Annotated in this window: 95 protein-coding genes and 1 pseudogene (1 of these 96 only partly in view); 56 read left to right on the top strand and 40 right to left on the bottom strand. The window is 60.9% G+C overall.

Annotated elements, in window-relative coordinates; genetic code table 11:
- Nucleotides 1-494: 494 nt before the first annotated feature.
- On the top strand, nt 495-1,958 hold the full coding sequence (locus ABQM86_RS16315; RefSeq protein ID WP_369744943.1) for a YdiU family protein: 1,464 nt from the start codon (nt 495-497) through the stop codon (nt 1,956-1,958).
- Nucleotides 1,959-2,297: 339 nt separating this feature from the next.
- Here the strand turns inward: ABQM86_RS16315 and ABQM86_RS16310 are convergent, their stop codons facing one another.
- The 4 genes from ABQM86_RS16310 to ABQM86_RS16295 all read right to left on the bottom strand — a co-directional run bounded on the left by ABQM86_RS16310 (nt 2,298) and on the right by ABQM86_RS16295 (nt 5,490).
- Nucleotides 2,298-2,705, bottom strand: coding sequence for a MarR family winged helix-turn-helix transcriptional regulator (locus tag ABQM86_RS16310; RefSeq protein ID WP_232481383.1), 408 nt, complete (start codon nt 2,703-2,705; stop codon nt 2,298-2,300).
- A 133-nt stretch (nt 2,706-2,838) separates the two neighbouring features.
- Nucleotides 2,839-3,357 (bottom strand): hypothetical protein, encoded by a 519-nt coding sequence (locus tag ABQM86_RS16305; RefSeq protein ID WP_369744942.1) that lies wholly within the window; start codon nt 3,355-3,357, stop codon nt 2,839-2,841.
- 121 nt (nt 3,358-3,478) lie between these two features.
- A complete protein-coding gene (locus tag ABQM86_RS16300) occupies nt 3,479-4,060 on the bottom strand; it encodes a DUF1349 domain-containing protein (protein ID WP_280623389.1) in 582 nt (193 codons plus the stop codon).
- 38 nt (nt 4,061-4,098) lie between these two features.
- On the bottom strand, nt 4,099-5,490 hold the full coding sequence (locus tag ABQM86_RS16295) for an APC family permease (protein WP_369744940.1): 1,392 nt from the start codon (nt 5,488-5,490) through the stop codon (nt 4,099-4,101).
- A gap of 154 nt (nt 5,491-5,644) precedes the next feature.
- On the opposite strand from ABQM86_RS16295, the gene ABQM86_RS16290 reads away from it, so the two are divergent.
- Complete coding sequence (locus ABQM86_RS16290; protein ID WP_369744939.1) at nt 5,645-6,082, top strand: hypothetical protein; 438 nt, start codon at nt 5,645-5,647, stop codon at nt 6,080-6,082.
- Between the two features lie 65 nt (nt 6,083-6,147).
- Here ABQM86_RS16290 and ABQM86_RS16285 read toward each other — a convergent pair whose 3' ends face one another.
- Together ABQM86_RS16285 and ABQM86_RS16280 are read right to left on the bottom strand one after the other, a co-directional pair.
- The gene (locus tag ABQM86_RS16285; RefSeq protein ID WP_369744938.1) at nt 6,148-6,813 is read right to left on the bottom strand and encodes a response regulator; all 666 of its coding nucleotides are present in this window, start codon (nt 6,811-6,813) and stop codon (nt 6,148-6,150) included.
- Between the two features lie 172 nt (nt 6,814-6,985).
- Nucleotides 6,986-7,966 (bottom strand): sensor histidine kinase, encoded by a 981-nt coding sequence (locus ABQM86_RS16280; protein ID WP_369744936.1) that lies wholly within the window; start codon nt 7,964-7,966, stop codon nt 6,986-6,988.
- 185 nt (nt 7,967-8,151) lie between these two features.
- Here ABQM86_RS16280 and ABQM86_RS16275 point away from each other — a divergent pair, with 185 nt between their 5' ends.
- Together ABQM86_RS16275 and ABQM86_RS16270 are read left to right on the top strand one after the other, a co-directional pair.
- On the top strand, nt 8,152-9,063 hold the full coding sequence (locus ABQM86_RS16275; RefSeq protein ID WP_369744935.1) for an alpha/beta fold hydrolase: 912 nt from the start codon (nt 8,152-8,154) through the stop codon (nt 9,061-9,063).
- 135 nt (nt 9,064-9,198) lie between these two features.
- A complete protein-coding gene (locus ABQM86_RS16270) occupies nt 9,199-10,023 on the top strand; it encodes an alpha/beta fold hydrolase (protein ID WP_369744934.1) in 825 nt (274 codons plus the stop codon).
- Between the two features lie 44 nt (nt 10,024-10,067).
- Here ABQM86_RS16270 and ABQM86_RS16265 read toward each other — a convergent pair whose 3' ends face one another.
- Nucleotides 10,068-11,951, bottom strand: a complete 1,884-nt coding sequence (locus ABQM86_RS16265) for an FG-GAP-like repeat-containing protein (protein ID WP_369744933.1) — start codon at nt 11,949-11,951, stop codon at nt 10,068-10,070.
- A gap of 121 nt (nt 11,952-12,072) precedes the next feature.
- Nucleotides 12,073-13,860, bottom strand: a complete 1,788-nt coding sequence (locus ABQM86_RS16260) for an FG-GAP-like repeat-containing protein (protein ID WP_369744931.1) — start codon at nt 13,858-13,860, stop codon at nt 12,073-12,075.
- Between the two features lie 414 nt (nt 13,861-14,274).
- Here ABQM86_RS16260 and ABQM86_RS16255 point away from each other — a divergent pair, with 414 nt between their 5' ends.
- Together ABQM86_RS16255 and ABQM86_RS16250 are read left to right on the top strand one after the other, a co-directional pair.
- Nucleotides 14,275-15,546, top strand: a complete 1,272-nt coding sequence (locus tag ABQM86_RS16255) for a choice-of-anchor P family protein (protein WP_369744930.1) — start codon at nt 14,275-14,277, stop codon at nt 15,544-15,546.
- A gap of 244 nt (nt 15,547-15,790) precedes the next feature.
- Nucleotides 15,791-16,159: a lipoprotein gene (locus ABQM86_RS16250; RefSeq protein ID WP_369744929.1), complete on the top strand. Its 369-nt coding sequence runs from the start codon at nt 15,791-15,793 to the stop codon at nt 16,157-16,159.
- A 91-nt stretch (nt 16,160-16,250) separates the two neighbouring features.
- Here the strand turns inward: ABQM86_RS16250 and ABQM86_RS16245 are convergent, their stop codons facing one another.
- Nucleotides 16,251-17,327: an LCP family protein gene (locus ABQM86_RS16245; protein ID WP_369744927.1), complete on the bottom strand. Its 1,077-nt coding sequence runs from the start codon at nt 17,325-17,327 to the stop codon at nt 16,251-16,253.
- 37 nt (nt 17,328-17,364) lie between these two features.
- Nucleotides 17,365-18,999, bottom strand: coding sequence for a hypothetical protein (locus tag ABQM86_RS16240; RefSeq protein WP_369744926.1), 1,635 nt, complete (start codon nt 18,997-18,999; stop codon nt 17,365-17,367).
- 980 nt (nt 19,000-19,979) lie between these two features.
- Between ABQM86_RS16240 and ABQM86_RS16235 the strand changes: the two genes are divergently transcribed.
- From ABQM86_RS16235 to ABQM86_RS16200, 8 genes are all read left to right on the top strand, one after another.
- Complete coding sequence (locus ABQM86_RS16235; protein WP_369744925.1) at nt 19,980-21,257, top strand: glycosyltransferase family 4 protein; 1,278 nt, start codon at nt 19,980-19,982, stop codon at nt 21,255-21,257.
- 8 nt (nt 21,258-21,265) lie between these two features.
- Entirely contained in the window at nt 21,266-22,987 is a 1,722-nt protein-coding gene (locus ABQM86_RS16230) for a glycosyltransferase family 4 protein (protein ID WP_369744924.1), read from the top strand.
- A 117-nt stretch (nt 22,988-23,104) separates the two neighbouring features.
- Nucleotides 23,105-23,992, top strand: a complete 888-nt coding sequence (locus ABQM86_RS16225; RefSeq protein ID WP_280623376.1) for an ABC transporter permease — start codon at nt 23,105-23,107, stop codon at nt 23,990-23,992.
- Nucleotides 23,979-24,872, top strand: a complete 894-nt coding sequence (locus ABQM86_RS16220) for an ATP-binding cassette domain-containing protein (protein ID WP_337339258.1) — start codon at nt 23,979-23,981, stop codon at nt 24,870-24,872. Before ABQM86_RS16225 ends, ABQM86_RS16220 begins: the two co-directional genes overlap by 14 nt.
- Before the next feature lie 232 nt (nt 24,873-25,104).
- The gene (locus ABQM86_RS16215) at nt 25,105-26,781 is read left to right on the top strand and encodes a glycosyltransferase (RefSeq protein ID WP_369744923.1); all 1,677 of its coding nucleotides are present in this window, start codon (nt 25,105-25,107) and stop codon (nt 26,779-26,781) included.
- A gap of 17 nt (nt 26,782-26,798) precedes the next feature.
- The gene (wecC, locus tag ABQM86_RS16210) at nt 26,799-28,097 is read left to right on the top strand and encodes a UDP-N-acetyl-D-mannosamine dehydrogenase (protein ID WP_369744922.1); all 1,299 of its coding nucleotides are present in this window, start codon (nt 26,799-26,801) and stop codon (nt 28,095-28,097) included.
- Nucleotides 28,098-28,135: 38 nt separating this feature from the next.
- Nucleotides 28,136-28,474 carry a hypothetical protein gene (locus tag ABQM86_RS16205; RefSeq protein ID WP_280623372.1) on the top strand — a complete coding sequence of 113 codons (339 nt, stop codon included), beginning with the start codon at nt 28,136-28,138 and terminating at the stop codon, nt 28,472-28,474.
- The gene (locus ABQM86_RS16200) at nt 28,474-31,137 is read left to right on the top strand and encodes a glycosyltransferase (protein WP_369744920.1); all 2,664 of its coding nucleotides are present in this window, start codon (nt 28,474-28,476) and stop codon (nt 31,135-31,137) included. Before ABQM86_RS16205 ends, ABQM86_RS16200 begins: the two co-directional genes overlap by 1 nt.
- 734 nt (nt 31,138-31,871) lie before the next feature.
- Here ABQM86_RS16200 and ABQM86_RS16195 read toward each other — a convergent pair.
- The 8 genes from ABQM86_RS16195 to ABQM86_RS16160 all read right to left on the bottom strand — a co-directional run bounded on the left by ABQM86_RS16195 (nt 31,872) and on the right by ABQM86_RS16160 (nt 45,243).
- Nucleotides 31,872-33,197 (bottom strand): D-glucuronyl C5-epimerase family protein, encoded by a 1,326-nt coding sequence (locus ABQM86_RS16195; protein ID WP_280623370.1) that lies wholly within the window; start codon nt 33,195-33,197, stop codon nt 31,872-31,874.
- A gap of 326 nt (nt 33,198-33,523) precedes the next feature.
- The gene (locus ABQM86_RS16190) at nt 33,524-35,272 is read right to left on the bottom strand and encodes a heparinase II/III family protein (RefSeq protein WP_369744919.1); all 1,749 of its coding nucleotides are present in this window, start codon (nt 35,270-35,272) and stop codon (nt 33,524-33,526) included.
- On the bottom strand, nt 35,256-37,370 hold the full coding sequence (locus ABQM86_RS16185; protein WP_369744918.1) for a glycosyltransferase: 2,115 nt from the start codon (nt 37,368-37,370) through the stop codon (nt 35,256-35,258). The genes ABQM86_RS16190 and ABQM86_RS16185 overlap by 17 nt, the downstream gene beginning before the upstream one ends.
- Before the next feature lie 46 nt (nt 37,371-37,416).
- The gene (locus tag ABQM86_RS16180) at nt 37,417-40,359 is read right to left on the bottom strand and encodes a heparinase II/III family protein (RefSeq protein WP_369744917.1); all 2,943 of its coding nucleotides are present in this window, start codon (nt 40,357-40,359) and stop codon (nt 37,417-37,419) included.
- A 196-nt stretch (nt 40,360-40,555) separates the two neighbouring features.
- Nucleotides 40,556-41,698 carry a non-hydrolyzing UDP-N-acetylglucosamine 2-epimerase gene (wecB, locus tag ABQM86_RS16175; RefSeq protein ID WP_337339267.1) on the bottom strand — a complete coding sequence of 381 codons (1,143 nt, stop codon included), beginning with the start codon at nt 41,696-41,698 and terminating at the stop codon, nt 40,556-40,558.
- A 596-nt stretch (nt 41,699-42,294) separates the two neighbouring features.
- The gene (locus ABQM86_RS16170) at nt 42,295-43,872 is read right to left on the bottom strand and encodes a hypothetical protein (RefSeq protein WP_369744916.1); all 1,578 of its coding nucleotides are present in this window, start codon (nt 43,870-43,872) and stop codon (nt 42,295-42,297) included.
- Between the two features lie 55 nt (nt 43,873-43,927).
- A complete protein-coding gene (locus ABQM86_RS16165; protein ID WP_369744915.1) occupies nt 43,928-44,719 on the bottom strand; it encodes a YdcF family protein in 792 nt (263 codons plus the stop codon).
- 59 nt (nt 44,720-44,778) lie between these two features.
- Nucleotides 44,779-45,243, bottom strand: a complete 465-nt coding sequence (locus ABQM86_RS16160) for an Lrp/AsnC family transcriptional regulator (protein WP_280623364.1) — start codon at nt 45,241-45,243, stop codon at nt 44,779-44,781.
- Between the two features lie 171 nt (nt 45,244-45,414).
- Between ABQM86_RS16160 and pdhA the strand changes: the two genes are divergently transcribed.
- The 6 genes from pdhA (at nt 45,415) to ABQM86_RS16130 (ending at nt 50,668) form a co-directional block, all read left to right on the top strand.
- The gene (pdhA, locus tag ABQM86_RS16155) at nt 45,415-46,608 is read left to right on the top strand and encodes a pyruvate dehydrogenase (acetyl-transferring) E1 component subunit alpha (RefSeq protein WP_369744914.1); all 1,194 of its coding nucleotides are present in this window, start codon (nt 45,415-45,417) and stop codon (nt 46,606-46,608) included.
- Nucleotides 46,605-47,705 (top strand): alpha-ketoacid dehydrogenase subunit beta, encoded by a 1,101-nt coding sequence (locus ABQM86_RS16150; RefSeq protein ID WP_280623362.1) that lies wholly within the window; start codon nt 46,605-46,607, stop codon nt 47,703-47,705. The genes pdhA and ABQM86_RS16150 overlap by 4 nt, the downstream gene beginning before the upstream one ends.
- Before the next feature lie 2 nt (nt 47,706-47,707).
- Complete coding sequence (locus ABQM86_RS16145) at nt 47,708-49,186, top strand: dihydrolipoamide acetyltransferase family protein (RefSeq protein WP_369744913.1); 1,479 nt, start codon at nt 47,708-47,710, stop codon at nt 49,184-49,186.
- Between the two features lie 281 nt (nt 49,187-49,467).
- Nucleotides 49,468-49,851: a DUF4259 domain-containing protein gene (locus ABQM86_RS16140; RefSeq protein WP_280623360.1), complete on the top strand. Its 384-nt coding sequence runs from the start codon at nt 49,468-49,470 to the stop codon at nt 49,849-49,851.
- Nucleotides 49,852-49,964: 113 nt separating this feature from the next.
- On the top strand, nt 49,965-50,369 hold the full coding sequence (locus tag ABQM86_RS16135) for a VOC family protein (protein ID WP_280623359.1): 405 nt from the start codon (nt 49,965-49,967) through the stop codon (nt 50,367-50,369).
- The gene (locus tag ABQM86_RS16130) at nt 50,366-50,668 is read left to right on the top strand and encodes a winged helix-turn-helix transcriptional regulator (RefSeq protein ID WP_369744912.1); all 303 of its coding nucleotides are present in this window, start codon (nt 50,366-50,368) and stop codon (nt 50,666-50,668) included. The genes ABQM86_RS16135 and ABQM86_RS16130 overlap by 4 nt, the downstream gene beginning before the upstream one ends.
- 35 nt (nt 50,669-50,703) lie before the next feature.
- Here the strand turns inward: ABQM86_RS16130 and ABQM86_RS16125 are convergent, their stop codons facing one another.
- From ABQM86_RS16125 to ABQM86_RS16115, 3 genes and pseudogenes are all read right to left on the bottom strand, one after another.
- Nucleotides 50,704-51,162, bottom strand: coding sequence for a GyrI-like domain-containing protein (locus ABQM86_RS16125; protein ID WP_369746683.1), 459 nt, complete (start codon nt 51,160-51,162; stop codon nt 50,704-50,706).
- Nucleotides 51,163-51,354: 192 nt separating this feature from the next.
- Nucleotides 51,355-51,459: pseudogene (locus ABQM86_RS16120) on the bottom strand (MerR family transcriptional regulator); the annotation flags it as partial.
- 130 nt (nt 51,460-51,589) lie between these two features.
- Nucleotides 51,590-52,366, bottom strand: coding sequence for an AraC family transcriptional regulator (locus ABQM86_RS16115; protein WP_242703364.1), 777 nt, complete (start codon nt 52,364-52,366; stop codon nt 51,590-51,592).
- A 38-nt stretch (nt 52,367-52,404) separates the two neighbouring features.
- Between ABQM86_RS16115 and ABQM86_RS16110 the strand changes: the two genes are divergently transcribed.
- From ABQM86_RS16110 to ABQM86_RS16060, 11 genes are all read left to right on the top strand, one after another.
- Nucleotides 52,405-52,875, top strand: coding sequence for a DUF2000 family protein (locus tag ABQM86_RS16110; protein WP_369744910.1), 471 nt, complete (start codon nt 52,405-52,407; stop codon nt 52,873-52,875).
- 47 nt (nt 52,876-52,922) lie between these two features.
- Nucleotides 52,923-53,288, top strand: a complete 366-nt coding sequence (locus tag ABQM86_RS16105) for a cupin domain-containing protein (protein WP_280623356.1) — start codon at nt 52,923-52,925, stop codon at nt 53,286-53,288.
- Between the two features lie 71 nt (nt 53,289-53,359).
- Entirely contained in the window at nt 53,360-53,572 is a 213-nt protein-coding gene (locus tag ABQM86_RS16100; RefSeq protein ID WP_011775776.1) for a DUF4177 domain-containing protein, read from the top strand.
- A 364-nt stretch (nt 53,573-53,936) separates the two neighbouring features.
- Nucleotides 53,937-55,565 (top strand): TROVE domain-containing protein, encoded by a 1,629-nt coding sequence (locus tag ABQM86_RS16095; RefSeq protein WP_369744909.1) that lies wholly within the window; start codon nt 53,937-53,939, stop codon nt 55,563-55,565.
- On the top strand, nt 55,555-55,767 hold the full coding sequence (locus tag ABQM86_RS16090; protein WP_354229711.1) for a hypothetical protein: 213 nt from the start codon (nt 55,555-55,557) through the stop codon (nt 55,765-55,767). The genes ABQM86_RS16095 and ABQM86_RS16090 overlap by 11 nt, the downstream gene beginning before the upstream one ends.
- A 165-nt stretch (nt 55,768-55,932) precedes the next feature.
- Nucleotides 55,933-58,140, top strand: a complete 2,208-nt coding sequence (locus ABQM86_RS16085; protein ID WP_369744907.1) for a S8 family serine peptidase — start codon at nt 55,933-55,935, stop codon at nt 58,138-58,140.
- Nucleotides 58,141-58,255: 115 nt separating this feature from the next.
- Nucleotides 58,256-59,128, top strand: a complete 873-nt coding sequence (locus ABQM86_RS16080) for an MBL fold metallo-hydrolase (protein WP_369744906.1) — start codon at nt 58,256-58,258, stop codon at nt 59,126-59,128.
- Nucleotides 59,129-59,601: 473 nt separating this feature from the next.
- A complete protein-coding gene (locus ABQM86_RS16075; RefSeq protein WP_369744905.1) occupies nt 59,602-60,450 on the top strand; it encodes a hypothetical protein in 849 nt (282 codons plus the stop codon).
- Between the two features lie 98 nt (nt 60,451-60,548).
- Entirely contained in the window at nt 60,549-61,994 is a 1,446-nt protein-coding gene (locus ABQM86_RS16070) for a cell wall anchor protein (protein WP_369744904.1), read from the top strand.
- A 152-nt stretch (nt 61,995-62,146) separates the two neighbouring features.
- Nucleotides 62,147-63,364, top strand: a complete 1,218-nt coding sequence (locus tag ABQM86_RS16065; RefSeq protein WP_369744903.1) for an MFS transporter — start codon at nt 62,147-62,149, stop codon at nt 63,362-63,364.
- Nucleotides 63,365-63,424: 60 nt separating this feature from the next.
- Nucleotides 63,425-64,357, top strand: a complete 933-nt coding sequence (locus ABQM86_RS16060; protein ID WP_369744902.1) for a hypothetical protein — start codon at nt 63,425-63,427, stop codon at nt 64,355-64,357.
- Nucleotides 64,358-64,446: 89 nt separating this feature from the next.
- On the opposite strand, the gene ABQM86_RS16055 is transcribed toward ABQM86_RS16060, so the two are convergent.
- The gene (locus tag ABQM86_RS16055; protein ID WP_369744901.1) at nt 64,447-65,988 is read right to left on the bottom strand and encodes a M28 family peptidase; all 1,542 of its coding nucleotides are present in this window, start codon (nt 65,986-65,988) and stop codon (nt 64,447-64,449) included.
- 105 nt (nt 65,989-66,093) lie between these two features.
- Nucleotides 66,094-67,443, bottom strand: a complete 1,350-nt coding sequence (locus ABQM86_RS16050) for an acyltransferase (protein WP_369744900.1) — start codon at nt 67,441-67,443, stop codon at nt 66,094-66,096.
- A gap of 300 nt (nt 67,444-67,743) precedes the next feature.
- On the opposite strand from ABQM86_RS16050, the gene ABQM86_RS16045 reads away from it, so the two are divergent.
- A complete protein-coding gene (locus ABQM86_RS16045; RefSeq protein ID WP_232481370.1) occupies nt 67,744-67,932 on the top strand; it encodes a hypothetical protein in 189 nt (62 codons plus the stop codon).
- A 105-nt stretch (nt 67,933-68,037) separates the two neighbouring features.
- Here ABQM86_RS16045 and ABQM86_RS16040 read toward each other — a convergent pair whose 3' ends face one another.
- Nucleotides 68,038-68,949 (bottom strand): phosphatase PAP2 family protein, encoded by a 912-nt coding sequence (locus ABQM86_RS16040; RefSeq protein WP_280623347.1) that lies wholly within the window; start codon nt 68,947-68,949, stop codon nt 68,038-68,040.
- A gap of 155 nt (nt 68,950-69,104) precedes the next feature.
- Between ABQM86_RS16040 and ABQM86_RS16035 the strand changes: the two genes are divergently transcribed.
- From ABQM86_RS16035 to ABQM86_RS16020, 4 genes are read left to right on the top strand one after another with little or no spacing between them, the layout of a single operon-like run.
- Nucleotides 69,105-70,523, top strand: coding sequence for a sugar ABC transporter substrate-binding protein (locus tag ABQM86_RS16035; RefSeq protein WP_207594371.1), 1,419 nt, complete (start codon nt 69,105-69,107; stop codon nt 70,521-70,523).
- Entirely contained in the window at nt 70,520-71,485 is a 966-nt protein-coding gene (locus ABQM86_RS16030; RefSeq protein ID WP_207594370.1) for a carbohydrate ABC transporter permease, read from the top strand. The genes ABQM86_RS16035 and ABQM86_RS16030 overlap by 4 nt, the downstream gene beginning before the upstream one ends.
- Nucleotides 71,486-71,493: 8 nt before the next feature.
- Complete coding sequence (locus ABQM86_RS16025) at nt 71,494-72,366, top strand: carbohydrate ABC transporter permease (RefSeq protein WP_207594369.1); 873 nt, start codon at nt 71,494-71,496, stop codon at nt 72,364-72,366.
- 28 nt (nt 72,367-72,394) lie between these two features.
- Nucleotides 72,395-73,798 carry a glycoside hydrolase family 32 protein gene (locus ABQM86_RS16020; protein WP_369744898.1) on the top strand — a complete coding sequence of 468 codons (1,404 nt, stop codon included), beginning with the start codon at nt 72,395-72,397 and terminating at the stop codon, nt 73,796-73,798.
- A 93-nt stretch (nt 73,799-73,891) separates the two neighbouring features.
- Here ABQM86_RS16020 and ABQM86_RS16015 read toward each other — a convergent pair whose 3' ends face one another.
- Nucleotides 73,892-74,944: a LacI family DNA-binding transcriptional regulator gene (locus tag ABQM86_RS16015; protein ID WP_369744897.1), complete on the bottom strand. Its 1,053-nt coding sequence runs from the start codon at nt 74,942-74,944 to the stop codon at nt 73,892-73,894.
- 64 nt (nt 74,945-75,008) lie between these two features.
- Nucleotides 75,009-75,650 carry a DUF2510 domain-containing protein gene (locus ABQM86_RS16010; RefSeq protein ID WP_369744896.1) on the bottom strand — a complete coding sequence of 214 codons (642 nt, stop codon included), beginning with the start codon at nt 75,648-75,650 and terminating at the stop codon, nt 75,009-75,011.
- Nucleotides 75,651-75,752: 102 nt separating this feature from the next.
- Here ABQM86_RS16010 and ABQM86_RS16005 point away from each other — a divergent pair, with 102 nt between their 5' ends.
- The 4 genes from ABQM86_RS16005 (at nt 75,753) to menD (ending at nt 81,731) form a co-directional block, all read left to right on the top strand.
- Nucleotides 75,753-76,358 (top strand): hypothetical protein, encoded by a 606-nt coding sequence (locus ABQM86_RS16005; protein WP_369744895.1) that lies wholly within the window; start codon nt 75,753-75,755, stop codon nt 76,356-76,358.
- A 61-nt stretch (nt 76,359-76,419) separates the two neighbouring features.
- On the top strand, nt 76,420-77,436 hold the full coding sequence (locus ABQM86_RS16000; protein WP_207594364.1) for an o-succinylbenzoate synthase: 1,017 nt from the start codon (nt 76,420-76,422) through the stop codon (nt 77,434-77,436).
- 76 nt (nt 77,437-77,512) lie between these two features.
- Nucleotides 77,513-79,600 carry a PhoX family phosphatase gene (locus tag ABQM86_RS15995; RefSeq protein WP_369744894.1) on the top strand — a complete coding sequence of 696 codons (2,088 nt, stop codon included), beginning with the start codon at nt 77,513-77,515 and terminating at the stop codon, nt 79,598-79,600.
- 421 nt (nt 79,601-80,021) lie between these two features.
- A complete protein-coding gene (gene menD, locus ABQM86_RS15990) occupies nt 80,022-81,731 on the top strand; it encodes a 2-succinyl-5-enolpyruvyl-6-hydroxy-3-cyclohexene-1-carboxylic-acid synthase (protein WP_369744893.1) in 1,710 nt (569 codons plus the stop codon).
- A 109-nt stretch (nt 81,732-81,840) separates the two neighbouring features.
- Here menD and ABQM86_RS15985 read toward each other — a convergent pair whose 3' ends face one another.
- From ABQM86_RS15985 to ABQM86_RS15970, 4 genes are all read right to left on the bottom strand, one after another.
- Nucleotides 81,841-82,635: an amino acid ABC transporter ATP-binding protein gene (locus ABQM86_RS15985; protein WP_207594361.1), complete on the bottom strand. Its 795-nt coding sequence runs from the start codon at nt 82,633-82,635 to the stop codon at nt 81,841-81,843.
- A gap of 11 nt (nt 82,636-82,646) precedes the next feature.
- Entirely contained in the window at nt 82,647-83,438 is a 792-nt protein-coding gene (locus ABQM86_RS15980; RefSeq protein WP_089595937.1) for an amino acid ABC transporter permease, read from the bottom strand.
- 94 nt (nt 83,439-83,532) lie between these two features.
- Nucleotides 83,533-84,330, bottom strand: a complete 798-nt coding sequence (locus ABQM86_RS15975; protein ID WP_207594360.1) for an ABC transporter substrate-binding protein — start codon at nt 84,328-84,330, stop codon at nt 83,533-83,535.
- 158 nt (nt 84,331-84,488) lie between these two features.
- Entirely contained in the window at nt 84,489-85,844 is a 1,356-nt protein-coding gene (locus ABQM86_RS15970) for an isochorismate synthase MenF (RefSeq protein ID WP_369744892.1), read from the bottom strand.
- Nucleotides 85,845-85,935: 91 nt separating this feature from the next.
- On the opposite strand from ABQM86_RS15970, the gene ABQM86_RS15965 reads away from it, so the two are divergent.
- The 3 genes from ABQM86_RS15965 to ABQM86_RS15955 are packed head-to-tail and all read left to right on the top strand — an operon-like array spanning nt 85,936 to nt 89,183.
- Nucleotides 85,936-86,697 (top strand): demethylmenaquinone methyltransferase, encoded by a 762-nt coding sequence (locus ABQM86_RS15965; RefSeq protein ID WP_089595934.1) that lies wholly within the window; start codon nt 85,936-85,938, stop codon nt 86,695-86,697.
- 29 nt (nt 86,698-86,726) lie between these two features.
- Complete coding sequence (locus ABQM86_RS15960; RefSeq protein WP_369744891.1) at nt 86,727-88,070, top strand: geranylgeranyl reductase family protein; 1,344 nt, start codon at nt 86,727-86,729, stop codon at nt 88,068-88,070.
- A gap of 9 nt (nt 88,071-88,079) precedes the next feature.
- Entirely contained in the window at nt 88,080-89,183 is a 1,104-nt protein-coding gene (locus ABQM86_RS15955) for a polyprenyl synthetase family protein (RefSeq protein WP_207594357.1), read from the top strand.
- Nucleotides 89,184-89,301: 118 nt separating this feature from the next.
- Here the strand turns inward: ABQM86_RS15955 and ABQM86_RS15950 are convergent, their stop codons facing one another.
- The 3 genes from ABQM86_RS15950 to ABQM86_RS15940 all read right to left on the bottom strand — a co-directional run bounded on the left by ABQM86_RS15950 (nt 89,302) and on the right by ABQM86_RS15940 (nt 91,668).
- Complete coding sequence (locus ABQM86_RS15950) at nt 89,302-90,171, bottom strand: DUF559 domain-containing protein (protein WP_369746682.1); 870 nt, start codon at nt 90,169-90,171, stop codon at nt 89,302-89,304.
- Between the two features lie 386 nt (nt 90,172-90,557).
- Entirely contained in the window at nt 90,558-90,983 is a 426-nt protein-coding gene (locus ABQM86_RS15945; protein WP_280623335.1) for a hypothetical protein, read from the bottom strand.
- 13 nt (nt 90,984-90,996) lie between these two features.
- Nucleotides 90,997-91,668: a trimeric intracellular cation channel family protein gene (locus ABQM86_RS15940; protein ID WP_280623334.1), complete on the bottom strand. Its 672-nt coding sequence runs from the start codon at nt 91,666-91,668 to the stop codon at nt 90,997-90,999.
- Between ABQM86_RS15940 and ABQM86_RS15935 the strand changes: the two genes are divergently transcribed.
- The 10 genes from ABQM86_RS15935 (at nt 91,669) to ABQM86_RS15890 (ending at nt 102,265) form a co-directional block, all read left to right on the top strand.
- A complete protein-coding gene (locus ABQM86_RS15935) occupies nt 91,669-92,451 on the top strand; it encodes a sirohydrochlorin chelatase (protein ID WP_280623333.1) in 783 nt (260 codons plus the stop codon). It begins immediately after the preceding gene.
- A 153-nt stretch (nt 92,452-92,604) separates the two neighbouring features.
- Nucleotides 92,605-94,347, top strand: coding sequence for a nitrite/sulfite reductase (locus ABQM86_RS15930; RefSeq protein WP_369744889.1), 1,743 nt, complete (start codon nt 92,605-92,607; stop codon nt 94,345-94,347).
- The gene (locus ABQM86_RS15925) at nt 94,344-95,096 is read left to right on the top strand and encodes a phosphoadenylyl-sulfate reductase (protein WP_207594352.1); all 753 of its coding nucleotides are present in this window, start codon (nt 94,344-94,346) and stop codon (nt 95,094-95,096) included. Before ABQM86_RS15930 ends, ABQM86_RS15925 begins: the two co-directional genes overlap by 4 nt.
- A complete protein-coding gene (gene cysD, locus ABQM86_RS15920) occupies nt 95,093-96,100 on the top strand; it encodes a sulfate adenylyltransferase subunit CysD (RefSeq protein WP_337339289.1) in 1,008 nt (335 codons plus the stop codon). The genes ABQM86_RS15925 and cysD overlap by 4 nt, the downstream gene beginning before the upstream one ends.
- Nucleotides 96,101-97,504 carry a sulfate adenylyltransferase subunit 1 gene (locus tag ABQM86_RS15915; RefSeq protein WP_089595925.1) on the top strand — a complete coding sequence of 468 codons (1,404 nt, stop codon included), beginning with the start codon at nt 96,101-96,103 and terminating at the stop codon, nt 97,502-97,504. It begins immediately after the preceding gene.
- A gap of 99 nt (nt 97,505-97,603) precedes the next feature.
- A complete protein-coding gene (mmuM, locus tag ABQM86_RS15910) occupies nt 97,604-98,557 on the top strand; it encodes a homocysteine S-methyltransferase (protein ID WP_369744887.1) in 954 nt (317 codons plus the stop codon).
- Between the two features lie 156 nt (nt 98,558-98,713).
- On the top strand, nt 98,714-99,865 hold the full coding sequence (locus ABQM86_RS15905; RefSeq protein ID WP_369744885.1) for an ABC transporter substrate-binding protein: 1,152 nt from the start codon (nt 98,714-98,716) through the stop codon (nt 99,863-99,865).
- A 100-nt stretch (nt 99,866-99,965) separates the two neighbouring features.
- Entirely contained in the window at nt 99,966-100,697 is a 732-nt protein-coding gene (locus tag ABQM86_RS15900) for an ABC transporter ATP-binding protein (RefSeq protein WP_207594348.1), read from the top strand.
- On the top strand, nt 100,687-101,631 hold the full coding sequence (locus tag ABQM86_RS15895; RefSeq protein WP_207594347.1) for an ABC transporter permease: 945 nt from the start codon (nt 100,687-100,689) through the stop codon (nt 101,629-101,631). The genes ABQM86_RS15900 and ABQM86_RS15895 overlap by 11 nt, the downstream gene beginning before the upstream one ends.
- Nucleotides 101,632-101,728: 97 nt before the next feature.
- Entirely contained in the window at nt 101,729-102,265 is a 537-nt protein-coding gene (locus ABQM86_RS15890) for a hypothetical protein (protein WP_280623329.1), read from the top strand.
- Between the two features lie 110 nt (nt 102,266-102,375).
- Here ABQM86_RS15890 and ABQM86_RS15885 read toward each other — a convergent pair whose 3' ends face one another.
- On the bottom strand, nt 102,376-102,993 hold the full coding sequence (locus ABQM86_RS15885) for a DUF305 domain-containing protein (RefSeq protein ID WP_369744884.1): 618 nt from the start codon (nt 102,991-102,993) through the stop codon (nt 102,376-102,378).
- 692 nt (nt 102,994-103,685) lie between these two features.
- On the opposite strand from ABQM86_RS15885, the gene ABQM86_RS15880 reads away from it, so the two are divergent.
- The gene (locus tag ABQM86_RS15880) at nt 103,686-104,243 is read left to right on the top strand and encodes a dihydrofolate reductase family protein (RefSeq protein ID WP_280623327.1); all 558 of its coding nucleotides are present in this window, start codon (nt 103,686-103,688) and stop codon (nt 104,241-104,243) included.
- 50 nt (nt 104,244-104,293) lie between these two features.
- On the opposite strand, the gene ABQM86_RS15875 is transcribed toward ABQM86_RS15880, so the two are convergent.
- From ABQM86_RS15875 to ABQM86_RS15860, 4 genes are all read right to left on the bottom strand, one after another.
- Nucleotides 104,294-104,824 (bottom strand): hypothetical protein, encoded by a 531-nt coding sequence (locus ABQM86_RS15875; RefSeq protein WP_157731872.1) that lies wholly within the window; start codon nt 104,822-104,824, stop codon nt 104,294-104,296.
- Between the two features lie 107 nt (nt 104,825-104,931).
- Complete coding sequence (locus tag ABQM86_RS15870) at nt 104,932-105,483, bottom strand: hypothetical protein (RefSeq protein WP_280623326.1); 552 nt, start codon at nt 105,481-105,483, stop codon at nt 104,932-104,934.
- 87 nt (nt 105,484-105,570) lie between these two features.
- Nucleotides 105,571-106,095, bottom strand: a complete 525-nt coding sequence (locus ABQM86_RS15865) for a hypothetical protein (RefSeq protein WP_207594343.1) — start codon at nt 106,093-106,095, stop codon at nt 105,571-105,573.
- On the bottom strand, nt 106,092-107,486 hold the full coding sequence (locus tag ABQM86_RS15860; protein ID WP_369744883.1) for a hypothetical protein: 1,395 nt from the start codon (nt 107,484-107,486) through the stop codon (nt 106,092-106,094). The genes ABQM86_RS15865 and ABQM86_RS15860 overlap by 4 nt, the downstream gene beginning before the upstream one ends.
- 669 nt (nt 107,487-108,155) lie before the next feature.
- On the opposite strand from ABQM86_RS15860, the gene ABQM86_RS15855 reads away from it, so the two are divergent.
- On the top strand, nt 108,156-109,193 hold the full coding sequence (locus tag ABQM86_RS15855; RefSeq protein WP_369744882.1) for an LLM class flavin-dependent oxidoreductase: 1,038 nt from the start codon (nt 108,156-108,158) through the stop codon (nt 109,191-109,193).
- A gap of 25 nt (nt 109,194-109,218) precedes the next feature.
- Here the strand turns inward: ABQM86_RS15855 and ABQM86_RS15850 are convergent, their stop codons facing one another.
- Entirely contained in the window at nt 109,219-111,936 is a 2,718-nt protein-coding gene (locus ABQM86_RS15850) for an aminotransferase class I/II-fold pyridoxal phosphate-dependent enzyme (RefSeq protein ID WP_369744881.1), read from the bottom strand.
- A gap of 28 nt (nt 111,937-111,964) precedes the next feature.
- Complete coding sequence (locus ABQM86_RS15845; protein WP_369744880.1) at nt 111,965-113,443, bottom strand: amino acid permease; 1,479 nt, start codon at nt 113,441-113,443, stop codon at nt 111,965-111,967.
- Between the two features lie 341 nt (nt 113,444-113,784).
- Here ABQM86_RS15845 and ABQM86_RS15840 point away from each other — a divergent pair, with 341 nt between their 5' ends.
- On the top strand, nt 113,785-115,343 hold the 5' portion of the coding sequence (locus ABQM86_RS15840; protein ID WP_280623322.1) for a helix-turn-helix domain-containing protein. The gene runs 58 nt beyond the window's last position; the window shows 1,559 of its 1,617 coding nt (coding positions 1-1,559); it begins with the start codon at nt 113,785-113,787; its stop codon lies off the right edge, out of view.

Here is a 115,343-nt window from a genome sequence, read left to right as displayed (position 1 = left end):
GAACAGCAAGCTTGATGATCCAAACCAGCTGAGGCGTTGGCCCGCATCAGCTTGGTCGAAGCCCACGGACCAACTTGCCGCTGCGGTCAGTGCCAGGGCCCATGCCGGCACCGCGGCGACCGCTGTGAACAACGCGGCACGAGGAGTCAGCCGTCCGGCAAGACGCAACAGCACGACGCCGGACAACGTCCCCGCGAGCGGGCCGACGAATCGGGACAGAATGAGGAGTAGGGGTTCCGTCCACGGTAGGGAGAAAGTACCGCTGAATAAGAGGACCATAGCGCCCAGGAACCCGAGCAAAGATGCCGGTGCGCACCCTACGGCCCAACGCCTTGAAGCTGAAAAACGGCGCACTTGCGCAAATGAACCCACGTATTACCTCACCTTTTGGCGGAAACCGCCCCCAATGGATCTCCTGCCACAGGCAGTGGTTCACATGCTAGCCGGACCGTACCGTCATTTCGCGCCGGCAGCAGCATCTATATCCTTGAGTGATGAGTGACATAGCGCGTTCCACCATCGCTTTCGAGGGGCACTTCGCCCGGGACTTCCCCGAGCTCGCTGTTCCCTGGCGGGCGGAGGCGGCTCCCGAACCGCAGCTTTTGGCACTCAACGAGCCACTCGCCGTCGAGCTGGGTCTTGATCCTGCGTTCCTCCGCAGCCCCGAGGGTATTGGGCTGTTGATCGGTAATGCGCTCTCGGAAGAAGCAACTCCGGTGGCACAGGCCTACTCGGGCCACCAGTTCGGTTGGTATTCACCGCGTCTTGGCGATGGGCGGGCGCTCCTGCTCGGCGAGGTTGCCGGAGCTGACGGGAAACTCCGCGATCTCCACCTGAAGGGATCGGGGCGCACGCCTTTCGCACGGAATGGGGACGGCCGGGCGGCCGTTGGTCCGATGCTGCGGGAATACATCCTCAGTGAGGCGATGCATGCCTTGCGCATTCCCACCACCAGGAGCCTTGCCGTCGTCGGGACAGGGCGTCAGGTTCAGCGTGAGACGCTCCTTCCGGGGGCGGTTCTGACGCGGGTGGCCAGCAGCCACTTGCGGGTGGGCAGTTTCCAATATGCCAGAGCCACGGATGACCTGGATTTGCTTCGCCGGCTTGCTGACCATGCGATCGAGCGCCACCACCCGTCGGCGGACGGTGAAAGCAACCGCTACCTTGGCCTCCTCAGGGGCGTCATTTCAGTCCAGGCGACCCTTGTGGCGCAGTGGATGCTGGTCGGGTTTGTGCATGGGGTCATGAACACGGACAACATGACAGTGTCCGGCGAAACCATCGATTATGGTCCGTGCGCCTTTTTGGAAGGCTTTGATCCGGGAGCCGTGTACAGCTCCATTGATGAGATGGGACGCTACGCCTACCGTAGCCAGCCTGTTGTGGCGGAGTGGAACCTGGCCCGTTTCGCCGAGTCGATCGCGCCGCTCATCCACGAGGATGAGGAGCAGGCAGTGGCCCTCGCCGTCGAGGCGCTTAACGGGTTCCGCCAGCAGTACAGCGCTGCCTGGTTCAACGGCATGAAAGCCAAGCTTGGGCTGCCGGAGAACATTGACGACGACGTTGCCTCACCCTTGGTGGATGATCTGCTGGAGCTGGTCCAGGAGGCGCGCGCGGATTACACCTCGTTTTTCCGCAACCTCGGCAAAGCGGCCCGAGGGCAGGTTGAGCCCGCCCGCGGGACCGTTCTTGACCTGGCAGCGTTTGACGCATGGCTGGAGCGTTGGCGTGCACTCACGCCGGACGCCGATGCCATGGACAGCATCAACCCTGTCTATATTCCACGCAACCACTTGGTGGAGGAGGCGCTCGCTGCCGCAACTGAGGGAGAGATGGGACCGGTAGAGCGCTTGCTTACAGCCGTCTCCGACCCTTGGACCGAACGTCCCGGCCTGGAAGAGTACGAGCTGCCGGCGCCGGAGAGCTTCGGACCCTACCGAACCTTCTGCGGCACCTAGGGGCTAGCTCCAGGCGGCTCGAACCACCATGTCTGCGCCTGCCGCGAGATGTTGCCCGGTATGCCCTGCATCAAGGATGCAGACGTCCTCTGCTTCTGGAGCACGTGTTGATACCAGGCATTCTGTGGCCCTGAAGCTCAGGAGATCTATTGGAAGGGTGTCGCCGATTCGAAGATCACTCATGGTGTCCTTTTGGTTCGCCCGGGTGTCACCAATAATGCGGCCGGCCCGGTGTGGTGGTGGAGAGAGAGTTTTCTCCTTGGGACGCCGGGCTTCATCAGCGGATAACTCCATACTGCCCTGATGGATGACTTCCGTCTACGTGGGACTGCCTAACTCTCAGCTGAAGTTGGGGTGGCGAACGATTGCCAGTAACTCTTCGCGCAGATTCCCCGAGTCCATCATGATGGCGGACAGCACATTGTTCTCCAAATGGTGGGATTGATCCAGCAGCGCCAACCCCAGATCGGTAATCGATACCAGTTGGCTGCGGCGGTCGAAGCGATTGGGCTGTCGGTGGATATAGCCCCGGGATTCCAGCCTGGACAGCAGCGGTCCCATGGTTTGCGCTTGAACGCGGACGCTTTGGGCAAGTTTCCCGGGGGCGATGGGCCCTGCCGTCGCTACGGCTTCAAGCGTCAATACTGCCGGATAGGTCAACCCCAGAGGCCGCAGCTCATCGTTCCAGGCCAGCTCCACCAGTCGTGCCGCCGTGGACAGCAGCCGGCTGGTTGGCCATCGGTCCATGTCAGGCATTCAGGCCCCCAGGCTCTCCAGAATAGTCAGCTTCCTTACTAGATTACATCAGGCCGGGGCTAAAGCTGGCTGTGGGTCAGGGCTGCATTGCAGTAAGAGTGCGTCGGTGGGACTCGCCGTTGGTTTAGGAGAGGTCGAACGCAGAACGTCCCACGGCTCGCTCGGCACCGTGTACCTGCAGGGCGTGCCGCATGGCTTGGCGGTTGTCTTCGGCAAGTTCAGGCTGGCCGGCGACCCGGTAGAGGTCCGCTGCCCACTGAAACTCATCGGCAGCGGCCCGGAAACGGGCTTCGTCGAAAAGACGTCGGCCGATGTGGTGACGAACGTAGGCCTCTTCTTCCGGCGACTGGACCGTTCGTAGCGCCTTTTCGTGGAGTACGGCTGCGTCGTGCCAGCGGTACTGGCGTTGATTGACCTGCGCAAGTATCAACAACAGCTCGCGGCGGTCAGACGTGTGGGGCAGCAGCTTGAAGCCTTCGTCGAGGGCTTCAGTGTCCCGGCCCAACAGCGCCAAGTACCGGACGCGCTCCACCGGTGGACATTCACCAGCCAACGCAGCTTCCACCGATTGGCGGTTGATCGCCACGTCGCGGAACGTCGTAGGGTCAGTACGCCAGAGACTCGCAGTATCTTCCACAGTCATGTGCCCCCCACAGGCTTGTTTTGGAGCCAACTGAGTTGCAGCACTGTTCAATGGCAGGCCGCAGGAAACTCCATAATCTCATGAACGACGGGACCCGCAACCTCGTTCCGCTCTGTTGGCATCAGTGGAGTTGGCTGTCCGCTGGCGTAGCCCGCCAGGAGTGAAAGGGTACGGTCAACCCTGCGCGCGTTGGTGCGCAGGTGAAAGGCCCGGCGACGGCCACCACGTCCGGCGCCAACGGCACCACCCGGACCAACTGGAGTTCGTTGTCGGCTGAAGCCGCCCGAATGGTCAGGGCATCGCCCGAACGGCTGACCCTCATGCGGACCCGCCCGCCGTTCCATTCCGGGACCGGTGCCAAGGACCAGTCAGAGAAGCGGTCCGTAACCACCGCACCCAGCTGAGCGGCGCCGTCGGCGAATTCGACGCCCGCCTTGATCCAGTGCTCGGCGCTGACACGGACGAAGATGCCAGCTTGGTCGAACTGCTGGGAGAACGCGGCGGTGAACTCAACCTCCATGGCGCTGTCCTGGGGAAAAGGGGCAAGCAGCGCGTGCTCTGTGTCGTGGATAAATCCGTAGGACGTGACGCGCCAAGCGTCGCTGCTTTCGGCTGCAGTCACCAGCAGGTCACCTGCCTGCTCGACGACGGCGGCCGGCTGGTTGGTCCACTCGCCGCGGTTCCAGGGGATGTCGATGTTCACTAGGCTCCTCGAGGTTGTGGCAAGTACAGTTCCACAGCCTATGGGCTTCCAGCCTCCTTGCCCTTCTTGGACTCTGCAAATTGTGCCTCGGGACGTTCGTTGGCCGCGGGCAGGCCTGTCCGTTGGCGCCCCTGAATCCAGCGCGTAACGAAAAAGAGGACGAGCCCGATTACCAAGAGGATGCCTGCGCGCAACCAGATTTCCGGGCCTTGCTGGAACAGAAGGAGGACGCAGGAGGCCAATGCCAGGCATGGAATAACCACTGGGACGCGGAAGTGCTGGTGTTCCACCTTGTCTTTGCGCAGCACCAGAACGGCCACGTTGGTGCTGATGAAGACGAACAGGAGAAGCAGGACCACCGTTTCGGCGAGGGAGCCGAGGTCGCCGGTGGCGGTCAGTACCATTGCCGCCAACGTGGTCACCAGAATGGCTACCCACGGGGTACGCCGTTGGGGGAGGACCTTCCCCAAGCCTGTGGGAAGCAATGATTGTTCCGCCATTCCAAAGGCCAAGCGACTGGCCATGATCATTGTCAGCAAGGCGCCGTTGGCTACGGCAATGAGGGCGACCAGGCCGAAGAGCCAGTCCGGAACTCCAAAACCAGTGGCTTGGACAACTTGCAGCAGGGGACCCGAAGAACTGCTCAGATCACTGGGCGACAAGGCAATGGATGAGGCCAAACCGATGAGAATGTAGATGGCTCCGGCGGTCAACAACGCCCCGAACAGTGCTTTGGGGTAGACGCGGTGGACGTCCCGGACCTCTTCGGCAACGTTGGCAGAGGTTTCAAAGCCCACGAACGAGTAGTACGCCAGCAGGGATGCAGCGAGGATTCCTGCTCCGGGGGACACCGCGGGGTTGAACTCAAGAACGCGGGAAGCATCGCCGTCTCCGCGGCCGAACATCAAGCCCACCAAGACGATCACCAACACCAGGCCTGATACCTCGATGACAGTCATGACCACGTTTGCCCTCACGGATTCCTTGACCCCGCGTGCGTTCAGGAGTCCGATCAGCAGCAGGAACACCAGTGCTGTGGGAGTGACGGGGACGTCCAGCAGTGGCTTGAGGTAATCCCCGGCGAAGGCGAGGCTCAAACCGGCCGCGCTGGTCACTCCGGCAGCCAACATGCTGAAGCCCACCAGGAACGAAACCAGGGGGACTTTGAAAGCCCGCTCAGCAAAGACTGCCGCCCCGCCGGCCTTCGGGTACTTCGTCACGAGCTCCGCGTAGGAGGCGGCGGTGAGCATGGCCAGGAACAGAGCCAGCGCCAGGGGAATCCAGACAGCACCTCCCACTTCGCCCGCAACCTTCCCCACCAAGGCGTAGATGCCCGCGCCCAAAACGTCGCCGAGGATAAAGAGGAAAAGCAGCGGGCCGGTAATCGACTGCTTGAGTTTTGACGTCTGGGGCTTTGCCGGGCTGTTCATGGGAACAGATAGTACTGGAAGATAAGTAACCTTACTAAATCAGTGACGGTTCCAGAGGGGCTGTGACGCCCCCGTGCCCAAGTGGTTCTGACCCCGCGCACGGGCGAGGCGCTCTTCAGGCCAGCATATGGATAGGCTTTGCAGAGTTCAGCTGATGGGGGACACCGGAATGCGTCGTGAAACAAAAGTAGGCTTCGCCCTGCTTGCGTTGCTCACGCTCACAGCCGCGGGCTGCGACGAGCGGTCATTTACCCGTGACTATGCCCGGTCCGTTCCAAACTCCGTCATTCAGGTGGGCGAGAAGACGGACAGGACCTGGGAGTACGTGGACCGGGACGGCGTATCGAGGGGACTTAACACCTGCGAAGACTTGAGCCCGTGGAACGGCGCTTACAGCTGCAAGTCTCCTGACGGCACAGTGGAACTAACCTTCAGTGTGTCCAAACGCATGCGGAATCCCACGCTTCGTGTCGTCAACGAAGAGGTGCCCCTGTACTGCACCAACAACGGATTTTGGGGCGACGGACTGAGGTTCTGTATACCGGCGTCGGACCCTGCCGTCCCGCCGCAGCCGGTTCCTCGCCGCGACTAGTGCCAAAGAGGTTGAAGAGCCAAGCGTCGACGGCGGCTGGCCGCCTGGTCTTTTGTCTGCGCTGATCACAACCCTGCGGAAACCAGACCCGATTCGTAAGCCAGGATCACCAGGTGGGCCCGGTCCCGGGCATCCACTTTGGTCATGATCCGGTTGACGTGCGTTTTTGCCGTATGCGGGGAAATGACCAAGCTGGCTGCGATCTCCTGGTTCGTCAGTCCCCGGGCCACCAGAACCAGCACCTCCCGCTCCCGCTCGGTCAAGCGTGAGAGGCTCCTGTCTTCCCATACAGATGCCAGTGGAAGGGGCTCCACGAATCGTTCAATGAGTGCCCGCGTCGCAATGGGGGAGAGCAGCGATTCACCTGAATGGATGGTTCGCACGGCGCGCACGATGTCCTCCGGCTCCGCTCCTTTTCCAATGAATCCACTCGCACCGGCACGGAGGGCGGCCACGATGTATTCGTCCTCCTCAAAGGTGGTGAGGATGAGCACCCGCGGCGTCCGGGCGGATGGACCCGCGATGATCTCCGAGGTGGCTGCTATGCCGTCCATTTCCGGCATCCGAATATCCATGACAACGACGTCGGCGGCTGCTTCGGCGGCGGCGCGGACAGCTTCCCTGCCATTCGAGGCCTCGCGTACCACCTGGATCCCGCCGCTGTCGGACAGAATGTCGCGCACGGCCTGGCGTACCAGGGGCTGGTCGTCCACTACCAAGACGCTGATCATCGGAGTGCTCCCTTCACGCTTGACGGCACCGTCACCACGAGTCGGAATTCGCCGTTGACACTTGCTGTTTCCACTGTGCCCCGTACGGCGGCAATCCGTTCGCGCAGCCCACGCAGCCCATGTCCGCTGGCCACAGTTCCCGCATCCCCCGCACGGAGCCGATTGGTGACTGTCAGGATAATGTCGCCTTCGCTGGAGCAAATGACGACGGGGTTTGCCCGCCTGCTCCGTGTTTGTGTGCGTTGGTGACTCCCTCCTGCAAAGCGAGGTACGCAGCGTGGTCACTGGCGGGTGAGAGTGCCGGGATGCCTGGCTCCTGATGCAGTTCCACCTTGAGTCCCGCCTGATCGAAGCGTGCCATGAGCTCGTCGAGCTGTGCCAACCCTGCTTGGGGGTGGAAGTCACGCCCATGGTCTGCGTCCTCCGTGCGCAGCAAAGACATCAGCGACCCGATGTCCGCAAGTACTGTGCGCGACGCACTGCGGATGGTGGTCAGCGCCTCCTGTGCCCGTTCGGGCCGGGTTGCGAGGGAGGAGGATGCGACGCCGGCGCTCAGGCTGATGACCGAGATTTGGTGGGCCACAACGTCGTGGAGGTCCCTGGCGATGCGGACGCGTTCCTCAGCCACCCGCCGTCGTGCTTCTTCATCTTTGCCGCGCTCAGCGCGTTCGGCCCGTTCCGTCACGGCGGCGATGTACTCACGCCGCGATCTGGCGGCGTCGCCCATGGCTCCGGCCAGAACGATGAAGGCGACGAACTGCAGCGCTCGGGAGTCAAAGAAGTCGCCCAGCGGGAGTGCGCTGACGAGGAACACGAGGAGCGCGGCCAGAGCCACAGCAACAGTCCCAGTGACGCGGCGGGTCCTGCTTGTCACGGAATAGGCCGCGATCACAGCGGCAATCAGAGTGCTGGGTGCCAGCACGCCTGCAACTGCGACGATCACGCTGCAGGCAAGGCTGATCCCGAGCGTTGCCAGCGGCCAATGACGACGGAACGGCATCGCCACGGCCGGCAAGAGCGATATCAAGAGCAGTGCTCCGCGTGCCCGGAAGACGTGGTCGGGAAACGGCAGGACGGCAAAGAGCACAACGGCAGCGACCACGATGACGTCGCTCAGGTGCGTGGTGACTCCGGGAGGGCGATGTGGCGGCACCCTCCCAGTATTGCGAGGCAGCGTCCGTGGACGTTTCATCCTGAGGACGATTCGCCTGTACCACCAACGCGGTACACAGGTGACTACTCAGGGGTGACGCGCGGAGTCCCGCTAAGGACGAGGCTGAAGGCATGGGCGCATCGTGCGCCTTGGGAGAGGCAGGTTTGAAGAGGTCTGTAAGGAAAATGCTCGTGTCGGTCACCGCAGTAGGTGCCGTGCTGGCGGTGGGTTTGGCCACTACAACCGTGGTGAACGTGGTGGCGGCTGAATCGGAAAGCCACCGTGTTGAGTCGTATGGGCAGAAGGTGGAAGTCGCAGGCGGCTTGATGAATGTGGTGGTCAACGGCGAGGGGGAGGACATTGTCCTGTTGCCGGGATTTGGTACGTCTTCTCCTTTCCTCGACTTTCAACCGTTGGTGGATAACCTCGCCCAGGACCACCGGGTGATTGTGGTGGAACCGTTTGGGTACGGCTTGAGTGATGGAACGGAGCGGGAGAGAACCACTGAAAATATTGTTTCGGAGGTCCACTCGGCACTTGAGACGCTCAACGTTGACCGGTACATCCTGATGGGGCACTCCATCGCCGGGATCTACGGCATTGAGTATGCCGCCAGCTATCCGGAGGAGGTGACGGCGTTCGTCGGCATTGACTCGAGCGTTCCCGGGCAACCCGGCATGGACACCCAGTTCCCCACCGGTCTCCTGTCCGCTGCGAAGAGCCTGGGGCTTCTCCGCCTGGTGTCCGCAGCCAGCGACGGGTATGGCGACGCCTACTCAATTCAGGCACGCGAGCAGATTCAGATGCTGACGCAGCGGAACTCCCTTTCCTCCACATATCTGAACGAGATGACCCACATCCGCACCAACTTCGAGCACGCACTGGGGACCGGCTTCGCAAAGGAGTTGCCCCTGCTGCTGTTCGTGGTGTCGGAAAATACGAAGACACCGGAGTGGCTGGGGTTGCATCAGAGGCAGGCCTCGAGCGTCAACGATGGCACCGTGGTGCCGCTCCCGGGAGAGCACTACCTGCATCACACTCACGCTGCGGAGATCGCTGATGGGTTTCGGCAGTGGGCCGCCACCCGCGCAAAGTAGGCCGGCGGGCTGAAACGAAAGTGTCCCGCCTGATGGGGGATCAGGCGGGACTCAACAACCATAGCCTCGCTGGCTGGTAGTTCGCCGGGTGCCCTTGCCCTCGTCCCGCGAGGGCTCTGAGCGTACGCTGGCCCTATGGAGTCCGAGGTCAGGACTGTCGCCTTGCGCACGGGTATCAGCGTCCCCTGTTTCGTACAAGGTCGCCTTGAACAAGCAGTCGACGACGGCGGCACGCCCTTAGTCTTATTGCACGCCTGGAGCGAGTCCTGGCGCAGTTTCGAGCGGCTGATTGCCTCGGTTCCGGATGCAGTTGTTGTGGCCCCGGATCTTCGTGGACATGGTCTTGCCGAGAAACCTCCCGACGGCTATTCGCTGGTGGAGGTGGCCGAGGACGTGGTGGCTCTGTTTGATGCCATGGGCCTTGTCCGTGCCCATGTGGTGGGTTCTTCCAGCGGGGGATACGTTGCCCAACAATTAGCCGTGATGCATCCGGAACTGCTGGCATCTCTGATTCTGGTCGGGGCGCCGTTGAGCCTCCACGGGAAGCCGGCGTTCGCCGCCGAAATGGATTCGCTGACTGATCCGATTTCAGAGGAGTGGGTGCGCGGGTCTCTGTCTTGGTACCGGCTGTTGCACACCGTGCCTGCTTCCTACATTGAAGACCGGGTGCAGGACGGTTTGGCCATGCCGGCGTCCATTTGGAAGGAGTCGCTGCGCGGCTATTACGAAGCGGTGCCGCCAACGGAAACAGGCACCATTTCGGCACCTGCCTTGATTCTCTGGGGCGCCCACGACCATCTGGTTCCTCGGCATCATCAGGAGACCCTAGCCAGCCGCATTCCGGGATCGAGTCTAAAGATCTATGAGGAGACCGGTCACCTGGTGCTGTGGGAGTGCCCCGAGCGGGTAGCGCGGGATGTGCGGGAGTTTCTGGGTGGTGGGAGGGACGGCTGGTCCTGATCGTTCAGGGGCCAGCCGCCCTTTACCTCTGATGGCTGAGTGCGTTAGAGGATGGCCGTCATGACGTTCCAGCCGGTGCCCACCTTTGTGGCCGTAGGCCAGGCTGCGCCCCCACTACCTGCGTAGAGCCACAGCTCGCCGGCCGCGTTGCGTGCCAGGATGTCGGCCTTACCGTCGCCGTTGAAGTCACCGGGCCCAACCAATGAATTCATGACGTTCCAGCCCTGGCCGATCTGCTGCGTCGGGAGCCAACCACTTCCGTTGCGATAAAGCTGGAGTGCGCCGGCCGCGTCGCGAGCAACAAGGTCAGGAGTACTGTCCATGTTGAAGTCTCCTACGCCTGTAATTTCGGACATACCGTTCCAGCCAAAACCTGCATAATAGCGAGGCAGCCAACCGCCGTTCCCGTCGCCGCGATAGACAAATAGCCAGCCTTCGCTGGAACGCGCAACGATATCGACGAACTCGTCGTCGTTAAACTGTCCGATGCCCTCAATTGCCGTCATGCTCTCCCATCCACTTCCGACCTGGACGCGTGAAAGCCAACCACTCGAGCCGTTACCCGGGTAGAGCCAAAGCAGTCCGCTTCCATCGCGGGCCAAAACATCTGCATTACCGTCACCATTGAAATCTCCGGGCGCGACGATGGCTGTCATGATGTTCCAACCTTGTCCTACCTGCTGACGGGGAAGCCACCCACCTGAACCGTCGCCGGGGTAGAGCCACAGCAATCCCGCCGAGTCCCTGGCGATGACGTCCGCCGTGCGATCTCCGTTGTAGTCGTTCTTGACGGGCGGTTGTGTATTCCCATCAATGACGGATATGTGGTTATTGACCACCGTGTAGACCTTGTTGTTGGACGGGTTTACGGCAGCCATGAGCCACGGCGAAATCCTCAGCGTCGTTGTGCCGTTGTTCCGACCGTCAATGACTGTGGTACCTCGGTCGGCCATCGAAACATAGATTTTGTTATTCGTCGGGTTCACCACGATTTTCTTCACCCGCGTAGGCGTGGGGATTTTTGCTGTCTCCCTCATAGTGGTCCCATCGACAATACGGACGGATCCAGTATTGGATGCAGCAGCCGAACCGATGTAGAGCTTGTCTGTCGCCGGATTCAGGGCCCAGCTCTCCAGGGGGCCGTCCCAAGATAACGTGGCGGTGATGGTGTCGCTGACGCCATCGATCACTATGAGGCTGGAACCGGATATCGTCTTGGTTGTGATGTAGATCTTATTTTTCACCGGATTCACTGCCCAGTTAAGGACGTCAATTCCGTCGACGTTCAGAGTTGAGGTGATTTTTCCAGATGCATCAATGACACGTACGCCACCGCTGAAGAGAACGTATGTCTTGTTTGAGACTGGATTGACAGCGATCTTGCCAAAACCTGCGGAACCCGCCACGAGAGTCGGGGTATTGGTGGCTCCATCTACGACGGTGATCCCCGCCGCTGTGCTGACGTAGACCCTATTGGACTTCTCGTTCACAGCAATATCACCGACGTATGAATCGAACGGAATTAGGGTGGATTCCTGAGTCCCTTCATCGATCACTACAAGGGCATTTCTCTCCATCATCGATGCGTCAGAACTTGCGACGTAGAGTCTGTTCGTCGCCGAGTTGACGGCCAACACCCCAGGCGAGTCACCCACCCACTTCACCTGACTCGAGCCGCGGTCTTTGACCCTGAGCACGGCGCCATCTGACCGTATGTACGCTGTGTCAGTTGTGGAATTTACCGCGATGGATGCGGCCTCACCCTCAATGTGGAAATCATCCCCAACAATGTCAGCCGAGGCCGGCCCCGCCGTCATTCCCAGCGACAACACCAGCGCCAAACCGGCGGCCACAGACGTAGACGCAGCTAGCCGTCGTCGTTGATTTAAATTCTTTGACGGGCGCGTTTCATCCAAAGCAACAGACATAAGATCCCCCATTGATAGTGACGCTCAACAGCGTCGGTAGTCGGATTCTATAGCGGATAGACCAACGGCCAACCCCGATTCGATCAGGGGCGGCCGTTGGTTGTCATTCAAATAGTGTGATTCAGAGAATGGCGGTCATGCCGTTCCAGCCTGAGCCCACTTTGCTCGAGGTGGGCCACGATGCTCCGCCGTTGCCCGCATAGAGCCACAGCTCGCCTGCAGCGTTGCGGGCGAGAATATCGGCCCTGCCGTCGCCGTTGAAGTCGCCGGGACCAACAAGTGAATTCATGCTGTTCCAACCCTGTCCAATGGTCTGCTTTGGGAGCCAGCTTCCATAGCCGTTAGGCGGATAGAGAAACAGAGTTCCGGCGCCGTCGCGGGCTACGAGATCAGAGACCCCATCACCGTTGAAGTCAGCTACGCCAGTAATCTCGGACATTCCGGTCCAGCCGGAACCGGCCCACATCCGGGGCAACCAACCGCCCTTGCCATCGCCGCGATATACCCAGAGCGCGCCATCGCGGGCACGAGCTACGACATCAGCGAATCCGTCACCATGAAAGTCAATTGCCTCAATTGCGCTCATGCCTTCCCAGCCGCTGCCGACCTGTACACGAGCGAGCCAGCTGCCAGAGCCGTTGCCTGGGTAGAGCCACAACACTCCGCCTCCGTCACGAGCCAAGACATCGGCATTGCCGTCTCCGTTGAAGTCGCCGGGAGCCACGAGGGCGTTCATGACGTTCCAGCCCTGTCCCACCTGGAGGCGCGGCAGCCAGCCGCCGGAGCCATCGCCGGGGTAGAGCCAGAGCACCCCCGCAGCATCTCTGGCCAAGATGTCGGCCTTGAGATCTCCATTGAAGTCGTTCTTTACGGGCTGTTCCGCATTTCCGTCAATTACGCCCACAGAATCACTCTCGGAGTTGACCACGTAAACCTTGTTGTTGGACGTGTTCACGACTGCAGCGTCGGGTTCCTGGCCCGTATAAAGCGCTCGGCTGGTGTTGTTTCGGCCATCAATGATGGTGGTTCCACGGCCAGTCATGGTGGCGTAGATCTTGTTGTTGGACGGGTTTACCACGATGCTGCGAACCCGGGTGGCCGTGACTATGTGCGCAGTTTCCGTCAGGGTGGCGCCGTCGATCACCTTGATGGATCCGTCGCTGTTCCAGGTACCAGATTCGACGTAGATCTTGTCGGTGGCGGGGTTCACCGCCAAAGTTCCGAGCGGGCCTTCGGATGCCATGGATCCAGTGATCTTGTCAGTGGCACCGTCGATGACCTTGACGCTGGATCCATACTTTGGTGTCGTCGTGACGTAGATTTTGTTCTTTGACGGATTGATCGCTATAGCGCCGATCCCGCCCGCACCCACGGACACAGTTGACGTGATCTTTCCGCTGGCGTCGATGACTTTCACAGTCCCGGCGGAAAGAGCGTAGACCTTGTTGGTGGCGGTATTAACTGCAATGTCTTGCGCACCGGCGGAGTTCAGGACCGGAGAGGCCACGTTTGTAGCGCCATCGATGATCTTGAGGCCATTTGCAGTGCTGACATAGACCTTATTGGTCTTTTCGTTTACCGCAATGACGTCTGCATTAGCGCCAACTGAGACGGTGGTGGCTGCGTGGGTCACGCCGTCAACTACTGCGACCGAACTGGAATCGCTGACGTAGATCTTGTTCGTCGCTGAGTTTACAGCGATGCGCGACGACAAGATATCGGGCTGATACACATTCGCCGTGCCACCCCCGCCGATGCTGTAAATGCCGCCAAAAGTCGACACATAGGCTGTGTCGGTTACCGAATTTACGGCTATATTGGAAGGCTGTTCACCCACCAGGACAGCATCCTTGACAACGTCAGCCGTTGCCGGTGCGGCAGCCGTTCCCAACGCCAGTGCCAAGGTCAAAGCGGCGGTGCCGAACCCGGAGACTCTATGCCGTCGTCGTATACCCACCGGTCGGCACGGGCGCGAACCAGCTAAAACACTACTCAAAGAATCCCCCGGAAGTCGTGACGCTGAAGCGCGTCTTTACGGGCATTCTATAGCCCGCATGCCATCGCGGGTGAATACTACCGATGACGAACGAGTGGCGTGGGGGTGGGCGGCGTAAAGCCCTAGGAACCCGACGGGTGACAGGGCCAGAGATAGGGGAAGGGGCGACCATGAGAGATTGTGTTGAAAAGGTCGCAACAAATATGCGGGAATTATAAATTCCAAGTATGAAATCTTCTTGGCTTTTCGGTCTATTGCCAGTAGGCACCTTGGACGTTACGGTGTGATCACCATCGCAGCATCGTGTTCTACTACTGGGGGCATTACATGAAACGTTCTATGGTCGCTTTGGCGGGCGCTCTTGCGCTTGCGCTTACGGGCGGCGCCACATCTTCGGCCTTTGCCACTACAAGCATTACGCCGGCACAAATCACTACTGGATTTGCGGGGTCCGCATACGGGTCATACATTTTCAACACGGACAAGACACTGACTTCCGGTCCAACTGCCAGCGCGAGCATTGCCTGCACGGGTGCTACGGGTAAGACGGCCTCCAACAACGTCAGCGGGCTTAACGTCCCCGCCATTGGAACTGTCGGCAATGCAAACACGACTGTCAAGACAGTGCTCACCACAACAAGTAAACGCATTGAGGGGAAGTCGACCGTAGCCGGGGCGAACCTGCTCGGTGGTCTCATTACCGCGGGTGCCATAACCTCCGAAAGCACCGCAGAGAAGAACACCGCCGGTGCTTTTGCCGGGACAAATCAAACAACTATCGCCGACCTTAAAGTGTTGGGCATCGCTGTAAACGCCAATCCGGCAGCCAATACCGTTATTGACCTCAAAGTGCCGCTTCTGGGTTCGGTAGGAAAAGTTACACTGAACGGCCAAGAGAAGCGCTTGGTTGGCACCACCTACCAAGTCTCCACCACGGCATTGCGGGTGGAAATTCTGAAAGCAGGGCTACTTGGTCTAAAGGTTGGTACAGACATCCGCCTCGGAGTCAGCAACGTCAAGTTGACGCCACCGCAGACCGGTTATCTCGCAGGGACAGGTTATGGCACAAGGGCTACCCTGGCATCCGGTCTCATTGGGTCCGGCCCCACTGCACTGGCGTCCGTTAAATGCGCGGGAGGAACGACGACGGCGAATGTGGCCGCAGTCAACATCCCAGGCGCGGTTTCGGCTGGAGCTTCCGTGACGACAGCTACGGGCGTTCTGACTCCTGAGGCGAAGAGCACCGTGGTCAATACCATCGGAGGAGTCAATGTCCTTAGCGGCGTCATACAAGTTGACGCTATCAAGGCAGAAACCAGTGCAAGCCGTGCTCCGGGTGGGGGCGCAGTTAAGCTGACCGACACGTCGACATTTACGAATCTCAGGATTGCTGGACTGCCGGCAATCAACGCATCGGTTGCCCCGAACACAGTCATTCAAGTACCAGGTCTAGGCCAAGTCACCTTACATAAGGTCAGCAAGTCATCGACCACTATAATTGTCACAATGGTCGAGATCGTCCTTAGCCAAGCGCTTGGTACGCTTCCTACAGGGTCCAAAATTCAAATCGGTTACTCCAACTCAAGCGTCGGAGCCTAACCCTCGTAGATCTCAAATTTCCACAAACCCACGGAGTCCCGCCAACGTCAAGTTGGCGGGACTTTTTGGTGGGAACTAAAGCTTGCGCGACAACCGGCCTCGCTGACGAGTTAGGGTCACAACAAGAGCTGGGCGCCCCTAAAGCACGGGTGACAAGTGGGTCCGTGGCGCCGCATCGGATAGTGTCGTCTGCGGGCCAAGTGCCCACGACCTGTACTGCTACCCCCAGGAGAATTCCACAGTTATGAGACGCGCACTCTCCGCTGCCCTGATCACACTCGCCCTGGCTGGGTGCTCCGCCCCGAGCCAGTCCGAGCCCCAGCCTACGACTACGGAGTCCAAACCAGCAGTCCCCAAGGTGACGGAAGAACAGAGCGCTGACCTCTTGAAGCGCATTTCTCCAGTGGCTCCGAAATTCACACAGGAAGAGATCGCAACCAATTCCCGCTATGTCTGCGCCGCCATCCTTCAAGGCGGCAGCGACAAAGCGCTGGTGGCTACTGTGGTCAAGCATTTCAACCGTGCTGACGATCCCATAGCGGATACCGAGGCGGCCGGAGTTGTAGAAGCAATCCGAGCCAACGGTTTCTGCAAAGATGGCGCAACCTCTTAGACGCTTGCGAGGCCATGAGAAAGCCCCTGTATGCGAATGACATGCGCATACAGGGGCAAAAGCTCATCAAGACATAATCCCGAGTCCGGGACTAGTTTCCTTTTTCCAGAGCATGGGCCGTGACATAGGCGCCTAACTGGTCCTTGGAAAGGGCTTCTGCGATGTCCGAGATGGCTGCTGTATCGGCGACAACAATCGACTGGCCGTCAGCTGAGGTGCCCGTGCCGAGAGTGGGCAAGGTGAACATCACTGTGTCATTTGCTCGCAGATCCTTCATACCAACGGCGAGGCTCCCGATGGCGGCAGCGTCGAAGCTCTTGTCGACGCTGATGAAAGGAGTCACAGCGCTAACCATGCTGTTGACGGTCACAGGGTTGGTCAGAGTTTCCCGCGCGATCGTCTTGCTAATGATTGCTTTCATGTATGCCTGCTGGTTCCGCACTCGCTGGTAGTCGCCATCGCTGAATGACATACGTTCACGGACAAAAGCCAGTGCCTCATCACCATTAAGCGTTTGCTTTCCGGCTTCGTAGTAGTGACCCTTCATGGGGCCCTTCGCCGGTGCAAAGGGGATCTTTACATCTACTTCGACTCCGCCCAGAGCATCAGTAAGACCCTTGAAGCCTTCAAAATCGACCATTGCGACATGATCAATGCGCTGTTGGAATAGGGACTCAACAGTCTGGACCATCAGTGGCACGCCCCCAAGAGCCAAGGCAGAGTTGATCTTTGACTCCCCCTTCCCCGGAATATCCACCCAAAGGTCACGCATGAGTGATACTGCGTACACGTTCTTGCGGTCTGCCGGGATGTGCACGAGCATCAACGTGTCAGCGCGCTGGTCGGTGGAAGCCTGAGTATCAATGTCGAGCTCCGCAGACCCGCGAGTGTCACTACCCATCACAAGGATGTTCATTGCGGCGGTGCCATTCACGGGCTCGGTCTTCTGAGGCCGAGTCGACTCTTCAGGGAAGGCCGTCTCGATCTTGGTGGTGCCCGAATTGAACGTCTGAGCAAGGTTGTAAAGGTAGCCACCCCCAATCAGACCCGCGACGAGCACGGCGGCTGCAAAGCCAAGGAGTACGTTCCGTACAGTTTTCTTGCCGCTTTTCTGCCGTCTGGGACGGGACTCTGAGGTGGGAGTTTCGGTATCGTTCGGGAGCGTCATGTGTTCCTTGATGTTGGCATCAGCAGTGACGATTCTATCAAGGCGAAAATACGCCGTCCGCAAACTCCACTTTTTGGCCGGAGTCCTGCCGGCTGGTGACGTTCACCAGGTACGGGGTTCCAGGGGGCAGCGTTGATCCATCGAGACTGATGACGATCGATTCAAGTCTTGGATTAGAGCTGCCGTCCTCACCGCCTTTTTCCGCCGTGCTCGAAGGGTTTGAGTCCAGCTCATGGGAAGCGCCGTCACTAGTGGTCCAGGACACTTTCACTTGTCCGCCGGAGAGATTGAATCCGACGACGGTTATTATGCCTGCGTCAGCGTCGACTTTAGCGTCGGTCACGATGGGCGACGTATGCCCCGACTGCAATTGCTCCTTGAGCGGCGTGCCGGTGCCTTTGCACGTGAAGTAGGGATCCCACATGAATGAAACTATCTTTTCAGCCTGAGCCATCTGTTGAAGCTGGCGATCCATTCTTTCCAAAGTGGTTTGCCCACGAAGGCTGTTGCCGCACGTGTTGGTCTTAGTAGAGGGGGCCATGCCTTCCAAGTTGGCCCACAAAACGGCACCTGTCCCGGTGATGCCATCCGCCGCGGCTTGGAAGTAGTCCCGATTGGGTGCCACGTACTTCTCGCCCCATGTCCCGTTGCCGACGATGGTTGCGGCGAAAGTATCCACGGGCCCGTCCCCCTCGCTGGGCATGTAGGCTGCGCCCTTTCCAGTTCCCATGCCATCTTGGATGGCGATGTTCAGTGCGAGGCCACCCGAGGTCTGGGCGATCCGGCGTATCCCGAGCCGGGCATCTTGAGGGCTGACGTTGGACGCCGCCGATCTGGACTCGATATATGGACTAATGACCGCTGAACGGGTTGGAAGTACGCGCTCAATTGCCATGTTTTGCATCTTGTAGAGAGACAAAACAGGGTCGAAGAATTGATTGGAGCTAATCGGCATCTCGAAGTGATGGTAAAAGCCGGCAAGCCCTGGAACATCATTATTGGCTGCCTGGTATTCCAAGAACCGCTCCGTGAAAAGGTCAAGGGTATTCATGTAGGACAGATCGGGAAGGTAGTCCACGTCGGTCCGCTTGACTGGTGCAGGCAGACCCGCATAGAACTTCATGTCCAACTCCGTTGCCGCCGACGACAACGCGGCGGCTGGATCTTCGGCAGACTCTTTGCTGCCCCCCACTATCACCACGTCATAGGTTCCGTCGGGGGAGGTGCAGCCGCGGCCCTCTGTGGGCAGCACCAATATGGTGTATGACTTGCCGGCGGATGAGACAGTCCGGTCATTGGGACACTTCCAGACAGACTCCCCCCAGTGGCTTCCGTCGGAATAGGTGAAGTATCGATGAACACTTAAGGAGGTGCTGACGAATTTGCCGCAGGCCATACCTTGCACAACGCAGTCGGTAGGAAGGGACTCCTCCGTGGCCGGCCTCAGAAGGGTGCCAAAAGTGATCGCTGTATCTCCACCCAAGGCCTTGATATCTGCCATCTTGTCCCTGTTGGCGGATGACTCGGTATTGGCGGTGATGAAGTAACCGCTGATGGGATGGGTGGGCGGCGAAGCGGGGGCGTTGGGTGTTACGGCAGTGTTGGGTGTTCCGGCGTTATTGTCCCAGGGAGCGAAGACCACGCACACGACGACAAGGAGGGCCGCGAGCATGGCGACGGCCCATCGCCTTATTCCTTTGGGGGATGGCCTCTGCGGCGATGATTGTCGGGAGAGGTTAGCGGGCTTCATGTATTCCTCTGAATCGACATCAGCAGAGACGACTCTACCAAGAGAGGGCATTATCCCGCCCCGGCGGGCGGGCTCCCGGCGGATCTCTGCGGCTGAGGGGATGGGTCTAGTCCATACGATAAACTAATCCGGGTCGCCCCTCCGCGGAGGGGAACGTCCGCGCGCCGTCATGTCTCAGGTGGTTGCGATAAATAGATCGCCGAAAGCGTTCTGAAACACATACAACGGGGGGAAAGTTGGGCACTGGAATCAAACGTGTTCAAGCCGTGCTCGTGGTCTTTCTGCTGGCCAGCATCGGGTTCATAGGCATTCAGCCCGCTGTCGCCACCGAGCTGGAGCCGGGACCAGGCAGTGAAACTGGGCAACCTACTGAAACCGCAACTCCCACCCCACCAGTGGTGCCACCGGTCGTAGTGCCTCCGATTTTGGAGCCGTCTCCGCCCCCCCCTCCTTTGGAGCCGGAGAAAACGCCGGAACCAGCTCCTCCGGCTGTTGAGCCGGCACCCGTTGCTCCTCCGGTCACCGAGCCTGTGGCCCCGCCAGCTGTTGAGGCAGTTGTTCCCACCGCTCCCACCCAAGAGACGCTTTTGCCAAACCTGCCCGCGGAAGGCGAGGTTCAGGGCTACGTTGATCAACCTTTGGTTCCTGAGGAAACGACGACGGCCCCTTCGGAGTCCACACAATCTCCAACGCCCACTGCATTGCCAACCAAATCAGCGGCGCCACCCGTTGCCAGCGCCGATATTGCGGGTCCGCTAAAGGTTGCCTTGGCACCCGTTGCTGAGAATAACCCCCTTGTCCAAGGGGTTACCGTCCTCGTGCTGATTCTGCTGGGCGTTGCATACTTCCGGGCTCTGCGTTCCAAGGGGAGCCCTCGCCCCCGTCTTAACGGCAAGTAGCCCATGGGTTACTCCCTCACCGGGGAACAGGCTGCGGAAAATCCTGCATCACCGATGCGCCTCATGCTCCTCACACACTCTTATTGGCCAGAACATAGCCCACCCCAACGCAGGTGGGCCTCCCTCGCTCGTGAATTCCGTAAAGCTGGCTGGGACGTGGACGTTGTTGCGCCTGTGGCCCATTATCCAAACGGCCGGCGCAATCTGCCCCGCAGGCAAGCCGGACTCGCTTTTTCGCATCAGCGAGGTCCTCATGGTGAAACCATCCGACGGGTCCCCTATCTGAGGCACATGGGCACATCGTCCGTTGCCCGATTCATGGATCAGCTGTTCTCTGCCGTTATGTCCGTTCCCGTGGGCCTGGGAGGCAAGAAACCCGACGCCATTCTCGCCACGGCTCCGAGCCTTCCTACGTTGGCGACCGGGTACGTTCTCTCCAAGCTCAGGGGAGTCCCTTTCATCGTCGAGATGCGGGATGCATGGCCGGACCTGGCACGTGACGCTCGTATCGTCCAGGGCAGCGTCAAGAGTCTTGTGGAGCATGCTGTGGAGTTCTTGCAGCAACGGGCTGACCTGGTGGTTACAGTGACAGAAGGATTTGCTGACACGCTTCGCGCGCGGGGCATCAAGCATGTAGCCACGGTCAGTAATGGACTGGATCTCCATACAGTCCCATTCCTGGAGCCCCCCGCTCTTGATCGTATGGAGTTCCGGGCTCTCTACCTTGGCAACCACGGCAAGAGCCAGAAGCTGGACATTCTCATCCGAGCCAGCGCGTTGTTGGGAGATGGTTTTCATCTGACACTGGTCGGCCAAGGTACAACCAGGCCTCAATTGGTCAAGCTCGCTCGGGAACTGAACGCTCCGGTGACTTTTTACCCATCGCTTCATGGCCCGGCTGTTCTTGAAAAGTACCGGGAAACGGACACTTGTATCGTCTCGCTCCGCGATGACTGGAAGTCATTTGAGACCACCGTTCCATCGAAGACCTACGAGGTTCTGGCGATCGGCAGGCATGTGACCGCAATCGTCCGAGGCGAGGCTGAGCGAATCATCCGCGAAGCCCAGGCGGGTGACGTGGTGCAGGCCAATCCTGAAGCTGTTGCTCAACTGTGGCGCGAGCTTTCCCAAGACCGACAAAGGCTCGCAGCAGGCAAAAGTGGTCGTGAGTGGGTAAGTGAGCATGCGGACTATGCACATCTTGCCCTTCAATATATGCAGGAGATCGCAAAAGTAGCAGCCAAGACTACGCAGGCTTCAGAACGGCGGGAATCCACATGATTCGCGTCATGACCAACTTCAAGTTGGCAGCAAGCACCGTTGTTGAACACCTGACGGAGGCACCCTTCATGCTGGTGCTTTTGATACTTAGGCGGCTGCCTTCATCCGTGGTTGGGCCCGCTGCCACCATGGTCACAAAAGCAGCACCAAGATCGTCCAAACCGCTATTTTTGCTCGCAAGCCTCGCTGCTGGTGACATTGGCGGATTGGTGAAGCGGTTCGAAAGCACTTCGGCTCAGAGAATCACAGCCGGCCAAGCTCGGAGGGCAAGCGAAATTGCACTTGCCGCGGGACAGCTTGAATGGGCGGACATCTTCTTGTATCAAGCCGAGGGCGCACGTCAACGTCCTGCGACTTCGGCGCGACGCAAGTGGTACGACGGCGACATGTCCGGGGCTGTAGAGGCTTTGACAGGTCAGCCCGCAGGTATGGCCAGGCAGCGAGCACGACTCGAATCAGAGCTCAAAGTCTTCGGGGGATGGCGCCCCGTATTGCCGAGAATCAGCTTCGAGCCAAAGCCTCGGCGCGTCATGCACCTCTTGACGAATTCCGTACCCCATACGGCCAGTGGTTATGCTCGGCGGACCCATTCGATCCTCACGTCGCAACAAGACTCCGGTTGGGAGACGTTAGCCGTCACCCGTCTGGGCTATCCGGTACAGATCGGTGCACTCACGGCGCGGAAGGATGACGTGGTGGATGGAGTCCACTACACTCGCTTACTTCCAAGCCACATGGCCAAGTCCATGGATGGTCGCTTACAGCAGCAGGCCGATGAACTTCTCAAAGTAGCCCGGAGTTTCAAGCCTTCCGTTCTTCATACGACTACTCACTTTGTCAACGGCGTGGTTGCACGCGAAGTAGCAAACGCTTTGGACTTACCCTGGGTTTACGAGGTTCGTGGGCAGCTTGCCGACACTTGGGCATCAACCCGCGGCGACGATGCACGGCGCAGCGAGCGCTATCAGTTGTTTATGGAGCGCGAGGCCGACGTCATGCGCAGCGCTGACTTGGTGGTAACTCTGGGTGAGGCCATGAAGAGCAATATCGTTGCGTCGGGAGTCCCGGCCAACAAGGTGCTCATCTGCCCCAACGCAGTGGGTGGGTCCTACTTGAGGGAACCCCTGGAGCATAGAGCGGCCCGTCTTGCCTTGGGACTGGATCCGGCGGGGCTTTATGTAGGAACCGTCAGCAGTCTTGTGGATTACGAGGGCATCGATGATCTCGTCTCAGCATTTGCGCTGCTTGCACCTCGGCTGTCAAAGTTGAAGTTGCTCGTCGTTGGAGATGGGGCGGCTGCTCCTGCTCTTCAGGATCAGGTCCGGCGACTCGGTTTATCGGAACGAACTCATTTCGCAGGACGGGTGCCGGCCGCCCAAGCGCATCTCTTCCACCAAGCTCTGGATGTATTCGTCGTGCCTCGGAAGGATCTCGCCGTAACGAGGGCGGTCACGCCGTTGAAGCCGGTCGAGGCCTTGGCCTCGGGGAGACCTGTGGTGTCAAGTGATCTTGATGCCTTACGGGAGATCGTGCATGACGGGGTAAACGGCCGCTTGGTGACAGCGCAGAAGCCTGACGCTTTGGCTGATGCACTGTTCGAATTGCTCGACGACGAAGGTCTGCGACTCCGTTTGGGGGCTGCCGGCCGTCAGGAAGTCCTGGCCACGCGGACATGGAAAGCAAACGCAGATCTATATGGCAAGGCTTACGAAACATTGAGGGGCAACTGATGTCAGCGGACAGGTTGGCAACGCGTGCAGCGCTTTCGTGCACCTACGACGGCGTTCTGGTTCAGTTGGGTGGGCTTGCGACACAGTGTTTTCGAATCGATCAAGGAGACCCATTTAGTGTCGGCAAAGAAAGCTAAGCTTCCACCGCCGGCGGCAATACAGCCGTTGTCGGTGGATATCAGGAAGCTCTCCCGGGTCGGGTCCCGTCCGGGGTTTCTGGATTATCTGGTCCAGCTCTGGGATTACCGCCAGTTTATTTTCTACGACGCCCGGGCTCGGGTTCAGAGTGGAACGCGGAAAGACCGGCTAGGTAGCGCGTGGCTTCTGCTGAACCCCGTCTTCAATGGGTTGACCTACTACTTCGTGTTCGGCCTGCTGCTGCAGACCAGCCATGGCATCGATAATTTTGTCGGTTATCTGGTTGTTGGAGTCTTCCTTTTCCAGTTCAGCTCAGGCGCGATCACGTCAGGTGCGCGATCGATTCGCAACGGTAAATCTGTTGTGCAAGCATTCAATTTTCCACGGGCAGCACTGCCTTTGGGTGCCAACATGCGTGAGATGCTTTCAGCTGTTCCCTTGATTTTGGGCATGCTCCTCCTCATAGTTCTGGTGCCGCCCGCCGAGAAAGTCAGCCTGTTGTGGCTTCTGACCATTCCGGCCGTGATTCTCCAGGGGATCTTTAATCTCGGAATCGGACTGATACTTGCACGAGTCATCTCGAAGGTTCACGACATCACCCATCTACTTCCCTTCGTTATCCGTGCCTGGATGTACGGTTCGGCTGTCTTCTACTCCTACGAACGGTTCGTGTCCGATCCGACGATTCTCGCCGTGATGAAGTTCAATCCGCTCTTCAACGTCATTGATATCGTTCGCAGCAGCGTCCTTTACGATCGTGTGCCGTCTTGGGAGTCATGGGCAACTCTGGGAGTCGTCGCGCTGGGGGCACTCTTGGTTGGCTTCGTATTCTTCTGGCAAGGGGAGGAGACTTATGGGCGCGATTGATTCAACTGCATTTTTGGATGGTCCTCCCTGCGTAGTCATAGACAAGGTCCGGATGACCTATCGGGTGCCATCTTCTGACGGACGCAGCACGTCCAGCCGACGGGGAATCAGGGGAAGAATTACAAGCCTGCTGGAGCGGCCGAACTTGGTCACTGTTTCTGCGCTCAAAGAGATCTCTTTGGTCGTGGAAAGGGGCGAGTCTGTCGGCATCATCGGCCGTAATGGTTCTGGAAAAAGCACAATGATGAAGTTGATCAGCGGCCAGGTGGCGCCGACCCACGGTGCTGTTTACGCTTCAAGCACCCCCGTTCTCCTTGGCGTCAATGCCGCACTGGTCCCTGAACTTTCCGGCGATCAAAACGTTGTTCTGGGCTGCCTCGCTATGGGTATGACCAGGGAGCAGATCGATGTTCGTTTCGACAGTATCGTCGAAGTCTCAGGTCTGGATTCCGCCATCTTCCTTCCGATGAAAACGTACTCCTCGGGCATGGCGTCCCGACTACGCTTTGCCATTGCAGCATCTGTCAATCCGGAAATCCTCCTGGTCGATGAGGCGCTGAATACTGGAGACGCGCAGTTCAACAACCGGAGTAAAGCACGCATGGATGAGCTGCGGGCCCAAGCGGGTTGCGTCTTCATCGTCAGTCATGGCCTGGACACCATCCGGGACATGTGCAGCAGGGTGATCTGGCTTGATAAGGGCGAACTCATCATGGACGGGCCTGCTGAAGACGTGACAGCTACTTACAAAGACTTCTCATCCAACCTTTCCCGTGGGAACAACCTCACAGCCGCAGGTATCAAGGATGAAGCCCGCGCAAACCTTGTGGCTACACGTGTGCTCGAGCGAGCCAGCGGGCGTCGGATGGAAGGACGCTGACATGCTAGTAATCGAGGACATTCGCAAAGCTGCCTGGCATTACCGACAGGGAGGACTGAACCAGCTCTTGGAGTGGCGCAGGAGACAAAAAGTCGAGAAGCGAATTAACAGTCCACGAGGCAAACGAAAGACGCGACCTGGTTCTTCTGGTTCGGGGCCTGCTAATCTTGCAGCCTTTGGGCCCTATCGCGTACCTGATCGTGATCCGCGACGCCAGGATCTTAGAGTCGGCGTGATTCTGGATGATTTTTCAAGTGCTGCTTACTCCTTTGAATGGAACTTGTTGCACCTTCGCAAAGACTCGTGGCAGGAGCAGTTGGCGGAAACGTCCATCGATTTCCTGTTCGTAGAGTCTGCCTGGAGCGGCAACCAAGGCTCTTGGAAGTACCAGCTCATGGGCACATCCGGACCAAAGCCGGAGTTCTTGGAATTGATGGCGTGGTGCCGGGCGCGGCAGATTCCTACAGTCTTTTGGAATAAGGAGGATCCACCTCACTACGAGGACTTCCTCCCTGCAGCTCGTGAGTTCGACATGGTCTTCACGAGTGATTCAGACCGTATTCCGTCCTATCAAAGGGACTTGGGCCATGACCGCATAGCTCCGCTGCCGTTTGCTGCGCAGCCTGCAATCCATAATCCGGTTCGCATTGGAGAGGGTCGCCATTCAAGAGGAGTGGCCTTCGCCGGAATGTACTTTGCTCATAAGTACCCTGAACGCCGGCAGCAGATGGATCTACTCCTCAGTGCGGCAAGGGACGCGTCGTCTAAGTCAGGGCCAAGGTTGGACATATTTTCGCGCCAACTAGGTGGCGATTCCAGCTACCAGTTTCCAGTACCGTTCAACGAGAACGTAGTTGGTAGCCTGGACTACGCAAAAATGCTCACTGCGTACAGGGCGTACAAGGTATTTCTCAATGTTAATTCCGTGGTCGGTTCTCCCAGCATGTGCGCGCGAAGGATTTTTGAGATCACCGCTTCGGGGACACCGATAGTCTCAACGCCGAGCGCGGCTATCGGTCACTTCTTTGAGCCAGATGAGGTTTTTGTAGCGGGGTCACAAGAGCAGGGTGAACATCAGATCAGAATGTTGGCCCGCAGCCCCGAACTCAATGATCGAGTGGTTCATAGGGGCCAACGACGAATCTGGAGCGAGCACACGTATGCCCACCGCGCGGAAACGATAATCGCAGCTGTTCTCCCGGAGCGTGTGCGTCGTGTTGCTCTGCCAACAGTCAGTGCTCTCGTGCCGACCATTCGACCACATCAGCTGGAGCATGTGTTCGCGACTATCGGTAGTCAATCGGACGTTGATGTTGAGTTGGTCCTTCTAACGCACGGATTCGAAGTACCCATGGACCATGTCGAGGATTTGGCCGCAAAGCACGGGGTTCAGCGCTTCAAGCTTCTGACTGCGTCCAGAGACTTGACGCTGGGTGAATGCCTGAACCAGTGTGTCGCCGCGTCTTCGAGTGAAGTTCTCACAAAGATGGATGACGACGACTACTATGGTCCGCAATATCTTGTGGACCTCCTGCATGCACTTGATTACTCGAAGGCAGACGTGGTGGGTAAGCAAGCGCACTACATGCACTTCGTGTCGACCAAGGCGACGGCGCTCCGTATCGCCCATATGGAACATCGTCTAACCCGCTTTGTGGTTGGACCGACTATCACGGCACGACGTGAAGTCTTTGAATCCAATCCTTTTGAAGCTGTTAATCGTGGAGAAGATACAGGCTTCCTAAAAGCCGTCACCACGGCGGGTGGCTTCATCTATTCTGCCGACAGATTCAACTTCTGCCAGATCCGGCAGGGCGACGGTCATACTTGGGATGTCTCAGATGAAGAACTGGCCGCGTCCGGCGAAATCACGTTCTTTGGAGATCCCAAAGAACACATCACTGTTTAACTAAAAAGGGGAAGTAAATGACGAACATCAAAACAGTAGCCGTTGTTGGCCTTGGATATATCGGGCTTCCGACTGCCGCTATCCTCGCGACCAACGGGATCAACGTCGTAGGCATCGACGTGAACCAAAACACGGTTGATGCAGTAAATCGAGGCGAGGTCCCGTTCGTGGAACCCGATCTGGGTGTCCACGTGGCCGGTGCTGTGAGCCAAGGACACCTCAAGGCGACAACGGAAACTCCGTCTGCCGAGGCCTACATCGTGGCTGTACCCACACCGTTCCGCGACGACCACTCTGCAGACTTGAGCTACATTGAGGCAGCTGCCCGCGGAATCGCGCCTCAGCTCAAAGGCGACGAACTCGTTATTCTCGAATCCACTTCACCCCCACGCGCCACGCGGCACATGGCCGATTACATACTCGCTTTGAGGCCTGACCTCTCGCTTGACGGTGCCAATGGTGCGCCGGTTATTCATTTTGCTCATTGCCCTGAGCGAGTTCTGCCCGGCCGCGTAATGATCGAACTCGTCACCAATGACCGCATTGTGGGTGGCATTACGCCCGCAGCCGCGGAACTGGCAAAAGACCTCTACGCAGTGTTCTGCCAAGGGGAGATTCTGGTCACGGATGATGTGACGGCTGAAATGGCGAAGCTCGTTGAGAACTCGTACCGCGATGTGAACATTGCTTTCGCAAATGAACTCTCCATCATCAGCGACAAGCTGGGTATCGACGTGTGGGAATTGATCCGGTTGGCCAACCACCACCCGAGGGTTAACATCCTGCAGCCAGGTCCCGGTGTTGGGGGTCACTGCATCGCTGTGGACCCGTGGTTCATTGTGGCCGCCGCTCCGGAGGAAGCTCAACTCATCCGCCAGGCCCGCATTACCAACGACTCCAAGCCGGAATGGGTCGTGGCGAAGGCGCGCAAGGCTGCTGAGGCAGTCGGAGCCGCACCCGTCATCGCCACACTCGGTCTGGCATTCAAGGCGAACATCGATGACCTGCGCGAGTCACCGTCCATTGGCATCACAGCTGAACTGGCTGAGCAGCTTCCGACGGCAAGTCTCCTGGTCGTGGAGCCGCACGTCGAAGCACTTCCCGCTGCCCTTCGGGACCGCTCCAATGTGGAGCTTGTGAGCACGGAAGAAGCCATCTCCAAAGCTGATGTCATTGTGGTTTTGGTGGACCACGACGAATTCAAGTCCATCTCCCCGGCAGCATATGCAGGCAAGACAGTCATTGACTCCCGCGGCATCTGGGGACCGGATGCCAACGCCGAAGTGACTGCCACCGTGGCCCACGCCGTCAACTAACGGCATTTCGGTTACCACAGAGGAGGATCCACTACTTCATGGACCGCAACAAAGGGGACGTCGAGCATATTCGGCAGGGCATTAGCCGTGCGGCGCTTGCCCACAATGTCCAGATCGAAAAACTCCAGGCTGAATTGCGCGACGCATACCAGCGGGAAGTGGATATGGCCTCTGTGGTAGCCGAAAGGCGGAAGTTCAGCCAGGAACTGTTCACGACCCGCCTTAAACTGGACATGTACCGTGAAAAGTATGCTGCCAGCCAGAGGGAACTGGCCGAGCGCGACAAGAAACTAGCAGCATTGTCCAATTCGGCGCTCGGTGCGCTGCAACTGAAGTACTGGCGTCTACGCAGGCGCCAAGGACGGGGGAAAGCCTGATGGGCGACGCGGAGAACCGCCTCTGGCGGTCTAAGAAGCGTTTGGAAGAACTCGAATACTGCCAAGCTGCCTCGGACTCACGGCAGGGTTATTACACCTCAAAGTACTATGTGGACTCAGTACTCGCCGGCGAGCCTGTTTTGCCGTCGAACACAAAACGGAAGTACCTGGCCCGGCGGAATGCGTCACACATCGAGGGCTACATTGAGGATCTTCGTCCTATCCTGCAGGATATTCCCGAAACCTTGGGTTCGAGAAGCCTCAGGGCCCATCCCGTTGACGTCGCCATTATTGCCGACGAGTTTCTTTACAAGAGCTTCGACTCAACCGCCCGCCTGAGCTACGTCACACCGGCAAATTTTCAGGACGTAGCTGCTGATGCCGGGCTGTTGCTCATAGCGAGTACATGGCGTGGACTTGGCGGTGAATGGAAAGGGCTTGCAACCCCGGAGTCAAAGAAGAGGAAGTTTCTTCTTGAAGAAGTGGTCCCATACTTCAGAGCCAAAGGGACGCCGGTTGCCTTCTATTCCAAAGAGGATCCCCCCAACTACAGCCAATTCCTTAGCATTGCCAGGGCTGCCGACCATGTTTTCACTTGTGCTGCAGAAAGCGTCCCCGACTACACCCGGGATTGCCCGGATGCGGCATCCATTGGCGTGTTGAGCTTTGGGGTAAATCCCTATCATCACTCACCTGTGTACTCACGCAGGCATCGTCTCCCGGATGTGTTGTTCGCTGGCTCATGGCACACACAGCGTTATCCCGCACGCCGGTCGGGGGCGAAAGCCATCTTCGACGGCGTCCTCGAATCGTCACGGAACCTCGTGATCATTGACCGCAATTGGTCGCTGGAAAACAGCCGCTACTTTTTTCCGGAGGAATACCTCCAGCATGTGGTACCCACTGTCGAACATGATCTGCTGATGAAGCTCCAGCGGATATCCGACTTCAATATCAATCTGAACTCCGTTATATCCAGTGCTTCGATGTACGCTAACCGGGTTGTTGAACTTCAGGCCATGGGGTCGATGGTGCTGTCGAACTACAACGTGGGCGTCAATAATAGGTTCCCTAACGTGCTGACGGCGCAGACTACGTCTGATGTCCGTGATGTTTTGGATGGAATGTCCCAGGTCAACCTCTACGAGGTCCAAATGGAAGGCCTCAGGAGGGCCTACACGGACCACCTTGCCCACGATCGCATGGCAGAGATATTGCAGGCTGCAGGCCTGTCAGCGGGGGCTCCATCGGCGAGGGTGTGTGCAGTCATGGAGGCACCCTCCGACGAACTTCAGCGCGCTGTGCAAGAGCAGACTGTCAGGGGAGTCGAAACCGTGAGCCCGGAACAGTTGCGCCGACGTTACAAAGAGTTCGACATCGCCGTACCCATTTCGGATCGGTTCAGATACGCTCCCACATACGTTGAGGATCTGGTCAACGCGTTCAAGTATGCTGATGTTGATTTCGTCACGAAGTCGCTGCCGAATGCCGGTACGGACACGGGCCCCATGCCCGAGCATGAGTCCTTTTCCACCTTGCCTGAACCTTCCGCGGGTGCCCTCTGGCTCGACTCTGCTGCCGGTGAAGCGTATCGCCAAGGTGGTCGCGTTCAAGGCAATGGCTACGTACTGGATCCTCTCGGTATCGGCATGCGTACAGAGTCCTTGTCACTAGTGGAGTCAGCCCAGGCACCCTTCGAAGCACTTCTTTCCGTCATAGTGCCTGTTCATAACAACGGCTCCTTCCTTCTAAATAAGTGCATCAGGTCCCTCGAACGCTCGTCACTTTTTGCCCAGATGGAGATCATCCTGGTCGACGATGGCTCTACGGATCTGCGCACTCATCAAATACTTGACGAACTGGCGGAGCGGTACAGCCAGGTTATTGTTTTCAAGTTCGGGGGCACTGGCTCGGGTAGCGCGTCCAGGCCACGAAATAAGGGGCTGGAACTCGCAACAGCACCTTGGGTGACTTATTTGGATCCTGACAACGAAGCAATCAACGACGGTTATGCAAAGTTGGTGCAGCTCGCTGTTGATGAGTCCTTGGACATGGCCTTGGGTGACATGCTGAGATACTCGGACGGAATAAAAACTTTCCATAACTCTCGAAAACTTGGCCGCAATTTGGACAGCTCGCCCGTGGACGGTGACGGTGTTCCGGACAGTCTTCTCAGTCGCCTGGACTTCTATCCGATGAGCATCCAGGCTGCTGTGCTCAATTCCTCGTGGTTGAAGAATCTTCATCTTGAGCAGCCTGTTGGAGCGCTTGGACAGGATTCGTTCTTCTTCCAGCAGTTGGTACATTACGCCCGTAGGATCGACGTCCTCGAAGTGCCGATCCACATCTACTACGGTGCGGTGGAGAACTCCGTGGTGAATACCCTCGGTCCACGGTTCTACCAAAAGTATTTTCCCTTGGAGAAGGCTCGCGCCGCCTGGCTTGAAGAAGTCGGACTGATGCCGGAGTACAAAGCGGGACGTGCCCAGACTTTCATGAAGCACTGGTTTATCCATAAACTCAAGCGCGTACCCGAGGCCGACGTTGCCGAATGCGTTGAGTTGATCCAGCAGTTGGGGGAGATTTACGCACCCATAACCTGGGAAGATCCTGAGGTATTGGCGATTATGGAAGGCGACACTACGGCGCTCCACCCTGCCTAAGCGGCTGTCGCGGTTCGCGGCGAACGTTTTCGGCCTGGGGACATCCCGGCGGCAGTTCGCTGTAGGACAAGCGTTTGGTAGTTCCGGGCGTTTGGTGATTCCTCTTCCGGTCCTGGTGCTGTGCTTGATCGCGGTATGGCGCCCAAGCCTGTTCGTTTCCGGTCTAGAGGCCTGTTCGACCAGAACCTGCAGGCCGTCCTCCGTATCGGTAAGTGATCCGGTGGCCAAGAGCTCCCGAAGCTGCTCTTTGACCAACCAGGCGGCTTGTAGTTTCCCGGTGGCATCGCCAGTGGTGCGCGTTGCCCGGGTCCAGTCTGAGAGTGTGCCGTTGGCGTGCCCGAGCAGTCTCCGGTTGGCCCAAACTGCGCCGATTGAGCGTCACCCCCAGAGCCTTACGGAAAGCAGGTGAGTGTGGCGCGGGACCTGGTTTCACAGCACAGGACGGGGACCGGACTCGGCAGCGGCTTAGGCCATGAGGCGTGGCTGCCCAAAGGCGAGGACCTAAGAACCGATGACACGGTGGTCAGGCGAAGTGAGAATCGAGGTGGCAGGATCGTGGCGCCGGGAAGTCGGCATGATCGGCGCTCCTAGCTCCTGACTCTTGTTGAATGCGTAGAGATCATTTGACACAGGAGGGAGTCCGTCTCACAGGGAACCTTGCAAAGCCGCCCTAAGGGCGGCGACACAAATGCCCCCACGCGCTCTAATGATGGGGGCATCTGTGTCGGTTGTGGCTACTTGTGTTTGTGCATGTCGAAGCGCTCCAACATCAAGCGTTCATCTTGGTATGCCGGGTGTTCAGCCCAAAGAGACGGAGCATGCCGCCATTTATCGAGGTAATAACCCAGAATCTCGCTGCCAGACTGCTCCACGATCTTGGTGAGCGTATCAATGTGAATGAAGTGGTAGACGTTGAACTGTCGCCCAGTGAGCTTCTTGGAAAAATTGGTGGGGTGTGCAACCATCTCCGCAGCAATCCAGGGCACCGCAATCTCAAGAAGGTTTTCACCGGGTAGGAGATCGAACTCTTGAAGGTGCTTCTGACCGGTCACCTTCGGCACGCTCCCGAACGGGTTGTACGTCGTCTCGCCAATAGCCACTTTGACTTGCCCTGCACGTTCGGCCGTGACCTTCAGCAATAGCCTGTTGGGCGAAGGCCACGAGAACCTACTCAAACGAACCTTGACGCGCCCCAACTTACCGTCGCGAATGGCCAAGGGGCCGGCCTTGAGAGCTTCCCCCGCTTGGTCGCCGTCGACGTTCGCAGCAAAGACGCCGGCTGATGGGACAACCACTTGGCAGTCCGTCACTTCCAGGTCGGAGCCCGCAGCCGTGAGCTGGAACGTGGCGTCGCCTTCGAGTTTGTAACGGGAGTTGGCGAGCTCAGGGACGTCGTAGAGGCCAATGACGCTTTCCATGCCCTTAACGGATTTGTGGAAGACTTCCCAATCGCCCTCATCGTTCGTGGCCCGCGCCACGTCCAACAGGATGCACGTCGCAGTGGTCCATCCGTTCAGTGTGCAGTTCGGGAAGGTCGCCGGGTACTCTTCGATAATCAGTCCACCGTCGCTGGTGTAGCGCGCCACGCCGCCGTCCTCTACAGGGATGGTCAAGCTGGTCAGAACAGCCTTCAGTGGTCCGCGGAACCGATCTGTACCCGGGTAGGCGAGGAGCTTACTGAGGACGTCTACGTAACGGGACTGCGTGAGGCCGCTGTACCAGGTGCCCTTCTTGCTGGAGACCTTGGCCCGTTCCTCGTCATAATTAAATACCAAGCCGTCGTGCAAGGGCTCCATCATGGCTACAGAGATGTCAGCGACCCGAATGGCAGCTTCGAGGAAAATGGGATCCTCGGTGAGTCCATACTGGATCAGGTAGTCAGTGATGACGTAAGGGCCATAGATGGGGTGCGCCATGAGCACACCATCAGTCCGGCGACCAGGGTATCCGTTGGGCAGAAATTCTATGCGGTAGTAATCCCAGATGGCTTTGCGTTCCATACGGAGCGCCGGCAAACCAACCTCGTATTCATTGGTCACATAGTCGGTAGATGAGCCCATAAGTTCCCCAGTTGTTAGGTCGATGTTACCAAGGACCAACGTTACCGGCTGGAACAGACCTGCCCCTTGTTCCGTCGGGAATCACCCGTCACAATACGGTCTTCTGATGCTAACGGCGCCTGATAAACCAAGCATTGACTAAGCACACCGCCATGGCTCTACCCGCGTATGAGGGTCCTTGAATGGCTGGATATCCCACGCCTGGCATGGAGGGGCGGTTTGAAGCCAGAGAGTCGTAGGGGCTGTCTCTCTCATGGCGCTACTGAGTGCCACTCACGAGCCAAGAGCGCCCATTTGTCTCACTCAAAGGCGGTTCTGCTGCTCGCCTAGTCATCGTTGTCGAAGCTAAATCTGGTCCTGAACACGTGGTGGCGGGTTTTCCTGGCTTCCAAACAGATGGACCAAACGCCCTCGCGGGTTCCGTCCTCGACTGATCGCCAGCCCCGGAGAGGGTTGTCGGATTCACGTACTGGGCCTTGGACCGAAGTGCCCGGTTCCGTCCTCAACGTCAGATGCCACACTCCACCGGCTGGAGACCAAGAAAGCCCGGCAGCAGGGGAGGCATTTAATGTCAATGCCCCAGAGAGATTGAACCAAACCTGGTAATCCCGCTTGACGGCATCCGTGGATTGAACATCATCTGTGACGGTGAGACCAATGCCGGGCTTCAACTCAACCTTCCGACGGTGGGTCCATCCTCCGTGGTCCATACGGCCGTTCAGGACGAACACGTCGCCCACCTGCTCACACAGCCCAAGACCAGAGCCTTGAGGGGTTCGACGCCGGTCGTGGTTCCTTCCGTTGGCGGTCACCGTATTATGAGCCATCGTAGATTCGACGAACCGACGGAAGGGATCGGCATAGTAGAAGCCGTCCGCGCGAAGGGGCGAATCGACGGGCAATTGTGCACCGTACCCGTAACGGCCGCCTTCGACCAATATCTCCTGCCCCCGGTCATACCAGACGAAATTGAGATCGTCCGCGTGTTTGTGCGCTCTGCCGTGGAAGGCCGCTGTAAAAGCGAGGTAAGACGAAGTTGACTGTCCTGCTTCTCCTTGTGGCTGGGGTGAACGGACAAAGGCGTAGCCAGAGTCCGGAAATACTCCCAGTTCTGTTGGGCACGCCTGACCGAATGAACCTCCCGACATCAGAAAGTTGGTTTCAGGGCTCAGAGTCAGCGGATGACTACCGTCTATCATTTTGACGTACGGAGTATCCCCCAACGGGACCAGCGAACCATTGGGCTGGATCATCCAGCCCAGCAAGTCCGCGGCCTTGCGGAGGCGGCCCGTCAGTTCGGAATCTTCGATGAGGCCGTTGTCCACCGCAATCTGGAAAGATTGCATCAGCATCCGATGGTATTCGGGGGAGTGCTCGCTGTGGCCGCCGTCCGGAAGAAACTGTGTTCGGATCATGACAGCCAGCCGTCTGCGGCCCTCCTCAGCCAGCCCGCTCAACTCTGGCACAGCTTCAAGAGCTGCGCCCAGTACTGTCTGACCGATGGCCACAAAATAGCCATGGTTAGTGCGTGGATTGAACGAGCTTTCGAGAGCGAATTCAAGCCTGTGCCTGTCTACAGCACTGAGCAGGGACCGCAGTTCCTGGATAGTTATGCCGTTTTTTGCCCCCAGATAAATGAGGCCAGCGAGGCGAAGGGCGCGCTGGCCGAGAGCCATGTTGTACCAGACGATCGCATTGTCTGTCTCCTGGCCAGAATACCTCTCCGACCAGGAGACTGCACGATCCAAGCACCATTGAAGGTAGGTCTTTTCGCCAGTACGGATAAACTCCTGGATTGGCCTGTCCATGAATTTCCAGCCGTGAAGCTGGGAACCCCAGCTTCTGTCGTCCGCGCAGAGACTATCCCAGGCGAGTGGCAGCGAAAGATCCAGCCGATCGTAGTCTCCGGCCTTCCAGCCGTTGTTAATGACATCCGAATCGGAATCACTGATTAGGCTGTCGAACCAAACTGCGTCCGAAAGATCGGGGCGGTGACTTGAAGCGACCCATTCCCGAAGCGCTTCAATATCAGCGTCCGTTAATTGCTGGAACAGCAATTCAGACGCGGATTGCATTCGCCGCCAGATTCGCATACTGGTTGTTATAGACAGCCGCGTTGGCTTCCCATGAGCGACTTCCACGTACCCAAGCCGCGCCGGCTGCCGCCATCTTGCTCCTCGTCTCAGGGCTTGAAACAAGGTCGGATAGAACGTCCGCGAGTGAGTCACTGTTTCCGGCCTGGAACAGAGCAGCCGAGCCGCTTGCCTCTGCAATTTCCTTGAGCGCGTCGACGTCAGACATAACAATCGTTCGTCCCGTTGCGAAGGCTTCAAAGGGTTTCAGCGGCGTGACGAGCTGGCATACAGCTGCTGCCGTGCGTGGGACAACGAAAATGTCGATGAGCCCGTAATAGCCCAGGATGTCCTCGTGGGGTACGCGCCCCGTGAAGAGAGCGTCGTGAAGTCCGAGCGACGCAGCTGTGGCCTTAAGGGAGTCCAGGACTGGTCCATCGCCTACCACCAGGAGCCGGACAGGAACGCTCAGGCGTTCACGCAACTGTCGGAACGCATCGATAAGTACCGGTACGCCCTCATATTCGACCAGGGATGAAATGTACCCGATGACGATCTCGTCGCCCTGTATGCCTAACCTGCCAGCCAACTCGGCGTTTCGCGTTTGAACCGGGAACTGGTCGCCGCTGACAGCGTTCGGCACTACAGAGGTCTTCTCCTCCGGGCACCCCTCGGCCGTAATTCGGCGTTTCATGACCTCTGCGAGGGTGAACACATGGTCCGCTGCTTCCCTGCAATCACGCTCGCGTTCCCGGCGCCATGCATAGGTGTCAGGGACGCCCCAGCGACTACTGAATGCCTCGATGTCTTCGATACCGCTGGCTTGGGCCATCCGGGAAAGCCAGGATTCTTCCCAGAAGCCACGGCTTTCGTAAATCACAGGAATCTCGAAGTAGTCACCAACAGCCCTTGCGGAGAGGGCATTGAAGAAGTCAGAGTGGGCATGGAGGACAGCAGGACGTACCTCTGCAACCACTCTCGCGAGTTCCTCGACGTTGGCGCTCAGCCAGGTAGTCAGGGGAGTGTTCAGTCGGATGGGTCCCGTCGGGAGATGGTAGGTGACACCGTCAACGTCCATCTGCGCGGCTGCGTCGGCGTTCACCGCATCGCCTACCTGATTGCACACGTGTACTTCCAACCCGGACTGGATCTGGGCTAAGGCCGTATAGTGCGTACGTAGCGTATATCCCGATTGTGTAGTCGGGAGAACTTTGCCCACTACGTGCAGAATGCAGTTGGGCTTGGGAGTGAAGTGCTCGTATGGTCCTTGGGGCTCAGGCTTGAAGGCACCGGAGAAGATTTTGACTTCTTCATCGCGTAAAGCGACTGCACTGGCCAATTTCTCGTTGTGTTTCCGGCTAAGTACTACCCGAAGGACGTGCTGGCTTTTGGCTGTGTATCCGAGCTTGCGCAGCTCACTCGCTAGGCCACGCAATGACGTCATATTGATCTTTTCAAAGATCGAATGGGCTTCGAGCATCTCGTAGACCGCCAAGGGCTTGGCGTTGAACTGCGTCTCAGCAAGTTTTTTGACCTCGGAACCGGAGAAAGAGTGCCAGTTCCTACCGTCAAGCGCCACAAGATCGAACTGCCGTTCTAGATATCGCTCCTCGGCCTCTCGGGCCTTGTCTGCGTGTTCGGACTTAAGGTCCTCGACGAGCTGCAGCAAGCGCCCGTGCTCGGCCTCAAGCTCAGGCGCGGGCACGGGGAGTGTCCTAGTTGCGTTTCGGACCTCATCTGACAACTGTGCTGTGGAGGCGTTGTGGGCTTCCTGCAGGTCGGCTAGCTGTGCTGTGGAGGCGCTCTGGGTTTCTCCCAGATCCGTCAACTGCCGTTGCAGAGTCAGCAGGTACTTCTTAATTGAAGCCTGTGACTCGCGCTGCAAGCGGCGGTTCTCCTTCAGCCTCCCTATCAAGCCGGTGGTGGCTACGCTGAAGGCGACAATAGCTACCACAAACAAAGCGATGATGACCACCGCGCTTGCCGTCGAAGCCGCCTGCGGCAGGAGAGCCAGCAACGTCCCAAAGAAAATGAAGGCAAAACCCGCAACCGCGGAAAGGCCAATGGTCCTGTCAGAACTGAGTCTTCTGTTAATATGCAACGTGTTTCCTAAGTCAACGAAATCTGGTCGGTGCAAAAGTGCTGCATCAGTTGATTAATGAACTGGCACTTGTCGGAAAGTGCTGCAAAGCGGCGGAGCGGTAATGGGCATAAAGCTCGGCTTTAGCGGCCACGTGCCCAGGGCCCCAATCAACATCAACGAATTCGATCCGATCTTTGTGGTTGCTGTGTTCGGACTCCAGCATTGAACGGAACGGGTTACGGTGTTTTGTGACGTGGTGGGTATCGCCTGTGTTCTGGACGTAGAGGATACGGGGGAGGTCTTCCAGCATCGCATACGTTTCGACCACGGACGTGGAAAGCCTGAAGGCGCGTGCTTCTTCCACATCGACATCAGACTTCAAACAGGTGGATAGAGCCACATCTGCGCTTGTCCGGAAGTATTCCTTTACATCGGTTTGGGGGTTGAAGACCAGTGCCACGGAGTCGGGGAGGTAGGAGGCAACTTGAAGGGCAGTGAATCCGCCGCCCGAGCTGCCCGACAGAAGAATACGCGTAGCATTCGTTTCGAGCTGAAGCTTGCGGATGCACTCGGCCATGAACCGATGGACATTGATGCTGCCGTCTCCGAGGTACCAAGAGAGGGTCATGTTCTTATTGAGGTCCAGTGATGGATCCTGGAAGACGGCATGGTTTCCCCCTTCCATGAGCTCGGAAGTCAGTCCCTGGAAGAAAGGCAACGTCGTCTTGGTTCTATTGATCGCGCCGTGGAACCTGACGGATAAGAGATCAGAGGGCCCATGTCCTACCGCGAAAGGCAGAACCAAGCCTCCCAAGTTGGCGGAGTGAATCTTGGACTTCTCGCCTTCCTCGAAACCGATCTCACTCGGAGAGCTGATGGTCTGGATCTTTCGGCCATAAGTCTTCGAACGAAGATCAACGCCGGCCCAGGCAATCAGCGGTTCCCGCATCACGCCCAGAGCGTTGCTGGTTAGCTCGATTTCCTCAGTGAGGTCGTTCCCCAGGAGATCCACGATGCCCGTACGCAGGCCTTGATCGTCGCTCGAGTCATCGTTGGCGTCGAGAAGAAGGTTGAGAAGAATGCTCAAAGCTTCCAGCCGCGCACTTCGGGTGTTGTCCTGTTGGGCGACCCATGCCTTCAAACTGCCCCAGTACCTCGTTGTGAACAGGCCGTCATCTGGTTTGGGCGCCGACCACAAGACACCTGCGGCGCGGCAAAGGTCCATGGTCTTAAGCCAGGCTGACCTCACGTCGTCCAATTCGGAGGAAATTGTTCCTTCCTCGCCGAGGGTGACCGAAACGCGATCCTCTTCCACGGTCAGGTTGAACTGGTAACGCCCGGAGAGCGCACTCAACGCTATTCGTCCGCCGGTGGCATCCATTTTCTTGACAGAGAAGTTGCCCGATTGTGGCGCGGCAATGATGGTGATGAACCGGAAGCGCCGTCCGCTCTGTGTCGCGGAGACAACCTGGGTCGGCAATTTCTCCATCCATTTCCTGGACATCCAGCCGTCGAAGGGTTCTTCTGAACCCTTCGCAATTGAGATGGCAGGCGCGTTGCCCTTCCAAAGGAGGAAGGAGGACGCACCATCGCGATCCAGTCGCAGGCCGCCCGGGATGTCCTCTACCGCGGTGTCCGTGTCAAGATGCCACCGCTGTCTGGCGGAGACCTCGTCGGCACTGAATACGTTGTCTACGACGAGTAAGAACTCGCCACCACGGCAGTAGACAACACGCCTCTTCAGTTCGACGCCCTTGTACCCGGAATCCGCGAAGGTGAAATCGTCAACTTCATCGCTGGTGAATGACCGGATAAGGGCCACTTCGGACTTGGGGTTGTATACCCTGTCCTCGACTTGTACGACGTTGTGTCCAAGCCGGGACAAGCAGTAGTCGCGCATGGCGTCTTTTTTGTACGCGTACTTACCGGCGTCAACCAACCATGGATGGCCGTTTGAATGAAGGGTCAGCGAAGCGCCATCCTGGTGACCATGTACGCGGTTGGCCTTGCCGAAGGACAGGGAATAGAAGGTTTCCTTCTTGAAATCACGTTCGTGATCGCCCCAGCCGCTGCGCCCGAAGACATACCCCTTCTGATAAATCTTTGTGAGCTCGGCGGGCGGTTGTCCCGTAGAACCTTCCGACTTCACGTAATCCAATTCGGGGGACGACAACGCTCCCGGAGTAGTGGCTTCAGTATCACCAATCAGTTCGAAGGTGCCGTCGGGTTTAGTGGCATGGGCTAGCTCCAGGTAGGCGAGATTCAGCCTATCGGCTGAAGCGGGACGGGGCACGCCTTCCACATCCAGACGTTTGAATGCCTCTTCCCACCACACAAGGTTGTTTTTGTGGTAGCCGATGGCCCCTTCGACGTTTACCCCTTGTTCGTCATAGTTTTCCTCGAACAAGCTGGTAAGGCGTTGAATTGCCAGATCGGTCCATTCCTCTTTGCCCAAGGCTGAGCCGATGACGAATAGAGCCTGATGCTGGTGCAGGGCATGATTTGAATGACCGAGATGTTTGGAGTCTGCAAGCCACAACCCGTGTGCATGAATGGACTCGACCAGCCATTGATCTTCTTCCTGAACCAGCGGGAGACCAAAAGTGAGGACCATGGCACGCAGGGCTTCCACCATGTCGGCCCATGCATAGCTGACGAAATTGCCCTGCTGGTCCTTCTCCTTCGGGTCGGACTGAGGGTTGGCTTCAATCCATGATTTGCACGTTTGGAGCCAAAATTCCCGTGCTTCCTGGTCTCCGTCAATGGCTACCCGGCGGACCGGTTCCAGCCAGCGAAGCATGTGAAGTTGCGCCCGCCAGTTCCGTTGCCCAAACGGATCTGCCTTCCAGTCGATGATGCCTTGGAAACTCCACGCGGGGTGCGGACGCACGCTGAGTTTACCGCCGATGATTTCGTCAGCGAGTGCGCGGTCCGTTGACCTCTTCCTGAACATCTCTCCGAACGTCTGGCGATGAACGACGTCGAGATCTACTGTGTGGGTGGTCATGCGATTCCTAACGCCGTATTCGGGCCATCTGCCCCTGAACGGCAACATTCGAGCATTATCTTAGGTGAGCGCCGCCATGAGCGCTTGTCACGTGAAGAACGGGACAGTGCGAAATGGCCGCAGGAGGCAAGAGTTCCTACCCTCAACGGATAGGCAGCTGCCCTGGCTGGACAGTCCAGCCAGGGCAGCTACAAAATCAGCTGACGAATTCGGGAATGCGTGAGCCGATCCCGAGGAGCTGGGCCACAGCTGCAACCGTCCGCTCGGCAGCCTTGCCGTCACCGTAGGGGTTCACGGCGTTTGCCATTGCATCGAATGCGTCCTGCTGGTTCAGGAGTCGGTCGACTTCCTTGACGATCTTCTCTTCGTCTGTGCCGATAAGCGTCACTGTTCCTGCGTCAACCGCTTCCGGCCGCTCTGTGTTATCGCGCATGACCAGTACCGGTTTGCCGAGACTGGGTGCCTCTTCCTGCACTCCACCGGAATCTGTAAGAACAATGTGAGCCAGCGAGAGCATACGGGTGAATTCGCCGTAGGCCAGGGGCTCAGTGACGATGACGTTCTCTTTGCCTTCCAGAGCGGGCAGGACCGCTTCGCGAACGACAGGGTTCTTATGGGCGGGCAGCACAATCACGAGTTCCGGCTCTGCCTCGGCAATGCGGGCCAAAGCGCGTCCAACACCGCGCATGGCGTCGCCCTGGTTCTCACGGCGGTGCGTGGTTACCAGAAGGATCCGACGGCCGCTGGCAGCGAGCTCTTCCAGTTGCGGATCGGAGAATGGGATGTGCTTATCCACAGTGGTTAAGAGTGCATCAATGACTGAATTGCCAGTGACGACGATATCGTCTTCGGAGATCCCTTCGGCCAGTAGATTGGCGCGGCTGACACTCGTCGGGGCCAAGTGGAGACTGGAGATCTGGCTTGTAATTTTGCGGTTTGCTTCTTCCGGGAAGGGCGAGAAAAGGTCGCCACTTCGGAGTCCGGCCTCTACGTGCACCACAGGAATCCCGTGGTAGAAGGCAGCGATGGCGCCGGCCGTGGACGTCGTCGTGTCACCCTGGACAATGACTGCGTCGGGCTTATTGGCTGCGAACAGCTTGTCCAAGCCATCAATCGTGCGGGTCATGATGGCGGACAACGACTGCCGTTGCTGCAGGATGTTCAGATCGTGGTCCGGGACAATTTCAAACAACTCGTTGACTTGGTCCAGCATCTCACGGTGCTGACCGGTGACGGTCACTACGCACTCGAAGTCTGCAGACTCTTGAAAGGCGGTGACGATCGGAGCCATTTTGATGGCTTCCGGACGTGTCCCGAAAATTGGCATGACGATGGGCATGGATTCCCCCGAGAAAGGCAGTGGCTGACCAGCCGATGCTATCGCACCGTCCCTCGAGGTCTTTAATTACGTACGACGCAATATATTGCTTAGCGGCCAAACATCAAGGTCAGGGCCAGAATCGGAATGCTCAAGGAGACGAGCGTCACAACCGCGAGGGCAATCAAGCGCTTGCGCCGAAGACTGTTGTCCCCGGAAGAAGCCGAGGGATGCTCAGTGGTCTTTTCTTGAAACGCCTCGACCGCTGGCTTCGGCGAAGATGTCGGTCGGTTGACAGCCGCGGGCCGGGGGCGCGCTGCCGTCGGCTTAGCGGGCTGATGGCCAGGCAGGAGCGTCGATGGAACGTCACCCCTGAAACGGCGTCGCCGCATGTGGCGCGGTGATGGCGAAAGGGCAGCTGTTCGGGAAACAGGTTTCGTCACTTCATCACTCCTCAGATGCGTTGAAACGAGACGGGGTTACAGTCAATTCTTGCATTTGGGGACTCGAGTGACATATCCGACCGCTTGGGGAGCACCGTCCAAGGGAAGGACTAGTAACGCGACATGACGATGGCGGTCGCCTCGCCGGAGCGGGCGACCGCCATCGTGAGTTGCTCAACCGCGATCGGAATAGAGGGCGTCGTTCTTCGCTCCCGCTCCGTTGGTCACATTGATGAAGTAGTTCTTACCCGAACCCAGGGAAGTACTGCCGAGCCTTGCCGTTACCGACTCAAGAAGTGGGTTGATGCCGAGTTGCTTCCCGTATGACGAGTTGTAGTTGGTTGCTGTTACGGTCTTGTCGAACACCCTCCCGTAAGCATCGGTCCATTTGACCTGTACCGTCCCACCACTCAAGTTGTGACCGGTGACCAGGACGTCGCCGTTTCCGTAAAAAATGGAGTCGGTGATCACCGGAGTGGTGCTGCTGGTTTTGAGCCGGTCCAGCATCGGGGCGTACGTCCCACTACATGTGAAGTACGGATCCCACATGAAGGAAATCACCTTTCCCGGGGTGTTGCCCAGCTGCTGGAGTTGTTTGTTAATTCTGGACTTTGTTGTCTGACCGCGCAGGCTGTTGTTGCAAGGATTCTGCGATGTAGCTGGCGCCATACCTTCCAAGTTCGCCCAAAGCTCCGCCCCGGTACCTTCAACCCCTTCAGCCAGAGCTACGAAGTAATCACGAGTTGGTGCCAAGTACTTACCGCCCCATGTTCCGCTGCCCACTATCGCGGCCGCATACTGATCCACGCTGTTTCCGGATTCGCTTCCGAAGAATGAAGCACCCTTGCCGGTGCCCATGCCATCTTGGACCGCGATCGCCAGATCAACGCCATTGGCGGTGTTGGCAATGTTTTCAACTGCTTGCCGTGCCTGATCAACTGTGACTCTGCCGGAGAAGGCGCTACGCGAGTCGATATAGGGGCTGACAATTGCTGAGCGAGTTGGCTGGTACTGGGCGATCCTCGAGTTCTGGATTTCGTAAACCGTCAGGACCGCATCCCAGACCGCCCCATTGCTGAGCGGCATCTCCGTGTGGTGGTAGAAACCTGCCAAGCCTGGAACGTCGTTTACTTTCTCTTGATAGAGCAGGAATCGCGCAGTGAAAAGTGAAAACGTGGCTTGGTAGGAGAGATCGGGCAAGTACGTTATGTCGGTTCTCTTGACCGGCGAAGGCAGTCCAGCGTAGTACTTCATACCCAAGCTGGTGGCCGTATTCCCCAGCGAAATGGAAATTGAAGACTGGCCACCCGTTATCACAACTACGTCATAGGTATTGGTGGATGAAGTGCAACCGCTTCCTTGAACGGGTAGCAACAGGATGGTGTATTTCGTGGTGCCATTGGTGACTGTTTTGTCACGCCCGCACAGCACGGCCGGCGATCCCCATGAGCTGTTGTCCGAATAGGTGAAGTAGCGATTCACGCTGACCCCGGAGGCAGCGGCCTTCGCACAGTTGACGCCTGATATTGTGCACCCAGCCGGGATGGTTGACAGCGTTGCAGGCTTGAGCAGCGAACCGAAGGTGATGACGGTGTCACCACCCACTGATTTAATGTCTGTCAGTTTCTTCAAATTGTTTGCGTCACTGGTGCTGCCATAGATGAAGTAACCGCTGATGGGATAAACAGGAGAAGTTGCAGCTTGTGCCGGGGACCCGTGAAGGATACCGAGCACCAGAACGACCGCTGCCATAAGGCCGGCTATAAGGTGACGGGACCTGCGGGGAGGAAAAGGTGTCGGCTCTGCTCTAAAAGTGGCCACGGAGGATCCTTGGGCTCGTAGGGTGAGACCTTGGACCTATGGCAAAAGGATGGCGCGCTGGATCCCGAAAACTCAATAGCTTGACCGGAACCTTCATGTAGCCAAAAAGTTTGCAAAACCTATGAAGTGCTTTGACTTCGAAGCCGACGGCGATCGATATGGCGTTACTAGTTTTGTCATACCGGCCAAGTCCGTGGAGCCGGCTCCAACTACTCGAGCACTCCGGTCGCATCCACGTATCCATCAAGCCGCCGCTTTCCACCACAAACCGGTCCAGCCAAGCTCCCGCTGAGAGGTCAGGCTGGGAACCAACCATCTGCACCTCTGCGGAAGTACATTGCTCAATGAGGGTGCCGGCGCGCATCACGTGATACTCCGACGTCACCACCGTCACGGACTTCCAACCATGGTCTGCAATCAAGTCGCGAAGAGCTTCGGCCTCGCCCCTCGTATTCAGCGGTGAGGGGCGGAAGCACACCAGGTCAGGATCGTCTTGATCCTCGTCGCACAGCGCATCGCCCTCCACGTTGCCCGCCAGGCCAGTCGTCGAGACCACGAGGACAGGTATATCCAGTTTCTTCTGCAATTTCTGAGCCACAGGCAACCGTTCCTTGCTCATGCCGCCCAGAACAACGATCGCATCAGTACGGTGAGGGGTTGCCTGCGGAGGGTCGTAGAAGAACTGAAACGCGGCGATCAACCAAAGAACCGCTGCCAGCAGACATGCCCCCACGAAGACGCCAATGGCGCGTGTGGCGGGGGCAATTTTGAGGGGCACGGGGACAGTCTAAGGTTCGGAAATGTGTGGTTCTCCCAGAAAAAGGCCACCCAATCCGACTACCGCGTATCAACATCCTCGAAAACAAGGAAAGTCTGGGTATCCTGCACTCCGTCCATGGACTGTAACTGGTCGAAGATCACACGCCGAAGGTGGATGTTGTCCGTTGCCCGGACCAAAAGAATGACGTCAAAGTCCCCGCCTACCAGGGCGATGTGGTGGATCTCCGGGATCGCGCGCAGCTGTTCCTTGAGTTCGCGCCACGAGTGCTGCTGAACTTTCAACGTCACGTAGGCCGATGACCGAAGGCCGGCTTTGATGGGATCCACCAGGGCCGTGAACTTGGTCAACACACCTTCGCCCGTGAGGCGGGCGATCCTTGTATAGGCGTGGGCGCGGCTGATGTGCACGTTCTCGGCCACTTGGGTGACGGACATGCGCCCGTCGGTGGTCAGCTCCCGGATGATGTCCCGGTCCACACTGTCCAGTGGTACGGCGGTCTGCTCCGCCTCGGCCTCGCTCACTGGCTCTCCAATTCGTCTACAGCACGGGTACGTTACCCAGCTCACAATTGCAATTCGTCTTTCAGAATACCCATTCCAGGAAAGGGCTTCCATGATTCAGCGGAAAGCTGGATACGAAACAAGGCTCGGGAACATACTGGAAGCACATAGTGGCTAGAGAAGGACGGACCAATGACGATCCACGCAGACCACTCTGCGCCGGAAACGGCTGTAGAGGACCACGCCGCTGACGTTCGAACAAAATTCGGCATCAGCGTTGAGGACTACATGCTCCCCGCCCGGCACCAGATCCAAATGGTGAACCCGGACGGCACCCTCCGCTCCCATGACGAGCAAGGCACCGAGCCCGGCCACGAGTACCCCACCCCCAGCGATGCGGAACTGATGGCCGCTTACGAGCAACTCGTCGTCGGACGTCGCGTCAACGACCAGAACTCGGCGCTGGTCCGTCAGGGCCGCATGGCCGTCTACCCCTCAAGCCACGGCCAGGAGGCCTGCCAGGTTGCAGCTGCCATGTGCCTCAGCGACGGCGACTGGCTGTTCCCCACTTACCGTGACGCCGTCGCCGTCATGACCCGCGGGGTGGACCCCGTTGAGGTGATGACCATCTTCCGCGGCGATTGGCACGGCGGGTACGACCCCAAAGAGCACAACGTGGGCATTCAGTGCACGCCGCTGACCACACAGCTGCTGCACGCCGTCGGCGTCGCGCATGCTGCCAAGCTCCGCGGTGAAGACACGGTAGTCATGGCCATGTGCGGCGACGGAGCTACCAGCGAAGGCGACTTCCACGAGGCCCTGAACTTCGCCGCCGTCTTCCACCTGCCCGTCATCTTCTTCGTGCAGAACAACAAGTACGCCATCTCCGTACCGCTCAGCCACCAGTCCGTGGCGCCGTCCCTGGCTCACAAAGCTGTGGGCTATGGCATGGCCGGTGAGCGCGTTGACGGCAACGACCTCGTCGCGCTGCTCGCAGTCATGGACCGCGCAGTGAAGCTGGCCCGCGAGGGATCCGGCCCGCTGTTGATTGAGGCCCACACGTACCGCATGCAGGCCCACACCAACGCCGACGACGCCACGCGTTATCGCCCGGACAGCGAGGTCGCCGAATGGCAGGCCAAGGACCCGCTGGCCCGAATGAAGTCCTACCTCACTGACAAGGGCCTCCTCGACGACGAGGCCAGCAACAGGATCGCCGTGCATGCCGAAGCCGTCGCAACCCTGCTCCGCGAAGGCCTTGGTGAGGACGTCCCGGTCCAGCCGCTGGACCTATTCAAGTACGTCTTCGACAAGCAAACGCCGCAGCTGAAAGAACAGTCCGAACTGCTCGCCAGCGAACTCGCACGAGAGGAGAGCGCAAAATGACCGTCACCACTGCTGCCACAGGCACCACCACCGCTAACGTCAGCGCCGCCACCGCCAGCGCCGCCGCTTCCGCCGCGGCCACTGCAGAAGCCACCGGCCCGCAGAGCCTCACCATGGCCAAGGCACTGAACACCGCGATGGCCGACGCCATGCGCGCCGACCCCTCGGTCCTGGTATTCGGCGAAGACGTCGGAATGCTGGGCGGCGTCTTCCGCATCACTGACGGCCTCATGGCCGAATTCGGCGAACAACGCTGCTTCGACACCCCGTTGGCTGAGTCAGGCATCGTCGGTATGGCGGTGGGCATGGCCATCAACGGCATGCGGCCCGTCATTGAAATGCAGTTCGACGCCTTCGCCTACCCGGCCTTCGAGCAGATCGTCAGCCACGTCGCCAAAATGCACAACCGCACCAAGGGCAAGCTCAAAATGCCCATGGTCATCCGCGTTCCGTACGCCGGCGGCATCGGGGGAGTGGAGCACCACTGCGACTCCTCCGAGTCCTACTACGCCCACACCGCAGGCCTGAAGGTCTACACGCCCGCCACAGTGGCCGATGGCTACCGCATGCTCCGCGAAGCCATCGACTCCGATGACCCCGTGATGTTCATGGAGCCCAAGAAGCTCTACTGGTCCAAGGACCAGGTGGACTTGGGCGCCTTGCGGGCAGAGCACGACGCCGGCACCTCCACCGAGGGCCGCGCGGCTGTCGCTCGTCCCGGTACGGATGCAACGCTCATCGCGTACGGTCCGTCGGTTCCCACTGCGCTCGCCGCAGCCGCGGCCGCTGCTGAGGAAGGCCGTTCCCTTGAGGTCATCGACGTCCGTACCCTCGTCCCTTTCGACGACGAGACCGTCTGCGCGTCTGTACGCAAGACGGGACGCGCCGTCGTGATCGCCGAAGCCCATGGATTCGCGTCCGTGTCCTCTGAGATCGTGGCCCGCGTCCAGGAGCGAGCGTTCCACTACCTCGCCGCCCCGATCCTGCGAGTGACCGGCTTCGACGTCCCGTTCCCGTCTCCCAAGCTGGAGCACTACTACCTGCCAAGCGTCGACCGCATCCTCGACGCAGTCGACGACCTTCAATGGGAGGACTGACCATGAGCTCAGATATGCAGGTCTTCAAACTGCCCGACCTTGGGGAGGGCCTCACCGAGGCCGAACTGGTGAACTGGCTCGTTGCCGTGGGCGACGAGATTGTGGTTGACCAGCCCATCGCCGAGGTTGAGACCGCCAAGTCCATGGTTGAGGTGCCCTCGCCTTACGCCGGCACGGTTGCCGAGCTGCACGGTGAGGCCGGTCAAACGCTCGACGTCGGCAAGCCGCTGATCTCGATCGCCCGCGTTGGTTCCGTGGGGGCTGCGCCCGCTGCCGCGGCTCCTGTTCCGACCGGTTCCGTGGATCCTTCCCCGGTGTCCTCGGGCCTTGATGTTTCGCCCGCTGTGGAAGCTGCTGCCGAGACGTACCGGACCGAGGAGAAGGCCGGCTCGGGCAACGTGCTGATTGGGTATGGTACGCCCGGGGGAGCTACCGGTGGCCGGACCCGCCCGCGGAAGGCGAGTGTCGGCGTCACTTCTTCTGTTTCGGTGGCTGAGCCTGTTGCTGCGCCTGTGATGGAGCCGGCTGTGGCGGGGACGCGCATCCCTGGCAAGCTCAGTGCTGTCATCTCTCCGCTCGTCCGCAAAATGGCGCGCGACCATGGTGTCTCCCTCGACGCAATCGAAGGTTCAGGTGCCAGCGGGCTGATTATGCGCAGGGATGTGGAGGCTGCTATTACGGCGCCTTCCGTTGATGCTCCTTCTGCTCCCGCTCCGGTGGCCGCTCCCGTTGCCGCTCCTGCTGATGCGGGAGCCGTTGACAGCCGCACGGGTTTGGCCGTCTCGGCGCGGACGCCGGTTCGTGGTGTCCGCAAGGCGGTTGCCGCGAACATGACCCGCAGCCGCTCGGAGATTCCGGAAGCGACCGTGTGGGTGGACGTGGACGCCACCGCGTTGCTGGAGATGCGGGCCGAGCTCAAAAAGCGCGCACCGCACGACACTCCGGGCCTACTGGCTTTTATAGCCCGTTTTGTCACGGCTGGGTTAAAAAAGTACCCGGTCCTGAACACGCGCTTTGAAACTGCTTCGGACGGCTCACAGGAGATCGTTGGCTTCGAAGGCATCAACCTCGGCTTCGCCGCGCAGACGGACCGGGGCCTTGTAGTTCCTTCCGTGCGGAACGCTCACGAGTTGAGTGCCCGTGAACTGGACGCAGAGATCCGTCGACTCACCGCCGTCGCACGCGACGGGAAGGCGACCCCAACCGAACTGGGCTCCGGCACTTTCACACTGAACAACTACGGCGTGTTCGGCGTGGATGGCTCGGCTGCGATCATCAACTACCCCGAGGTTGCCATGCTGGGTGTGGGTCGCATCATCGACAAGCCCTGGGTAGTCAACGGTGACTTGGCCGTCCGGAAGGTCACCGAACTGACCTTGGTTTTCGACCACCGCGTATGCGACGGCGAAACCGCGGCCGGCTTCCTCCGGTACGTTGCTGACGCCATCGAGAACCCGGGTGGAGCGCTCGCGGACATGTAAGTAGTCGACGCACATCCCTCGGGCTTGAGCGAGTCGCTCTATCAGATCCATCGGGTTTGGGCGGGATGCTCTCTCACCTGCCGGGCAGTTCCTCGGTATCCGACCACAGGCGGGCCTCCCATTCCGGGTTGCCCGCTGGGTGGGTGGACGCTGAACCTATGCCTAGGGCCCGGCGAGCCCAATTCTTCTTGCAGAAGCAGTGGCGTGGAATGAAGCTCAACCAAAAACCTCCTTCGGCGGACGTTTCAGACATGATGAATACACAACGAGAGGAGTTCGGAATGGGTGCTTGGTCAACGGGAAGTTTCGGCAATGACGATGCCCTCGATTGGTTTGGTGATCTGAAGGAAGCGCCGGAGGTCTTTCCCTTCATTCAGGAAACACTTGCGGTTGGTTCCACGGAGAGCATCGTTGCCGCCGGTGCTGTATTGGCCCTCCTGAGTGGCAACAGCGACATAGAGGTTCATCCTCATGTGGCCGAGTGGGCTGCTGGCAGGCCTACTCCGCCCCCGGCTCTGAAGCTGAGCGCTGCGAATGCCATCCAGGACATCATCGAGGACCCCGAGGCTGATGGGCACGATGTGTGGGCGGAACTCGGTGAAGACGACGAGGACTATGTGGCATGGCTTGCAAATCTGAAGAAGATCCAAACCCTGCTGCATTGATGGCTGTCCGGTTCGCGGTTCACCGGCGGGTTCGGTAGGGAGTGCACCTGCCGTGTCAGGTTCGCTTTACCCGGGTCTTGACGCCGCACTTGCATTTTGCAAGTATTTGCCCCATGAGCCTTTTTATCACCTGCCCGGTTGAGAACGTCGAGCGAGCGACAGCTTTCTATAGCGCCCTTGGCTGGACCCTCAACACTGAGATGTCCGATCACAACGTGTCATGCTTTGCGATCGCGCCTGAGCAGTACGTCATGCTCGGCAGTCGCGAGATGTACGCGAGCGTCGGCGGGGCCGAGGAACTGGTCGGGGGACCCGACACCCCCTCGAAAGTTACGGTCTCATTCGACCTCGGCAGTCGTGAAGCGGTGGACGAACTCATTGAGCGCGCAGGAGCCGCCGGCGGACGGATCGGTGACACCGATGACTACCCCTTCATGTACCAGCGCCAGTTCGATGACCCCGACGGCTACCACTATTCCCCGTTTTGGATGAAGCCGGACGCCGATCCGACAGCGTGAGCAACCTCGCCGCGGCCCTCGACGTCGTCGGAGCACGGTGGGCACTGCTTATCGTGGAGCGGCTGCTCGACGGACCACAGCGTTACGGCGATCTGCAGCGCGAGCTGGGAGTGCCGACCAATATGCTTGCGACGCGCCTGCGCGAGCTTGAGGCCGCCGGCGTACTTTCCCGCCTGCCACTCCGGCACAACACCCGGGCCTACGCGCTGACCGATAAAGGGCTCGCCTTGCGCGAGGCGATCGTCGCGCTTGAACGCTGGGGCGGCGGGCAATGGCCTGGGAGCGCCCCGGAAACCTAATTCTTCAGGCGCCGTCGTACGAACCCGGGAACGTTTCAGCGGCGACGAACAGGCTGCTGCAGCTCGGTCACCCAGTCGGACTGGTCCTCTGTAACTGCTCGGACGTAAAGTTCCCGGCACGGCCCTGAATGAACCAGCCCTCGAGCGAAGATCTCAGCGTGGAGCGCCTGCCAGCTTTCTGCAATGTGTTCCATGGAGCCTAGATGGACGCCGCAGACGGCATTTTCAACACCGGGTAGCTCAATGATCTCGATGCCGTCGCGGGCGGGTCCCGTGTAGGCGTAACCGGCGATGATTTGCAGGCCGTCTTCAATCGTCTCGTACAGCGCGACTGGCGTCTCTAGAGTTCCACGCTCATCGCCGATGACCTGGGCAACGGCGTCAAAGGAGGGACCCACGACACTTGCGACCTCAGGTTGGTCTGCTACGACCGCGCGGCGGACTGCGAGGCGGACAGCGGGCAGAGACTTCTCGATAATCTCGATCTGGGACATGTGGTTCTCTTTCTCGATGAGATGAAGCCGCCGTTGCACGTCGACGAGGCGGCCAGCAGCGATCCGGTGTTCCTGCTCGACCTCTGCGCGGCGAATTCGCAACAGAGCTGCGATGCGATCGGCCTCGGCGCCCTGGTCAAGAATCGACGAGATGTCGTTAAGGCCGAAGCCGAGCTGGCGCAGTGCAACGATTCGATGCAGGCGCTCAAGCTGGGAGGGGTCATAGGATCGGTAACCGCTGAACTCGTCAACGTGGGCTGGTACGAGCAAACCCGCGGTGTCCCAATGCCGCAGCATCCGATGGGTCACCTGACCGATCTGCGCGAAAGCTCCGATGGATAACATGACTCAGTTCTCTCGCCTTCCACAGTGTCAGAGTCAAGTATCGCCCGACGCCGATCCCTTCCGCGCTCCTGGTCGGTGACAATCAGACGGTGAATGCGCCTGGCGTTGTTCCCAGAACACGCCGGAAATGCCGGGTCAGATGAGACTGATCATGAAAACCCGCCTCTACCGCCGCTTCTGACGCCGGGCGGCCGTCGAGAAGCAGGCGTCGGGCGCGGTCCACGCGGCGCCCCGTGACATAGCGGTAGGGGGCGATGCCATAAGCCTTGGAGAAGGCCCGCACCAGGTGGCTCGGGTGGGCCCCCAGTATTTTGGCTGCTTCGGCGATGGTGAAGGACTCAAACAGACGGTCATCCAGCATCTCGCGCAGCTGGCGGGCCAAGGGAGCGTCCCGTGCCGGCGATGAAGGCGTTCCCAAGTGTGAACGCACGGATTCGCGGAGAGCCAGAACGCCGCATTCGGCCTCCATCGCATCCGCCGGCAAGGTAAGCGCCGTATGGATGCCGGTCACGGTTGCCACCGTCTGCGGATCCAGTAGTAATGGTTGCGCCACTGCCGCCTCCGTTGCCTTGGCAGGCAGCCAGTCTTCGCTCAGGTAAAGGACTCGTTTACGGAACGATTCACCTCCGACGGCGGAGCGACCGTCGTGCGGGACGTGCGGGGGCAGCAAGGTGATTGAGGCGGGAACTGCCTGATGCTCAGTGCGACCAAGGTCGTAAGTCACTGCGCCTTTGTCGATCAGAAGCACAGTCCAGTCCTCATGGGTGTGGGATGGGTAGCTGTGATCCTCGAACGTTGCATGCAGCACCTCGCGCACATATGGCACAGCGGGATGCCATGCCTGCACCGAGTTCCCCATGCAAGAAATGTACAAGACGACCACTTCTGTTGGCGGCCATGCTGGGAAACATGCAGGAAAACTCCTCAACAGTTACTGATTCCACTTACCCCGCAACCGGCCGCTTCGAGACAAAAGTGGTGGTGGTCCTTCGCGGCGATCTTTTGCCGTGGCAAGAGCTCAACGTGACAGCCTTCCTGATGAGTGCCATTGCCACCAGTGCCCCCGGTCTGACGGGGGAGCACTACCAGGACCGGGACGGCAACAGCTACCTTCCTATGCTTCGCCAACCCGTCCTGGTTCTTACTGCCGGTCGGAAACTTCTGGCAGCGGCTCGGGAGCGGGCGACTTCCCGTGAAATTCCCATCGCCGTGTATACCCGTGACCTCTTTGCCACGGGCCACGATGAGGCCAATCGCGCGGCCGTGGCGGCCGTCGCTGCCCCGGATCTCGATCTCGTGGGAATAGCCCTCCGCGGACCCCGAAACGTTGTTGATCGGATCGTCAAGGGCGCACGAATGCATGCGTGAAACGCCCGACGCCCGAATGATGACATCAAAAGAAAGAGCTGACTAACATGACCGATTCCGTTCGCAACATCAATGCCGCCCTTAATTCGATCTCGGAGCATTGGCAGCCGCACCGGCTGATCAGTATCAATGACTATGACGTGAAAGTGGTGAAGATCCAGGGCGAGTTTGTGTGGCACACCCACCCTGATACCGATGAACTGTTCATGGTCATCAGTGGCAATCTCACCATTCAACTCCGCGACGGCGATGTGGAGCTAGGGCCGAATGACATCTACGTGGTCCCCAGAGGAACCGAGCACTGCCCCAAGGCTGAAAACGAGGTTCAGGCACTGCTGTTCGAGCCAAAAGGTACCGTCAACACTGGCGACGCTGGTGGTGACATGACCGCTGGACTGCGTGAACTGAGCTGAATCCCATGGGTTCCCCGCCGGCGTCGAGTAGCCTTGCACGCAACCGTCCGGCAACAGAAGGAAGTGGTGCAATGCAGCAGTACGTCGTTCTTCAAGTGATCCTGAAAGAGAAAATGTGGGGCGCCGGTTCGGGGAACCTTCCCTCTCTGGAAAAGGCCATCAACGATCAAGCCGCAAAGGGGTACCGGCTCCACACCATCACCACTGCCAGCAGCGGGAGCAAGGGCGTGATCGGCGGGGGCGACCGCATCCAGGCGACGATGGTGTTTGAGCGCATTGGGTAGTGCCTTCCGTGCGTTCTAACGCACTCCCTTTAACCCCTTCCACGCAGGGGTGTAATGTATTACACTCTTCATAGTGGGTGGGCCGGAAAATTGTCGGTTAACTGGTTTGCAGGTTCGATCCCTGCCCTTGCTGCTTTGATTTGTCAGGGCTGTAAGAGATCCGACGGTTATTCAACACGTCCACTCACACGAAACTGAAAGTGGCGGCGGGCCGGAGAGACTCGGTTACCTCTGTATAGGACCCAAAGGTCGCGGGTTCGAATCCCGCCCGGAGTACGCTCCGGTAGCTCAGATGGGTAGAGCGCTGGGCATCCCGGGACTCATAAACATGCCCGCCGCCACTTTCACTCATGGGAGGATTACTGTGGCCGATGCACTAAGCGCAATTAACCTACGGGCCACGCCCCAGTCGCAGCCCTCTGATTCACGCCAGGTTCCCAACAGCGCCGGCGGTCATGCCTTCACAGTTGCGCCCTCGGAGCGCCTGCGTCGCTTTCTGGTACTTGGCACCGACGGCGGCACGTACTACGGTTCCGAGCACGCCCTGACGGTGGAAAACGCCGACGTCGTTCTCGGATGGGCTCGCGAGAGGACTGCCGAACTTGTGGACGAGGTTGTCTCGATCTCCACGGCCGGGCGCGCACCGCGGAACAACCCGGCACTCTTCTGCCTGGCAGCTGCCACGGCTCTGGGTGATCCGGATGGCCGGCAGCTCGCGTTGGCGGCTCTGTCCAAGGTGGCCCGTACCGGAACCCACTTGTTCCTCTTCGCCGGATATGTGGAGCAGTTCAGGGGGTGGGGACGGGGTCTGCGCCGCGCAGTTGCTGACTGGTACGTCGCCAAGCCGGTGGACGAGGTTGCCTACCAGGCTGTGAAGTACAGGCAGCGCGGCGGCTGGACGCATAGGGACCTTCTACGTCTCGCGCACCCCTCTACGACAGAAGCTGGCCGGAAGCAGCTCTTCGAATGGATCTGCGGCCGGGGCACTGATGGCCCGCAGATCATTGAGGGGTTCGAGAAGGCTCAGGCTGCCTCGACGCCCGCCGAATGGGTTGCCCTCCTGGAAGACTACAAGCAGTTGTCATGGGAGATGTTGCCGAACGCTGCCCTGCGGGAACCGGCTGTATGGACCAAGCTTCTGGACAACGGCATCCCGCAGACGGCACTGATGCGGCAGCTGCCCCGGCTGACACGTCTTGGCCTCCTGACGCCGATGTCCGAAACGCTCGACGCCGTCTCTCGCCAGCTCACTGATAGCACCAGGCTGCGTAACGCCCGGGTCCACCCAGTCAATGTGCTGGTGGCTGCCCGCACCTACGCTTCTGGCTCCTCTGCACGCGGAAAGTCATCGTGGGAACCGGTGGGACAGGTAGTTGATGCCCTTGACGCTGCCTTCTACGCTTCCTTTGCTACCGTAACGCCTGCCAACAAGCGGACGTTGCTTGCCCTGGACGTATCAGGCTCAATGACCATGCCCGTCTCGGGTTTGCCAATTACAGCCCGGGAAGTCTCGGCGGCGATGGCTTTGGTGACAGCTGCAACGGAACCGAAGACCACAACACTCGGCTTTACGTCCAACTCGAGCAATGTGAAAAAGGGTCTGTTCCAGCGCAATGTGCCTCTGGATGGGATCTCACCGCTGACAATTTCGTCCCGGCAGAGGCTGGACGACGTTCTCAACACGATCTCAGGGCTGCCGTTCGGCGGTACCGACTGTGCCCTCCCGATGTTGTGGGCCATGGCCAACAAGATCCAGGTGGACACCTTCGTTATCTACACCGACAACGAGACCTGGGCAGGACGCATTCACCCACATGAGGCCCTGCGCAGGTACCGGGATTGGTCCGGGATGGATGCACGACTGGCTGTGGTCGGCTTGACGTCCACAGACTTCAGCATCGCCGATCCTTCCGATCCCGGCATGCTGGACATTGCCGGCTTCGACGCATCGCTGCCCACATTGTTGAGCGACTTTTCGGCCCGTGTCATCTGACTCAAGCATTCAACAGGCCCGCGAGCATCACCGCCGCGCTGCCGATGCCCTTGCGCTCGCGGAAAGGCATCGGCAGCAGCGGGATGCATTCATTCGCCGCGCCCGCCAGGAAGACCCGGATCGCTGGTCCTACAGTGCCTTGGCTGCTGCCGTGGGCTGCAGCAAAGAACTGATCGCCGCCATCGTCAAGGGCCGGGTCTGAAGCTTTGGCCTTATGGACCTCGCTTCGCCGCAACAGTCACAAACCGCGATTCGTACCATTTAAAGCCGGGAGTCAGCTTACAATTCCTTGGGGGTCAACTGGTGGTCTCCAGTTGCCCGCAATCAGCCGCTCAGGGTTGGTCGCGACGTCCCAAGGATGCCCCTGATGGTTAATGACTCCCGAATCCGGTCCCTGAGAGCTGCAGGTCTGGCACTCACTACTCTTCTGATCGGCGGTGGCCTGGCCGTCCAGCCGGCCGCAGCAGACACCCTGGATATTGTTCCCGCTGGGCCGCAGGTGCTGAAGCCTGCCCCCGAATCGCCCACAGATCAGTTCATTGTGGGGGTGAAGGACGCCACGGCCCAGTCTGCCGACAAAGCAGTGCGCGATGTTGCCGGCAAAGCGGCCAGCTCGCTCGGTGCTGTGGCCGAGGCTTCCCGCCAGAACGCCGCGGGCGGGCATGTCATCAAGCTCGATAAGCCACTTTCCGCTGCGGAGTCCGCGCTTTTCGTCAAAACGCTGCGCACCGATCCAGCCATTGCCTACGCAGAGCCGGATGACATCATGCACGCCACCGCGGATGCCACTGACCCCGGCTTCCCGGATCAGTGGAACCTGAAGGGTCCTGCCGGCATCAATGCGGCGGGAGCCTGGGACTACGTCAAGGGCGAGAACGTTGTTGTTGCCGTGGTGGACAGCGGGATCACCCGGCACGAGGATTTGGACGCGAACGTCCTGCCCGGTTATGACATGATCTCCTACGCCGAGGATGCCCGGGACGGCGACGGCCGCGATCCGGACCCCACCGATCAAGGTGACTGGGAGCCGGCTGGCGTGTGCGAGGTTGGAAGCCCCGCTCAAAACTCGTCGTGGCACGGCACCCATGTGGCCGGGATCATCGCAGCGGTTGCCAACAACGGGCAAGGCGTCACCGGCGTAGCTCCGAATGCCAAGATCCTTCCCGTCCGGGCGATGAGCTACTGCGGCGGCTACACCTCTGACATCGCTGAATCCATCATCTGGGCCGCTGGCGGAACCGTTACCGGTGCGCCGGTCAACCCCAATCCGGCCCGCGTGATCAACCTCAGCCTCGGCGGTATCAAGCCCTGCTCGGCTACCTACCAAAACGCCATTAACTTCGCCCGCAACGCCGGTGCCGCGGTTGTGGTGTCGGCAGGAAACTCCAACCGGCCTGCTGCCGATGCAAGCCCGGCCAACTGCGAAAACGTCATCACGGTGGCCGCCAGCAACGCCTCCGGTGCCCGGGCGCAGTACTCAAACTATGGCAGCGCAGTGGACGTCACAGCCCCTGGCGGCGACATGAGCCAGGCAGCCAAGAACGGAATCCTGTCTACCTTCAACTTCGGAAAAACCACCAGCGCCGGATCTGCCTACGCCTGGATGCAGGGAACCTCCATGGCGGCACCTCAGGTGGCTGGGCTGGCGGCGTTGCTGATCTCGGCCGAGGGCAGCGGCGTCACACCGGCCCAGGTGGAGCAGCAATTGAAAGCAACCTCGAGGCCTCTTCCGGCCGGGTGCCCGGCTGGTTGTGGTGCCGGCCTTATTGACGCCAACAAGGCACTCGCCACGTACGGCGGGACGGCCCCGGTCAACAGGAGGAAGATCACCGATTTCGACGGCGACTCCCGCAGCGACGTCCTGGCCCGCGACTCCAGCGGGCGGTTGTGGCTGTACGCAGGCAACGGCTACCGCGGTTGGCTTGCTGCCCGCCAAATCGGTTCGGGCTGGAATGGCATGACGGCCATCGAGGCTCCCGGTGACTTCGACGGCGACGGCAATGCCGACGTTCTGGCACGCGATTCCAGCGGCCGGTTGTGGCTGTACCCGGGTAATGGTTCCGGTGGTTGGCTTGCTGCCCGCCAAATCGGCTCGGGCTGGAACGTGATGACTGCCATTGAAGCTCCCGGTGATTTTAATGGGGACTACAAGACCGATGTGATTGCCCGCGACTCCGCCGGTGTCCTGTGGCTGTACCCGGGTAATGGTTCCGGTGGTTGGCTTCCTGCCCGTCAGATCGGTCAGGGCTGGAACGTCATGACCGCCATTGAGGGCGTGGGTGACTTCAACGGAGACGGCAAAGCCGATGTCGTGGCCCGCAACGGCTCCGGAGCACTCCTGCTCTACCCGGGCAATGGTTCCGGTGGCTGGCTCCCGGCTGGCCAGATCGGTCAAGGCTGGAACATCATGACCGCCATCGAATCTCCGGGCGACTTCAACGGGGACGGCACCGTAGACCTCTTGGGTCGCGCCAGCAACGGCGACCTGGTTCTCTACGGCGGCAACGGTTCGGGCGGCTGGATCTATGCCACCCAGGTAGGATCCGGCTGGAACATCATGACTGCCATCCTCTGAGGCACTGCACGTAAATCAGTGCGCCGCGATAGTCCGGGTTCCGCGCCCTCCCAGCTTTCCGTGGGTAGAGTAGAGGCCTGAACATCGCCGGATTGCACTGTAAACGGAGAATCAATTGTCAGCTTGGCTAGAACTCGGTCCCAACAACTACGTCCTGGAAACCGAGGGGTCCTTACTGAACACCGGGCTCGTAGTGGGCTCCGAACTCGCTATGGTCATCGACACCGGCTGTGGCCCCCGCCAAGGCCGTGAGATCCTCGCAGCAGTGCGCGAGAAGACCCAGCTTCCACTGGTGGTTGTGAACACCCATGCCCACTACGACCACTACTTCGGCAACGCCGTCTTCGCGGACGACGGCGTCACGGAGTTTTGGGCGCATGCCAACTGTGCGGCGGCTATCGAGAAAGACGCCGACAACCAGCGGCGCTTCGTCGCTACCAACGAACCTGAGATGGCAGCGGGGGAGGGTGACGCCGTTGACATCGTTGTTCCGAACGCGTTGGTCCATGAACAGCCCGTGTTGGTGGACCTCGGTGGGATCACTGCCACGCTCTTCTATCTTGGAAGGGCCCACACTGATGGCGACCTCCTGGTGGGCACCAGCACCACGCTGTATGTTGGCGATTTGGTGGAGCAGGGCGCGCATCCGTCATTCGAGGACTCGTATCCGGAAGAGTGGGCCGATGCCTTGCGGCACATCTCCGCTTTACGCCACCGCTATGAATTCCTGGTTCCAGGTCACGGGAAACCTGCCAGTGACGAGTTCGTGAAGACCATGGCAGACACCATGGGTACGGCAGTCCGGCAGGCCACACAGTCCATTCGTGACATGCCCTCGGACGCGACCAAAGCGATTCCGGTCCTTCCCTACGGCCCTGAGCAGTCCCGTTGGTTCATCAAGAGGCTTCAGGAAACGAATGCCCAGGGTCGTGCGTCGCTGGCCACGCCGGACTTCGGGCCTGAAAAGACCGGGTTCTACCCTTCGTAACAAGGTTCCTTACGAATTTGTCACCTTGTTGACTCCCAACCATGGACTATTGGGTAACTCCAGTCCTAGGATGAAGGCGACCGTTCGGTTCGCGACTACCTGGGGGTGTCGAGATGAAGGGCACACGCGTCTTCCCGCGTGCTACCAACATTCTCCGCTCAGTCATGATCGCTGGAGCCGGAACGGCACTTTGGATGGCTCTATCCGCAACAGGCGCCAGTGCCGATACAGGAGCCACTGATAATCGCTCACTTCTTGGTGAAGTAACGTCCACCGTCTCCTCAACTGTGCCCTCGGCGACCGGGTCGGTAAGCAGCACCTCCAACCAAGCAACCAGGATGATAGGTGCGACGACCACAGCGGCTGCTGACGCCGTCGGTTCCATTGCAAAGGCTGCGGTTCCACAGACGACAGCCCCTGCAGTCAGCCTCCCTTTTCCCAACGTGCCGCTGCCCGCACCGGTCAAAACGGTCGTGCCCGCGAAACCAATCTCCGTTCCAGTTCCGGTGGTGACACCCATCGTGGAGCAAGTTTCGGGATCTGTCGACGCACTTGGGGAGAACGTCCCAGTCGTCAACCTTGTGGTTCCGGCGGACACCGCCGCAACTGTTGTGGACACGGTGGTCGCGCCGGTAACCGGAACCGTTGACCGTGCGGTCACGACAATGGTTCCTCTCGTCAACGAAGCGCTGAAACCTGTGGCCCTGGAACCAGTCACCGACGTGACCAACCCGATTGTTCAGCCGATCGTCGACGTGGTTGATGACGTCGTTGACAAGGGTCTGCCCCCTGTCGGATCGGTCACCGCGCCGGTTCTGCCACCTCTGCCTGGAGGCGTGGGAACCTCACCTCCAGCAGCGCCGGGAGGAGACGCAGCACCGGGCGTTGGCACTCTGCCGGGTTCCGGCGTCGTAAGTTCACAGCCGGGGGCGGCTGCGACCGAAAATGAAGTCAAGGTACCTGCAGCGGCAGGAACCGTGCCAGCCACCCGTGCCAATGCTCCGGGTACCGCCACCACGGCGTCGCCGGTGCTGTCCATATCCCGTGTGCTGGGTTCTGCAAGCTCAGAACAAGCCGTCGGAGTTGGGTCAGCCCAGGAGCCTGCGGAACCCGCAGACCTCCCTGCCGGCCCCGAATCAGTGCCGGCCGGACTCGCGGGCACCGGCTCGGGTAACTCCCAGAACGGGCCCCCGAGCCCCGCAGCGGCATTCCTGCACGGTGCATTGATCATTCCCGCAGATTCCCTCACTGACCTGGAGCCGGTCAGCGATCAACAACATCCAAAGCCGGTTTCATTCGATCCCGGCTCCTCTCCTGACTAGTTCCCCAGCCCCACTGCGCAACAAGACGCAGCCGACGGCAATGCAGGCGATCCGTCAACGGACGCCTACGGGAACAAGACTTTCAGGAGAAGATCACCATGAACAGGACCTTACGCAAGTGCCTCATCGGCACGTGCTTTGCCGGGGGCATGATTGTCCTCAGCGCAACCGCGGCCAATGCCGCGGACACCACTTCCGGCAAGGATGGAATCCTTTCCGGAACGCAGGTCATAGCGCCATTAACAGCGCCGATTTCCACGGGCGCCACATCACTGGGACTGTTGGGGGATTCAGCAGCTACGGCGTCCGCGCCGGGAGCTGCTGGAGGTTCGGGCCATGCGCCTGCCGCCACCACCAATGGTTCCAGCAGCATCGGCTCCGGGACGCAAGTAGTCGCCCCGGTCACGGTGCCCATGAACCTGGGCTCGTCGTCAGTGGGTCTGCTGGGGGGCTCCACTGTGGCGAGCCCAGCCACACCTGCCGCACCAGCAGCGGCAACAGGTTCGACGCCGGCGGCCGGGACCAGCGGTTCCGGCGGCATCGCCTCGGGAACCCAAGTGGTAGCGCCGGTGACGGTGCCTATCACCGTGGGTTCGACGTCGGCCGGTGTTTTGGGGGATTCATCAGCCACCACCACGCCCGCAGCATCAGTTCCAGCTCCTGCACCGGCTCCTGCGCCGGCGCAGGCAACAACGTCGGGGGGAGAGTCAATCGCATCCGGCGCTCAGGTAGTGGCTCCGATATCGGTCCCTGTTAACATCGGAGCCACTGCTGTGGGTGTAGCTGGGGACTCTGCGGCTTCGTCCGGTTCGGCCGCGCCTGTTGCTCCAGCTGCTCCTAGTGGGACCTCGTCGGGTGCCTCGACGAATGGTTCGGATGGCATCGGCTCTGGCACTCAGGTCGTAGCGCCGATTACGGCTCCGGTGAACGTGGGCTCTACCTCGGCCGGTGTGTTGGGTGACTCATCAGCTACGAACACCGGAACCAGCGGCGGGGGTGGTCCTGCTGGTACCACGGGTGGCAGCACCACTTCCGGCAATGATGGACTCCTCTCAGGCACCCAGGTGATCGTTCCGATTACGGCTCCTGTACGCGTCGGCTCCACCTCGGTGGGGGTCGGCGGCGGATCGGTGGGCACTGTCACGCCACCCGTTGTTACGCTTCCGGTGGTGAATCCTCCGGTTGTTACGCCTCCGGTGGTGAATCCTCCGGTTGTTACGCCTCCGGTGGTGAACCCTCCGGTTGTTACGCCTCCGGTGGTGAACCCTCCTACCGTGAACCCGCCTGCTGGTGGCGGACTGGTCCCCGGCGGTAACACCGGTATCGATACGGCAGGTGTCGGCACCCAAGCCGCCACGATTGTTCCGGTTGGTTCAACCCAGGGCGCGATCACGGCGGCAGCCTCTACCGCCGTCGGGAGCTCAAACGCACTGGCCAATACCGGCCTGAACGGCACCGTCGTTTTCTGGGCGGGCGCCATGCTCCTCATGGGTCTCCTCTTGGCAGTAGGTAGCCGCCGGAAGGACGCAGTCAACCGCCGGTAGTCCTCGGCGCGCAATCCCGCTCGGCAGGTAGTTCGTTGCGGCTCCGGACCCAGGGGCCGCAACGGACTGCGGAGCGCACTGGTCCACGGGTGGGCATTGCACAACGTAATGCTGCCCCTGACCTCGGTAATCGCAGTCCTAGGATGAAAGGGATGACCAAGACCCAGACAAACCAAACGTTCAGCCTTCGCAGCGTTGCTTTGCCGGCCTTCGGGCCCGCGTTGCTGTTCTGTATTGGTGAAGGGGCGGTCCTGCCGGTCATCGCGCTCTCGGCGCGTGACCTCGGGGCGTCCGTGGCAGTTTCCGCGCTGATAGTGACGCTGATTGGACTGGGTTCCTGGATCTTCAACATTCCGGCGTCGATCATCACGGAGAAGTTCGGCGAACGATGGTCGATCGTCGGGGCCGGTGCCTTGGGCGCAATAGCGCTGGGTGCGGCGGCGTTCGCACCGCAAATCGAGCACGGCCTATGGCTGCTGGCGGTCTCGATGACGCTCGTTGGCATGTCAGCCAGCGTCTTCAACCTTGCCCGGCAGAAATTCCTCACCGAAGCGGTCCCGGTTCTCTATCGCGCACGGGCACTGTCCACATTGGGCGGCGTGACCAGGATCGGTCTCTTCATCGGCCCCTTCGTTGGGGCCGGCGTCATGCAGTTCGCGGGCATCAGCGGCGCGTATTGGGTGGGCTTTGCGGGCATGATGGCTGCTGCGGCTTTGTCGCTCACCATCCCAGATTTAGTGGCTCCGGAGATGTCCGACGGCGCCCCTCGCCCTCCAGCGTCCACGCTGCGGAGCGTCGCTTCCTCCCATGCGGGCGTGTTCCTGACCGTTGGGTTCGGGATTCTGCTGTTGAGTGCCTTGCGTGCCTCGCGACAGGTGGTCATACCGTTGTGGGCTGATCACCTGGGACTCGACGCTACCCATGCGTCGCTGTTGTTCGGCCTGTCCGGCGCAATCGACATGCTGGTGTTCTACCCTGCCGGAAAGCTCATGGACAGGAAAGGCCGGCAATGGGTGGCCATCCCGTCCACGGTGATCATGGGATCGGCCTTGATCCTGATTCCGTTCACTGCCGGGTTTGTGCCGTTGCTTTTGGTCGCGCTGCTGATCGGGTTCGGCAACGGCATTAGTTCAGGACTCATTATGACGCTAGGTGCCGACTTCTCGCCGGACAACGGCAGGAGCCACTTTCTGGGCATCTGGCGCTTCATTGCTGACTCGGGCGGAACCGGGGGACCGGTGCTGCTTTCCGGGCTCACGGCCGCCATCTCGCTGTCCGCAGGGATCTGGGCCACAGGCGTACTGGGCTTCGCAGCGGCAGTAGTGTTCGCCGTCGCAATTCCCAGATTGAAGCACCGGCGGAATTACTGAGGTGTGCTGGTCATGTTCCGGGATTCTGGGGTCTCCGACCTCCGCGGCTAGACTACCGTGGTGTCTGAAAACCTAGTTGTCGATACCCCGACGCCATCCAGCTTCTCGGACCTTCACTCATTCCTTTCCGCTGAAGAGGTTCCTGCAGGGCTGATCGAGATCCAGCACCAGGGCTTGCCGCTTGAGATACTGAACGTCCCCGCCGATTCCGATACCACCTTGGTGTGCTTCCACGGAGCGGCCGACAAAGACGTCCGACTCCCGTGGTTCCTGGGGCAAGGAGTCACCGCCGGGCTACCTGTCAACCGCATTTTTATCTCAGATCCCAGCCTCCGCAAATCAACGGACTTCAACCTGGCTTGGTATGCGGGCTCAAAAGAGCAGCCCGACCTTCAGGAGACCCTGGCGGACGTTGTTAGACGCATTGTGAGGGAGACCGGAGGTTACAACCTGGTGTTCTTCGGCAGTTCAGCCGGCGGATACGCCAGCCTTGCTTTGTCGAGGTTCTTCCCAACATCGCTGGCGCTTGCTGTCAATCCGCAGACATCCATTTCCCGTTTCTACCCTGGGGCGGTGGAGCGCTACATGACTTACGCCTGGGAGATGGACGGCAAGGATATGTCCGAATTACCGGCCAGCGTGGCTCATAACCTTATTCCGGCGTATTCGGCGGGCTTCAGTCACACAGTGGCTCTTATTCAGAACGCCAAGGACTGGTTCCATATCCAGAAGCACCAGCTGCCATTTGTTGATGTTGTTGGTGACTCGGACAACCTCTTCATGCTGATGGACCGGTGGGGACCCGACACTGGTGATGGCCACATCCCCCCGCCCAAGGAACTGATCAGGGCGTGCTTCGAAGAACTGGCGAAGTGTCGCGGGGACTGGCGGGCGGGACTCACTGCCTCTGGATTCCAAGCAGAGACGACCCGTCAGGACGTGAAACGGCGTGTGTTGGATACAGCTCCAGCAAAGGCTGCTTCCGACATATAGGCCTGCTCTCCAACGCAACGACACCAACGGCCGCAGGACAGCCCCGTGAGGGATTGCCCGGCGGCCGTTGTCGCATTTAAACAGAACTACTAGCGGACTGCCTGGTTGCCCTTGAATTCGAGCTTCAGGTTGCCCGTGCCTTTCGCGGTGCCGTTCACCGCGGACTGGGTTTCCGCGAAAACCAGCGTGGAGTGGGCAATGGCGTCGGCCATCTGTTCCAGGACCGCAGTGTCAATGTTGGTGATGTCGTCGCAGGCCTGGTGGTAGCAGGGGTCGTAGGCAACGCCTGCCGTGCCGCCGTAAATGGCCGCCTGCTCCGCGGTCTTGATCTCCTCAGCACCAGTGAAAAGGCCACCGGCCGGAATGCCGTTTTCGATGAACCCGAAGTAGTCCGAGCGGCCGTCGAACTCTGTGGGCTCCGTAGCCAGACCTTGAGAGGCGAAGTAGTCCAGGAACACCTTCTCGATCAAGGCTGAACCGTTGGGCCCCGCGGTTCCGAGTGGTTTGCCATCACCGTCGTAGACGAACCTGACCGGGTTGGGTGAAGCCACCATGTCGAAGTTGAGGTTGAGTGCATGGTTCTTGACGTCACTCTTACTCAATTGGGCCACGTAGTAGTCGGAGCCAATCAGGCCATCTTCCTCGCCGCTCCACCAGGCAAACCGCACGCGGTTTTCCGGAGAAATTCCAAGTGCCGCAAACTGCAAGGCCGTCTCAAGGATGGCACCGGATCCGGAGCCGTTGTCATTGATGCCGGGACCCTCAGCGACGGAATCGAGGTGCGCACCCACCACCACGGTGCGGTCTGCGCGCCCGGCCGTATCTGCCAGGACGTTGAAGGTTTCGATCGGCTGGGTATTGCCCTCAACCACGATGCGCACCGTAGCACCCGTGAGACCGGCCAGTTCCTCACCGACCGCAAAGCTTGCACCTACCGTTGGGACGGTCACTTCCGGGTTGTCAGCTGTGGGGGCGCCTAGGGTTCCATCCACCCTGCCCAGCCGATCATCGGCGTCGCCCTGGTTGAAGATGATCACGCCTGCTGCCCCCGCAGATTGGGCGTTCACGGCCTTGGTGTTGAAAGGACAAGTGCCACGCTGAATGAGTGCGATACTTCCGGCTACAAATCCGGTGAAGTCGATAGCCTCGCAACCACTGGTTGAGGCACGGTCGCCTGTGAGATTGATGTCCACCGGGGTCACATTCCCCGTAACCTCGCCGAAGCCGGAGTACGACATCGCAGCAAAATCGTCCTCGGTGTATGTCCTTGGGGTTGGCGTAAGGCGCTCAAAAGATTCACCCGTCAGGTTGAACTTGAGGTATTCGAAGTACTGGCGCTGTGTCACGAATCCTGCGGCTTCAAGCTGATCCTCGATGTACTCCGCCGAGGCCACATGGCCCGCAGTACCGGCAGATCGCGTGCCGCCATTGGCCTCAGCGATCGCTTGGAGTTCCTCGAGGTGGCTGACGATTGCGTCCGCAGTGACGGCGTCCCGAAGGGCCTGACTGTCCGTCCCTTTGGCAGCCAGGGCGGGTGGAGTTATTGCTACGGCAAGAATCGCGATGGTCGCCACTCCTGCTGCAAGGGCAGAGGTTCGTTTTTCAATGCGTGGTTTGTGCTTTGTATGCATGTCCTGCATCTCCCTGTGGTGACCCGGTAATTGGGTGGCCGGGTGCGGTAGCGCAGAATCTACCCCGCGGGAGCCCGCTGGTGAAGGCTTGCTTTATTGAGCCGGTCAGGCTTCTGTCCGCCCCATCAGCCGCGGCGTCTTCCACGCCCGGTCCGGGACCTTGCCCGTAACAAGTGCCACGGCGATCACCAACAGGACCAAACCCCACGTCGCATTGGTGACATCAAGGGCCTGCCTCATCACCACGAAGGGCGGGATGATCGCCAGCACAGTGCCAAGAGCGATACGCCACATGGACGGTCTTGAAGCACCGGGAGCCAGCGCGGTGCCGGCAAGTTCCAAGCGGACCAGCGGCGTAGAGACCAGCAACACCAGCGCCCACGCTGCAACGTAGAACAGGGGACGGCTCAGCCACCACTCGGTGCTGGCGGGCTCAGGGAACGGCAGTCGCAGGACCAGTGCGATCCCGAACAAGGCAATGATCAACGGCAGGTGCCACAGGTAGATGGTCATGGCCCGGCTGCCCACCACGAACATCACCTTCTGCACCCAGCCCACCTGCACGCACCACTGCAGCACCGGGTATACCGCCTTCACCAGCAGAATGTGCGCCAAGCCCACCAACACCAGCGGGAACATGGGCGGGTTCTGGCTCGTCAGCATATCCACGGGGTAGGGACCGGCGCCCGTCAGCGGGACCAGCGCTCCATAGCAAGCAACCGCGGCCAGGGCCAGTTTCCAGCGGGCAAACCGGTCAAAGAAGCCATCGGCGTAGAAAAAGCCAAGCTGCTGCAGCAACCCCCACACGAACACCATGTTCAGCAGCCCGATCGGATTTGAGTCGAAACCCCACGGGTTGTGCTCCAAGCCCAGGCGAACAACATCAACGACGACGGCGCCAGCGGCCAGCGCTGCGACGGTCCGGTACGGTGCCAGGCCGTGGAGCTTGGCCATGGTGGGAACCATCGCCTGGCAGATCAGGTATGCAGCCAGGAACCACAACTGAACTCCGGCGCCCGCAGCGATAACGGTAAGAAGGTCGCCCGGGACGCCGGCCGCCGTCGCACTCCAGAGCGCAATGGTGAGGAAGGCGTAGAGGGCGACCGTGGGACGTACCAGTCGGAGCACGCGGTTCCGGAGGTAGTCGCCGGCGTCTCCGCCTTTGCGTTGGAGGCTCCGCCACGAGGTAAGCGACGCGAAGCCGCCCACCACGAAGAAGAGCGGCATGACCTGGCCGAACCACGTACCCTGCGCGAACCAGCTCAAGGACGTCAGGGGATTCCCCACCCCGATGCCGGAGGAGTCCACGCTGATGCCCATCATGAGCAGGTGGACGGCCACCACGGCAAACATGCAGGCGACGCGAATGAAATCGACCACGAGATCGCGGGACGCCGGGAGGGAGAGAGTCGATGCCGTGGCGGGGGCCGGGCGGGGACTGAGGGTGGAAGACATGGGTGCTCCTGGGAAGTTGCCTTGTTTATCCAACGAGTGGATTAACTGTAACCCACTGAACGGGGTTACGTCGACGTCTTGTTCAGAAAGGTCTTGGCATTTGGGTCAGGAATGACCCGACGGGGCGTAGCCTGAAGAAGGAGGACCCGCCCCAGTATCCAGAGAGATTGCGCAGCGCATTCAGGTCCCACAAATCCACCCCAACAATGAACGGCAGCGCTGATCACTATGCACATCAGGGAATTTTGGAGTCAGCTTTCTCCGGACACGCAACAATGGCTCATCGACAATCCGGGAAGCATGATTGTGCCCCGAACCATGACTGCCATCTTCAATGACGAAACCGGCGAGGACGGGGCCGTGGACATCCACGGCGGCACTTTGCTCACTGCGGATGACCAACTCTTCATCCGGGAACAGGCGCACCTTCGGGGGAATGTGGCCGCGGAGGACCCCAGGTTCTTCGATTCAGTGGGTCCGGAGGACTAGCAGCCCTGTCGCCACCCGGCGGCGCGCCGTTTTGCGCGAATCGCCGCCGTAAGCACTGGTGCGATCGGCGCGGAAGGGTGCGCCGCCGTCGTGCGTTTGGAGCGTCTAGTTCTTCCGCGCAGCCAGTCCGAAGAGCCACGTGCCGCCCAGTGCTGACAGATAGCCGGCGATCACAATGAAGGCCGTGCCGGCCCAGAAGTAGTCGATGGTGCTGTCGGTGCTCAGGCCGGGCATGACCTGCAGTAGTGAGTAGGCCGCGACAACGCCGGCCACCACCAGCGCGGTTACCGTGAGCCATACCCACAGCCGGGATGCCGCCCAGTGCTCGCCGTAACCCTTCCACACGTTCCAGCTGGTCCCTGTCCGGAGGATGAGCCACCCCGCGGGGAGCATGACGGCACCGACTACCAGGAAGGCCGCTACGACGTCGGCTGGGCGATGCCACTGGTTGATGAGCGTGGAAACGCCGGTGGCTACGGCGAAGGTGCTGCCCAGGAACCCGGCCAGCGGTCGCCAGCGTGGCGACACCATGAGGAACACGGCGGCGGCAGCGGAGGCGGCAAGGGTGGTGTGCCCGGAGGGAAGTGAGTTCAATTCCAGGGTTTGGACGCCGCGGTCGGGCCGGTCCGGGATGAGGAACTTGAGGATCTGCGTGGCTGCATTGGCGGCGATGCAGGCGGCCACGGCGATGCCGGCGGCTTTCCAGCGGCGCCGGGCGATGGTTACGAAGAGCACCATGATGGCGGCGATCGCGAGCGACAGCATGGGCAGCATGTCCAGGAACTCCGTAGAGGCCCTCCCGGCTGTTCCGCCCAGCACGGTGGCTTCAACAAGCGCTGATTCGTCGATGAACTGGCCCATGGTGGTGCGCACAAAGAAGTAGTACGTTGCGGCCAGGCCCACCACGCTGGCGATGGTGGCCAGGATGAAAAGGAATCCTGTTCCGATGCCTGCGTCGCGCTGTTGAAGCGGCCGTTTGCTCGACCTCCCGCTGGTGCGGAATTGCTGGGAACTCATTCTGTCTAGGGTGCCACAGTTCTCTGGAAGGCCGGTGTGAGTTCGGCCTTAGCGTGGCGCGGCAAAGTGAGATCCCTGCAACATTCCTGTGACGGTTGACACGTGTTAGGTGACAGGTTTAGGCTTCCTAACACGTGTTAGGGAAGGAAATCTACATGTCGGGAACCAATGGGGCTTTGCGTCAATTCACACGCAGAAGTGCCCTCACAGCCCTCGGCGCCGGGATTGTTGGAGTAACCGCGGCGTCGTGGCCGCGCTTGACCGGGACGGACATCCCCGGCCGGGGAGACAACAGCCTCAGCATCGCCATCATGGGCACCGCGGCCGACGCCGCAGCCCGTCAAAAGGTCATCGATGCCTTTGCGAAAGTCCACCCTGATATCAAGGTCAAGGTCCAGGCGATCCAAGCTGTCGACTGGAAGGACTTCTTTACCAAGATCCTCACCATGGTGGCAGCAGGCACCCCGCCGGACGTGGTGTACGTGGCCACGGAAGGCGCGCAGCTCTTTGCAGAAAAGCTGGCCCATCCGCTGGATGACTACCTTCGCCGGGACGCGGACCACATGAAGGAGTACTTCGAGGACGTCCACCCCAGCCTGGTGGAAGCATTCATGTACAAAGGCAGCCTGTTCCAGCTCCCCATCGACTGGAATGCCGCCAACATGTACTACAACACCACTGCGCTCACTAAAGCGGGACTGGAACGGCCCTCCGACAACTGGACGCACACCGACTTCCGCAGCACCCTCGCTGCCATGAAGAAGGCAAATCCCAAGGACTTCACGCCGTACTACTGGACCAACCGCCTCTTCGGCGGTGTGGTGCCGTGGCTCTACGCCAACGACACCAGCTTCCTCAAGGAGACCAAGTCCCCGGGCGGCGAGTGGCTGTGGGACGGCTTCTACGCCAACGATCCCTCGCGGAGCCTCCGCTCCGGCGGCTACCAGTGGCTGGAACCCAACGCCGACGATCCCCGGGTCTTCGAATCCTTCGACTACCTCCGCGGACTGGTCAAGGACGGGCTGGGTGTCCGGCCGGAGGAAGGCGGCGGCAGCGCTCTGATCGGCCTCTTCGCCTCCAACAGGATAGGTACGACGCCGGCGGGCGGCTACTGGGTCCAAGGCCTCCACGAGGCGGGGATGACCGAAAACGACTTCGACGTTCAGTTCTTCCCCAAATGGCGCACCCAACGGCACCAGTTCGGCACAGCCGGGTACGCGATCATGAAGACCGCCAAGGACAAGGATGCCGCCTGGGAATGGGTGAAGTTCAGCTCCAGCCGCGAAGCCATGCAGATCGTCTTCCCCACACCGAACACCACACCCGCCCGGCGCTCCATGGTCAACGAACAGCTTTACGCAGGAACAGGTCCACGGAACTGGAAGGTCTTCTACGACACCCTGGACAAGTTCCCCACCACAGGGCCCATTCCAGCGCCACCCCAGCAGGCCGCCGTCGAAACCGCCCTCATGAAAAACGTCAGCCTGGCTGTCAGTGGGGACGAGCGCCAACTCAAAGACGCCCTGAGCTCCATGCAGCGTGACCTCGAAATTGCCCTGAGGAGGCAGCCATGAGCACCGCCACCAGTACTCCTACAGGCACGGGGAGCGAGCCGGGTCGTCGCCAGGCCGCCCATAAGAACGGACAAATCTCCAAGCGCGGCCGCGTCCAACAACGCTGGCTGCCGTGGGCCTTCCTGGCCCCAACCATCGTGGGCATGGGCATCTTTACCCTCCTGCCGATCGTCGCTTCCATTGCGCTCGCCTTCTTCCGCTGGGACATCATCTCAGCGCCGACGTTCGTGGGTTTCGATAACTTCGCCGAGGTAGTCCAGGACCCCACCGTCCGGGTCTCGTTCCTGAACACCATCGTGTTCGTTGTGGTGGCAGTGGCCCTCCAACTTGGACTGGCGCTGGGCCTGGCGATAATGGTGCAGGAGAAGCTCCCGGCCTGGCTCAGGGTGTTCTTCCGCTCCGCCTTCTTTTTCCCGCTGATCCTGTCCGCGGCCTCGGTATCGATCTTCATGCGCTACCTCTTCAACGAGCAATTCGGCGTGGTGAACTGGTTGCTGTCCATCGTGGGCATCCCAGCGGTCCCGTGGCTGACGACGCCGACCGGGTCTGCCGCCGTCGTAATTCTTGTGTACGTGTGGCAAAACTTCGGGTTCTCATTCCTCCTGTTCATCGGTGGCCTGGCCTCCATTCCGGTGGAGACGTACGAGGCCGCGTCGATTGACGGTGCGACGGGTTGGCGCAAGCACTGGTTCGTCACCCTGCCGCTGCTCAGTCCCACCACCCTGGTGGCTTCCGTCATGGCGATCATCAACGCGCTGCAGGTGTTCGACCAGCCTTATGTCCTCACCCGCGGCGGGCCCGGCGACTCGACGCGTACAGCCGTGATGGTGATCTTCGAGTCCGCATTCCAGCGCCTTGAGTTCGGCGAGGCATCGGCGATCGGCGTGATCCTGACGCTCATCATCATGGCCATCACCGCCGCGCAATTCCGGCTCAGCAAACGATTCGTCTTCTACCAGTAAGGCCCGCCATGACTACCATTCAAGAACGTGTCACCACCACGGCGCCTGTAGTGAAGCGGAAGAAGCGCGACTGGTCAGTGGCCATCCGCGTCGTTGTCTTGCTGATCGCGTCCGTCTTTGTCCTGGGGCCGGTGCTGTGGACGCTGTCCACCTCGCTGCGACCGCCGTCGGAATCCTTCCAGCTGCCGCCCACCTTCCTGCCCCTGAATCCGGACCTGACCTCCTACGAGCAAGTGTTCAAACAGCTCAACATCGTGGCGCTGGTAGTGAACAGTGCCCTGGTGACCGGTTTGATCGCGGTGGGGCAGATGATCACCGCCGCACTGGCAGGCTACGCGTTTGCGCACCTGAAGTTCCGGGGGCGGGGTGCCCTGTTCTCGATCGTGCTGGCCACCATGATGGTTCCGGCGCAGGTGACGATCGTGCCCGTTTTCATGCTGATCCGTGGCGTGGGCCTCTCGGACACGCTGCTCGCGCTGATCATTCCGGCCATTCCGACGGCGTTCGGTACCTTCCTGATGCGCCAGTACTTCATGGGGCTGCCGGGTGAGCTCGCTGAAGCGGCCGCGATCGACGGCGCCTCGCCGTGGCGGACCTTCCGCTCCGTGTATGCGCCGCTGGCCATGCCGGGCCTGGCGATCGTGGGCATTCTGGCGTTCAACTTCCACTGGAACGAGTTCTTCAGGCCCCTCATCATGACCATCTCCGAGCAGAACTTCACCCTCCCGCTGGGATTGGTCTCCCTTCAAGGCAACCTCGGCACCGGAAGCATCTCCGTGGTCCTGGCCGGCGTTGTCCTCTCCATGATTCCCGCGCTGGTGGTGTTCATGTTCGGCCAGCGCGCGCTGCAGGACGGACTCACCGCGGGCACGGGCAAATAATTCACACCCTCTTTTGAAAGGGGTTCCGTTGACGGACCTTGCACTCTCTTCCTCTCTTTCCATGGCGGCGACACACCCGGATCCCGCCTTCCCGCGCTTCCACCCTCGTCCGGCGCAGGGTTGGATCAACGATCCCAACGGCATCAGCTTCATCAACGGCCGGTACCACGTGTTCTTCCAGTACAACCCCTCGTCCGCGCGGCATTCGCAGATCAACTGGGGGCACGTGAGCTCTGGTGATTTGGTGCGTTGGGAAGAGCACCCTGTGGCGCTTTCTCCCCAGGCGGGCGGGCCCGACTCCGCCGGTTGCTGGACGGGCGTTGTGACCTCGGACGATGGCGTGCCCACCGCCGCCTACTCCGGGATCAAGGACCACGGCGGGCACTCGCAAGTGGTGATCGCCCGCGGTTCCGCTGATCTGGTGACGTGGGAGCAAGACGGGCACGTGGCTGCGTCCATGCCTGAGGATCCGTTGGTGACCGCCGTCCGCGACCCCTTCATCTTCCGCTTCAACGGTGCCCGTTACGCCATGCAGGGTGCAGGGCTCTCCGACGGCCGCGCCGCTTTGCTGCTGTACACAGTGGACTCCCTTGACGTCTGGGAGTACCAAGGCATCTGGCTGACCTCTGCTGATCCTGTGGCCGCTGTGCATACGCCGGCTGAAATTTGGGAATGCCCGCAACTGGTGGAGGTGCCTCTCTCTTCCGGTGGCTCCACGTGGGTCATGATGTTCTCCCTATGGCTCTCCGGCGACGACCACGAGCACGCCAACGGGGTGGGATACCTGACCGGCTCCCTGTCTGCGGATCCTGTCACGGGGTTGCCCGTGTTTGCTCCTGCCTCGGGTGGCAAGGCGGATCTCGGCCGCGACTTCTACGCACCGCAGATTGTGCAGTTGGCCTATTCTGCCGGGTCTGCTGCTGCTGCTGTTCCTGCTCCTGCGGCGCTGTTGTGGGGGTGGGCCAACGAGGGTCCCGGACGCGATGGCCGCCGTGGCCGCACCCAGGAAGAAATCGACGACGCCGGGTGGGCGGGTGTCCTGACGCACCCCCGCGTTTTGTCCGTGGTTGACGGGGCACTGACTGTCACTCCTGCGCCTGAGATTGAGGCGTACCGGGGTGCTGCTGTGGCTGAAAGTGCTGCCGGCTCCGTTGCTGTGCCTGCGTTTGCCGAGGTACTGGTTCGGGGTGGTTCTTCCGGTTCCGTGGAGCTGGTGCTTGGTGCAGGTGCCGATGCCCAGGTGGTCTACGCGGGTTCCCTTGCTGCGGGGGAGGAGCTCCGGATCTTCGTCGACGCTTCCCTCGTGGAGGTATACCGTGCCGGTTCCGTCGCCACCACCCTTCGGGCCTACCCGGCCCCGGGGGAGGAATGGCAGCTCACCTTGCCCAACGGTGCGACTGCCGACGTGTGGGAGTTGAGCCTCCCCGCATAGGCGGCAGGCCGGCGTCGTGCGCTGGTTGAGGGGCCTGTTCTGCACGTTATGGGGGTGTCGAGGGGTGCAGAGTGGGCCTCGCAACGTGAGGAATCAGCGCGTGGGCGCGGGGCCGGTCGATTCCCGGATGACGAGGCGGCAGGGGACCATCGTTTCCACGGTGGTCCCCTTTCCTGTGGTGTTGGTTCCCTCGATGGCGTTCAGCAGCGTGGTCATGGCGGCGCGGCCGATTTCCCGCAGCGGCAACGCCATGGTGGTGAGTGACGGGACCATGGTGTCCGCGATCCGGGTTTCGTCGTCGTAGCCCATCACGGACAGGTCATCGGGGACGCTGAGCCCAAGCCGTGCAGCCGCAAGCATCACCCCGACGGCCAGCCGGTCGTTCGCGCACATAATGGCCGTCGGACGTTCAGCCGGGGACACTCCGTCGAGCAGTTTCATTGCGCCGTGGTAGCCGGCATCAATATCCCATCCGGCCATGAAGATCCGGTCGCTCCGTAGAGGAACGTTGGCCGCCGTGTGCGCATCCCGGTACCCCTGAACGCGGAGTGGCGCGGCCGGTGAGTCCTCATATCCTGCCAGCAGTGCGATGTCCCGGTGACCCAGCTGCAGCAGGTGCTCGGCAGCTTCGCGGCCGCCGGTGACCTCATCGGGGATAACGTGGTGCAGCTGCGGCTGGGGGAGGGCGTCGTAGCAGTTGGCCAGCACGGACGGTACGCGGAGCATGCCCTGCGGCACGTCGATCGGTTTCAAGCCCACAGTGACGTACATGAGCCCATCCACTTGCCGGTCCAGGAGGGTCTCGATCGCGCCGGCATCCCGGGCGCTGTCCCGCTCGGTGTCCATGACAACTGTGACAAAGCCGCGGCTGCGGGCGATGTCATCCGCGCCACCGATGATGTTGCCGTCGAACGGGCTGACCACCACTTCATCGGACAGGATGCCAATTACCCGTGAACGCTGATTTCGCAGGCTGAGTGCGATCGCGTTGGGGGAGTAGTTCAGCTCCAGCGCCGCCGCCCGGATCCGGTCCTGGCTCTCCTTGGCCACATTCCCATCGCCCCGGCCGTTCAGAACCAGCGAGACCGCGCTTCTGGACACGCCCGCACGTTTGGCGACATCCAGGGCAGTGGCCTTGCGATTCATGGCGGAGAGTCCTTCCGGTCGTTGACAGCAGTCTACCTAACGCGTGTGAGGTTTCCCTTTGGCGCTACGTGGTGAGGGACGAACCGAAGGACGACATCATGGTCTGCATCATGTTGGACGTCCAAATGCCGGCCACCACCATGCTGATCACAAAGACGGCGATGGTGATCCACACCGGCAACAGCCCGCGCTTGGGCGCCACTTTATTGACGATGACGGAACGGCCAATGACATAGACCGCCGAGTTCAGGAACGTCCAGGCCCAGTGGAAGGGACGTACGACGCCGGACCTCGCCAACCGCTGATAGTCCAGGTACGCGAAGAACACCGAAAGGCCGTAGATCACCAGGCTCGATGCCATCAGCAGGAAGTATCCCGGCGTGTAGATCGAGAAGGGGTCAAGGGTGGTGACGCCCTGGCGCGTGGTGATGACGCGGAACTCCGGCTGCCAGGTGAGCATGAACAATACCGAGACCAAGGGCAGCAACGTGATGGCCCAAATGAAAGGGTTGTAGACCGGTGTTTGCTCGCTGATCTGGGTACGCGGAGCCTTGAAAACCGGTGCGTACTGCACCTGCTGCGGAGCCTGCCGGGGAGCCTGGTGGGCTGTCCAGGCGCGGCCGTCCCACCAGCGGACCAACCGGGGGTCCGAAGGGTCCGGGTACCAGCCGGGAGGCGTCGTGGAACCGGGCGTTGATTGAGTCATATCTCCCCCACATTGAGTCGTATTCCGAGAATATCGCGATTGCCGTCTCTCGGTTGCCACACACCTCTCCCCAGCGCCTGTGAGGTGGTGTAAGAGTGGTTTATGAGCTTCTTCGACGACCTTCCGGAGCCTCCCGAACAGGCGCGTCAACCACAACCGCTCAGGCCGGGGTGGGCCGGGCCGCCGTCGGACGAACTGCCAGGAGTGGTTCCCGGCGGTTTTCTCCACACCAGTCCGCGGATGGTGGTGGCCCTGAAACTGGTGGAGGTTTACTCCACGGGTTGCCTGCTGGACTTGGTGTGGTCTGTTCGACGCATGGATGAATCCGATCAGGAATGGCGGGAGATCGTGGAAGAGTCGTACAACCATCCGCGCTCCAGCCTGGACACCAGGACGGGGCTGCAATTAGGCGTCTCCTTTGCAGACGGACGCAAGGCTGTCGCTGCCCTCCACGGACCGGCGGCATTCCAAGACACCGACGACGTCACTGGGCCTGTGCTGACCACCTTGGGTGGAGGCGGAGGGAGTAATAACGGCGACTACGTCCAGTTCGCCGGCCGCTACTGGTTGTGGCCGTTGCCGCTGGAAGGGGACACAACGCTGGTAGCCAGGTGGGAGGCCTTGGGACTACCGGAAAGCTCCCTCGAATTGTCCGGCGTCCAGCTGGGGGATGCCTTGGGCAGGGTCCGGAACTACTGGTCCGGTTAGCTTGTCCACATAGCCGGATTGACCGGCGATCGAGCCGGCAGGCCGCCGGTACAGTGGCACTATGCCTGCGCTTCCCCCACTCGAAGAACTTCTCGATTCGGCCCATGTGGTCTCACTCCCCATGCGCGTGAAGTTCCGCGGCATCATGGAGCGCGAGACGCTCGTCTTGCGCGGTCCCATGGGCTGGGGCGAGTTCTGTCCGTTCCCCGAATACGACGACGACGAATCCTCCCGCTGGCTGGCGGCCGCCCTCGAAGCCGGCTGGCTTGGGTTTCCCCCTCAGCTCAGGGACACCATCCCGGTCAACGCGACGGTTCCCGCCGTTTCTGCAGAACGCGTCCCGGACGTGCTGGGGCGCTTCGGGCGGGTGGACGCGGTCAAGATCAAAGTTGCCGAGCGTGGGCAGTCGTTGAATGACGACGTTGCACGGGTAAACGCAGTACGTGAAGCTTTGCCGGAGGCCGCCCTCCGCGTGGATGCCAATGGGGGATGGGACGTAGAGCAGGCAGTGAAAGCGCTGGGCAGGCTCTCGGCTGTCGGCCTTGAGTACGCCGAGCAGCCAGTACCCACCATTGAGGGTCTGGCCGAGGTCCGCCGCAGGCTCACTGACGCTGGGACGCCGGTCCTCATCGCTGCGGACGAGAGCGTACGCAAGGAAGACGATCCCCTTCGGGTAGCCAGAGCAGGCGCCGCGGACCTCCTTGTGGTCAAGGTCGCTCCACTCGGGGGAGTCCGGCGGGCGCTGGACATCGTGGAGCAAGCCGGGCTGCCCGCCGTCGTCAGTTCCGCGCTGGATACCTCTGTGGGCATCCGCGCCGGACTCGCGCTCGCAGCCGCGTTGCCCTCACTTCCCTACGCATGCGGACTTGGCACCGTTTCGCTGTTTGCCTCCGACGTTTCGCTGGACCCCTTGGTGGCCGACGACGGCGCCATCCACGTCCGCGAGGCTGTCGCAGACCCCGGGCTGCTGGAGGAGTACGCGGCCTCGGGGGAACGCAGGGACTGGTGGCTTGACCGGCTTCGCAGGGTGCATGCAGTCCTGGCGGGAAACCAGCATCCTTTGTTCACCGTTTCTTAACCGGAGAGACCTCTCAGATTCGGTTTCCGCTGAAAGGCTCAGCGGGAACCTCGTACATCTCTGGAAGGTCTTCCCCATGTCTGAAACCACCGGACGCACGTTTCCGCTGCTCCCCATGCTCGGCCACACCAAGGGCAAGCGAAGCGCGGTTACCTGTGCTTTGAAGTGCGACAACGCCTGCTCTGGCGATGTCTGCAACACCAGCGCCAACGGCTACTTCCGCGACATTGCTTCTACAGCCATGTCCCGCCGTGCCGCCCTGGGCCTCGGTGCCGCAGGAGCGCTCGCCATCGTGCTCGGTGGTGCCGTGACCGGTGGGGAGACCGCCGTAGCCGACCCTGGAAACGGACTCTCCGATGCCGCGAAGAAGGGCTTCGACAAGTCCAAGCTCAAGTTCACTGCCATCAAGCCGGTAGACGCAGCGGTGGACGCCTTCACCGTGCCCGAGGGCTTCGACTGGAAGCCTGTCATCCGCTGGGGCGACCCCCTCTTTGCCGACTCGCCTGCCTTCGACCTCAACGCGCAGACTGCCGCAGCCCAGGCCCGCCAGTTCGGGTACAACAACGACTACACGGACATCCTGCCTATCCCGGGTTCCAAGGACCGCCGTGCCGTGCTCTTCAGCAACCATGAGTACACCAACGAGAACATCATGCTGCCCGAGGGTTTCGACCCCAAAGAGGCACGTGCCATCGGACGCGCCGGGCATGGCCTTGCCTTGGTGGAGCTCGAGCGCAAGAACAAGAACAAGCCGTGGAACTACGTCCAGGGAGCACCCCTGAACCGTCGCTTCCTCACGGACACCGTCTACGAACTGACGGGCGCCGCGGCCGGTACCAACCTGGTCAAGACGATCGATGACCCGGCAGGCCGCTGGATCAAGGGCACGCTGGGCAACTGCGCCGGTGGAACCACCCCCTGGGGAACCATCCTCTCCGGCGAAGAAAACTTCAACGGTTACTTCGCTGCCCCGGGGACCAGCGATGGCGACAAGCGCTATGGAATTTCGGCGAAGCCGACCACCCGCCAGTGGGAACTCGACGAGCCGCGCTTCGACACCCGCAACCCGGGCTACGCCAATGAGACCAACCGCTTCGGCTGGATTGTTGAAGTTGACCCGTTCGACCCCACCTCCACTCCCAAGAAGCACTCCGCCATGGGCCGTTTCAAGCACGAAGGCGCCAACGTCATTGTTGCCCCGTCCGGCAAGGTAGTGGCGTACATGGGCGACGACGAGCGCTTCGACTACCTCTACAAGTTCGTCTCCAAGGGCAAGTACCAGGCCGGGGACTCCCGCGAGGCCCGCAAGAACAATATGAACCTGCTCTCCGAAGGTGACCTCTACGTTGCCAAGTTCACGGGCGATTCGCCTGCCGACATCGACGGCACCGGCAAGCTTCCCGCCGATGGCGCTTTCGACGGCACCGGCGAATGGCTGCCCCTGGTAGTCAACGGCACCTCCGCAGTTCCCGGCATGACCGTTCCGGAGGTCCTGGTCTACACCCGCCTGGCCGCCGACAAGGTTGGGCCTACCAAGATGGACCGTTGCGAAGATGTTGAGCCCAACCCGCGTACCGGCAAGGTCTACGTGGCTTGCACCAACAACACGGACCGCGGCAAGCCGGGCAAGGAAGGCGCTACCGAGGTCAACCCGCGCACCCTCAACCGTGACGGCCACGTCGTGGAAATTACCGAGGGCCGCGAGCAGACAGGCACCAAGTTCAATTGGAACCTCCTGCTGGTGGCCGGTGACCCCGCCAAGAACACCTCCACGTACTTCTCAGGCTTCCCGGCGGACAAGGTCTCGCCGATCTCCTGCCCGGACAACGTAGCCTTCGACTCCGTGGGCAACCTCTGGATCTCCACTGACGGCGCCCCCGGCACCATTGGCTACGCCGACGGCCTGTTCAAGGTCACCCTTGAGGGACCGGAGCGCGGCAAGGTTGAGCAGTTCCTTGCCGTTCCCCGCGACGCTGAAACCTGTGGTCCGATCATCCACGACGAAGAGCGCACAGTGTTCGTTGCCGTCCAGCACCCAGGTGAAGATGGCTCGTTCGCGGCGCAGAACTCCTTCTTCCCGGACTACGTCCCAGCCGGAGCTACGCCCGCTGCGGGTGCAGCGCGGGCTCCCCGCCCCTCGGTGGTGCAGGTCTTCCGTAAGTAGGCTTCTCTACCTTCAGCATGATGAGTGCTCTCCCGCCCGGGTTGCCGGGTGGGGGAGCACTTTGTATTCCCCGACGGTCTATCACCTCCCGCGTGTTTGGGCCGGACGCTCTCTCACCTCCCGCGTGCTTGGGCCGGACGCTCTATCACCTCCCGCGTGCTTGGACCGGACGCTCTATCACTTCCCGCGTGTTTGAGCCGGACGCTCTATCACCTCCCGCGTTCTGGCGGCTTGCGCCACGACTGGTAGCGCCCGAGGTGCGGAACAACGGCGACACCCTAGTGAGAGAGGGATGTCCGATGTGGGCCGGGATGTGAGAGAGGGATGTCCGATGTGGGCCGGGATGTGAGAGAGGGATGTCCGATGTGGGCCGGGATGTGAGAGAACATTGAGGGCTCGCCTGCGCCAATAGACTGGAACGGTGACTTCCCAGGACTCTCTGACATCCATTGGTGCCGCCCGGATCGCCGTTACGGCACTGCTCGACGGCGGTGTGCGGCACGTGGTGGTAGCGCCCGGTTCACGTTCCGCACCCATGGCCTACGCGCTCGCGGAAGCAGAAGCTTCGGGCCGCGTCCGGCTGCACGTGCGCATCGATGAACGCGACGCCGGATTCACCGCGCTCGGCCTGGCACTTTCCACCGAGGCCCCTGTTGCCGTGGTAACCACGTCCGGCACGGCTGTTGGCAACCTCCTGCCGGCCGTCATGGAAGCCAATCATTCCGCGGTTCCCGTGGTGGTCATTTCCGCGGACCGCCCGGAAGAACTCCATGGAACCGGGGCGAACCAGACCACCACCCAACTGGACCTCTTCGGCGATCACGTGAGATTCGCCGTCGACGTTCCCGCCGGCGACCATCCCCAAAAAGCCGTTGCCACGGCTCTGTACGCAGCAACCGGTGCCCTCGAAGACACCCCGCCCGGCCCCGTCCAAGTGAACCTTGCCTTCCGCGACCCCTTGGTGCCAGCCGACGGTGACGCGCTTCCGACGGCTGGGGGACATGGCGTGTTTCATTACGACGCCGGACCCCAGGCACTGGTTCTCCCGGAAGCATCCAGAGAACTCGCTGAGCGACGCACCGTGGTCCTCGCAGGTCACGACGCTGGCCCTGTGGCGGAGGCCTTCGCCCGCGCCCATGGCTTGCCATTGCTCGCCGAGCCGTCGTCCAATGCACGCTTTGGCCCGAATGCAGTGGGACCGTACCGGGTGTTGCTGGAGCACTTCGGGCCCCAATCAGCATCTCCGATCGAACGTGTGGTCTTGTTTGGCCGCGCCACTCTGTCCCGTCCCGTGGCCGCCTTGCTGGCACGCGAATCAGTAGAGACAGCCATCTACCAGCCCGTTCCTGTTGCTTGGTACGAAGCCGGCCGTCGCCGCGAAGTGCCCATCGAAACCCTTCTTGAGCTAGCAGAATTCGCCGGCCGCGGGTCAACCGAATGGTTGGATTCCTGGCTCCTCGCCGGCGCTGCCGCCCAACACGGCTTGGATGGAGTGCTCGCGGGGGAGACCCTTGCCAGCGGCCCATCCGTCGGCGCCACGGTTTGGGAGCATTCCCGCGGGCAGCTGGTGCTCGGGTCCTCCAACGGCATCCGCGACGTCGACCTCGCCGGACAGCCCCACACCGAACCGGTTGCCAGTGTTTACGCCAACCGCGGCCTCGCCGGCATCGACGGCACCATCGCCACAGCCACAGGCATTGCCTTGGGCAGCGGACGCGAAACCACGGTCCTCCTGGGCGATGTCACCTTCCTCCACGACGCCGGGGGACTGCTCCTCGGCCACGGTGAACCTGTGCCGGACCTGCGCATCGTGGTGCTCAACGACTCCGGCGGGGCGATCTTCAGCCTCCTTGAGCACGGCGCCGTGGAGGACTCAGGTGCCTACGGCACCGCCGTCGAACGCTTGTTTGGCACCCCGCACTCAGTGGACATCGCGGCACTCGCGGCGGCCTACGGCGTCGGACATCAAGCGGTAAGTACGACGGCGGAACTTGCCTCGGCGCTCAAGGCGCCGCTCAAGGGACGCACCATTGTGGAGGTGAGCGTGGACCGGACGGGCCTGCGGGCGCTCCATGCCCGGATCAAGGAGGCCATTTCGGCTGCTGTGGGCCAGGTCCTGACAGCCGGCTAAGCCCGGCCCGGGATGGCTAAACCCGTCCGCGCCCTACCCAACGCAAAACGGGCGGGCAACACCCACAAAAGGAGTGCCGCCCGCCCGTCGGCGGAGCAAAGCGAAGGAGCTAGGCTTCCTCCACACCAATGTGCGTAGGATCCAGGACGCGGCGCAGGAATTCCTTGGTGCGGGGCTGGGTGGGGGCGCTGATGACGTTTTCCGCCGGCCCTTCTTCGACCACAACACCGGCATCCATGAAGACCACGCGGTCGGCCACTTCCCGCGCAAAGCCCATCTCGTGGGTCACCACCAGCATGGTCATGCCTTCCTGTGCCAGCTTGCGCATGACGGCCAGGACATCGCCCACGGTTTCGGGGTCGAGGGCAGAGGTGGGCTCATCGAAAAGCATGAGCTGCGGGTCCATGGACAGCGCGCGGGCAATAGCTACGCGCTGCTGCTGGCCACCGGAGAGCTGGTCCGGGAAGCGGTCGGCGAGGTGTCCCAGGCCAACGCGCTCCAGGTTGTGGCGCGCTACGTCCGAGGCCTCGGACTTGGAACGCTTGAGGACCTTGGTCTGCGAGATGGTGCAGTTGTCCAGGACGCTGAGATGCGGGAACAGGTTGAAGTGCTGGAACACCATTCCAACGCTTTGGCGCATCTTGTTGAGGTCCACGTCGGGGTCGGTGGCCTCGAACTTGCCCACGTTGATGGTGCCGGCGTTGGGCTGCTCGAGCAGGTTAACGCAGCGAAGGAGGGTGGACTTGCCGGAGCCCGAGGGCCCGATCAAGCAAACTACCTGACCAGGTTCAACGGTCAGGGAGATCCCTTTGAGGACCTCGTTGCTGCCGTAGGACTTGCGCAGGTCTTTGATGTCGACGCCCGCAGCGCGAACGCCGGACGTGCTCCCAGTGGAGTTATTCATGACTGTCCTGCCTATCGCTTCGTCCGCGCGGAGCGGCTTTCGAACTTCCGTGCCAGGAGGCTCAAGGGGATGGTGATGACCAAGTAGAAGGCGCCGGCCACGAGCAGCGGCGTCAGGCCGGCTCCGAGGCTGGAGATGCCGTCGCGCCCGAACTTGGTGAGCTCGTACTGGGACGCTGTGAGACCCAGGACGTAGATCAGCGAGGAGTCCTTGGTGAGAAGGATAATCTCGTTGGTGAGCGGCGGCAGGACGATCTTGAAAGCCTGCGGGATGACGATCGAAACCATGGCCCGCCACTGCGGCATGCCCAGGGAACGGGCTGCTTCCATTTGACCCTTGGGTACGGCCTGGAGGCCTGCGCGGAGGGTTTCAGCGATGTACGCCGCTGCCACCATACCCAGCGAGACCATCACGATGATGTTCACGTCCCATTGGATTCCGAAGGCCAGTGGAACGCCGTAGCCGAAGGCGATGAAGACCAGCAGTGCGGGAACACCCCGGAAGAACTCGATATATCCCGTTGCGAGCCAGCGGTACAGCGGGAAGGACGAGAGCTTCATCAGGGCCAGCAGAAGGCCGCCGGACAAGCCCACCACGAATCCGAGGAACGTGTAAATCAGGGTGTTTTTGAGGCCCACCAGGAAGATGTCCGGGAACATCGGCCCGATTTTGGAGAAGTTGAAGACGCTGGTGCCAATCGTCTTCCAGTCCACAGCGAGGATCACTGCGGCCACGGCCACGACGAAGATTCCGGCCTGGACGTACAAACTGACTTTGGCTCGTTGACGTGCAGTCATTGCCATGGGGTTCTCACATTCATGTTGCGCAGGTGGGGCCCCGAAACAACGTGTCGTTTCGGGGCCCGCCTGCGTGGATCTGGGGGAGCCTGGGCTCGGACTACTTGGTGGCTTCGCCGAACCAGGTGGTCTCGAACTTCTTGAGGGAGCCGTCGTCGGTGATGCGCTTCAGCGTGGCGTTCACGGCGTCCGTCATAGCGGTGTTGCCCTTCTTGATGGAGATGCCCAGCTTCTCGCCCGTTGCGTAGTCTTCAACGCGCTTGAGGTTGGAGTCGTCCTTGATGGCGTAGCCCAGGACGGACTGGTTGCCGATTGCGGCGTCGATGGTGCCGGCCTTGAGGGCCTGGACCAGGAGGCCGGAATCCTCGAACTGCTGTGCGTCGATTCCCTTGTCCTTGGCGTACTGGGCACCGGTGGTGGCCTGCTGGACGCCTACCTTCTTGCCCTTGGCGCCGTCGATGTTGCTGATGCCGGAGGACGAGGTGGCCACGAGGGTCAGATCGTCATCCAGGTAAGGGGTGGAGAAATCCATGACGTTTTTGCGGACGTCGGTGATGGAGATCGAGGAGATGGACACGTCGCAACCGGTCAGGGCGGTGCCGGTCTCGATTGCTTCGAAGGAGCTGTCCACCACGTTGAGTTCGGCCTTGACGTCCTTGGCGAGCTCGGCTGCGATGTCCATGTCGAAGCCGACGATCTTGCCGTCCTTCTGGAATTCGAAGGGCTCGTAAGGAACGTCCGAGCACACAGTGAGCTTGCCGGCGTTGATGAGCTTGAGGCCGGAGGCGTCCGTGGCAGCCGGGGTGGACGAGCCACCGCAGGCGGTGAGGGCCAGTGCGCCGGCTGCGAGCACAGCGGCAATCTTGGTGCCGGACAGAACCGAACGGGAGATCTGCATGTTGTTTACCTTTTGTTGCGGTGGATGCTGAACTGAGTCGGTTTTAGTGTAGCGCCGAACGTGAGATGTGCATCACAGGAAACGAAGTTTCACTATTGGATAACAAGTCTACGCACTTATCAACCATGTCCGAGAGGGATCTGTCTGGAATCCCAGATTCAGCGGCGGATACCCAGCGCCTCAAGCATCGGCCGGAATTTCGCCCATGTTTCCGCCAGTTCAGCTTCCGGCTGGGAGCCCTCGACGATGCCGCACCCTGCGTACAGGCGCACCGTGTTGGCGTCCTCGATCACCGCGCCGCGAAGCGCTATACCCCATTCGCCGTTGCCGGCGGCGTCGAGCCAACCGACCGGCCCGGCGTACGGGCCCCGGTCCAGGTGTTCGAGTTTGCGGATCAACGCGCCAGCCACCAGCGTCGGGGTTCCGCACACTGCCGCTGTGGGATGCAGGGCATTGATCAGGGCCAAACACGTGGGCACGTGCCCCTCGATGTCCGCCAACTCTGCTTTCACGTCGGAGGCCAGGTGCCAAACGTTGGGCAACTCAAGAATGAAAGGTTCGCTGTGCGAGTTCATCGCTTCCGAGAAGGGAGCCAACTGTCGCGTCAGCGAATCGATCGCAATTTCGTGCTCATGCCGCTGCTTCTCGGATCCAGCCAGGACACGCTCCGCATATTCCATGGGGGAGCCGTCCATGCCGTCAGCGTCACGTCGATCCAGGGTTCCGGCCAGCACACGGGCCTGTGCGGTGCGGCCCTCCACCTGAATCAGCATCTCTGGCGTTGCGCCCACCAGACCGTCCACGCCGTACGTCCAGCACTCGCGGTACCTTGCGGCGAGCTGGCGAAGTATCTCCGCAGCGTTGACGCCCTCCGGAAGGTTCGCGACGACGTCGCGCGCCAACACCAGCTTCTCCAGTTTCCCGGCGCGGATCTCCTCCACGCCGTTGGACACTGCCTGCATCCACGCAGCCTCGCTGAGGGAACCATGGCTGAGGTGGCCGGCGGAACCGTCTGCGGCAATCACCTCAGTTGAGGGCGCGACGCCGGACCCTCCTGCCGCTGGATCCTCACCGTTCGGTTCCGGTTCAGTCAGCCAGCGGTGCACGGAGGCGAGGACGCCCGCTTCGGTGAGGGCGGCGTCGTCGAACGTTAATTGGGTTGCCCAGGCGCGGCCATCGCGGATCCCCACCACCAGCTCCGGGAGGATCAAACGGGACACGTGCGGGGAGGTCTTGGAGAAGGCGAACGAGCCGAAAGCCACCGGGCCTGTGCCGGGAAGCTCCACGTGATCAGTGATTTCGGCCTCAAGAATGAGGTGCCGCCACCAGATATCGGCCTCAAGGAAACGCTCGGGCCCGGTGGCATTGAAGCGGGTCAGCTCGCCGTAGCCCACCAGTCCAGCCTCGCGGCGGGACCAGCAAAGAACGTCGTCCCGCACCAGAAACGACGGCAGCCCCCCGGAGGATGATTCAACATCGAGGGGGACTGTCAAGGTGCGGAGCGTGCTCGTCATGATGGAACAACAGTACTCCCGAGGACAACCAGAATCTGAGCCGACTTCTACAGCGCAGCAAAGTCGGCTGAATGTCTGAGACAATTACAGGGTGAACCGAGCATCCTTGGAAAAGCGTCCGGACGAAGTTGCGACGATGTTTGATGATGTCGCCCCAAAATACGACGTCGTGAATGATGTCCTGTCCATGGGGCAGACACGGCGTTGGCGCCGGATCGTGGTTGATGCCGTGGATGTGAAGGTTGGCCAGAAGGTCCTGGACCTCGCTGCCGGCACCGGCACCTCCAGCGAACCGTACGCAGACGCAGGCGTGGACGTTGTGGCCTGCGACTTCTCCCTGGGCATGCTCAAGGTCGGCAAGCGCCGTCGCCCGGATATCGACTTCATCGCCGGTGACGCCACCAACCTGCCGTTCGCGGACAACAGCTTCGATGCTTCCACCATCTCCTTCGGCCTGCGCAACGTCGTTGAACCGCGCAAGGCCCTCGAGGAAATGCTGCGCGTCACCAAGCCCGGCGGCCGCCTGGTCATTGCCGAGTTCTCGCACCCCGTAGTGCCGCTGTGGCGCAACCTCTACACCGAGTACCTGATGCGCGCCCTCCCGGCCATCGCCACCAAGGTTTCCTCCAACCCGGACGCCTACGTGTACCTCGCCGAGTCCATCCGTGCCTGGCCGGACCAGGACCACTTGGCGCAGTGGCTCAGCGACGCCGGCTGGACCGACATTACTTACCGCAACCTCAGCGGCGGCATCGTCGCCGTGCACCGTGCACAGAAGCCCGCCGAGCACCGCGAAAGTGTTCCCGTGGCCAAGCTTCGCCGCCAGATCAAGCCGCGCCAACAGGCCGGCTGACCCCGTACCGCCTGCTGATTTAGGACGACGTGAAAGTACTGATTGTTGGCGCGGGCCCGGCCGGGTCCACCGCCGCGTATTACCTCGCCCAGGCGGGCATCGACGTCACGGTGCTGGAAAAGACCTCTTTCCCGCGTGAGAAAGTGTGCGGCGATGGCCTCACCCCGCGCGCCGTCCGCGAGATCCAAAAGCTTGGGCTGTCCCACGCTGTGGAGGACGGGTGGCGCCGGAACAAGGGCCTCCGCCTCATCGCCGGCGGGCGCACCATTGAACTGCCTTGGCCCGAGGTTTCCGACTTTCCCACGTATGGCCTGATCCGCACGCGTCTTGGCTTCGATGAATCGTTGGCCCGGCACGCCGAGGCCGCTGGCGCCGTCGTTCTTGAACGCCACAGCGTTACCTCCGCTTTGACCGCCGACGACGGTCGCGTCATCGGCGCACGGGCGTCCATCCTTGACGAGTCCGGACGCAAGACGGGTGAAACGCGCGACTTCCATGCCGACGTCGTCCTCGCCGCAGATGGCAACTCGACGCGAACCGCCGTGTCGCTGGGGATGCATAAGCGCGACGACCGTCCGCTGGGCGTCGCCGTACGTACCTACTTCACGTCCCCCCGCCATGACGACGACTGGATGGAAGGCTGGCTGGAACTTCCCGGCAAATCCGGCAAGCCGCTGCCCGGCTACGGCTGGGTCTTTGGTGTTGGCGACGGCACCTCCAACGTGGGCCTGGGCATCCTGAACTCCTCCAAGGAGTTCGGCAAGCTCGACTACAAGCAGGTCCTGCGCGAATGGACCGCCGGCATGCCCACGGAATGGGGCTTCACACCTGAAAACCAGGTGGGGGAGATCCGCGGCGCCGCGCTGCCCATGGGCTTCAACCGCACCCCGCATTACTCACCCGGGCTGCTCCTGCTGGGCGACGCCGGTGGCATGGTGTCCCCGTTCAACGGCGAAGGCATCTCCTACGCCATGGAGTCCGCGCGGTTCGCGGCAGAGTTCCTGATCGACGGTGCCGCGCGTTCGGCTTCAGCCGGTTGGTCAACGCACGACGCCGACGCGCACCTCTCGCGGTACGCGGACTACGTGCGGGACCAGTGGGGATCGCACTTCACGCTGGGTCGGGCCTTCGCATTCCTGATCGGCAAGCCTGCCGTGATGAAGCTCGCCCTGCGAACCGGGATGCCGATTCCTGTGCTGATGCGCTTTGTGGTCCGGATGCTCGCCAACCTCACCGACCCCGCCGCGAAGGGCTTCGAAGACCGTGTCATCCGGGTCCTCGAGATGCTGGTTCCGGCCACGTCCAACACTTCCTCTGCCCGTGCCCTGACGCCGGCAGGCTCCGACACCGCGGTTTCCGCACCAACTAGTTAGGGTTAACCCGTGACGAACTCTGCCGAACACAGCTGGACTCATGCCGGGCACGGCTTGCCGCAGGCTGTTGAGCCTGCTCCCAACACCACCGCGATCGCAACGGGACTCCAACTGCCCGCCGGTTTTGCCGCTATTGCCGGAGATCCGGAGCTGGGTCCTGCCATCACCACCAACCTCGCCCGGGTGGAGAAGAAGCTCCGCGAAGCCATCTCCAACTCCGACCCCCTGGCTGATGCAACGTCGCGTCACCTGGTTGAAGCCGGTGGCAAGCGGATCCGCCCCCTGCTCACCCTGCTGTGTGCCCACCTCGGCGATGCTTCACGTCCCGAGGTTGTCCAAGCTGCGGTAGTTGTGGAGCTTACGCACCTCGCCACGCTCTACCACGACGACGTGATGGACTCCGCTCCCTTCCGCCGCGGCGCTCCCACGGCCCATGAAGTGTGGGGCAACTCGGTGGCCATCCTCACCGGTGACCTGATTTTCGCCCGTGCTTCCATTTTGGTGTCCGAGCTCGGCTCCCGCGCTTTGGGCATCCAGGCACGAACCTTCGAACGCCTTTGCCTCGGCCAGCTCCATGAAACCGTGGGCCCGCGCGAAGACGAAGATCCCGTGGACCACTACCTGTCCGTCATCGCGGACAAGACCGGGTCCTTGGTGGCCGCATCCGGGCAGCTCGGTGCGATCTTTGCCGGCGCCGATGAAGCCTACGAGAACCTGCTGGTTGAGTATGGCGAGAAGGTGGGCGTTGCCTTCCAGCTCGCCGACGACGTCATCGATGTCACCGGCGTGAAGGTCAAGTCCGGCAAGTCCCCGGGCACCGACCTACGCGAAGGCGTGCCCACGTTGCCTGTGCTGCTGCTGCGCCGCGACGCCGCTGCAGGAGATGCCTCGGCCACTGCTCTCCTGGAATTGATCGACGGCGACCTTTCCTCCGACGCCGCCCTGGCTGAGGCCGTGGCCGGCCTGCGCGAGCACCCGGTGACCAACGAGTCCTGGAAGATCGCCCGCCAGTGGTCCGCGGAAGCCGTCGCCGCCCTGGCCCCGCTGCCTGAGGGAGTGGTGAAGGCCTCGCTGACCAACTTCGCGCATGCCGTGGTGGACCGCAGCAGCTAGTTTTGCGTTGGTTCCTGACCTTGTTTGAGCACACGACGGCCGCTATGCACCCTCATTGGGTTGCATAGCGGCTGTTGTGGTCCCAAAGAGGGTCAGGACGCCACACTTTCCGCTAACATCACGACGCCGCTACCCACTTTGGCGTCCAGCGTGACGGTCCGAAACGCCCGGCTTCCCTGTTGTTCAGGACTTCAAGCACCTCAGCCACCATCTTTTCCGGATGGTGAACGACATCGGAGTAGTAATAGCGAAGGACAAGGAAGCCGCCTCGCATGCTCGCATTGTTCCGGTACTGGTCCTTCTTCACCTGCCTGCCTTCCAAGTGAGTGCCGCCGTCGAGTTCGATGACCAGGGAACCGTTGATAAGGCAGTCGACTTCGCCGACGCCGGGCAACTGAACATGCATGCGGACCAGGAGACCGGCCCGCCGAAAGTGGGTGTGCGCCAAGACTTCCAGTAAGGAGTCTGCCCTAGGCAAGACCAGATCGAGTATCTGCCGGGCCCGTCCATTCCGGTTCCCGGGAAGTCTTGACCTGAGAAAGTCAGGGCCCAGCAGGGCCTGACTTACGGCACTCTGAACCAAGACCAGTGACTCGAGCTCAGGCCGGCACCTCAAAGCATGCAGCAGCACATCGGCCACACCAGCAACCGGAAGATAAGGGTGCCGGGGATGGGCGCAGGAGGTGTGATCAATGATTGCCGGAGCGGGAACACCGTTGCCGCAGCTGAGATGGAGGTCTGGCGGCTTATGAAGCAGCCACAGTCCGTAGAACCTCGCTGCCGAGATGCACGTCAGTCTGGCATTCAGTCGAAAGGCTGCAACGACGTCCGGGTCTGCCCCCTTGGCAGCGTAGACGCCGCGTTTCAACCTGGTGGCCAGCCCGGACTCGATCGCGGCAGCCAGCTTTCGCTCAGTGAATCCAGCTCGTTGCAGGTCGAGTGTGCGGGCGACTCCGTGTCGGAGACGGAGGAATTCGACGAGGTCCATCTGGCCATGGTTGCCGTGCTTGCCGGGGTCCGGGATAGGCATTTCGTCGTTATGTGGATAACTCAACGTTGCTGTAAATCGATCACGGGATGCGAAAAAATACATTGACCCAGGAAGTTGCATATGTGACAGAGTTGTCATAAGCTATTCACGGATCCACTAAATGCCTCCGGTGGGTCTGATGCGAACGGAGATTGTGGTCCCGGTTCGGTGCAGCGTATGACTCGTAACGTTGCAACGAACCGGGGCCATTCCTTTTAACCTCAAACTCCGTGGCGTCCTGACCTTCCTTGAACACAGAACAGCCCCTATGCAACCAATAGGGGGTACATAGGGGCTGAAAGTCGTTCTAACAGGGTCAGGAAGCCACGGAGGCCCCAGGGGAATCAGTCTTCGTCGTCGTTGAAGGCCCACTCGAACATGTCGAACACGAACTCGGAGAACGTGCCTTCCTCGCTCTTCCACTGACCGCGGGCGTTGTTGCGGCGCCAGACAATGGGATCGGGGATGCTGAGGTCGGCGGTACGGAAGCCCCAAGTGAACTGCTCGTCTTCATCCTCAAGGAACATGAGGAAACCTTCGTCATCGACTTCGAGTTCCTCGGGGTCCCAGAAGTAGTGGTACGCCTCCATGAGGTCCTCGCAGCCACCGATTGCGAGGTAGAACTCGCGCAGGACCAGCGGGATGGTGAACGTGTGATCGGAGAGGGCGTCGTCCAGTTCGTCGGGCGTGAGGCCGTCTTCTTCCTGCCATTCATCCTCGAGATACTTTGGGACCAGCGCGCGGAACTTCTCGAGGAACATGTCAGTCATGTACTTATCCTAGCTAATCCCGGGCACCCGAAATTGCGCCCGGGCCGGCGCCGGGGCGGTGCCAGCCACGAACGGCCAGGGGTACGTGCCAGCTGCGTCGCCAGGCCGTCACGCGGAAGGCGAAAACAACCGCTGCCACAACGCACGCATGGAGCCCAGTGAACGTACCCAGATGCCAGAGGAGGGTGGTGAGGCCTGCCCCCACAAACGCCGGAAGCGCATAGAGATCGCGGGCGTTAAACAGCGTAGGAATTTCGTTCGCCGTAATGTCGCGCAGCAGGCCTCCGCCCACCGCGGTGGTGACACCGAGCAGGATCGCGGCCACGGGGTTCATTCCGGCAGTCAGGGCCTTCAGCGTTCCGGTGATGCAGAACAGAGCCAGCCCACCGGCGTCGAACAGTGTTAACAGGGACGTGAAACGCTGGACCGAGGAGAACAGGAAGTAGACCAGCATCGCAGCGAGCAGCGGGGGAGCCAGGTAGGCGGGATTTGTGAAGGCAATCGGGGGACCGACGTTGATGACGATGTCGCGGATCACGCCGCCGCCAAGGGCAACAATGGAGCCGAGGAGCACGGAGCCAACGATGTCGAACTGTTTGCGGGCGGCCAGCAGGGATCCCGAGACCGCGAAGAAGAACACGCCAACCAGGTCAAGCCAAAGGAGGACGATGTCGATGGAAATCAAGTGGACGGGTTCTTTCTGGATACGACTCTCAATAGATGCTGGCTCAACGTTACGCTAGCTCCCATGAACAGCCCCGTTTTGATCGCTTGCGCCCACGGAACCCGGAACGCCGAAGGGCAGGCGGCCATCCGTCGCGTGATGGCGGAAATTGAAGCCCTCCGTCCCGGGTTGCGCGTGGTGGAGGCGTACGTCGACGTCCAGGAACCCGAGCTGGGCGGCGTGGTGGAGGGCCTGCCCGAGGGGACTGCCGCCGTCGTCGTCCCGCTTTTGCTGTCCACCGGCTTCCACATCAAGGTGGACGTGCCCAAGGCCATCAAGACCCGCCCGGAGGTAGTGGCCGCCCGGCCGTTGGGTCCGGACCCGCGGCTCGCTGAGTTGTTGGCCACACACTTGCGCGCGGCGGGGCTGCAGGAGCACGACGGCGTCCTGCTGGCTGCCGCGGGATCGTCCCTTCCGGACGGTTCGGTTGATTCGGAAGAGCAGGCGCGACTGCTCGCCGAGCTGCTGCCGAACAAGGTGCGGGTGGCCTATGGTGCCAGCGCCCAGCCAACAGTGCCCGACGGCGTCGCCTCCTTGCGTGCCGAACTCGCCGCCGAGCCGAGCGGACCGAGCGGACCAGCAGGCAGGGTTTTCATTGCCTCGTACCTGCTGGCGACAGGCTATTTCCACGATCAGTTGGCGAAGGCCGGCGCGGACGTTGTCGCGGCTCCGTTGCTGCCGTCAAAGGTGCTCGCGGAGATCGCGCTGGAACGGTACGACGCAGTGTTGGAAAGGCTCTCCTAACCTTTATTCACGCGGAAAAGGGGCCAAATCGACCTGCACAAAACAGGCCCTCCGGACAAGGCCGCTGGCGTGTTCGTGACGAAATGTTTCCCTAGGTGACTTAGCATTTCCGGACCTTTGCTGGCGAAATCTGGCCAGACCTACAGTCGATGTATGACAGATACAGCTGTAGCCGGTGCGTCCTCGGACACCGCAGTTCCCTCGCGTCCGGCGCGCACCCGCCCTGCCGCCAAGCCCCACGGCCAGTGGAAGGTTGACGGCACCGCGCCACTGAACGCCAACGAAACCTGGAAGCAGGAAGACAACGGACTGAACGTCCGTGAGCGCATCGAGTCTGTCTACTCCAAAGAGGGCTTCGATTCGATCGACGGAACGGACCTTCACGGCCGCTTCCGTTGGTGGGGCCTCTACACCCAGCGCAAGCCCGGGATCGACGGCGGCAAGACGGCAACGCTTGAGCCGCACGAGCTCGAAGACAAGTACTTCATGCTCCGCGTGCGCATCGACGGCGGTGCGCTGACCACCGAACAGCTGCGCGTCATCGGACAGATTTCCGTGGACTTCGCCCGCGGCTCTGCCGACCTGACAGACCGCCAGAACATCCAGCTGCACTGGATCCGCGTTGAAGACGTGCCGGAGATCTGGCGCCGCCTCGAGGGCATCGGGCTGTCCACCACCGAGGCTTGCGGCGACGTTCCCCGCGTTATTCTTGGTTCCCCGGTTGCGGGCATCGCCAAAGACGAGATCATCGACCCCACGCCGCTGATCCACGAGCTCGCCGAACGCTTCATCGGCGACCCCGAGCTGGCCAACCTGCCGCGCAAATACAAGACCGCCATCACGGGCCACCCGTCCCAGGACGTGGTGCACGAGATCAACGACTTCGCTTTGGTGGGAGTTGTCCACCCCGAACTCGGCGCCGGCTACGACCTCTGGGTTGGCGGCGGCCTCTCCACCAACCCCCGCCTGGCCGAACGCCTCGGTGTGTTCGTCTCGGCCGACGTCGCCGCTGAAGTGTGGCTGGGCGTCACCAGCATCTTCCGCGACTACGGTTACCGCCGCATGCGTACCAAGGCCCGACTGAAGTTCCTCATGAACGACTGGGGTCCGGCCAAGTTCCGCCAGATCCTGGAAGACGAATACCTCGGCTTCAAGCTTCCGGACGGCCCCGCCGCTCCCAAGCCCACCGCTCCGGGTGACCACATCGGCGTCCACGAGCAGAAGGACGGCAAGTTCTTCATCGGCGTCACCCCGACTGTGGGCCGCACCTCCGGCGAGGCCTTGGTTCAGTTGGCTGACACTCTGGAGAAGCACGGCAGCTACCGCCTGCGCACTACGCCGCACCAGAAGCTTGTCATCCTGGACGTCGCCAAGGACCAGGTGGAACCCCTGATCGCCGAACTCGACACCCTGGGCCTCTCCGCCCGGCCGTCCGTGTTCCGCCGCGGCACCATTGCCTGCACAGGCATTGAATTCTGCAAGCTGGCCATCGTGGAAACCAAGGTCACGGCCGCTACGGCCATCGCCGAGTTGGAACGCCGCCTGGCCGACCTCGTGGAGACCAAGCAGCTGCCGTCGGCACTGTCCCTCCACATCAATGGCTGCCCCAACTCCTGCGCACGCATCCAGACGGCCGATATCGGCCTGAAGGGCATGATGCTGCCAACGCCCGACGGCGACCCCACCCCGGGTTTCCAGGTCCACCTCGGTGGCGGGTTGGCCAACAATGAGCGCGAGGAAGCCGGTCTGGGACGTACGGTCCGCGGCCTCAAGGTCACCGTGGAAGACTTGCCCGACTACGTGGAGCGTGTGGTCCGTAAGTTCGTCGCCGTTGGCGCCGAGGGCCAGACCTTCGCTGAGTGGGCACACTCCGCCGATGAAGGAGATCTCCAATGACAGATCCCGTCACCATCACCAACCTCGCCGCTGCGGCAGCCCGGCCGGCACTGCGTTCCCATGAAGAGCTCAAGGCACTTGCTGAGGCCGGGGCCGCCGAGCTCGGCTGGAACGCCTCCGCCACCGAAGCCATCGCCTGGGTGGCCCGCAACTTTGAGCTGCCCACCGTCACGGTGGCCTGCTCCATGGCCGACGCCGTCCTTCCGGCTTTGGTCGCGGACCAGCTTCCCGGCGTCGACGTCTTGTTCCTGGAGACCGGCTACCACTTCAAGGAAACGTACGACACCCGTAACGAAGTTGCCGCGAATCTGCGCGTCAACGTGGTGGACGTCCTCCCGGAAACCACCGTGGAACAGCAGGACCGACTGCTCGGCAAGGACCTGTTCGCCCGCGACCCTGCCCAGTGTTGCGCCCTCCGCAAGGTCCAGCCGCTGCGCCGCTCACTGGCCGGCTACGAGGTGTGGTTCACCGGTGTCCGTCGCGACGAGGGCCCCACACGTACCAACACACCGGTTGTCACCTGGGATGAGGGCTTCGGCCTGGTCAAGGTGAACCCGATGGTCGACTGGACCTTCGATCAGCTGATCGAGTACTCCGAGGACAACATCCTTCCCGTCAACCCCCTCCTGAGCCAGGGCTACCCGTCCATCGGCTGCCAGCCCTGCACCCGTCAGGTTGCCCCGGGTGAAGACCCCCGCGCCGGCCGCTGGGCAGGTTCCGACAAGACAGAATGCGGACTACACACATGAGCACCCAAACAACCAGCGAGGACCTCGAGTTGAACCAGTTGCAGAGCGAGGCTGAGGGGTCCGCCGCGGCGTGGCGGGCATCGCGAAGCGGGCACGGCGGACCCTCAGCCGAGCGTTTGAGCAGCCTGGACACCCTCGAGTCCGAAGCCATTCACATCATCCGTGAGGTCGTCGCCGAGTTCGAGAAGCCTGCGCTGCTGTTCTCCGGCGGCAAGGACTCCGTGGTCATGCTGCACCTGGCCACGAAGGCGTTCTGGCCGGGCAAGGTTCCCTTCCCGGTCCTGCACGTGGACACAGGCCACAACTTCCCGGAGGTCATCGACTTCCGGGACCGCACTGTTGAGCGTCTTGGCCTGAAGCTTGTGGTGGGCTCGGTCCAGGAGTTCATAGACCGCGGCGAACTGGCTGAGCGTGCCGATGGCACCCGCAACCCGCTGCAGACCGTTCCGCTGTTGGACGCGATCCAGCGCAACAAGTTCGACGCCGTGTTCGGCGGCGGCCGTCGCGACGAGGACAAGGCCCGCGCCAAGGAGCGCATCCTGAGCCTCCGCGACGAATTCGGCCAGTGGGATCCGCGCAACCAGCGTCCTGAACTGTGGAACCTGTACAACGGCCGCCACACGGTGGGCCAGCACGTCCGTGCGTTCCCCATCAGCAACTGGACCGAGCTGGACATCTGGCGCTACATCGAGCGCGAGAACATCGAGCTCCCCAGCCTCTACTACGCCCACGAGCGCGAAGTCTTCGCCCGCGACGGCATGTGGCGCGCGGTGGGCGAAGTCTCCCAGCCGCTGCCCAACGAGGAAGTCATCACCAAACTGGTGCGCTACCGCACGGTGGGGGACATGTCCTGCACAGGTGCTGTGGAATCCGATGCGCGCACCGTGGCCGACGTCGTTGTTGAAGTCGCTGCCTCCACCCTGACCGAACGTGGCGCCACCCGAGCAGATGACCGCATCTCCGAGGCAGCCATGGAAGACCGCAAGAAGGACGGCTACTTCTAAATGAGCACCGAAACACTGGCAGCCGGGTTGGAAACAGCCTTGCCCACAACACTCTTCCGTTTCGCCACTGCCGGCTCGGTGGACGACGGCAAGTCCACTCTGGTGGGTCGCCTCCTTCACGATTCCAAGGCGATTCTTGCTGACACGCTCGACGCCGTTGCCCGCACCTCTGCGGACCGTGGCTTCGGAGGCGAAAAGGGCGGGATCGACCTCGCCCTCCTGACCGACGGCCTGCGTGCTGAGCGCGAGCAGGGCATCACCATCGATGTCGCTTACCGCTACTTCGCCACCGATCGCCGCAGCTTCATCCTGGCGGACTGCCCCGGCCACGTTCAGTACACCAAGAACACGGTGACCGGCGCGTCCACTGCGGATGCCGTCGTCGTACTGATTGACGCCCGCAAGGGTGTGCTGGAGCAGACCCGTCGTCACCTGTCCGTTCTGCAGCTGCTGCGCGTTGCCCACGTGATTGTGGCCGTGAACAAGATTGACCTGGTGGAGTTCAGCGAGCAGGTGTTCCGCGACATCGAGACCGATGTGCAGAAGGTTGCCCGCGAGCTCGGACTGGGTTCCGATGGTGTTGCTGACTTGCTGGTGGTTCCTGTGTCCGCCCTTGATGGCGATAACGTGGTGGACCGCTCCGAGCGCACCCCTTGGTACACCGGTCCTGCGCTGTTGGAGGTCCTTGAAACCCTCCCGGCCGCTGACGAGCTCGAGGCCGAACTGGAGAGCTTCCGCTTTCCTGTTCAGCTGGTGATCCGTCCGCAGGGTGCCTTGGCTCCGGATGCTGTTGCTGCCGGGCTCGATGTGGAGGCGTACCGCGATTACCGTGCCTACGCCGGCCAGATCACCGAGGGGTCGGTCAAGGTTGGCGACGAAGTGAGTGTCATCAGCCCGGGCCACGAACCGCGCACCACCACGGTGATCGGCATCGACTTCGCCGGCCAGTCGTTGGACGAGGCCGCAGCACCGCAGTCGGTGGCTGTTCGCCTGGCTGACGAGATCGACATCGCCCGTGGCGACACCATCGCCGCTGCCGGTACGGTCCGCGAAAGCACTGCAGACCTGTATGCGTCGTTGGCTTGGCTCTCGCCGAAGCCGCTCCGTGAGGGCCAGAAGGTCCTGGTGAAGCACGGTACGCGCACGGTCCAGGCACTGGTCCGGAACGTCACCGGCAAGCTGGACCTCGCCACGTTCAACGTTGAGCCGGCGACCAACCTGGAACTTAACGACATCGGACACGCACAGCTCCGGCTCTCTGCTCCGTTGCCGTTGGAGAACTACCTGCACCACCGCCGCACTGGCGCTTTCCTGGTGATCGACCCCATCGACGGCAACACCCTTGCCGCCGGTTTGGTGAAGGACCACCCGGGCGACCACGAAGACGAACGTTACGTCATCTAGGGTCACACGTAGTCACAAAACCGCAGCTTGTTCGCGACTCCTCACGTTGTACGGCGGGAATTTCGGACAAGCTGCGGTTTTCTTTTTGGGGAAGGACCCATGCCACAGAACACCACGCTCAGCACTCTCCTCAACGCCGGCAAGGACTTGGTCCTGGACGGTGCGTTAGCCACGGAATTGGAGGCCCACGGCTGCGACCTGGAGGATTCGTTATGGTCCGCCAAGGTTCTCCTGGAGCAGCCGCACCTAATCAAGCAGGTCCACCGCGACTACTTCAACGCCGGCGCCTCCGTGGCCATCACGGCCAGCTATCAGGCCACTCCGCAGGGTTTTGCGCGGCGCGGGTTGTCCGTGGAGGAGTCATTGGAGTTGGTGGCGTTGAGCGTCCGGCTGGCCGATGAAGCACGTCGGGAAACTTTGGCGGAAGGTTCCGCGAGAGGGCCGCTTCTGGTTGCTGGATCCGTGGGCCCCTACGGCGCCTACCTTGCCGATGGCTCCGAGTACCGCGGTGATTACACGCTTTCTGCCGCGGAATTCCGGGATTTCCACCGCCCGCGTATTGCGGCGCTGGTGGAAGCCGGGGCTGATTTCCTGGCGTGCGAGACGCTGCCGTCGTTCGCCGAAGCGGAGGCGCTGTTGGCGCTCGTGGCAGAGTTCGACGTCGAATCCTGGTTTACGTTCACGCTGCGGGACAGCGGCCACATCAGTGACGGAACGCCCCTTGCGGACGTCGCGGCGCTGCTCAGCGCGGAACCGCGGGTGGCCGCCGTCGGAGTTAATTGTGTGCCGCTGGAACTGGTGACGGACGCGCTGGGTACTCTGCAAGAGACCTCCGACAAGCCGCTGGTGGCTTACCCGAATTCCGGTGAAACGTACGATGCCGTGACCAAAACGTGGGGTCCGTCGGAGGGCGTTCAGGGCACCGGAACCTTGGCTGGAAACGCAGCCGTTTGGCAGGACCGGGGCGCCCATCTCATAGGTGGCTGCTGCCGCACAACTCCGCGCGACATTGAAGCCCTCGCGGCGAATATGACGCCACGTGAACCTGCGTGAACCTTGATTTCTACGGGATTGAAGCCGAAATATGACAGTCCCTACTGTGAAGGCATGACCTCTCCGGAATGGTCCTTGCTTGCCCTCGACGGGCGATGTCACGGGGCCTGATCTTCGCCCCCACTTCGCATCCCACATTCATAAGGACCCACCCTCATGTCGAACACCCCCGAGTCACAGAAACCCGATTCCGGCACCACCCGCATCGTCGCCGGTGAGACCGCACCCAAGCCCAAGCGCCGCCGCACTGTGGAGATCGCCCTGGCCGTCGGCCTGGTGCTGCTGATCGGTGCAGGCGCCGCAGTTGCTTCCGCTGTTTCGCAGAACAACCAGGCCGCCCCCGCTCCCACCACGACGCCCGCGGCTGAGCTCAAGCTCGGCTACTTCAGCAACGTCACCCACGGCCCGGCGCTGGTAGGCACCAGCAAGGGCCTGATCGCCAAGGAACTCGGCGACACCAAGCTCAGCACCCAGGTCTTCAACGCCGGCCCCGCCGCCATCGAAGCCCTCAACGCCGGCGCCATCGACGCCACGTACATCGGCCCGAACCCGGCCATCAACTCCTTCGTCAAGAGCAAGGGCGAGTCCATCAGCATCATCGCCGGCGCAGCATCGGGCGGCGCCCAGCTGGTGGTCAAGCCGGAGATCAACTCCGCGGCCGACCTTAAGGGCAAGATCCTCAGCTCCCCACAGCTCGGTGGAACCCAGGACGTGGCCCTTCGCGCCTGGCTGGGCGATCAAGGTTTCAAGACCAACACCGATGGCAGCGGCGACGTCAACATCAACCCGACCGAAAACGCCCAGTCGCTGAAGCTCTTCCAGGACGGAAAGCTCGACGGCGCGTGGTTGCCTGAGCCGTGGGCCTCCCGCCTGGTGCTCGAAGCCGGGGCGAAGGTGCTGGTTGATGAGAAGGACCTGTGGGAAAACGGTGACTTCACCACCACCATCTTGATCGTGAACAAGAAGTTCGCCGCGGAACACCCGGAAACCGTGAAGGCTCTCCTGAAGGGCCACGTTGAATCCGTGAACTGGCTCAACTCCGCCTCCGCTGAGGAGAAGGCGACCACCATCAACGCGGTCCTGAAGGACACGGCAGGCAAGCCGCTGCCGGCCAACGTGATTGAACGCGCGCTCCAGAACATCAAGTTCACTACAGACCCCTTGGCCGGAACGTACAACAAGCTGCTGGAAGACGGTGTCAAAGCCGGGACAACCCAGCAGGCCGACATCAACGGCATCTTCGATCTCCGCACCTTGAACGAGGTTGAAGGCAAGAAGACCTCAGCCGCAGGTCTTGGCCAGGACTAAGCAGTAACGGGCTGGTCCGCTTCCCCTTGCGGTTCACACGGGGGAAGCGGGCCGGCTTTTGGCCGCATCAGCTTTACCAATCAACACGAAGGACGGGACCATGCCAGTCGTACTCGAGAACCTGGGCAAGCGCTTCGGCGACGGCGCCCCGGTGCTGGACGACGTCAACGCCACCATCGCTCAAGGCGAGTTCGTCGCCCTCCTCGGTGCGTCCGGCTGCGGTAAGTCCACCTTGCTGAACATCATGGCGGGACTGGAACCGCCGACGTCGGGCGCTCTTGAAGTACCCAGCGACGGCGCTGCCTTCATGTTCCAGGACGCGGCCCTGTTCCCGTGGCTGACGGCACGCGGCAACATTGAGTTGGCGTTGCAGCTGGCTGACAAGTCCAGCACCAAGGCGAGCCGGCGCGAACGCGCTACCGAACTGTTGGAACTGGTCCACCTTGGTGGCGCCGGCGACAAGCGCCCGCACGAATTGTCCGGCGGCATGAGGCAGCGCGTTGCGTTGGCCCGTTCACTGGCCCAGGACCGGCAGTTGCTGCTGATGGACGAGCCGTTTGCAGCCCTTGATGCGATCACCCGCGATCTTCTGCACGACGAGCTTGAGCGGATCTGGAAGGAAACGGGCCGGACCATCGTGTTCGTCACCCATAACGTGCGCGAAGCTGTTCGACTGGGTCAGCGCGTGCTGCTGCTGTCCTCACGTCCCGGCCGTGTGGTGGCCGAATGGGATGTCACCGAGGAACACCGTACCGATGCTGGCCGTGCCGGGGAGCTGACCGGTGTCATTACCCGCCGTCTTCGCGAGGAGATCCGCCGCCATGCCAAGTAACCCCATCACCACCGAAGAGCGGACCCTTCCCGTGACAGATTCCAAAGAGCACATCACTTCGCCGTCGCTGAAGGGCAACGCCTCGGAACTCAGGGACCTCGAAGCCGGTCTGGACAACCTCCAGTCCGACAGTGGGCGCAAGGCCGGCATCGAATGGAAGCGCGTGCTGCTGCCCGTCGCTGCACTTGTGGTGCTTATCCTCGCGTGGCAGTTCTATGTCTCCCTTGGATTCAAACGGCGCGACCTCGTTCCCGGGCCCCTTGACGTCCTCACCCAATTCGTGACGATGTGGGGCGAAGGCAAAGTCCAGGAAGCGGTGTGGACTTCGCTGCAGCGTGGTGTGATCGGCTTCCTGATCTCCGTGGTCATCGCTACTCCCGTGGGGTTGATCCTGGCTCAGGTAGCTCCCTTGCGCCGTGCGTTCGGGCCTCTGATCTCCGGGTTGCAGGTTTTGCCGTCCGTGGCATGGGTTCCCGCTGCGATCATCTGGTTCGGCCTGACCGACGCCACCGTCTACTTCGTGGTGTTCATGGGCGCTATTCCGTCCATCATCAACGGGCTCATCTCCGGTGTGGACCAGATCCCGCCGCAGTACCGCAGCGTGGGCACAGTCCTTGGCGCGAACCGGCTCCAGATGGCCTTGCAGATTGTCCTGCCCGCCGCGCTTCCCGGGTACATCGGTGGGCTGAAGCAGGGCTGGGCTTTCTCCTGGCGCTCCCTCATGGCCGCCGAAATCATCGCAGTGGGCGGAACCATCGGCTTCGGGCTGGGCTCACTGCTGGATCAGGGTCGACTGCTCTCCGATATGACCATTGTGATGTCCGCGATCCTGCTGATCCTGTTCGTAGGCATCCTGATCGAGCTCCTGGTGTTCGGGCCGATCGAGAAGCGACTGCTGCAGCGCCGGGGTTTGCTGGCGGGCAGCAGCCGCTAACCGGTTCTGGTTTCGACCCGGACGAAATGCTACGTTGCCACCAGCCTTTGCATGTGGGGGAGGCGATTCCCGGGAGTCGTGTGAAGGGTGGCAGGTCATGACCAGGCAGCAAAGAATCACGATGGTTGCGGTAGTTGCATTGCTTGCCGTGACGTCGTGTGCAGCGCCAGCCCCGCAGCCGGATGCGGAAGCGAAGGCCGCTGTCCAGGCCCTCATTGAGCGGGCGATCGACCGCAGGAACCATCAAGTGGTCAGTGGCTTCTCTTCCGCCAAGGAAGACATCGGCAAGGATTTTGTGCCGGACGCAGTCGATCGTATTGAGCTGGAGTACGGACAGCTCCACCAACGCAGGGACGCGATTGCTCCCCATGGCGTCCTTTTGACGGACAGCGGCTCGGAGATCACCGTCAAGAAATTCACCATCACCGATGCCGGCGCCAACATAGAGATTTCGGAGCAGACACAGCTGGAACACGGTCCGGTGCACGGCGTGCAAGGCCCCAGCGAAGGCTACGTCTACGACCAAAAAGTTGAACTGGCAAAATCCGGGGAAGGCTGGAAGATCGTCAGTATCTCCCCTCTCAGGCCGGGCAAGCCTTACCCGACGACAATTGTTGATCCAGACACGCTTTAGGCGCTCGGCACTTCGCGTCGGCCGCTGCATAACAGTCGACTTCCGGACGGCGCGCAAAGGCTCGACGGCGACCTCCCGCCGTCGAGCCCTTGCGTCACCAGACGGTGAGGTTAGAGTCCGGTCAGCAGATCCCGCATTTCCCGAATCTCTGCTTCCTGCGCCGTGACGATGTCCTTGCCTAGCTGGACAGCCTCCGGGTTCTTGCCCTGGGCTATCTCGGTTTTGGCCATGGTCACAGCACCTTCGTGATGCGCGATCATCTGCGTCAGGAAGAGCCTGGCGGCTTCCACCCCTTGGGCATCCCTGAGCTTCTGCAGGTCCGCCTCGCTCAGCATGCCGTCCATGCCGTGGCCGCCATGCCCCGAGGATCCCATGACAGGCACGTTCCAGCTGTTCAGCCAGCCCGTCATCTTCTCTATTTCGGGTGCCTGCGCGTCTTTGATCTTCACGGCCAAGTTGGTAATCGAGGCCGGGATGTCAGCCTTTGCCAGCATGACGTCGGACATCTCCACCGCTTGGGAGTGATGGGGGATCATCATCTGGGCGAACATGGTGTCTGCGGCGTTGTGCCCGGCGTCGCTGCTGTTCGCAGAGGGGCTGATGGAGGTGCCGGAACTTCCATGGTCCATGCCCGGCATGGAACCGGAGCCGGGGTTGGAAGCGCAACCAGCCAGGGCAAGCAGAGTTGCGAGAGCCGCTCCGGTCACAGTGAAGTGAGTTCTGTTCATGAGTAAAAGTCCTTTGCATTTCGGGCGGCGGTGATAGTCAGCCGCCCGGTAGTCAGCAGATGGTGAATGGATGTGCGGTCCCGGCTGTTACCGGACCATCCAGTGCTCACGTACGGCTGATGCAGAGTTGCCCGGGTGTAGGACCGTGGGGTTGGTAGGACCAGGACGGAAGAATGGTGGGCAGTTCCCACGATGCAGGGGTGACTTCGCCTGTCGTGCCGGGTGGGGGAGCGCTCAGGGAAGCTGTTGTGAGGGATGGGATGCAACCGGCAGCCTGAGTGCAGGAGCAGCTTCCAAATTCCGTGCCGTGATCGTCGCCAGCCGAGGCACCGCTCACCTCATGGGAAGGGCCGTGCGCGTGGTGGGATGAGGAGGTGCTCACTACAGGTGATGCCGCATGAGACGCATGCGTTCCCCCTGCCCCATGCGGACCGCTGATGATGTGCATTCCGAATATGCCTGCAATGACGGCCGTTACCAGAAGTAGAAGCAACGCCCGCACGAGGGAGGCGGCAAGAGCTTGAGGGGACAGCTGCTTGCTCATGATGCTTCACCACCTTCGTCCACTTCCAGTGGTGACAGTATACCCCCATAGGGTATCTGAGAGGGGTGCGTTATTGTTGGCACTCCTGGCCCTATGCATTCCTCCGATTTCCGGTGCGCTATTGCGATTCGAGGCCTAGAATCGTCGAATGGGCCTTCTAACGTTCAGCATCAACGTCACGCTCGATGGTTGCGTGGACCATCAGGAGGGCATCGCCGACGACGAGACGCACGCCCACTTCACGCGTCTCCTGGATCAGAGCGGCGCAATGCTCTGGGGCCGGACTACCTACGAAATGATGGAGGTTTACTGGCCCTTGGTTGCCCGTGGCGAAGTAGAAGCGCCGCCAGCCCTACGCGAGTGGGCGATCACGTTGGAGGGAAAAGCCAAGTACGTCGTTTCCACAACGCGGAGCGACTTCCCCTGGACCAACAGTCATCGGCTGGTTGGCCAACTGGGTACGGCCGTTCAGGAGCTTAAGGACAGGACTCCCAAAGGGGTGCTTGTTGGCAGCGGGAAACTAGCAACAGAGTTGGACCGATTGGGCCTGATCGACGACTACAAATTCCTCATCCACCCCATGATCACAGGCCACGGACCCACCCTTTACCAAGGCGGACTGCCCAGCACCCGGCATCTTGAGCTGATCTCAGCCGAGCCGCTCAGTAACGGAGCGGTGGCGATGCATTATCGCCGGGCTGTCTGACGAATGTGCAGGCAACATGACAACCCCAACCATCCCCATGAACTCCGGTTTTAGAAATCTCCACCGGGATATATGCCCTCGGGCAATGTGAAGCACGGCGAACCGGAATCAATGCGAATCTGATGTGGGGCTAACCCTTCGGCGACAATATAGTTTTCATCGCTTGTGTTGTGAGGGCTTACTTGGACTTCGTAGGATCCTCTGATATCAAGCCTGTTCCCGACTTCGTATTGTCCAATTTGATAGTGGGTTTCGACTTCTTTCAGGATCGGCTCGATTTTGGTTTTTCCGGTGACCGTGATTGTCGTTGAACCATTCCAGCTGTGCTGGGTCTTGTTGCAGGACAAGAGCACGCCCTTCTTCTTCTGATCGATCGAGATAACAGCTTCTTTTGGGATCAGGGCGGCGATCTCCAGTTCCATTGCTTGTGTATGAGCTTTCGCTTGCTGCCATGTCAGCTCAGCATTCATCGTTGCCTCCTGTGTTTTGGCCGCAGTTGGCACAGTCGACTCCGTCGAACTCCCGGTGGGTGGCCCGGCGCAACCGGCAAGCCCGATTGAAACGACCAGCATCAACGCCATGGCGCCGCTCCGAACCCTCATCGAATCGCACTTCCCAGCATGTCCATGAGCGCCTGTTCGTTGTCCTCGCTATTAGAGGAGATGAGGTTACGGTTGTTCATGAGGACCTAAAAATCCCCACCCGGGTAGATGCCCTCGGGCAAGGTGAAGCACTCAGATCCTGATGCAATACGGATTTCGTTTGGAGACAATCCTTCGGAGACGATGTAACTCTCCCCTGGAGCAGGCGGGTCGATTTGGATTCGATAGTTTTCGTTTACATTTCTATCTACGGACACATTTAAGCCATTCGCACGGTAGTGGGCTTCGATGTCCTTCACAACCGACTGGATTTTGGTTCCTTCAGCTACCGTGACCGTGGTTGAAGCATTCCAGTTGTGCTGCGTCTTGTCGCAGGACAGAAGCACGCCCTTCTTCTTCTGATCAATCGAGATGACAGCATCTTTTGGGATCAGCGCGACGATCTCCAGTTGTATGGCTTGTGCGTGGGCTTTAGCTTCCTGCCAGGTTAGTTCAGCTTTCATCGGTTCCTCTTGTGTTTTAGCAGGCGTTGGCACGGTCGACTGGATTGAACCCGTGTTGGGGTTTCCAGCACAAGCGGCGAGCCCGATCGAACCTGCCACCAGCCACAACGCCATGGCACCGCGACGTGCCCTCATCTAGCCACAATTCCAAGCATGTCTTTGAGTACTTGCTTGCTTGTCTTCGCTTGTGGAGGCGATGAGGTTCTGGTTGCTCATGAGGATCTAGAAATCCCCACCCGGGTAGATGCCCTCGGGCAAAGTGAAGCAAGGCGAACCTGATGCAATGCGAATGACGCCGGGATCGTCCTCCCTGATGAGATACATTTCCGAGGTGGCCGGATCGCTTATCTCAACACGAAAGGTGCCTTGTATGGTCCGGTCGCTTGAGACCTCAAAACGATGATCCGTGTAGTGTGCCCGAGCAGCCGTCTCAAGTTCTTTCACGACAGATTCAGCTTCGCTTCCCTGAGTCAGCGTGATCGAAGTCGAACCGTTCCAGTTGTGTTCGGTATTGCTGCAGGATAGGAGAACGCCCGTCTCTTTCTGGACTATGGAAGTAATCTTGTCCTTTGGGATCAAGGCCGCGATCTCCAGCGCTTCCTTTTCCGTGCTTGCTTTAGCTTCCTGCCACCTCACTTGCGTAACCACGTTATGTTCCTCTCTTGGAATGTCCGAAGTTGCGCAGCTTGAGACGCCACCAATGGTCACGATCGCGGCGATGTAGGCTGCAAAGTTGGAAATTTTCATCGTTTCAACACCTCAGACACTTCATCCAAAACCCTCCGGTTGTCCTTGCTGTTTGAGGCGATGAGGTTGTGGTTTTCCATGAGGATGTTCCCTTCTTCGAGGGTGTTGATCGCACCGTTGATTTTGTCGTCGTCGGGGCCGCGGTAATAGTGCTGTTCGAACTCATCCCGATGAATGGGGTTATTTCCATCCCACACCACCCCTTTATTGGTGATGGGGTTGGGAATTCCCTGACCATGGACGAGCAGATCATAGTAGTACAGGTTCGAGTATTCCGTGGTTGGCTGTGGTTTCCAGTCCGGGAGCATGCCGGCCCCGGCGAGGGAGACCACCTTGTCGTATCGGGCTCCGGCGACTTCGGAGCTGGTGACGTTCGCCAGGCCCCAGCTGTGCCCGATGGCGGTTTGTTCGGCACCGTTCAGGTAGGGGTCAGTGCGCATCCCGGTCTCGAAACCTGCCAGTTGCTGCCCGGACGTGCGTGCGAGTTTCTCATCGTTCGCCTCACCGATTCTCCCCAGGTTGGGACCTCCTGCGGTGTCCGCCTCTCCGGGGAACCGCCCATCCTTATAGACGAAGGCCACCGTCCCTGACAGGTTGTCATTGAGATACTTCGAGACCTGCTGTACCCCGCCTTCGTAGAAGATGTTCATTCCGGTGAACGTCCCCGGGACGTAGGTGATCACGTGCCGTGTGTCGGGGCCCGGGGTGCCGATCATTTGCACAATCCGGGACTGGTCCCGGTCATAGAGGTAAAGCCGTACGTCCCCGGCTTCCACCTGCTTCAGGTATGCCACCTCATTTTGCAGCATTTTTGTCCGGTTCGGGTCGTGGTGGGCTTGCCCGATCCCCGACAACTTCTTGGCTGTTTCCAGGTCTTTCTCCGCCGCACGGAGCAGGCTTGGCGCGTTCAACTGGTTGGCCCGGACCCGGGCCAGTGCGGGCATCCCGTCCAAAGCGCCGAACATGGCCGGAGCCGCAGCCAGCAGCAGCTCCTGCACCTGCGTGAACCCGGACTCGTTCGCTGCAGGGTGGGCTCCTGTGTTCATGCCCGCCCACCAAGTCCCGATCTTCGAAGGGTCCAAGCCTTGCAGGGTCTGCTGCCATCCGGGCATTGTGGCCAACGCCTTCACGTCAGCCTCCGTCGCAGTGGACAGGTAGCTCAGCAGAGCCACACCCGATAAGGACATCGGCACCGTGGCAAGCACCAGAAGGCCGTTCGATACCGTTACCTGGCCGACGTCTCCGCTGCCACCGGCAGCGCGGAACGTCGACGCGATGTCGGAAAGCCGGGTCGCGTCCTGATGGTTGTCTTCCAAGAACCGTCGCAGCCCGCCACGGACAGCGTCGAGATTAGAGTGCACCCAGGAGCACTTGTCCTCGAACTCGGACATGCTGCACTGACTCTGTTGGCCGCGCCTCGGTCTGAGCTGTCCTGGATCCTGAAGGTTGACACTGCGGATTCCAAGGTGTCCGGATCAGCGGAACTTGCCCCAGCAGTGCTTCCGCTCGCCCAGACACGCAACCCCTGCCGCACAGTGTCCACGCTCACCACCGGACGGTCAGTCTCCTCCATCGACGGGCGCGGCCCCACATCCACTGCGAAACCTCCGCCAGCACGCGCCCAACCGGAGGCAAGCGCCCACTCCGTCACGTCATCCAAGCGACGCTGCTCAACCTCCGCCGCGCTCTTCGCTTCGTGGACCTGCCGGGCAACATCTTCCAACATGTGGACCAGCTCCGAGCGGGCCGCCCTTTCAGCGGCAACGTTTTCCCGGAAACAGTCTGCGAACACGCCCCGGAATTCCGTGAGGGCAGCCGTTGAGATCGATTCCCGTCCGCCGCGCTGATCCTGCAGCGTACGCGCTGCGTCTCGACATGCACCGATCAAACGATCGGCAACCCCCTTGTCGAAATTCATTTTACTCCATCAAATAGATAAACCACCGACGGCTTCACTATACCTAATGCGCTCGACGGACTCTGGATCACTGTCGGAAAGCGCTGAACAGTGGGCGAGGGGTCCGTGGAATTCTCCGGGCCCCCGCGTAGTTGTCCCGAACATGCACAACAAACGGATCGGTTTCCTCTCCTTCGGTCACTGGGCCCGTGTCCCGGGTTCCCTCGTGCCAACGGCTGGGGACGCCCTGAAACAGGGCATCGAACTCGCTGTGGCCGCTGAGGAACTGGGCATCGACGGGGCCTTCTTCCGAGTTCACCACTTCGCCCGGCAGCAAGCATCGCCCTTTCCACTGCTGAGCGCTATTGCGGCACGGACCAGCCGGATCGAAATGGGCACCGGCGTGATCGACATGAGATACGAAAACAGCCTCTACATGGCCGAGGAAGCAGCAGCCACGGACCTCATCAGTGATGGGCGGTTGCAGCTCGGAGTAAGCCGTGGTTCACCCGAACCCGCACGGAACGGAGCTGCGAACTTCGGCTACGTCCCCGAGGACGGTGAGGACGGTAGCGACATGGCCCGCCGCCACACTGCATTGTTCCGCAAAGCCATCGCCGGGCACGGGGTGGCCGAAGCGGACCCCCATTACGCCGGCGGGGCCACAGGTCTGCTGCCCATCCAACCCCAGTCACCCGGCCTCCCGCAGCGGATCTGGTGGGGCGCCGGAACCCGCAAGACGGCCGTGTGGGCAGCAGAGCAAGGCATGAACCTCATGAGCTCAACCCTCCTCACTGAGGACACGGGAGTGCCTTTCGATGAGTTACAGGCAGAGCAGATCCGGATGTTCCGCGAAGCCTGGGCCGCCGCAGGGCACGACTTTGAACCGAGGATCTCCGTCAGCCGCAGCGTGATCCCCATCGTGGACGATGTCGACAACCACTACTTCGGTCTGCGCGCCCAAGCGGACAGCCAGGACCAGGTGGGAATTCTCGACGGCGCCTTGTCCCGCTTCGGGAAAAGCTACATCGGCGAGCCGGATCAACTGGCGGACGAACTGGCGAAGGACGCAGCAGTGCAAGCAGCCGACACGGTCCTGCTCACAGTGCCCAACCAGCTTGGCGTCGACTACAACGCCAAGCTGCTGGGCAACGTCGCCAAGCACGTCGCCCCTGCTTTCGGTTGGAGCGCCAAGCCATGACTCAGCCTGCGGCTTCCGCGAAAGTCTAGGACGCCACCGCCACCAACTCGAGAACAGAAGAAGAAGCAGGCTCCGCGAACACCCGGTACCCCCGTTCGTGATCGAACCCATGGATTTCACGCGTATCCAAGGCGGCCATGAATTCGAGGGTTTGCCGGGTGATCACCTGCCCGGGGACCAGGATGGGGAATCCGGGCGGATACGGCGTAACGAATCCTGCCGAGACCACCTCCTGTCCCTTGGCCACCGCCGCAGCCACCTCAGGCGCGGACAAGTACACCGTGGAATCGGGCTTGTAACTCTCAAAGTAGGCGGCCCGGATATCACCGTCCTCGCAGGAATCATCCACACGGAAGCGCGCGGCAAAGGTGCTGAAATCCGGGAGCGGGGGAGTCGGGCGGGGAGCGTCGGACGAGGCGGGAAGTGACCGCTGCCGCGCTGAAGGATGCGGGTTCTCAAAACCTTCAGCGAGTTTCACTAGGACCTCGATCAGGTACGCCACGGAGCTCCGGGAAGTGCCGATGTTGGTCATGAACAGCACAGTGTTCCGTGACGTCTTGTTCACCTGAATGCCGTGATCGTCCATGAGGTAGCTGTGGCGGAAAGTGTCGCCGTCGATCCCTGTCTTGCTGATGTCCAGCGTCAGGCGGCTGGGATCGATGACGAACTCGTCCCGCTGCCAGGCGTCCTCCAGCTCCGACAGCCCATCCCGCAGCGGCATGCTGGAGCCGGTTTCCCTATAGCGCGGACCGATGAGGTCCCGCGAGGTCAGCACACGGAAGTACTTCTTCAGCAGGGGATGCCGGGCCACGGCCTGGGCCACGGATACGGCAAGGTCGGATTGCCGTTGCACCAGGCCGAAACCTTCCAGTTCCACCTGTCGTCTGCCAATGTCCAGGGAAGCCAGAATTTGGTAGTTGGGGGAGGTGGACGTGTGGGTCATGTACGCCTCGCGGAAGGACTCCCGGTTGGAGTCGGCGAAGTCTTGGTCATACACGTGGATCATGGAACCCTGCCGCAACGAGGTCAACGTTTTGTGGGTTGACTGCGTTGCGTAGACCCGGAGGCGTGCCTTGGCAGGATCCGGAATCAGCCTGGTGTTGAGCCAGGCTTCGTCATCAACGGGTTCGCCGGTGACCGGGTCATGAAGGGCGGCGGCCTGTTCCGCGTACCGGGTGGCGTAGGCAGGATCGCTGAAGGAAGCTTCCAGGGCGGCTGCTGCCGCCATGCCGGTTCGACGGCGGTACACCGGATGGGAGCGGGCGAAGGCAAACCACGCCTCGTCCCACAGGAAAACCAGATCCGGTTTGATGGCCAGGCATTCCTCCATGACCCTTTCGACGTCGTACACAACGCCGTCAAACGTGCAGTTGGTGAGGGTCACCATTTTCACCTCGCGAAGCCGGCCCGCCCGCCGGTACTGCAGGAGCCTGCGCTTCAGGCTGGCCAGAGGGACAGCACCATAAAACGCGTACTTGTCCAGGGGATAGGCATCCAAGTAGGACACACGGGCACCGGCAAGCATAAAGGCGTAGTGGTGCGATTTGTGGCAGTTGCGGTCCACCAGCACAACATCGCCCGGGGCAAGCAGGGACTGGTGCACGATCTTGTTGGCCGTGGATGTGCCGTTGGTGACAAAGTAGGTTCGTTGCGCCCCAAAGGCCCGGGCGGCGAGTTCCTGTGCGCGTTTGATGGACCCGTGCGGATCCAGCAAAGAGTCCAGACCGCCTGAGGTGGCGGACGTTTCGGCCAACAGGAGGTTTGTCCCGTAGAAATCGGCCATGTCCCGGATCCACGGTGACGTTCCTACAGACGCACCCCGGGAAATCGGCAGGGCGTGGAAGACGCTGGCCGGGCGGCGGCTGTAGTCCTGCAGCGCCGTGAAGAACGGTGTTTCGTAGCGTTCGGCCACCCCGGACAGCAGTGACAGATGCAGGTCCAGATGATCCTGTCGCCGGAAAATCCGCCGGAACTTCCTGGTGAGGGATCCCGCCAGGGACTCGATGGAAACCCCTGCCACCAAGTAGACGTCCAGTTCCGGCCGCAGCCCGGAAATTGCATCGGCCAGCGCAAGGATCCGTCTGATGGGTCGCGAGTCCTGCAAGTCAGCCGAGGTGTGCCGGGCCAGGAACCGCTGGAGGTCGCTGCCCAACAGATGGGTGCTGCGGAGGGAAAAGCCCGGGCGAAGAACAACGGACTGGATATCGGGGTTCAGCATGATGGCCACCAACGCATCCTCATAGCTGGGAACCACGTTGACCGTGTACGTGAACGCATCCGAAGGACGGCGCTGCGCAGCCATGGTGTTCTTGAGCGCCTCGGCTTCTTCGGGATCCATGGTGTCCACCACCAGGACCTCAAAGCGTGGCCGCTCCGCCGGCTCGGGCTGGTCAACAGCTTCCTCGTCCGGGAGCTCAGCGCGCGGCACCGCAGCTGTTTCCCCGGCAGAGGCGAGCGGGAGGTGGGACAAACCGCCCAGAAGCTGGAGCGCGGCCTGGGGTTCGCCGTCGTCGATTAACTGGCGCAACTGGGCCACGGCGTTGACTCCAGGCTCGGCCCAATAGGGTTCCACCGCCGCCAGGAGGGCAAAAGTCCGGTCGATCTGGGACAGCAAACCAGACTCCTGGTGTCGGGCCGAAGCGAGCTGCCTGAGGGCGTATCCCAAAAACTCCCACGCATCGGCTCGGGACCGCCAGGCCCTGCTGGGGGTGCCGATTTTGGGGGACGGGGAAGGGGTGCTCATGTGTTTCACTTTCAAACCGAAAAGGGGTCTAGGACATCAGGGCTGTGCGGATGCGGCCGCGATACGCGTACCAGCCGGCGATCAGCAGCGGAGCCAACACCAGCAACGAGGCCAGCACCCAGCGACCTGTTTCCGAGAACCCCATCGTGACCAGGACAAAGGCCAGGAACCCGAGCGTGAGGTAGGAGGTAAAAGGAGCTCCGAACAGCCGGAAGGCCGGGCGTACCACCTTGCCGCTGCGAACCCAGTGCTGGAGTTTGATGTGACAGAGCATGATGGTGGCCCAGCCGCCGATGATTCCCACGGCAGAGATTTCCAGCACGATCTCAAAGACCTGCGAGGGGACAACGGCGTTCAATCCAACGCCCACCAGGGTGATGACCGCTGTCAGGAGGATGCCACCGTAGGGCACTCCGGACGCGCTGATCCGTCCGGTGAATTGCGGAGCCGAGCCGTTCACAGCCATGGACCGGAGGATGCGGCCAGTGGAATAGAGACCGGCGTTGAGGCTGGAGAGCGCGGCGGTGAGGACCACGAAGTTCATCACGGACGCGGAGATGGCTCCGGCCTGCGGATCGCCGAGGTGGGAGAAGAAGGTGACAAAGGGGGACTCGCCGGCTTTGTAGGACGTGAAGGGAAGCAGGAGCGAGAGCAGCAGGACGGAGCCCACGTAGAACACCCCGATGCGGATTACTACGGTGTTCACGGCCTTGGGCATCACCTTGTGGGGGTTGGCGGTTTCGCCGGCTGCAGTGCCCACGAGTTCCACGGCGGCGTAGGCGAATACCACGCCGCTGATGGCCAGGAGCGGCGCCACGGAGCCCATGGGGAACATGCCGCCGTTCTCAGCGATGACGTTGAAGCCCGGAACGCCAACATCCGTCCGGCCGCCGAAAACAATGAAGCAGATTCCCACCACGAGGAACGTCACTAAGGCGCCCACCTTGATCATGGCGAACCAGAACTCCATCTCGCCAAAGATCTTCACGGACACCAGGTTCAGGGAGAGCACCACTACCAAAGCGATCAACGCGATCAACCACTGCGGGATGTCGTTGATGGGTGCCCAATATTGGCCCCAGAACTTCACGTACAGGGCAACCGCGGTGACGTCCACTATGGAGGTCATGGCCCAGTTCAGGAAGTAGAGCCAGCCCGCGGTGTAGGCCATTTTCTCGCCGTAGAACTCGCGGGCATAGGAAACGAACGAGCCGGAGGTGGGGCGGTACAGCACCAACTCGCCCAGTGCCCGCAGGATCAGGAACGCGAAGAATCCGCAGACGGCATAAACGAGGACCAACGCAGGCCCGGACCCGTTGAGGCGGCCTCCGGCGCCCATGAAGAGCCCGGTACCGATCGCACCTCCGATGGCGATCATCTGGATCTGCCGGGGCTTAAGGGTTTTCCGGTAGCCGGTTTCCTCTTGGGCGAAAGCGTTCGACGACGGACTGGCAGCCAGGTCTATCGGGGAGGGAAGGGTTTGTGTGGACGCAGGGGTGGGTATCACTTCGGGGGTCTCCTTTGACTCCGTTGCCACCACAGGGTGGCTCAATACTCCACAACGTGGGGCTGGCTGCCTCGCAGTTGTGCCTGAAATTGGCCGCGCTGCAGTCAGTCTTTGTGGTGTGTGGGACAGTCACCAACTCTAGGTCGCTGCCGTCACCAACAAATTGGCTGGCGAACCAAATTCAGGGCCCGGCTCTTGTGCCGGGGGGACAACACTGGTGTTCTGAAGGGCCGGTAATGTTTCTCGCTGTGCGTGCCTGCGCACATGTACCGGCGGAGCCCCTCAATGGCGAGGAAGCGTACTGCTGAAGAAACTGATGTGGAGAGGAAGCGATAGCTTCGTTGAAAGCCCTGGAAATTGACGACGACGGAGTCGTCACCGTATTGAGCGACGTCATGGAAGACCTGGGTGTCGGCAACGCCCGGTTGCTGCTGGCCCCGGCAGAGGACAACAGAACCGTTCGCGAAACTGTCATTGTTGATGCTGAAGACGACGACGAGATCCGCCCAGGCGCCCTGGTCATGTTGATCGGTGTTCGCGGGCGTGCGGCGCTCCCTGCACTCCGCCGCATCATGGTGGGCCGCCCCACAGCAGTTGCTGTCAAGGGCAGTGAACGCGAGTTGGAAGCCGCAGCAGAGTTGCTCCAACCGACCGGCATTGGACTGGTGGCTGTTGCCCCGGGGCTCCGCTGGGATAAGTTCGAGAGCATCGCGTTGGACCGGGTCCGTGAGAACGATGTGCCAGGCGAAACCCCCACGTCAGTTCACCGCGACTTGTTCGCGATCGCCCAAACCACGGCCACGCTGACCAATGGCCACGTGGTGATCGAAGATCCGGGCAACAGGGTGCTTGCGTACTCCCCGGCATCCAATGACGTTGACGAGCTCCGCCGGCTGTCCATCCTGGCGAGGCGTGGCCCTGAAAAGTACCAAAAACTCCTGAAGGAATCAGGGGTCTATAAGCACCTGCAGGCCACTGAAGCGCCTGTCCATGTGGAAGCCAACCTTGATGCGGGTCTTCGTGAACGTGTGGCAATCGGCATCCACGCGGGCAGCCGTGTCATGGGATACATCTGGTTGCAGGAAGGTGCTGAACCCTTGGCGGCCAACACAGACCGCATCATGGTGGGTGCGGCCCGGCACGCCGCCATCGAGTTGGTACGCCACCGCAATGAGCAGTCCCAGTCGATGCGCGAGGACCGGGTGTCCAGCCTGCTCAGTGGCACCGCCCAAGTCCATTCGCAGGCCCAATCGGCAGGCATCGATCCGTCGAAACCAGCGGCTTTAGTGCTGATCTCGGCGGGCGGGCTGAGCCAGAGCGCGGCGGGGCTTCAGCTCCGCAGGGGAGAGCTCTCCAAGGTGGCATCAATCCATGCAGCAGCCTACCGGCCAGGCGCGGTGGTAGGGGCCCTCGGAATGGAAACGGCCATCATCCTGCCCGACGTGGATCCACTGAAATCCCTCCCCGCCATCAACCGGCTGGTCAACACCATAGTTCGTGATGCCACCACCCACCTTCATTTCCAGGTGCAGGCAGCAGTTGGTCCCATCGTTCCGCGCCTTGACGCCCTGCACGCCACCCTTGATCACGTGCGCAGCGTCCTCAAAGTCATGGAAGCAACACCGGACGTGCGCGTGGCCTCGTACAGCGACGTGGAAACAACAGTCCTGACCAGGGAATTGTTGGAGCTGCTGGAATCGCGGACCACCCTGCGTCATGCAGGAATTACCCGGCTGTGCAGCCGTTATCCGGAATTCGCGCTGACCCTCCTGACTTATCTGGAGTTCTTTGGCGACGTGAACCGGTGCGCCGAGGAATTGGCTGTCCACCGCAACACCGTTCATTACAGGCTCCGCCGCGCCTGCGAGGTGGCTGGCCTGGACCTGCACTCCGCAGATGA

The sequence above is a fragment of the Paenarthrobacter sp. AMU7 genome, assembly GCF_041200195.1.
GTDB lineage: Bacteria > Actinomycetota > Actinomycetes > Actinomycetales > Micrococcaceae > Arthrobacter.
This window is presented reverse-complemented; position numbering and strand designations above follow the sequence as displayed.

Coding starts and splice junctions, on each gene's coding strand:
- ABQM86_RS16220 (WP_337339258.1), top strand. CDS start 23,979: ATGGGCGCGATTGATTCAACTGCATTTTTGGATGGTCCTCCCTGCGTA.
- ABQM86_RS16010 (WP_369744896.1), bottom strand. CDS start 75,650: ATGACTCAATCAACGCCCGGTTCCACGACGCCTCCCGGCTGGTACCCG.
- ABQM86_RS15875 (WP_157731872.1), bottom strand. CDS start 104,824: ATGGCGTTGATGCTGGTCGTTTCAATCGGGCTTGCCGGTTGCGCCGGG.
- ABQM86_RS16290 (WP_369744939.1), top strand. CDS start 5,645: ATGGGGGACACCGGAATGCGTCGTGAAACAAAAGTAGGCTTCGCCCTG.
- ABQM86_RS15995 (WP_369744894.1), top strand. CDS start 77,513: ATGTCTGAAACCACCGGACGCACGTTTCCGCTGCTCCCCATGCTCGGC.
- ABQM86_RS16135 (WP_280623359.1), top strand. CDS start 49,965: ATGAGCCTTTTTATCACCTGCCCGGTTGAGAACGTCGAGCGAGCGACA.
- ABQM86_RS16180 (WP_369744917.1), bottom strand. CDS start 40,359: ATGACCACCCACACAGTAGATCTCGACGTCGTTCATCGCCAGACGTTC.
- ABQM86_RS15930 (WP_369744889.1), top strand. CDS start 92,605: ATGACAGATACAGCTGTAGCCGGTGCGTCCTCGGACACCGCAGTTCCC.
- ABQM86_RS16125 (WP_369746683.1), bottom strand. CDS start 51,162: ATGTCCCAGATCGAGATTATCGAGAAGTCTCTGCCCGCTGTCCGCCTC.
- ABQM86_RS16015 (WP_369744897.1), bottom strand. CDS start 74,944: ATGAATCGCAAGGCCACTGCCCTGGATGTCGCCAAACGTGCGGGCGTG.
- ABQM86_RS15985 (WP_207594361.1), bottom strand. CDS start 82,635: ATGAATAACTCCACTGGGAGCACGTCCGGCGTTCGCGCTGCGGGCGTC.
- ABQM86_RS16035 (WP_207594371.1), top strand. CDS start 69,105: ATGTCGGGAACCAATGGGGCTTTGCGTCAATTCACACGCAGAAGTGCC.
- ABQM86_RS16195 (WP_280623370.1), bottom strand. CDS start 33,197: ATGGGCTCATCTACCGACTATGTGACCAATGAATACGAGGTTGGTTTG.
- ABQM86_RS16050 (WP_369744900.1), bottom strand. CDS start 67,443: ATGTCTTCCACCCTCAGTCCCCGCCCGGCCCCCGCCACGGCATCGACT.
- ABQM86_RS16000 (WP_207594364.1), top strand. CDS start 76,420: ATGCCTGCGCTTCCCCCACTCGAAGAACTTCTCGATTCGGCCCATGTG.
- ABQM86_RS15975 (WP_207594360.1), bottom strand. CDS start 84,330: ATGCAGATCTCCCGTTCGGTTCTGTCCGGCACCAAGATTGCCGCTGTG.
- ABQM86_RS15900 (WP_207594348.1), top strand. CDS start 99,966: ATGCCAGTCGTACTCGAGAACCTGGGCAAGCGCTTCGGCGACGGCGCC.
- ABQM86_RS15905 (WP_369744885.1), top strand. CDS start 98,714: ATGTCGAACACCCCCGAGTCACAGAAACCCGATTCCGGCACCACCCGC.
- ABQM86_RS16030 (WP_207594370.1), top strand. CDS start 70,520: ATGAGCACCGCCACCAGTACTCCTACAGGCACGGGGAGCGAGCCGGGT.
- ABQM86_RS15855 (WP_369744882.1), top strand. CDS start 108,156: ATGCACAACAAACGGATCGGTTTCCTCTCCTTCGGTCACTGGGCCCGT.
- ABQM86_RS16230 (WP_369744924.1), top strand. CDS start 21,266: ATGACCAACTTCAAGTTGGCAGCAAGCACCGTTGTTGAACACCTGACG.
- ABQM86_RS16205 (WP_280623372.1), top strand. CDS start 28,136: ATGGACCGCAACAAAGGGGACGTCGAGCATATTCGGCAGGGCATTAGC.
- ABQM86_RS16270 (WP_369744934.1), top strand. CDS start 9,199: ATGGAGTCCGAGGTCAGGACTGTCGCCTTGCGCACGGGTATCAGCGTC.
- ABQM86_RS16115 (WP_242703364.1), bottom strand. CDS start 52,366: ATGGGGAACTCGGTGCAGGCATGGCATCCCGCTGTGCCATATGTGCGC.
- ABQM86_RS16250 (WP_369744929.1), top strand. CDS start 15,791: ATGAGACGCGCACTCTCCGCTGCCCTGATCACACTCGCCCTGGCTGGG.
- ABQM86_RS16150 (WP_280623362.1), top strand. CDS start 46,605: ATGACCGTCACCACTGCTGCCACAGGCACCACCACCGCTAACGTCAGC.
- ABQM86_RS15950 (WP_369746682.1), bottom strand. CDS start 90,171: ATGGACCTCGTCGAATTCCTCCGTCTCCGACACGGAGTCGCCCGCACA.
- ABQM86_RS15980 (WP_089595937.1), bottom strand. CDS start 83,438: ATGGCAATGACTGCACGTCAACGAGCCAAAGTCAGTTTGTACGTCCAG.
- ABQM86_RS15865 (WP_207594343.1), bottom strand. CDS start 106,095: ATGAAAATTTCCAACTTTGCAGCCTACATCGCCGCGATCGTGACCATT.
- ABQM86_RS16245 (WP_369744927.1), bottom strand. CDS start 17,327: ATGACGCTCCCGAACGATACCGAAACTCCCACCTCAGAGTCCCGTCCC.
- ABQM86_RS16070 (WP_369744904.1), top strand. CDS start 60,549: ATGAACAGGACCTTACGCAAGTGCCTCATCGGCACGTGCTTTGCCGGG.
- pdhA (WP_369744914.1), top strand. CDS start 45,415: ATGACGATCCACGCAGACCACTCTGCGCCGGAAACGGCTGTAGAGGAC.
- ABQM86_RS15850 (WP_369744881.1), bottom strand. CDS start 111,936: ATGAGCACCCCTTCCCCGTCCCCCAAAATCGGCACCCCCAGCAGGGCC.
- wecC (WP_369744922.1), top strand. CDS start 26,799: ATGACGAACATCAAAACAGTAGCCGTTGTTGGCCTTGGATATATCGGG.
- ABQM86_RS16310 (WP_232481383.1), bottom strand. CDS start 2,705: ATGGACCGATGGCCAACCAGCCGGCTGCTGTCCACGGCGGCACGACTG.
- ABQM86_RS15945 (WP_280623335.1), bottom strand. CDS start 90,983: ATGACTGACATGTTCCTCGAGAAGTTCCGCGCGCTGGTCCCAAAGTAT.
- ABQM86_RS16265 (WP_369744933.1), bottom strand. CDS start 11,951: ATGTCTGTTGCTTTGGATGAAACGCGCCCGTCAAAGAATTTAAATCAA.
- ABQM86_RS16200 (WP_369744920.1), top strand. CDS start 28,474: ATGGGCGACGCGGAGAACCGCCTCTGGCGGTCTAAGAAGCGTTTGGAA.
- ABQM86_RS15885 (WP_369744884.1), bottom strand. CDS start 102,993: ATGAACAGAACTCACTTCACTGTGACCGGAGCGGCTCTCGCAACTCTG.
- ABQM86_RS16315 (WP_369744943.1), top strand. CDS start 495: ATGAGTGACATAGCGCGTTCCACCATCGCTTTCGAGGGGCACTTCGCC.
- ABQM86_RS16295 (WP_369744940.1), bottom strand. CDS start 5,490: ATGAACAGCCCGGCAAAGCCCCAGACGTCAAAACTCAAGCAGTCGATT.
- ABQM86_RS16040 (WP_280623347.1), bottom strand. CDS start 68,949: ATGAGTTCCCAGCAATTCCGCACCAGCGGGAGGTCGAGCAAACGGCCG.
- ABQM86_RS16005 (WP_369744895.1), top strand. CDS start 75,753: ATGAGCTTCTTCGACGACCTTCCGGAGCCTCCCGAACAGGCGCGTCAA.
- ABQM86_RS16140 (WP_280623360.1), top strand. CDS start 49,468: ATGGGTGCTTGGTCAACGGGAAGTTTCGGCAATGACGATGCCCTCGAT.
- ABQM86_RS16105 (WP_280623356.1), top strand. CDS start 52,923: ATGACCGATTCCGTTCGCAACATCAATGCCGCCCTTAATTCGATCTCG.
- mmuM (WP_369744887.1), top strand. CDS start 97,604: ATGCCACAGAACACCACGCTCAGCACTCTCCTCAACGCCGGCAAGGAC.
- ABQM86_RS16085 (WP_369744907.1), top strand. CDS start 55,933: ATGGTTAATGACTCCCGAATCCGGTCCCTGAGAGCTGCAGGTCTGGCA.
- ABQM86_RS15880 (WP_280623327.1), top strand. CDS start 103,686: ATGGGCCTTCTAACGTTCAGCATCAACGTCACGCTCGATGGTTGCGTG.
- ABQM86_RS16275 (WP_369744935.1), top strand. CDS start 8,152: ATGCTCGTGTCGGTCACCGCAGTAGGTGCCGTGCTGGCGGTGGGTTTG.
- ABQM86_RS15870 (WP_280623326.1), bottom strand. CDS start 105,483: ATGAGGGCACGTCGCGGTGCCATGGCGTTGTGGCTGGTGGCAGGTTCG.
- ABQM86_RS16235 (WP_369744925.1), top strand. CDS start 19,980: ATGGGTTACTCCCTCACCGGGGAACAGGCTGCGGAAAATCCTGCATCA.
- cysD (WP_337339289.1), top strand. CDS start 95,093: ATGAGCACCCAAACAACCAGCGAGGACCTCGAGTTGAACCAGTTGCAG.
- ABQM86_RS16110 (WP_369744910.1), top strand. CDS start 52,405: ATGCTGGGAAACATGCAGGAAAACTCCTCAACAGTTACTGATTCCACT.
- ABQM86_RS16045 (WP_232481370.1), top strand. CDS start 67,744: ATGATTGTGCCCCGAACCATGACTGCCATCTTCAATGACGAAACCGGC.
- ABQM86_RS15890 (WP_280623329.1), top strand. CDS start 101,729: ATGACCAGGCAGCAAAGAATCACGATGGTTGCGGTAGTTGCATTGCTT.
- ABQM86_RS16065 (WP_369744903.1), top strand. CDS start 62,147: ATGACCAAGACCCAGACAAACCAAACGTTCAGCCTTCGCAGCGTTGCT.
- ABQM86_RS16190 (WP_369744919.1), bottom strand. CDS start 35,272: ATGCAATCCGCGTCTGAATTGCTGTTCCAGCAATTAACGGACGCTGAT.
- ABQM86_RS15860 (WP_369744883.1), bottom strand. CDS start 107,486: ATGTCCGAGTTCGAGGACAAGTGCTCCTGGGTGCACTCTAATCTCGAC.
- ABQM86_RS16170 (WP_369744916.1), bottom strand. CDS start 43,872: ATGGCAGCGGTCGTTCTGGTGCTCGGTATCCTTCACGGGTCCCCGGCA.
- ABQM86_RS16240 (WP_369744926.1), bottom strand. CDS start 18,999: ATGCTCGCGGCCCTCCTTGTCGTCGTGTGCGTGGTCTTCGCTCCCTGG.
- ABQM86_RS15970 (WP_369744892.1), bottom strand. CDS start 85,844: ATGACGAGCACGCTCCGCACCTTGACAGTCCCCCTCGATGTTGAATCA.
- ABQM86_RS15915 (WP_089595925.1), top strand. CDS start 96,101: ATGAGCACCGAAACACTGGCAGCCGGGTTGGAAACAGCCTTGCCCACA.
- ABQM86_RS16305 (WP_369744942.1), bottom strand. CDS start 3,357: ATGACTGTGGAAGATACTGCGAGTCTCTGGCGTACTGACCCTACGACG.
- ABQM86_RS16055 (WP_369744901.1), bottom strand. CDS start 65,988: ATGCATACAAAGCACAAACCACGCATTGAAAAACGAACCTCTGCCCTT.
- ABQM86_RS15925 (WP_207594352.1), top strand. CDS start 94,344: ATGACAGATCCCGTCACCATCACCAACCTCGCCGCTGCGGCAGCCCGG.
- ABQM86_RS16100 (WP_011775776.1), top strand. CDS start 53,360: ATGCAGCAGTACGTCGTTCTTCAAGTGATCCTGAAAGAGAAAATGTGG.
- ABQM86_RS16255 (WP_369744930.1), top strand. CDS start 14,275: ATGAAACGTTCTATGGTCGCTTTGGCGGGCGCTCTTGCGCTTGCGCTT.
- ABQM86_RS15895 (WP_207594347.1), top strand. CDS start 100,687: ATGCCAAGTAACCCCATCACCACCGAAGAGCGGACCCTTCCCGTGACA.
- wecB (WP_337339267.1), bottom strand. CDS start 41,698: ATGCCCATCGTCATGCCAATTTTCGGGACACGTCCGGAAGCCATCAAA.
- ABQM86_RS16285 (WP_369744938.1), bottom strand. CDS start 6,813: ATGATCAGCGTCTTGGTAGTGGACGACCAGCCCCTGGTACGCCAGGCC.
- ABQM86_RS16025 (WP_207594369.1), top strand. CDS start 71,494: ATGACTACCATTCAAGAACGTGTCACCACCACGGCGCCTGTAGTGAAG.
- ABQM86_RS16145 (WP_369744913.1), top strand. CDS start 47,708: ATGAGCTCAGATATGCAGGTCTTCAAACTGCCCGACCTTGGGGAGGGC.